The 115343-nt window shown below is 71.1% G+C and carries 86 protein-coding genes, 1 other RNA gene and 1 pseudogene (1 of these 88 running past the window's edge); 34 read left to right on the top strand and 54 right to left on the bottom strand.

The genetic code is table 11. The features are described from left to right. The 6 genes from ABZV42_RS21920 to ABZV42_RS21895 all read right to left on the bottom strand — a co-directional run. On the bottom strand, positions 1 to 2068 hold the 5' portion of the coding sequence (locus tag ABZV42_RS21920) for a molybdopterin cofactor-binding domain-containing protein (RefSeq protein WP_355980578.1). It extends 239 nt beyond the left edge of the window; the window shows 2068 of its 2307 coding nt (coding positions 1–2068); the start codon lies at positions 2066 to 2068; its stop codon lies beyond the left edge, outside the window. Continuing rightward, on the bottom strand, positions 2065 to 3519 hold the full coding sequence (locus ABZV42_RS21915) for a 2Fe-2S iron-sulfur cluster-binding protein (RefSeq protein WP_355980576.1): 1455 nt from the start codon (positions 3517 to 3519) through the stop codon (positions 2065 to 2067). Before ABZV42_RS21915 ends, ABZV42_RS21920 begins: the two co-directional genes overlap by 4 nt. Then, complete coding sequence (locus tag ABZV42_RS21910; RefSeq protein ID WP_356053195.1) at positions 3516 to 4409, bottom strand: FAD binding domain-containing protein; 894 nt, start codon at positions 4407 to 4409, stop codon at positions 3516 to 3518. Before ABZV42_RS21910 ends, ABZV42_RS21915 begins: the two co-directional genes overlap by 4 nt. 280 nt (positions 4410 to 4689) lie before the next feature. Then, positions 4690 to 6342: a beta-N-acetylhexosaminidase gene (locus tag ABZV42_RS21905; RefSeq protein ID WP_356053193.1), complete on the bottom strand. Its 1653-nt coding sequence runs from the start codon at positions 6340 to 6342 to the stop codon at positions 4690 to 4692. A gap of 903 nt (positions 6343 to 7245) precedes the next feature. Next, a complete protein-coding gene (locus tag ABZV42_RS21900) occupies positions 7246 to 7542 on the bottom strand; it encodes a DUF3039 domain-containing protein (protein ID WP_103554931.1) in 297 nt (98 codons plus the stop codon). A gap of 85 nt (positions 7543 to 7627) precedes the next feature. Beyond that, a complete protein-coding gene (locus tag ABZV42_RS21895) occupies positions 7628 to 8200 on the bottom strand; it encodes a YqgE/AlgH family protein (RefSeq protein WP_328451933.1) in 573 nt (190 codons plus the stop codon). A gap of 281 nt (positions 8201 to 8481) precedes the next feature. Between ABZV42_RS21895 and murA the strand changes: the two genes are divergently transcribed. Beyond that, positions 8482 to 9822 carry a UDP-N-acetylglucosamine 1-carboxyvinyltransferase gene (murA, locus tag ABZV42_RS21890; protein ID WP_328555266.1) on the top strand — a complete coding sequence of 447 codons (1341 nt, stop codon included), beginning with the start codon at positions 8482 to 8484 and terminating at the stop codon, positions 9820 to 9822. 121 nt (positions 9823 to 9943) lie between these two features. Here murA and ABZV42_RS21885 read toward each other — a convergent pair whose 3' ends face one another. From ABZV42_RS21885 to ABZV42_RS21850, 8 genes and pseudogenes are all read right to left on the bottom strand, one after another. Beyond that, positions 9944 to 10225, bottom strand: a complete 282-nt coding sequence (locus tag ABZV42_RS21885) for an HU family DNA-binding protein (protein WP_037619258.1) — start codon at positions 10223 to 10225, stop codon at positions 9944 to 9946. A gap of 364 nt (positions 10226 to 10589) precedes the next feature. Further along, positions 10590 to 12023 (bottom strand): NAD-dependent malic enzyme, encoded by a 1434-nt coding sequence (locus tag ABZV42_RS21880; RefSeq protein WP_355980572.1) that lies wholly within the window; start codon positions 12021 to 12023, stop codon positions 10590 to 10592. 568 nt (positions 12024 to 12591) lie between these two features. Then, positions 12592 to 14887: pseudogene (locus ABZV42_RS21875) on the bottom strand (UvrD-helicase domain-containing protein). A gap of 181 nt (positions 14888 to 15068) precedes the next feature. Next, entirely contained in the window at positions 15069 to 15854 is a 786-nt protein-coding gene (locus ABZV42_RS21870) for a zf-HC2 domain-containing protein (protein WP_355980565.1), read from the bottom strand. Between the two features lie 38 nt (positions 15855 to 15892). Then, positions 15893 to 16423, bottom strand: coding sequence for a sigma-70 family RNA polymerase sigma factor (locus ABZV42_RS21865; protein ID WP_037619265.1), 531 nt, complete (start codon positions 16421 to 16423; stop codon positions 15893 to 15895). A 226-nt stretch (positions 16424 to 16649) separates the two neighbouring features. Then, complete coding sequence (locus tag ABZV42_RS21860) at positions 16650 to 17237, bottom strand: CGNR zinc finger domain-containing protein (protein WP_355980562.1); 588 nt, start codon at positions 17235 to 17237, stop codon at positions 16650 to 16652. A 246-nt stretch (positions 17238 to 17483) separates the two neighbouring features. Next, positions 17484 to 18635: a uroporphyrinogen-III synthase gene (locus ABZV42_RS21855; RefSeq protein ID WP_355980560.1), complete on the bottom strand. Its 1152-nt coding sequence runs from the start codon at positions 18633 to 18635 to the stop codon at positions 17484 to 17486. Between the two features lie 122 nt (positions 18636 to 18757). Next, positions 18758 to 20137, bottom strand: coding sequence for a nitrate/nitrite transporter (locus ABZV42_RS21850; protein ID WP_355980557.1), 1380 nt, complete (start codon positions 20135 to 20137; stop codon positions 18758 to 18760). Positions 20138 to 20461: 324 nt separating this feature from the next. Here ABZV42_RS21850 and ABZV42_RS21845 point away from each other — a divergent pair, with 324 nt between their 5' ends. Next, a complete protein-coding gene (locus ABZV42_RS21845) occupies positions 20462 to 21211 on the top strand; it encodes an RNA polymerase subunit sigma-70 (protein ID WP_356053191.1) in 750 nt (249 codons plus the stop codon). Between the two features lie 16 nt (positions 21212 to 21227). Here the strand turns inward: ABZV42_RS21845 and ABZV42_RS21840 are convergent, their stop codons facing one another. The 14 genes from ABZV42_RS21840 to ABZV42_RS21775 form a co-directional block, all read right to left on the bottom strand. Further along, positions 21228 to 22010, bottom strand: coding sequence for a hypothetical protein (locus ABZV42_RS21840; protein WP_356053189.1), 783 nt, complete (start codon positions 22008 to 22010; stop codon positions 21228 to 21230). 145 nt (positions 22011 to 22155) lie between these two features. Further along, a complete protein-coding gene (locus ABZV42_RS21835; RefSeq protein WP_356053187.1) occupies positions 22156 to 23238 on the bottom strand; it encodes a hypothetical protein in 1083 nt (360 codons plus the stop codon). After that, positions 23184 to 23840 (bottom strand): hypothetical protein, encoded by a 657-nt coding sequence (locus ABZV42_RS21830; protein WP_355980549.1) that lies wholly within the window; start codon positions 23838 to 23840, stop codon positions 23184 to 23186. The genes ABZV42_RS21835 and ABZV42_RS21830 overlap by 55 nt, the downstream gene beginning before the upstream one ends. Before the next feature lie 215 nt (positions 23841 to 24055). Continuing rightward, a complete protein-coding gene (locus ABZV42_RS21825) occupies positions 24056 to 24745 on the bottom strand; it encodes a hypothetical protein (protein WP_356053185.1) in 690 nt (229 codons plus the stop codon). A 20-nt stretch (positions 24746 to 24765) separates the two neighbouring features. Continuing rightward, complete coding sequence (locus tag ABZV42_RS21820; RefSeq protein WP_356053183.1) at positions 24766 to 25383, bottom strand: hypothetical protein; 618 nt, start codon at positions 25381 to 25383, stop codon at positions 24766 to 24768. A 97-nt stretch (positions 25384 to 25480) separates the two neighbouring features. Then, positions 25481 to 26821, bottom strand: a complete 1341-nt coding sequence (locus ABZV42_RS21815; protein WP_356053180.1) for a putative T7SS-secreted protein — start codon at positions 26819 to 26821, stop codon at positions 25481 to 25483. After that, positions 26818 to 27135, bottom strand: coding sequence for a hypothetical protein (locus ABZV42_RS21810; protein ID WP_355980541.1), 318 nt, complete (start codon positions 27133 to 27135; stop codon positions 26818 to 26820). Before ABZV42_RS21810 ends, ABZV42_RS21815 begins: the two co-directional genes overlap by 4 nt. 44 nt (positions 27136 to 27179) lie before the next feature. Further along, positions 27180 to 28226, bottom strand: a complete 1047-nt coding sequence (locus ABZV42_RS21805; protein WP_356053178.1) for a hypothetical protein — start codon at positions 28224 to 28226, stop codon at positions 27180 to 27182. After that, positions 28214 to 28849, bottom strand: coding sequence for a hypothetical protein (locus ABZV42_RS21800; protein WP_356053176.1), 636 nt, complete (start codon positions 28847 to 28849; stop codon positions 28214 to 28216). Before ABZV42_RS21800 ends, ABZV42_RS21805 begins: the two co-directional genes overlap by 13 nt. A gap of 231 nt (positions 28850 to 29080) precedes the next feature. Then, positions 29081 to 30541 carry an acyltransferase family protein gene (locus ABZV42_RS21795; protein ID WP_356053174.1) on the bottom strand — a complete coding sequence of 487 codons (1461 nt, stop codon included), beginning with the start codon at positions 30539 to 30541 and terminating at the stop codon, positions 29081 to 29083. Then, on the bottom strand, positions 30538 to 32670 hold the full coding sequence (locus ABZV42_RS21790; RefSeq protein WP_356053279.1) for a glycosyltransferase: 2133 nt from the start codon (positions 32668 to 32670) through the stop codon (positions 30538 to 30540). Before ABZV42_RS21790 ends, ABZV42_RS21795 begins: the two co-directional genes overlap by 4 nt. Positions 32671 to 32771: 101 nt before the next feature. Next, entirely contained in the window at positions 32772 to 32939 is a 168-nt protein-coding gene (locus ABZV42_RS21785; RefSeq protein WP_355980534.1) for a hypothetical protein, read from the bottom strand. After that, complete coding sequence (locus ABZV42_RS21780; protein WP_356053172.1) at positions 32939 to 33952, bottom strand: hypothetical protein; 1014 nt, start codon at positions 33950 to 33952, stop codon at positions 32939 to 32941. Before ABZV42_RS21780 ends, ABZV42_RS21785 begins: the two co-directional genes overlap by 1 nt. 298 nt (positions 33953 to 34250) lie before the next feature. After that, positions 34251 to 35243, bottom strand: a complete 993-nt coding sequence (locus ABZV42_RS21775; RefSeq protein ID WP_355980529.1) for a LysR family transcriptional regulator — start codon at positions 35241 to 35243, stop codon at positions 34251 to 34253. 83 nt (positions 35244 to 35326) lie between these two features. On the opposite strand from ABZV42_RS21775, the gene ABZV42_RS21770 reads away from it, so the two are divergent. The 6 genes from ABZV42_RS21770 to ABZV42_RS21745 all read left to right on the top strand — a co-directional run bounded on the left by ABZV42_RS21770 (position 35327) and on the right by ABZV42_RS21745 (position 43268). Beyond that, entirely contained in the window at positions 35327 to 36724 is a 1398-nt protein-coding gene (locus ABZV42_RS21770; protein WP_356053170.1) for an MFS transporter, read from the top strand. A gap of 185 nt (positions 36725 to 36909) precedes the next feature. Then, positions 36910 to 38205, top strand: a complete 1296-nt coding sequence (locus tag ABZV42_RS21765) for an extracellular solute-binding protein (protein WP_355980523.1) — start codon at positions 36910 to 36912, stop codon at positions 38203 to 38205. Beyond that, positions 38202 to 39170: a sugar ABC transporter permease gene (locus ABZV42_RS21760; protein WP_355980520.1), complete on the top strand. Its 969-nt coding sequence runs from the start codon at positions 38202 to 38204 to the stop codon at positions 39168 to 39170. The genes ABZV42_RS21765 and ABZV42_RS21760 overlap by 4 nt, the downstream gene beginning before the upstream one ends. Next, positions 39167 to 39988: a carbohydrate ABC transporter permease gene (locus tag ABZV42_RS21755; RefSeq protein WP_356053168.1), complete on the top strand. Its 822-nt coding sequence runs from the start codon at positions 39167 to 39169 to the stop codon at positions 39986 to 39988. The genes ABZV42_RS21760 and ABZV42_RS21755 overlap by 4 nt, the downstream gene beginning before the upstream one ends. 11 nt (positions 39989 to 39999) lie before the next feature. Beyond that, a complete protein-coding gene (gene yicI, locus ABZV42_RS21750) occupies positions 40000 to 42255 on the top strand; it encodes an alpha-xylosidase (protein ID WP_356053166.1) in 2256 nt (751 codons plus the stop codon). After that, positions 42255 to 43268, top strand: a complete 1014-nt coding sequence (locus ABZV42_RS21745; protein WP_355980511.1) for a LacI family DNA-binding transcriptional regulator — start codon at positions 42255 to 42257, stop codon at positions 43266 to 43268. The genes yicI and ABZV42_RS21745 overlap by 1 nt, the downstream gene beginning before the upstream one ends. 84 nt (positions 43269 to 43352) lie before the next feature. Here the strand turns inward: ABZV42_RS21745 and ssrA are convergent. From ssrA to ftsE, 5 genes are all read right to left on the bottom strand, one after another. Next, positions 43353 to 43741: a transfer-messenger RNA gene (gene ssrA / locus ABZV42_RS21740) on the bottom strand. A gap of 140 nt (positions 43742 to 43881) precedes the next feature. Continuing rightward, positions 43882 to 44415, bottom strand: coding sequence for an SsrA-binding protein SmpB (smpB, locus tag ABZV42_RS21735; RefSeq protein WP_355980892.1), 534 nt, complete (start codon positions 44413 to 44415; stop codon positions 43882 to 43884). 81 nt (positions 44416 to 44496) lie between these two features. Beyond that, complete coding sequence (locus tag ABZV42_RS21730; protein ID WP_356053164.1) at positions 44497 to 45663, bottom strand: S41 family peptidase; 1167 nt, start codon at positions 45661 to 45663, stop codon at positions 44497 to 44499. A gap of 67 nt (positions 45664 to 45730) precedes the next feature. Then, the gene (ftsX, locus tag ABZV42_RS21725) at positions 45731 to 46651 is read right to left on the bottom strand and encodes a permease-like cell division protein FtsX (protein ID WP_355980506.1); all 921 of its coding nucleotides are present in this window, start codon (positions 46649 to 46651) and stop codon (positions 45731 to 45733) included. Between the two features lie 33 nt (positions 46652 to 46684). Then, complete coding sequence (ftsE, locus tag ABZV42_RS21720; RefSeq protein WP_355980503.1) at positions 46685 to 47374, bottom strand: cell division ATP-binding protein FtsE; 690 nt, start codon at positions 47372 to 47374, stop codon at positions 46685 to 46687. Positions 47375 to 47675: 301 nt separating this feature from the next. Here ftsE and ABZV42_RS21715 point away from each other — a divergent pair, with 301 nt between their 5' ends. Continuing rightward, positions 47676 to 47867: a hypothetical protein gene (locus tag ABZV42_RS21715; RefSeq protein ID WP_028805018.1), complete on the top strand. Its 192-nt coding sequence runs from the start codon at positions 47676 to 47678 to the stop codon at positions 47865 to 47867. Between the two features lie 105 nt (positions 47868 to 47972). On the opposite strand, the gene ABZV42_RS21710 is transcribed toward ABZV42_RS21715, so the two are convergent. The 4 genes from ABZV42_RS21710 to ABZV42_RS21695 form a co-directional block, all read right to left on the bottom strand. Next, positions 47973 to 48563, bottom strand: coding sequence for a hypothetical protein (locus ABZV42_RS21710; RefSeq protein WP_356053162.1), 591 nt, complete (start codon positions 48561 to 48563; stop codon positions 47973 to 47975). A 337-nt stretch (positions 48564 to 48900) separates the two neighbouring features. Further along, on the bottom strand, positions 48901 to 50007 hold the full coding sequence (prfB, locus tag ABZV42_RS21705) for a peptide chain release factor 2 (protein WP_355980499.1): 1107 nt from the start codon (positions 50005 to 50007) through the stop codon (positions 48901 to 48903). Positions 50008 to 50253: 246 nt separating this feature from the next. Further along, positions 50254 to 51495 (bottom strand): serine/threonine-protein kinase, encoded by a 1242-nt coding sequence (locus ABZV42_RS21700; protein WP_355980497.1) that lies wholly within the window; start codon positions 51493 to 51495, stop codon positions 50254 to 50256. A gap of 105 nt (positions 51496 to 51600) precedes the next feature. Further along, positions 51601 to 53280: a serine/threonine-protein kinase gene (locus ABZV42_RS21695; protein WP_356053160.1), complete on the bottom strand. Its 1680-nt coding sequence runs from the start codon at positions 53278 to 53280 to the stop codon at positions 51601 to 51603. A gap of 500 nt (positions 53281 to 53780) precedes the next feature. Between ABZV42_RS21695 and ABZV42_RS21690 the strand changes: the two genes are divergently transcribed. The 9 genes from ABZV42_RS21690 (at position 53781) to ABZV42_RS21650 (ending at position 72047) form a co-directional block, all read left to right on the top strand. Next, positions 53781 to 57674 (top strand): FHA domain-containing protein, encoded by a 3894-nt coding sequence (locus tag ABZV42_RS21690; protein WP_356053158.1) that lies wholly within the window; start codon positions 53781 to 53783, stop codon positions 57672 to 57674. Between the two features lie 426 nt (positions 57675 to 58100). Continuing rightward, positions 58101 to 59507: an extracellular solute-binding protein gene (locus ABZV42_RS21685; protein ID WP_355980488.1), complete on the top strand. Its 1407-nt coding sequence runs from the start codon at positions 58101 to 58103 to the stop codon at positions 59505 to 59507. 7 nt (positions 59508 to 59514) lie between these two features. Continuing rightward, the gene (locus ABZV42_RS21680) at positions 59515 to 60855 is read left to right on the top strand and encodes a sugar ABC transporter permease (protein ID WP_356053156.1); all 1341 of its coding nucleotides are present in this window, start codon (positions 59515 to 59517) and stop codon (positions 60853 to 60855) included. Between the two features lie 82 nt (positions 60856 to 60937). Further along, the gene (locus ABZV42_RS21675) at positions 60938 to 61849 is read left to right on the top strand and encodes a carbohydrate ABC transporter permease (RefSeq protein WP_356053154.1); all 912 of its coding nucleotides are present in this window, start codon (positions 60938 to 60940) and stop codon (positions 61847 to 61849) included. Between the two features lie 151 nt (positions 61850 to 62000). After that, positions 62001 to 64283 carry a bifunctional glycosyltransferase family 2 protein/CDP-glycerol:glycerophosphate glycerophosphotransferase gene (locus ABZV42_RS21670; RefSeq protein ID WP_356053152.1) on the top strand — a complete coding sequence of 761 codons (2283 nt, stop codon included), beginning with the start codon at positions 62001 to 62003 and terminating at the stop codon, positions 64281 to 64283. Between the two features lie 123 nt (positions 64284 to 64406). Continuing rightward, entirely contained in the window at positions 64407 to 66566 is a 2160-nt protein-coding gene (locus ABZV42_RS21665; RefSeq protein ID WP_355980476.1) for a CDP-glycerol glycerophosphotransferase family protein, read from the top strand. Between the two features lies 1 nt (position 66567). Then, positions 66568 to 68778 (top strand): bifunctional glycosyltransferase family 2 protein/CDP-glycerol:glycerophosphate glycerophosphotransferase, encoded by a 2211-nt coding sequence (locus tag ABZV42_RS21660; RefSeq protein ID WP_356053150.1) that lies wholly within the window; start codon positions 66568 to 66570, stop codon positions 68776 to 68778. 239 nt (positions 68779 to 69017) lie between these two features. Next, positions 69018 to 70274 carry a hypothetical protein gene (locus ABZV42_RS21655; protein WP_356053277.1) on the top strand — a complete coding sequence of 419 codons (1257 nt, stop codon included), beginning with the start codon at positions 69018 to 69020 and terminating at the stop codon, positions 70272 to 70274. Between the two features lie 87 nt (positions 70275 to 70361). After that, positions 70362 to 72047, top strand: a complete 1686-nt coding sequence (locus ABZV42_RS21650) for a hypothetical protein (protein WP_355980470.1) — start codon at positions 70362 to 70364, stop codon at positions 72045 to 72047. Between the two features lie 34 nt (positions 72048 to 72081). Here ABZV42_RS21650 and ABZV42_RS21645 read toward each other — a convergent pair whose 3' ends face one another. After that, a complete protein-coding gene (locus ABZV42_RS21645; RefSeq protein ID WP_355980467.1) occupies positions 72082 to 72495 on the bottom strand; it encodes an organic hydroperoxide resistance protein in 414 nt (137 codons plus the stop codon). 134 nt (positions 72496 to 72629) lie between these two features. Here ABZV42_RS21645 and ABZV42_RS21640 point away from each other — a divergent pair, with 134 nt between their 5' ends. Continuing rightward, entirely contained in the window at positions 72630 to 73127 is a 498-nt protein-coding gene (locus tag ABZV42_RS21640) for a MarR family transcriptional regulator (protein ID WP_356053148.1), read from the top strand. On the opposite strand, the gene ABZV42_RS21635 is transcribed toward ABZV42_RS21640, so the two are convergent. Then, on the bottom strand, positions 73021 to 74697 hold the full coding sequence (locus ABZV42_RS21635; RefSeq protein ID WP_356053147.1) for a hypothetical protein: 1677 nt from the start codon (positions 74695 to 74697) through the stop codon (positions 73021 to 73023). The genes ABZV42_RS21640 and ABZV42_RS21635 overlap by 107 nt on opposite strands. Positions 74698 to 74804: 107 nt before the next feature. Between ABZV42_RS21635 and ABZV42_RS21630 the strand changes: the two genes are divergently transcribed. From ABZV42_RS21630 to galE, 3 genes are all read left to right on the top strand, one after another. Further along, complete coding sequence (locus ABZV42_RS21630) at positions 74805 to 76073, top strand: glycosyltransferase family 87 protein (protein WP_356053145.1); 1269 nt, start codon at positions 74805 to 74807, stop codon at positions 76071 to 76073. Between the two features lie 55 nt (positions 76074 to 76128). Continuing rightward, on the top strand, positions 76129 to 77724 hold the full coding sequence (locus ABZV42_RS21625; RefSeq protein ID WP_356053143.1) for a glycosyltransferase family 2 protein: 1596 nt from the start codon (positions 76129 to 76131) through the stop codon (positions 77722 to 77724). 121 nt (positions 77725 to 77845) lie between these two features. Continuing rightward, entirely contained in the window at positions 77846 to 78826 is a 981-nt protein-coding gene (gene galE, locus ABZV42_RS21620) for a UDP-glucose 4-epimerase GalE (protein ID WP_355980452.1), read from the top strand. A 108-nt stretch (positions 78827 to 78934) separates the two neighbouring features. Here galE and ABZV42_RS21615 read toward each other — a convergent pair whose 3' ends face one another. Continuing rightward, positions 78935 to 79603 carry a TetR/AcrR family transcriptional regulator gene (locus ABZV42_RS21615; RefSeq protein WP_355980449.1) on the bottom strand — a complete coding sequence of 223 codons (669 nt, stop codon included), beginning with the start codon at positions 79601 to 79603 and terminating at the stop codon, positions 78935 to 78937. A 161-nt stretch (positions 79604 to 79764) separates the two neighbouring features. Here ABZV42_RS21615 and ABZV42_RS21610 point away from each other — a divergent pair, with 161 nt between their 5' ends. Together ABZV42_RS21610 and ABZV42_RS21605 are read left to right on the top strand one after the other, a co-directional pair. Beyond that, positions 79765 to 80682, top strand: a complete 918-nt coding sequence (locus ABZV42_RS21610; protein ID WP_355980446.1) for an ABC transporter permease — start codon at positions 79765 to 79767, stop codon at positions 80680 to 80682. A gap of 1 nt (position 80683) precedes the next feature. Then, positions 80684 to 81505, top strand: coding sequence for an ABC transporter ATP-binding protein (locus ABZV42_RS21605; RefSeq protein WP_356053275.1), 822 nt, complete (start codon positions 80684 to 80686; stop codon positions 81503 to 81505). Positions 81506 to 81665: 160 nt separating this feature from the next. Here the strand turns inward: ABZV42_RS21605 and ABZV42_RS21600 are convergent, their stop codons facing one another. From ABZV42_RS21600 to ABZV42_RS21585, 4 genes are all read right to left on the bottom strand, one after another. Then, positions 81666 to 82814 (bottom strand): glycosyltransferase, encoded by a 1149-nt coding sequence (locus ABZV42_RS21600; protein WP_355989730.1) that lies wholly within the window; start codon positions 82812 to 82814, stop codon positions 81666 to 81668. Then, on the bottom strand, positions 82811 to 85741 hold the full coding sequence (locus ABZV42_RS21595) for a bifunctional glycosyltransferase family 2 protein/CDP-glycerol:glycerophosphate glycerophosphotransferase (RefSeq protein WP_356053141.1): 2931 nt from the start codon (positions 85739 to 85741) through the stop codon (positions 82811 to 82813). Before ABZV42_RS21595 ends, ABZV42_RS21600 begins: the two co-directional genes overlap by 4 nt. A gap of 37 nt (positions 85742 to 85778) precedes the next feature. After that, complete coding sequence (locus tag ABZV42_RS21590) at positions 85779 to 86252, bottom strand: GtrA family protein (protein WP_355989726.1); 474 nt, start codon at positions 86250 to 86252, stop codon at positions 85779 to 85781. 284 nt (positions 86253 to 86536) lie between these two features. After that, on the bottom strand, positions 86537 to 91474 hold the full coding sequence (locus tag ABZV42_RS21585; RefSeq protein ID WP_355989724.1) for an NAD-glutamate dehydrogenase: 4938 nt from the start codon (positions 91472 to 91474) through the stop codon (positions 86537 to 86539). Positions 91475 to 91593: 119 nt separating this feature from the next. Here ABZV42_RS21585 and ABZV42_RS21580 point away from each other — a divergent pair, with 119 nt between their 5' ends. Beyond that, the gene (locus ABZV42_RS21580) at positions 91594 to 91761 is read left to right on the top strand and encodes a hypothetical protein (RefSeq protein ID WP_356053139.1); all 168 of its coding nucleotides are present in this window, start codon (positions 91594 to 91596) and stop codon (positions 91759 to 91761) included. A 336-nt stretch (positions 91762 to 92097) separates the two neighbouring features. Then, positions 92098 to 92664, top strand: a complete 567-nt coding sequence (locus ABZV42_RS21575; RefSeq protein ID WP_355989720.1) for a DJ-1/PfpI family protein — start codon at positions 92098 to 92100, stop codon at positions 92662 to 92664. A gap of 150 nt (positions 92665 to 92814) precedes the next feature. Here the strand turns inward: ABZV42_RS21575 and ABZV42_RS21570 are convergent, their stop codons facing one another. Both ABZV42_RS21570 and ABZV42_RS21565 read right to left on the bottom strand, forming a co-directional pair. Continuing rightward, positions 92815 to 93480 carry an HAD family hydrolase gene (locus ABZV42_RS21570; RefSeq protein ID WP_355989718.1) on the bottom strand — a complete coding sequence of 222 codons (666 nt, stop codon included), beginning with the start codon at positions 93478 to 93480 and terminating at the stop codon, positions 92815 to 92817. Between the two features lie 80 nt (positions 93481 to 93560). Continuing rightward, a complete protein-coding gene (locus ABZV42_RS21565) occupies positions 93561 to 94076 on the bottom strand; it encodes a hypothetical protein (protein WP_355989716.1) in 516 nt (171 codons plus the stop codon). Positions 94077 to 94422: 346 nt separating this feature from the next. Here ABZV42_RS21565 and ABZV42_RS21560 point away from each other — a divergent pair, with 346 nt between their 5' ends. Then, complete coding sequence (locus ABZV42_RS21560) at positions 94423 to 95016, top strand: Rv3235 family protein (RefSeq protein ID WP_355989714.1); 594 nt, start codon at positions 94423 to 94425, stop codon at positions 95014 to 95016. A 439-nt stretch (positions 95017 to 95455) separates the two neighbouring features. Here the strand turns inward: ABZV42_RS21560 and secA are convergent, their stop codons facing one another. Beyond that, complete coding sequence (secA, locus tag ABZV42_RS21555) at positions 95456 to 98296, bottom strand: preprotein translocase subunit SecA (protein WP_355989713.1); 2841 nt, start codon at positions 98294 to 98296, stop codon at positions 95456 to 95458. A 245-nt stretch (positions 98297 to 98541) separates the two neighbouring features. On the opposite strand from secA, the gene ABZV42_RS21550 reads away from it, so the two are divergent. Then, complete coding sequence (locus ABZV42_RS21550; protein WP_355989711.1) at positions 98542 to 99108, top strand: GNAT family N-acetyltransferase; 567 nt, start codon at positions 98542 to 98544, stop codon at positions 99106 to 99108. A gap of 152 nt (positions 99109 to 99260) precedes the next feature. Then, positions 99261 to 100529 carry a crosslink repair DNA glycosylase YcaQ family protein gene (locus ABZV42_RS21545; protein ID WP_355989709.1) on the top strand — a complete coding sequence of 423 codons (1269 nt, stop codon included), beginning with the start codon at positions 99261 to 99263 and terminating at the stop codon, positions 100527 to 100529. Between the two features lie 82 nt (positions 100530 to 100611). Here the strand turns inward: ABZV42_RS21545 and ABZV42_RS21540 are convergent, their stop codons facing one another. From ABZV42_RS21540 to mtnA, 7 genes are all read right to left on the bottom strand, one after another. Then, positions 100612 to 101358: a response regulator transcription factor gene (locus ABZV42_RS21540; RefSeq protein WP_355989707.1), complete on the bottom strand. Its 747-nt coding sequence runs from the start codon at positions 101356 to 101358 to the stop codon at positions 100612 to 100614. 205 nt (positions 101359 to 101563) lie between these two features. Beyond that, positions 101564 to 102289 (bottom strand): ribosome-associated translation inhibitor RaiA, encoded by a 726-nt coding sequence (gene raiA / locus ABZV42_RS21535; RefSeq protein WP_355989705.1) that lies wholly within the window; start codon positions 102287 to 102289, stop codon positions 101564 to 101566. Between the two features lie 282 nt (positions 102290 to 102571). Next, on the bottom strand, positions 102572 to 103498 hold the full coding sequence (locus ABZV42_RS21530; RefSeq protein WP_355989703.1) for a ComF family protein: 927 nt from the start codon (positions 103496 to 103498) through the stop codon (positions 102572 to 102574). Positions 103499 to 103680: 182 nt separating this feature from the next. Beyond that, positions 103681 to 105525: an LpqB family beta-propeller domain-containing protein gene (locus ABZV42_RS21525; RefSeq protein WP_355989701.1), complete on the bottom strand. Its 1845-nt coding sequence runs from the start codon at positions 105523 to 105525 to the stop codon at positions 103681 to 103683. Next, positions 105515 to 107599 carry an MtrAB system histidine kinase MtrB gene (mtrB, locus tag ABZV42_RS21520; RefSeq protein ID WP_355989699.1) on the bottom strand — a complete coding sequence of 695 codons (2085 nt, stop codon included), beginning with the start codon at positions 107597 to 107599 and terminating at the stop codon, positions 105515 to 105517. The genes ABZV42_RS21525 and mtrB overlap by 11 nt, the downstream gene beginning before the upstream one ends. Position 107600: 1 nt before the next feature. Further along, on the bottom strand, positions 107601 to 108290 hold the full coding sequence (gene mtrA / locus ABZV42_RS21515; protein ID WP_192582811.1) for a two-component system response regulator MtrA: 690 nt from the start codon (positions 108288 to 108290) through the stop codon (positions 107601 to 107603). Between the two features lie 8 nt (positions 108291 to 108298). Beyond that, complete coding sequence (gene mtnA / locus ABZV42_RS21510; protein ID WP_355989696.1) at positions 108299 to 109444, bottom strand: S-methyl-5-thioribose-1-phosphate isomerase; 1146 nt, start codon at positions 109442 to 109444, stop codon at positions 108299 to 108301. Positions 109445 to 109585: 141 nt separating this feature from the next. Between mtnA and ABZV42_RS21505 the strand changes: the two genes are divergently transcribed. The 5 genes from ABZV42_RS21505 (at position 109586) to ABZV42_RS21485 (ending at position 115205) form a co-directional block, all read left to right on the top strand. Continuing rightward, positions 109586 to 110914 (top strand): hypothetical protein, encoded by a 1329-nt coding sequence (locus tag ABZV42_RS21505; protein WP_356053137.1) that lies wholly within the window; start codon positions 109586 to 109588, stop codon positions 110912 to 110914. A gap of 109 nt (positions 110915 to 111023) precedes the next feature. Beyond that, entirely contained in the window at positions 111024 to 111710 is a 687-nt protein-coding gene (locus ABZV42_RS21500) for a DUF4129 domain-containing protein (protein WP_356053273.1), read from the top strand. Further along, positions 111707 to 112897, top strand: coding sequence for a DUF4350 domain-containing protein (locus ABZV42_RS21495; RefSeq protein WP_355989691.1), 1191 nt, complete (start codon positions 111707 to 111709; stop codon positions 112895 to 112897). Before ABZV42_RS21500 ends, ABZV42_RS21495 begins: the two co-directional genes overlap by 4 nt. After that, a complete protein-coding gene (locus ABZV42_RS21490; RefSeq protein ID WP_355989689.1) occupies positions 112897 to 113895 on the top strand; it encodes a MoxR family ATPase in 999 nt (332 codons plus the stop codon). The genes ABZV42_RS21495 and ABZV42_RS21490 overlap by 1 nt, the downstream gene beginning before the upstream one ends. Next, positions 113895 to 115205: a DUF58 domain-containing protein gene (locus tag ABZV42_RS21485; protein WP_356053135.1), complete on the top strand. Its 1311-nt coding sequence runs from the start codon at positions 113895 to 113897 to the stop codon at positions 115203 to 115205. Before ABZV42_RS21490 ends, ABZV42_RS21485 begins: the two co-directional genes overlap by 1 nt. Positions 115206 to 115343: the final 138 nt, after the last annotated feature.

Here is a 115343-nt window from a genome sequence, read left to right as displayed (position 1 = left end):
CGACGCCGCGGTTGGTCCGCAGGTTCTCGCTCAGCGCGGCGCCCACCCCCTGGGTGACGCCCGCCTCGATCCGGGCTCTCAGCTGGGCCGGGTTGAGGATCCGGCCGACGTCCTGGGCGAGCGCCAGTTCCACGACGCGTACCGAGCCCAGTTCGATGTCGACGTCCACCACCGCGCGGATGGCGCAGAACGCGAGGCCCACGAAGGCGTCGCCCTGGCCGGCCTCGTCCAGCGGTTCGGTCGGGTGCGGGCGGCACTGCGCGGTCGCCCACAGCTCCTTGCCGTCCATCGCCTCCGTGACCGTGGTCGAGAGCACTCCGTCGTACGACGTGATCTTGCCGTCGGTGATCTGGAGCAGCTCGGTGGACATGCCGAACTTGTGCGCCAGGGGCTGGAGCAACTGTGTGCGGACCATCTTGGCCGCGCGCTCCACCGCTCCGCCTGACACCCAGGTGTGCCGTCCCCGGCAGCTCGGACCGGCCGGCGGCTGGTCGGTGTCGACCGGGGCCACGTGCACCTCGTCGATGCCGAGGGTCTCCTGGACGATCTGCCGGGCCAGCGTGGTGAAGCCCTGGCCGGTCTCCACGGCCGCGCAGAGCACGGTGGCGATGCCGTCGTGGACCTTCACGGTGGCCGTCGAGACCTCGTCGGCGCCCTCGGCGCCGAGCATGTGCACCATGCCGAGGCCGTAGCCGACACCGCGGCGCACGGCACCGGGTTCGCCCGCGCCCTCGGGGCCGCCCGGCAGGAGCCACTCGTCCTCGGGCGTGTCCTTGGGCAGGGCGGGCAGCGGATAGTCGCGTACGGCCTGGAGCAGCTCGGCGACGGGCGCCGGGCAGGTCACCGTCTGGCCGGTCGGCAGGACGTCGCCGGTGGCCAGGACGTTGCGCAGGCGCAGTTCGGCGGGGTCGACGCCCAGTTTCTTCGCCAGCTTGTCCATCTGGGCCTCGTAGGCGGCGCACACCTGGAGGGCGCCCTCGCCGCGCACATGGCCCGAGGGCGGATTGTTGGTGCGCACGGCCCAGCCCTCGATGAAGGCGTTCGGGACGACGTACGGGCCGCAGGCGAAGGAGACCGCGGCGGCGAGGGACTCGCCGGAGGTGTCGGCGTAGGCGCCCGCGTCGAGCAGGATCTGTGCCTCGACCTTGACCAGCGTGCCGTCGGCGTCGGCGTGGTGCCGGTAGCGCAGCAGGGTCGGGTGCCGGTGGGCGTGGCCGAGGAAGGACTCCTCGCGCGTGGCGGTGAGCTTCACCGGGCAGCCGGTCTTCAGGGCGAGCAGGCCGAGGGCGAGCTGGAAGCCCTGGTCCTCGCGGTCGGCGGTGGCTCCGGGGACGCCGGTGACGACGACCTTCACGCGCGCGGGTTCGAGGCCGTAGCAGGCGGCGGCCGCGTCGCGGTCGCTGTGCGGGTCGGTGGAGGCGATGTAGAGCTCGACTCCGCCGTCGGGGCGGGGCACGGCGAGTCCGGCCTCGGCGCCGATGGGGGCGGGGTCCTGGCGGCCGATGCGGTACAGGCCCTCGACGACGACCTCGCCGACAGCGTCCGGGTCGCCGTGGCGCAGCGGGATGTGCCGGATCAGGTTGCCGTCGGGGTGCAGCGGTTCGGCCTCGAAGGCGTACTCCGGGTCGGTGACCGGTTCGAGCACCTCGTACTCGACGATGACGGCGGCGGCGGCCATCCGCGCGGTGTCCGGGTGGTCGGCTGCGACGGCCGCGATGGGCTCGCCGTGGTGGCGTACGACGTCGGAGGCGAACACCGGGCGGTCGGCTCTGCCGCGGCCGTGCAGCGGGGTGCCGGGCACGTCCTCGTGCGTGATGACGGCGCGTACGCCGGGCATCTCGCGCGCGTGGCTGGTGTCGATGGAAAGGATGCGGGCGTGCGGGTGGGGCGAGCGCAGGACCGCGGCCCACAGCAGGCCCTCGGCCCACAGGTCGGCGGCGTAGGGGAACGTGCCCTCGGTCTTGGCGCGGTCCTCGGCGGCGGGCAGCGAGACGCCCAGCCCGTGCGGCAGGGGCTCGGGGCCCGCCTCGGGCGCCGCCGGTGTCGCGGTCGCGGCTTGGTTGGTCACGCCTGGCCTCCGTCCTGGCCGTACGGCTGTTCGTGCTGTGCCGGTGAACCGTAGGCGGCGCCGTCCTCGTACGCGGACGGGTGGATGCCGCCGGCGCCGGGGCCGGCCTGGTGCGGGATGCGGGCCTCGTCCGCCCCGGGGGCGGCCTCGGCCGCGGCGGCGGAGTGCGCCTCGCGTTCGGCGACGACCTCGCGCACGGCGTCCAGGACGCCGCGGTAGCCGGAGCAGCGGCACAGGTTGCCGCACAGGGCCTGGCGGGTCTCCAGCTCGCTCGGCGCGGGGTTGCCCTCCAGCAGGTCGTGGAGGGTCATCGCCATGCCGGGGACGCAGAAACCGCACTGCACCGCGCCGCACTTGGCGAGGGCCCGCTGTACGTCGGAGGGCTGTCCGTCGGCGGCCAGGCCCTCGACGGTGCGTACGTCGCTGCCGGCGGCGGTGACGCCGGGTACCAGGCAGGACGCCACGAGCCGGCCGTCCACCTGGATGTTGCAGGCGCCGCACTCGCCCTGCGAGCAGCCGTCCTTGGCGCCCGCGAGGCCGAGCCGCTCGCGCAGCACGTAGAGCAGCGACTCGCCGATCCAGGCGTCGGTGACGGGCCGGTCGGCGCCGTTGACGCGCAGGGTGTAGGAGGCGAGGGGGTGTTCGTCGTGCGGGGCCGGGGTCAGGAGGTCCGCGTCCGGCGTCTCGTCGCCGGTCGCGGCGGCCTCGTGAGCCGGATCCGGCTCGGGCGCCTCGTGCGCCCCCGTCGTCTCCGGCTCGGGGCCGGCGGCGGTCTCGGAGGGCTCGCGGGCGGGCTGTACGGGGTACTGGGCGGCCTGCGCGGGCGTTTGGGCCCCGCCTGGCCCCGCCGGCCCGGCGGGGGCCTCAGTGGCCGTTTCGTGCACGTCGGCGGTCCAGGACTGCCCGATCTCGCCGGCCCAGGGCGCGGCCGCGCCGCCGGGAAGCGTGGCGGGCGGTGTGCCACCCCACTGCTCGACGAGCGCGGAGGTGGTGAACTCGCCCGATTCGTCCGGAAGATCGCCTCCGGCCACCGGGATCGACCACTGCCCGGTCACATCGTGTCCGGGGCCCTGGCCCTGTCCGGCGCCGTCGTCGAACTGCCACTGCCCGGTGGACCCGGGCGTGTACGTGAACCGGTCGTCGCGGGCGCCCGCTCCGGGCTGTTGTGCGGTGTCGGGATCCGGCCACTGCCCGTTGCCGCCCTGACCGGCCCAGGTTCCGCCGTGACCCTGGTCCGCCCCGGCGGGCGGGGCGGGTGTCACGGTGATCTGCGGGGGCACATAGCCGTGTCCGGGCGCCGCGAGCGGCTCCCGGGCGGCGAGGAGGGCCTCGATGCCTCCCTCGGGGAGTTTGACGAAGGCGGTGGCTCCGTCGTCGTAGTCGCCCTGGGGCAGCGGGTCCCAGCGGCTCCGGCCGCGCGAAGCACCCTCTTGGTGCTGGTCGTCGGTCACGACAGTGCCCTTCCAAGTGCTCGTCGGGCCAGCGCGGCGACGGTGCGCCGCAGGTGCAGTACGGCGGGCGGAAGCGGTGTGAGGGTTCCGTCCTCGGCGGGGACGGGGTCCGGGATGCAGGCCGCGGCGACGTACTCGCCGAACGCGGCCAGCGCCTCCGGGACGATCGCGCGGTTGTTGTCCCAGTCGATCAGCTGGGCCACCCAGGCCTCGGCGTCCAGGGGCCGCAGCGGCATCGGCGCTATGGCGCCCACGGCGCAGCGCACGCCCCGCCTGGCCGGGTCGAGGACGACGGCGACGGAGGCGATGGCGCGCCCGGGTCCGGTGCGGCCGGTGGCCTTCAGGAAGACCTGCGGGGCGTGCAGCAGCGGCACGCGCACGTAGCCGATGAGCTCTCCGCCGCGGAGCATGTCCACGCCGGCGAGCAGGTGCGACACGGGGATCTCGCGGCGGGCTCCGCCCTGTCCCGCGATGATCAGCGTGGCTTCCAGGGCGGCCAGCACGGGCAGCGCGTCGCCCGTGGGGGCGGCCGAGGCCACGTTGCCGCCGAGGGTGCCGGCGTTGCGGATCTGCGGCGGTCCCGACGCCCGGGCGGCGGCGGCGAGCGCCGGGATGAGGGCGGCGAAGTCGGGGCGGCCCATGCGGGCGTGCGTGAGGCCGGCGCCGAGCAGGGCGTGGCCGTCCTGGTACTGCCAGCCGCGGATCTCGCTGATCCGGCCGAGGCCGACGAGCGCGGCCGGCCTCAGCTGTCCGGAGTTGACCGCGGCCATCAGGTCCGTGCCGCCTGCGACCGGAACGGCCGTGGGCATGGCTGACAGTGCCGCCACCGCCTCGTCCAGCGAGACGGGCAGCGTCACGGCCTGCGCCGTCTGCGGTGCGTGCGTGGTCAAACCGGTTGCCCCTTCCCGCTGCCCCACCTGGTCCCACCTGTGCTGCCGTACGGTACGTGCTGACAGGGCGGACGTGGCAACTCTGGCACATCTTCCCGGTCCCTCGACGCGGGGGTCCGCTAGGAGGCATTCGCCCGCCTCACCAGGGAGATGGCAGGTTTTCGCACGGCATCACCGATGGAAGCCCATTGTCACTCTTCGGTGACCCTTGGGGGCCTTTTTCCTTGTGGTGCAACGGCTCGGGGGCGTCGTTACCGGAGCCGGGCGACCGTGAGCGGTCTCACACGTTCGGGGGCGCCCCCTCGATCGGGCGTCCGAGCACCCCGGGCCGCCGCTGCCAGGGCCTCGGCCCCGAGGGCGCCCGGTAGGCCACGCCGAGGGCGTCGAGCCGGCCGTAGTGCGCGCCCATCCGCCGCTCGAAGCCGGCGAAGTCCCGTTCCGCGGGGGCCGGCAGCCGGCTCCAGGCGACCTCGGCGAAGGCGGCGAGCCTCGGGAACGCCTGGTAGTCCACGCGCGTGTGGTCCTCCATCACCTCGGTCCACACGTTGGCCTGCGTGCCGAGCACGTGCCGCGCCTCCGCCTCGGTGAGCTGCGGCGGAACCGGCTCGAAGCGGTAGACGTCCTCCAGGGTGCGCACGTACGCGATCGGCACCGGCTCGTCCTCGCCCGCGGCCTGACGGTAGTCCAGGTACACGTGCTGCTCCGGGCACATGACGACGTCGTGGCCCGCGCGCGCGGCCGTGACGCCGCCCTGGTAGCCGCGCCACGACGACACCGCGGCGCCCGGCGCGAGGCCGCCCTCCAGGATCTCGTCCCAGCCGATCAGCCGACGCCCGCGCGCGGACAGCCAGTTGTCGAAGTGCCGGATGAACCAGGCCTGGAGCCCGTCCTCGTCGGCGAGCCCGAGTTCCCTGATGCGCGCCTGGGCCGTGGCCGACTCCTTCCACTGGTCCTTGGCGCACTCGTCGCCGCCGATGTGGAAGAAACCGGAGAACTCCGGGAAGCGGGCGGGGTCCGCCGGGAACAGGTCGAGGAGTTCCTCGAAGACCCCTTCGTAGAAGCGCAGGGTGTTGTCAGTGGGGGCGAGTACGTTTTTGGAGACGCCCCAGTTGTCCCAGACGGTCAGGGAGGTCGTGTCGATGACGTCGGTGTTGCCCAGTTCCGGATACGCGGCGATGGCCGCCTGCGAGTGGCCGGGGATGTCGATTTCGGGGACGACGGCGATATGCCGCTCGGCCGCGTACGCGACGATCTCCCGGATGTCGTCCTGGGTGTAGAAGCCCCCGTGCGGCTTCTCGTCCCACAGCGGCGAGGCCCGGTGGCCGAATTTGGTGCGCGCCCGCCAGGAACCGATCTCCGTCAGCCTCGGGTAGCGGTTGATCTGAACACGCCATCCCTGATCGTCGGTGAGATGGAAGTGGAAGACGTTGAGCTTGTGCGCGGCGAGCAGATCGAGGTAGCGCAGGACGCCTTCCTTCGGCATGAAGTGCCGGGAGACATCGAGCATCAGGCCGCGCCAGCGGAATCGGGGCGCGTCCTCGATGGTGCCGTGCTCGATTTCGTACGCCGTCCGCCGATGGATCGGGGCACGGCGGAAAGCGTCGGGGCCGAGGAGTTGACGCAGTGTCTGGGCGCCCCAGAAGACCCCGGCCGCGTCGCCGCCGCGGATCTCGACGCCGTCGCCGCCGACGCCGAGCCGGTACACCTCCGGTCCCAGGGTGTCGTCGAGGAGCAGGCGTACGGCGCGCAGGGCGTCCTGCGGCCCAGGTCGCAGCGGTAGCCGGAGTGCGGCGCCGAGCACCGAGGTGAGCCACCGGCCGGTGGTCTCCGTCCCGGGCGCGGCCCACAGGACGGTGTCCGCGTCCAGCGTGAACCGCCCGTGCGCGGCGCCTTCGACGGCGAGGGGGGCGGGAATCAGGCCCGTATCCATCATGTCCATCCGTCCTTCAGTCCTTTACCGCCACCGGGGCCGGAGACGAGTCGCTGGGGTTCGCGTACATAGAAGACCGGCACGTGAATCGTCGTCACCTGGGAGACGGCCCGGGAGACGGCCGCCGTACCGTCCGGTCGGGCTCCTGGGCTCGCGCCCGTCGAGCACTTCCCGGCGGCTTCGGTCCGGAGGAAGGCGGACGGCAAAGGGATCCGCCGGAGAAATCGGGTTCGGTTCGCTCCGCCGGGTTCGCGGCCGCCTTCCGCTCGTTCACGGCCGCCTTCCGCTCGTTCGCGGCGGCGTCGGTGAAACCGCTTGGCGGCGCGGCCGTGAAGGGCCGTGAGAAGGCCGTGTGCAGCGGGGGCGGGGAAGCGGGCGCGTTCGGCCGGCCGAAGTCCCCCGGGAAGGCGGAGAGAGGTTCGCCCGAGCCCCCGCGTGCGTCGCCCCGTAGGCCGGGCACTCGATCGGCGGGGCCGCCCGGAATCGGAAGCGGAATGGTCCGGGCGCCGCCGCGCGGAGAAATCCGATGGGCGCGGCGACGACCGCGAAGCGGTCCACCACGAGAAGGGGTCCAAGGAACCGGCGGCCGAATTCCCGCCGCCCCGGGAAGCGCGGGAATGAGGCGTGGGGCCGATCGGGGGCACCGGGCTTCATCGGGCGTCCTCCAGGCAGGGCGTGTTGCGGTGTGCGCAATGGCGGTTCCGCATCGCACAACACTGCCGAGGCTATGGAGTACGCGAGCCCGGCCACAAGAGGTCTACACCACTCTGTGATCACGGGACCGCTGTGAAAAACGGGCCCCCGGTCCCGGCCCCGCACGCGACACGGCCGCGGCGCCCCTCGCCGGGGGCGTCGCGGCCGTGGTCGTTCCGTGCGGCGTACCGCGTCGGGGACCGAGTCCCGGCGCTACTTCTTGTCGCCGCCCTTGCCCTGGTCGCCACCGGCGCCCATGGACTCGAAGATCTCCTTGCACATGGGACACACGGGATACTTCTTCGGGTCACGGCCCGGCACCCACACCTTGCCGCACAGCGCCACCACGGGCGTGCCGTCCAGCGCGCTCGCCATGATCTTGTCCTTCTGGACGTAATGGGCGAAGCGCTCGTGGTCCCCGTCGCCGTGCGACACCTGCGGCGTCGGCTCTACGAGGGTCCCCGTCCCCGTGCCTCGCTGGGGCTGGGTCTCAGGCTCAAGAGTGCTCATGAAGCCAAGGGTACTGGGGCCAGGACCCATCAGTTGAGGGAAGGGTCACGCGCTCCCGGCGGAGGGACCGGGGCCGGTGCGCCGGTCAGTTGAGGGACGGGTCGTCCGGGTACGTGGCCACCATCGCCAGTTCACTGCGCTGACGGCGCAGGACCTCGCGCCACAGGCGTTCCGGCGACGGCGAGGAGACGTCCCCCGGTTCGGACTCGACGACGTACCAGGCGCCGTCGACCAGTTCGTTCTCCAGCTGACCCGGTCCCCAGCCCGCGTATCCGGCGAAGATGCGCAGGGAGCCGAGGGCCGACGCCAGAAGCTCGGGCGGGGCCTCCAGGTCGACCAGACCGATCGCGCCGTGCACCCGCCGCCAGCCGAGCGGCGCGCGCTCCCCCGCCATGCCGCCCGGGATGACCGCCACCCCGAGCGCGGAGTCCAGCGAGACGGGGCCACCCTGGAAGACGACACCGGGCTCCCCGGCCAGACCGGCCCAGTTCTCCAGGATGTCGCCGACACCCACCGGGGTCGGACGGTTGAGGACGACACCTAGGGAGCCCTCCTCGTCGTGGTCGAGGAGCAGCACCACCGCACGGTCGAAGTTCGGGTCCGCCAGGGCGGGCGTGGCCACGAGCAGCCGCCCTGTGAGCGAGGACACCTCGGTCATGCCAGACATGATCCCGCACATTCCCTTCATGTGGGGAGCCAATGCGCGTTCGGGAGTGAATGCAGCTCACGGCGCAACGAAGCGTTGACCGCGCACACCCGGGAGGGTGACCCCGCGTGCCCGGACCGGAACCGCTCGTGTTGTGGCCAAGCCATGACCCAGCTGAGTCCTGCTCGGGCTTACTGCGCCGGGGTGGGTGGCCATTACCCTTGCTGTTCGGCTCCCGTACGACCGGCCTGCCGACGACCCACGCCTGCCCAACTCATCGGAACGCGAGATACATGACCGTCAACGACGATGTCCTGCTTGTCCATGGCGGAACCCCGCTTGAGGGCGAGATCCGTGTCCGCGGTGCGAAGAACCTCGTACCGAAGGCCATGGTCGCCGCCCTGCTGGGCAGCGGGCCGAGCCGGCTGCGCAATGTCCCCGACATCCGCGACGTCCGTGTCGTACGCGGGCTGCTGCAATTGCACGGTGTGACCGTCCGTCCGGGTGAGGAGCCCGGTGAGCTGATCCTCGATCCCTCGCACGTCGAGAGCGCGAACGTCGCCGACATCGACGCCCACGCGGGCTCGTCGCGCATCCCGATCCTCTTCTGCGGCCCACTGCTGCACCGCCTCGGCCACGCCTTCATCCCGGGCCTCGGCGGCTGCGACATCGGCGGCCGGCCGATCGACTTCCACTTCGAGGTGCTGCGCCAGTTCGGCGCGAAGATCGAGAAGCGGGAGGACGGCCAGTACCTGGAGGCCCCGCAGCGGCTGCGCGGCACCAAGATCCAGCTGCCGTACCCGTCCGTGGGCGCGACCGAGCAGGTCCTGCTGACCGCCGTCCTCGCGGAAGGTGTCACGGAGCTCTCGAACGCGGCCGTGGAGCCGGAGATCGAGGACCTGATCTGCGTCCTTCAGAAGATGGGCGCCATCATCGCGATGGACACCGACCGGACGATCCGCATCACCGGTGTGGACTCGCTCGGCGGTTACACCCACGCGGCCCTCCCGGACCGCCTGGAGGCCGCCTCCTGGGCTTCCGCGGCGCTGGCGACCGAGGGGAACATCTACGTCCGCGGCGCCCAGCAGCGCTCGATGATGACGTTCCTGAACACCTACCGCAAGGTGGGCGGTGCCTTCGAGATCGACGACGAGGGCATCCGCTTCTGGCACCCGGGCTCGCAGCTCAAGTCCATCGCGCTGGAGACGGACGTCCACCCCGGCTTCCAGACGGACTGGCAGCAGCCGCTGGTCGTGGCCCTGACGCAGGCAACCGGCCTGTCGATCATCCACGAGACGGTGTACGAGTCCCGGCTCGGCTTCACGTCCGCGCTGAACCAGATGGGCGCGCACATCCAGCTCTACCGCGAGTGCCTCGGCGGCTCCAACTGCCGCTTCGGCCAGCGCAACTTCCTGCACTCCGCGGTCGTTTCGGGCCCGACGAAGCTCCAGGGCGCCGACCTGGTCATCCCCGACCTGCGCGGCGGCTTCTCGTACCTGATCGCGGCGCTGGCGGCGCAGGGCACGTCCCGCGTCCACGGCATCGAACTCATCAACCGCGGCTACGAGAACTTCATGGAGAAGCTCGTCGAGCTGGGCGCGAAGGTCGAACTGCCGGGCAAGGCGCTGGGCTAGACACCGCGCCGGACGTACGTACGACGATGGGGCGGCCCCCCTGAAAGGGGCCGCCCCATTGGCGTTGCTGTGCCTTGTACGTTCCCGCGTCCCGCGTCCGTGGGAACGTACCGGCGCCGGGCTAGTTGCCCTTGGCGGCTTCCTTGAGCTTGCTGCCCGCGGAGACCTTCACGCTGAAGCCGGCCGGGATCTGGATCGGGTCGCCGGTCTGCGGGTTGCGCGCGGTGCGAGCGGCACGGTGGGTGCGCTCGAAGGTCAGGAAGCCGGGGATGGTCACCTTCTCGTCGCCCTTGGCGACGATCTCGCCGACGGTCTCGGCGAAAGCGGCCAGAACGGCGTCGGCGTCCTTGCGAGTCACCTCGGCGCGGTCGGCCAGCGCGGCCACCAGCTCACTGCGGTTCATGTCTTTACTCCCGTGTTCTTCTTGCTGTTGAGGCGTGCCACGCGGCGGAGCCGCATATCGGGCACAGTGAAGCCGATGCTGCCAGGGTCCTCGGTCGGCTCCCGGACCCGGGTCCGTGGCCAGACCGTCGCGCCCGAAGACGCATCCTGCCCCCACCTGCGGCGGGAAAGCCAATCCGGCACCCCTGGGAGTCACACGAACACCCTTGGGGGTCACACGAAGAGGCCCCTGCGAGGCCTGAGCCTGGCCGCCACCCTAGAGGCGGCCACAGGCCCCGCGTTCCGCGACGCGCCGGGTTCCGGACGGTCGTGGCGCCCGTCACAGACGGAAGGGCGGCCGGTTCGGCGCGGGCGCGCGGCCCGCGCTACGCGCTCGTGTTGGCAGCGTCCGCCGCCCCCGCCGCCTTCGCCGCGTCACGCACCGCTCCGGCGACCGCGCCCGCGACCTTGTCGTTGAAGACGCTGGGGATGATGTAGTTCGCGTTGAGCTCGTCCTCGGTCACCACGCTCGCGAGCGCGGCCGCGGCGGCCAGCATCATGTCCGTGTTGACGGTACGCGACTGGGCGTCCAGGAGGCCACGGAAAACGCCCGGGAACACCAGGACGTTGTTGATCTGGTTGGGGAAGTCGGAGCGGCCGGTGGCCACAACTGCCGCGGTCTGGCGGGCGATTGCCGGGTCGACCTCGGGGTCGGGGTTCGCGAGCGCGAACACGATGGAGTTCTCGGCCATCGAGGCCACGTCGTCGCCGTCGATCACGTTCGGGGCGGAGACACCGATGAACACGTCGGCGTCGCGCACCGCCTCCTTCAACGTGCCGGTGAGGCCTTCGAGGTTGGTGTTGTCGGCGATCCAGCGCAGCGGCGAGTCGGCGGCGGCGTCGACGAGGTCGGCGCGGCCCGCGTGCACGACACCGTGGATGTCGGCGACGACGGCGTTCTTCACACCCGCGGCGATCAGCAGCTTGAGGATGGCCGTACCGGCCGCCCCGGCGCCGGACATGACGACCCTGATGTCGCCGATGGCCTTGCCCGCGACGCGAAGCGCGTTGGTCAGGGCGGCGAGGACGACGATGGCCGTGCCGTGCTGGTCGTCGTGGAAGACGGGGATGTCGAGGGCCTCGCGCAGCCGGGCCTCGATCTCGAAGCAGCGCGGCGCGGAGATGTCCTCCAGGTTGATGCCCGCGAAGCCGGGGGCGATCGCCTTGACGATCTCGACGATCGCGTCGGTGTCCTGGGTGTCAAGGCACAGCGGCCAGGCGTCGATGCCGGCGAAGCGCTTGAAGAGGGCCGCCTTGCCCTCCATGACGGGCAGCGCCGCCATCGGGCCGATGTTGCCGAGGCCCAGCACCGCGGAGCCGTCCGTCACGACCGCAACGGAATTGCGCTTGATGGTGAGGCGGCGCGCGTCCTCGGGGTTCTCGGCGATCGCCATGCACACGCGGGCCACGCCCGGGGTGTAGATCATGGAGAGGTCGTCACGGTTGCGGATCGGGTGCTTGGACTGCATCTCGATCTTGCCGCCGAGGTGCATGAGGAACGTACGGTCCGAGACCTTGCCGAGGGTCACGCCCTCGATCCGGCGCAGCTCCTCGACGATCTCGTCGGCGTGCGAGGTGGAGCTCGCCGCGATGGTGACGTCGATCCGGAGCTTCTCGTGGCCGGACGCGGTCACGTCGAGGCCGGTCACCGAGCCTCCGCTGGACTCGACGGCCGTGGTGAGCTGGGAGACCGCGGTTCCGCTCGCGGGCACCTCCAGCCGGACCGTCATCGAGTAGGAGACGCTGGGCGCCGTTGCCATGGCCGACTTCCTCTGCTTTTTCACCGAGTCACTGCTGTTTGCCGTCCGATCGTCGCACCTACCCCTGAGTACGAGGTAGTCGCCCCGGATTGCGAACGTTTTGTTCGCCAGGGTTCGCGGTTTCGGAAAACGGATTCCACTCTACGAGATCGGTCCGGGCGGCGGAAGACGCCCACGTCGCCACGGAAGACGCCGCATCACGACGATGGAGGCCCACGTCACGACGGAAGAGGCCCACGTCACGACGGAAGAGGCCCACGTCACGGATGACGTGGGCCTCTTCGGGTCCTTCGGTGAAGGACGACGTTCAATGACACCGACCCGCCATGCTCGCCTCGCGGCAAGTGGTCGCTCGTAGCGACGAAGGTTGGGCCCGGGGGCTTGGATCGGGCCGGTGTCACGTCAAAGGTAACAAAGGATTCCCGTAGAGCAATTCCCGTCCCGGGAGTTCTTTTCGGCCGGGACGGGAGATGGGGCGGGACACGGGACGGGACACGGGCGGACGGGGGCCGCCGCCCTTGGGCCGGGTGGGGTACCCGGACGGCTTCAGTCCCGCGGAAGGACGACCTCAGTCCCGCAGAAGGTCGGGGACTCCGTCCGGGTCGGGCTGGTCCCGGTCGCTGGAGACGACGGTGAGCTGCTGCGTGGCCCGGGTCAGGGCGACGTACAGGACACGCAGTCCGGCGGGCGACTCGTCGGCGATCTCCGCGGGCGACACGACCACCGTCGCGTCGTACTCCAGGCCCTTGGCCTCCAGGCTTCCGAGGGCCACCACGCGGTCCCCGAGCCCGGCGAGCCAGCGGGCGGCCTCCTCGCGCCGGTTCATGGCGACGACGACGCCCACGGTGCCGTCGACCCGGTCCAGGAGATGGGCGGCCTCGGCGCGCACGGTCTGCGCGAGGGAGTCCCGTACGACCGCGAAGCGGGGTTCGACGCCCGTGGACCGCACGGCGGACGGCGACTGAGATCCCGGCATGGCGAGGGCCAGGACCTTGGCGGCCAGCTCGGCGATCTCCGCCGGGTTGCGGTAGTTCACGGTGAGGGTGAAGCGGCGCCGGGGGCGGGTGCCGAGCGCCTCGTCCCGGGCCTCCGCCGCCTCGTCGGGGTCGGACCAGGAGGACTGGGCCGGGTCGCCCACGACCGTCCAGGTGGCGTGCCGGCCGCGCCGGCCGACCATGCGCCACTGCATGGGCGTGAGGTCCTGCGCCTCGTCGACGATGACGTGCGCGTACTCGGTCCGCTCCTGCGCCAGCCGCTCGGCGCGTTCGCGCTGCGTCTCCTCGCGGTGGGGCATGAGCTCCTCGAGACCCGTGAGGTGGTCAAGCGGGTCCAGGTCGCGCCGCTTCTTCGGCCGGGCGGGCGCCCCGACGATCGCCTCGAGCTCGTCGAGCATCGCCACGTCGTGCACGGAGAGGCCGTCCCGCTTGAGCGAGCGCGCCACCCGGCGGACCTCGCCGGGGTTGAGGATCCGGCGCGCCCAGCGTCCGAGGCGCCGCTCGTCCGCCATGGCGGTCAGCACCCCGCGCGGGGTCAGCTCCGGCCACCAGGCGTCCAGGAACGCCAGGAAGCTGTCCTCGGAGGTGACGTCCTCGTCGAACGACGAACGCAGCTCGGCGGCCAGCTCGGGGTCCGCGTGCCGGGTCCCGGAGCCGGACCGCGCCCACAGCGCGTCGAGCAGCAGCCTGCGGGCACGCGGACGCAGCAGGTTGACCGGGGCCGTCCCGCTGAGCGCGTTCTGCTTGATGCGGTCCAGCTCGGCGGACTCCAGCTCCAGCCGGCGCCCGAAGGCGACGACCCGCAGCCGGGTGGGAGGGCCCGCGGGCGCCGTGTCCGGCTCCCCGAGGGCGAGCTGGCCCTGCCGGGCCCCCGGACGGCCCCGCAGGGCTCTCCAGTGCCCCGCGCGCCGCCTTGCGCAGCACCCGCAGCATCCGGTGGGAGCCCTTGGCCCGGGCCACCGCCGGGGAGTCGTACAGCGTGGCGGCCACACCGTCGACGAGGGAGCCGATCGCGCGGATCGCGACCTGCCCCTCCTCGCCGAGCGAGGGCAGCACGCCCTCCGTGTAGGCGACGAGCAGCGGGGTCGGGGAGACGATCAGGATGCCGCCCGCGTACCGGCGGCGGTCCTGGTAGAGCAGGTAGGCGGCCCGGTGCAGGGCGACGGCCGTCTTGCCGGTGCCGGGGCCGCCCTCGACGTAGGTCACGGACGCGGCGGGCGCCCGGATCACCATGTCCTGCTCGGCCTGGATCGACGCCACGATGTCGCGCATGGTGTGGCTGCGGGCCTGCCCGAGCGCGGCCATGAGCGCGCCGTCGCCGATGACGGGCAGCTCGTGGCCGTCGAGGGAGGCCTTCACCTGCGGGCGCATGAGGTCGTCCTCGACCCCGAGGACCCGGCGGCCCTTGGAGCGGATGACCCGGCGGCGCACGACGCGGCCGGGGTCGACCGGGGTGGAGCGGTAGAACGGGGCGGCGGCGGGTGCCCGCCAGTCGATCACCAGCGGCGCGTACTCGGCGTCCAGGACGCCGATACGGCCGATGTGGAGCGTCTCCGCGATGTCGGCGGTGTTGTCCTCGCGGACCGATCCCTCGGCGGGTTCCAACGCCGTGTAGGCGCCGTCGGGACCCTTCACACCGTCCTTCCCGCGGAGCAGGTCGATCCGGCCGAAGAGGAAGTCCTCGAACTCGTTGTTGAGACGGTTCAGGTGGATTCCCGCGCGGAACACCTGCGCGTCCCGCTCCGCGAGCGCCCCGGGTGTGCCGACGTGTCCGCGCTGGGCGGCGTCGTGCATGAGGAACTCGGCCTCGTGGATCTTTTCCTCGAGGCGCCGGTATACCCGGTCCAGATGTTCCTGTTCGACCGCGATCTCACGGTCCCGTACGGAGTCGTCCTTGACGGATTCGTCCGGAACGGATGTACGGACCGAGCCGAGCGCGGTTTCCTGCTGAGCCTGAGCGGCCACCGGGCGCCCCCTTCTGACGTGCTGGGCAGCCGTCAACCGTACGCGAAGGAAGGCCCGCCGGGCTACGTGCGCGCCCGGAGTCCGCTCACGCCTTCACCTCGACGAGGCGCTTGCCTCCGAAGGTCATGACCTCGAAGTGATCGATCTGGTTCGGCGTGAAGGCCGCGCCGCCGTGGACGTAGAGCGGCTGCTTGGCCGTATCGGTCTTGGCGTTGGGGGTGCCGTAACCCCACTCCGGGACCGACCAGGACGTCACCGTCTCGCGCTCGCCGTTCTTGCCGACGGCGATCAGGGAGCACTTCTCCGGGCCCGTGACATTCTTGAGCTGGAGGACCGCGTGGGTGCCCCAGTCCTTCGGCTCGATCGCGACGACGGCGCTGACCTTGGTCTTCGGGTCCGTGGCCGACGACTTGTCGGTCATGACCTGGAAGGCGGCCTTGGCCGGGCTGGTGGGCATCGCCTGCGGCGTGTTCGTGCCGGTGTCGCTGCCGCCGTTGACCGCCATGACGGTCAGCGGACCGCCGATGATCAGCGCGGCCGCGGCCGCCACCAGGTACATGCCGCGCCTGCGCTTCTGGGCACGGCGCGCCGAGACCTCGTCCACCAGCCGCTCCGCGAGCCGTGGGCTCGGGCGGGCCGAGAGGGACTCCGCGATGGCCGGGCTGCCCTGCGAGGCGGGCAGGTCGGCGAGGGCCGCGAGCATCGGCTCCATGCCGGCGAGCTCGTCGAGCTGCTGGGCGCACCACTCGCAGGAGGCGAGGTGCTCCTCGAAGGCCGTGGCCTCGATGTCGTCGAGAATGCCGAGCGCGTAGGCGCCGACAGTCTCGTGAATGTTGTCCCCGGATCCTTGCTGTCCTCGTGGACCTTGCATGGCTCCCGGACCACCTGTTCCGTAACCCCCGTACGTGTTCATGCCGTCACCCCCCGCTCCTCAAGCGCAAGCTTCATCGACCGCAGGGCGTAGAAAACCCGTGAGCGCACAGTGCCGCTGGGAATGCCGAGCGTCTCGGCCGCCTCATTGACGGTACGCCCTTTGAAGTATGTTTCGACCAGTACTTCCCTGTGAGCAGGGGTCAGGTCGTCCAGCGCGTCCGACAGTGTCATCAGCCACAACGCCTTGTCGATCTCGTCCTCCGCGGGAATGACCTCCAGCGGCGACGGGTCGACCTCCTGCGGCCGGGCCTGCCGGCTGCGGTGGCCGTCGATGACGATGCGCCGGGCAACCGTCACCAGCCAGGGGCGTACCGAACCGGTCGCTCGATTGAGCTGGCCGGCGTTCTTCCAGGCCCGTATGAGTGTTTCCTGCACGACATCCTCGGCGCGCTGCCGGTCTCCGGCCACCAGGCGCAGCACGTAGGCCAGCAGGGGCCCCGCGTGTTCCCGGTACAGCGCACGCATCAGCTCCTCGTCGGGTTCGGTCGACGAAGACTGCTGAGACATGCGATGTCGGGCCCTTGGCCTGTGTTCATCAGCCACGGCTGAATCCTTGCGCACGCCTACCTCCGGTGTCCGGGGGTTCCCCCAGTCGGTCGCTCATCACCGGGTACGTGTGCTGGTACGCGGGTGTTCAAAGTGTTCAGTATTTTTTCTGGTGAAGATGTGTAGACGACGAAAAGACTGCGCATCTATCACGTCGAGTCACGTGCGAATCACGCACAGATGTGATTCAGGCGCGTGCCAGGGCGGCCCGCCGCCGATGCCGGGCCACTCGTTCCCGATTGCCGCACACCTCACTTGAGCACCAGCGCCTGCGCCGGCCGCGCGAGGTGTCGAGATAGACGATCGGGCAGTTGTCACCCTCACACTCTCTCAGACTCGCACGCGCGCACGAATCGGTGAGCAGGTCGAGGGCGTCCCTGGCCACCACCGAGAGCAGCTCGCCGCAGTACGGCGGGGTGCGCAGCCCCCGGCGCAGCGAGCCGTCGTCGGCGCGGACGGCCACGGGGGCGGGCGGGACCGCGAGGGCAAGGGCGTTGACGCGGGCGAGCGCGCCGTCCGCCGGCCGCCCCTCCAGCTCGCCGCGCACCAACTGGGCGACATGTCCGCGAAGTTCCCGGAATCCGAGCAGCCATGAGGTGTCCACGGCGGCCAGTACGGTGCCCGCGGGCACCAGCCCGGACGCGACGACCCAGGCGCTCAACCGGTCGGCCGAGTCGAGGCGTTCCTCGGGATGGGTGGTCGCCGTCAGGTCCAGGCAGATCCGCCCGGAGTCGAACCGCAGCTCGTACGAGGCTGTGGCCATGCCCGATGCCATGCGCCTGTCACCGCCTTGGGGTCACCTGCCGTCGTACCCCCTACAGTGCATCCCCCGGCGCCCCGCCGGAAGACTCGTCACCGGTCCCGTACCGGATGCATGCCGGATGCGTACCTGGCGTCCGGCCGAACGCCCTGCGGACGCCCGGGTGAGCCGCCGCGCTCGCCGCGTACATGTCCTGGCGCGTACGTGTCCCGCCGCGTACGTGTCCTGCCGTCCACGCGTCCCGCGGCGGCACCGGCGGCATCAGGCGTCGGCGTACTTGGTGTCCGCGGCCGGGTCGAGGGCCAGGCGGTAGCCCCGCTTGACGACCGTCTGGATCAGCTTGGGCGCGCCGAGTGCCGTACGCAGCCGGGCCATCGCGGTCTCCACGGCGTGCTCGTCGCGGCCGGAGCCCGGGAGCGCGCGCAGCAGTTCGGCCCGGGCCACCACCCAGCCGGGCCGGCGCGCGAGGGCTCGCAGCAGTGACATCCCGGCGGGCGGCACGGGCCGCAGCGACCCGTCGACCAGCACCGCGTGCCCCCGGATCTCCACATGGTGCCCGGCGATGGGCAACGCCCGTGCCCGGCCGGGAAGTTCCCGGCACAGCAGCTGTACGAGGGGGCCGAGCCGGAAGCGTTCGGGCTGGACGGTGTCGACGCCGAGGGCCTGAAGCGGCAGCGCGGTGACCGGGCCGACGCAGGCGGGCAGGACGTCGTGGTGCAGCGCGGCGAGGAACTCCGCGCGCAGGCCCCGCTCCTCGGCCCTGGACAGCAGCGAGGCGGCGGCGGGGGCGCTGGTGAAGGTGATCGCGTCCAGGCCGCGGGTGAGGGCCGCGTCGAGCAGCCGGTCGACCGGCCCGATGTCCTCGGGCGGCATCCACCGGTACACGGGCACGAGGACCACCTCGGCGCCCGCGGCCCGCAGCGACTCGACGAATCCGGGCAGCGGTTCCCCGTGCAGCTGTACGGCGATACGGCGGCCGTCCACGCCCTCTTCGAGCAGCCGGTCGAGCACCTCGGCCATCGACTCGGAGGACGGCGACCACTCCTCGGTCAGCCCCTGAGCCCGGACCGCGCCCTTGACCTTGGGCCCGCGGGCGAGCAGTTCCACGCCCCGCAGCCGCGTCAGCAGTTCCTCGCCGAGCCCCCAGCCGTCGGCGGCCTCGACCCAGCCGCGGAATCCGATGGCGGTGGTGGCGACCACCACGTCCGGTGCGTTGTCGACCAGCTCCTTCGTCGCGGTGAGCAGTTCACCGTCGTCGGCGAGGGGCACGATCCGCAGGGCCGGCGCGTGTACGACGGTGGCCCCGCGCCGCTGGAGCAGCACCCCGAGTTCGTCGGCGCGGCGTGCGGCGGTCACCCCCACGGTGAACCCGGAGAGAGGCCCGGGCTCGGGTCGCTGCTGTTCGTCGTACATGGGTTCTCGTCTCGCGCTCGTCGAGTCGTCGTACGGGTCTGTGCTGTCGTACGTCGTGGCTGATCCGAGCCTGTCAACGGACCGTGACAGGCTCGGATCGAGGTGATGTCGGGCGTGTTACGTCACACCTCGGCGTAGCTGAGCTGGGCCTTCGCCTCGGCGGTGGCGCTCGCCGTGGTCGCGGCGGCCGGTCGGCGAAGGTATACGGCCCAGGTGACCACGAAGGCGACGGCGTAGAAGACGAGGAAGGTGACGAAGGCGCCGGTGCCGGAACCGGAGTCGAGGAACGACTGGCGGAAGGCGAGGTTGATGCCGACACCGCCGAGCGCGCCCACCGCGCCGATGAGTCCCATGGCGGCGCCGGAGAGCCGTCGGCCGTGCCGGGCGGCCTCCTCCCCTTCGAGCCCCGCGTCCAGGGCCTTCTTCTGGAAGATGCCCGGGATCATCTTGTACGTCGACCCGTTGCCGAGGCCGCTGAGCACGAAGAGCACCACGAACACCGAGACGAACAGCGGCAGCGACTTCTCACTGCTGGCGAACACCAGGATCCCGGTCGCGACGGCCATGGCGACGAAGTTGCCGAGGGTGATCCTGGCGCCGCCGTAGCGGTCGGCGAGCCATCCGCCGACGGGCCGGATCAGCGAACCGAGCAGCGGGCCGACGAAGGTGAGATAGGCGGCCTGGAGCGGTGTGCGCCCGAACTCGACCTGGAGCACCTGGCCGAAGGCGAAGGCGTACCCGATGAACGACCCGAAGGTCCCGATGTAGAGGAAGGACATGATCCAGGTGTGCGCGTCCTTCGCGGCGTCCAGGGCGGCGCCGGTGTCGTTCTTCACGGAGGCGAGGTTGTCCATGAAGAGGGCGGCGAGGACGGCGGCCACCACGACGAGCGGGATGTAGATCCCGAGGAGCACCCGGGGTCCGCCGCTCGCCCCGATGATGGCGAGCGCCACCAGCTGGATGACGGGGACGCCGATGTTGCCGCCGCCCGCGTTGAGGCCGAGCGCCCAGCCCTTCTTGCGCAGCGGGAAGAAGGCGTTGATGTTGGTCATGCTGGAGGCGAAGTTGCCGCCGCCGATACCGGCCAGCAGGCCGACCACGAGGAACGTGTCGAACGAGGTGCCCGGCTTCATCACCACGAACGCGGCGACGGTCGGCACGAGCAGCAGACTCGCGGACACGATGGTCCAGTTCCGGCCGCCGAAGAGCGCGACGGCGAAGGTGTAGGGCACCCGCACGACCGCGCCGACCAGCGTCACCATCGAGGTGAGCAGGAACTTGTCGGCCGGGGTGAGCCCGTACTCCGGTCCCATGAACAGGACCAGCACCGACCACATGGTCCAGACGGAGAACCCGATGTGCTCGGACAGAACGGAGAAGAGCAGGTTGCGCCGGGCGACCTTCTCCCCCTTCTCCGCCCAGAAGACCTCGTCCTCCGGATCCCACTCCTCGATCCAGCGACCGTCCCGCGCGGGGGTCGTACTCGTGGCTGGGGCAGTCATCTCACGCCTCCATTGGTTCTCCGGGCCTACCGGCCTGCTGTTTCCCGAAGGTAGGGAGGGCGCGTTTCCGCGCTGTGGCTGTGAGTGACCTGAAGGGAACGTTGCTCTCACCCCGTCCCGGACCCGGCGGTGAGGACGGGCCCGGGAGCGGGTGAGGTCCGTACGGCGATCCCGTCCGTCCGACGGACGGATGGGCGGACGGATGGGCGGGCCGGCGGGGTTCGTACGGGGTTCCCGCCCGGTCTGTCAGACGGACGCGTTGTGGTACGAGGTGATGGCCCAGGTCCCGTCGGCGCCGTCACGGACGAGCACCCAGGTCGCCCGGTGCCGCCGGCCGGCGGGGACCTCGCTCTCCCCGGCCAGGAGACGCCGGGGGCGGAGGTGCCGTGGCTCGAACCGTTCCCGGACCAGGACACGGCCGGGCGCGCCTTCGGCACCGGGGCCGTGGCCGGGGATCCCGCGGGCGTGGTCGTCGCGCGGGGCAGTCTGCGCCTCGCCCTGATCGCCGCGATGCAGTTGCTGCCCCCTCGGCAGCGGGCGGTCCTCATCCTGCGTGACGTGCTGGCCTGGCCGGCGAGCGAGGTGGCCGAGGCCCTCGGCACGTCGACGGCCTCCGTCAACAGCACGCTCCAGCGGGCCCGCGCGCGACTCGGCGAGGCCGGTCTGACCGAGGACGAGGTGACGGAACCCCCGGACCTCGGGCAGCGCGCGGTGATCGACCGCTATCTGCGCGCCTTCGAGGACGCCGACCTCGACGCCCTGCGCACCCTGCTCACCCAGGACGTCGTGCTGGAGATGCCCCCGGTCCTCAACTGGTACGTCGGCCCCGACGCCTACATCGCCTTCATCGCCCGCGTCTTCGCGATGCGGGGCAAGGACTGGCGCCTGCGCCCCACCTCGGCGAACGGCCAGCCCGCGCTGGCGGCCTACGTCCGCGCCCCCGGCGCCGACACGTACCGCCTGCGCACCCTCCAGGTCTTCACTGCGGACCACGGCGCGGTGAGTCACACGGTGGTCTTCCAACTCCCCACGGTCTTCGCCGCGTTCGGACTGCCGGAGATCTGGGAGGGGTAGCGGCGCCGGACTGAGGCTACTGGGGCGGCTGCGGAAGGGTGCCGGGGTGCGGGGGCTGGGGCGCCTGTGGAAAGGGGCCGGGGTACGAGGGCTGGGGCGGCTGCGGAAGCGGGCCGGCGTATGGGGGCTGAGGCTGGGGAGCCTGCGGAAGCGGGCCCGTGTACGGGGCGTAGGGGCCGTACGGGCCGGCGGGCTGTGCTCCGTACCCCGCCGTCGGCGGCAGATACCGAACCCGTCCGCCCGCCTCCGTCACAGGCGCGAACCCGGCCGCCCGGAGCAACACCGCGAACTTGGCGTTCCGCTTGCGTGTGACGACTAGACCGACGCCGAGGACGACCATCATCACGGCCCACAGGATCCCGGCCACCTCGAAGGCCACGGAGCTCCCGCCCGTCCGCACCGCGAGGACCGCGCACCCCACGGTGAGACCCAGCACCGCGTATGCCATCCGCTTCTCGGCGTTCTTGCCCGTGAGGTCGAAGTTGATGCGGGCCTTGAGGAGTTCCAGTGCGTCAGGGACGACGGGCGGCAACGAGACCCCGTCGCCGGCCTGCGGATACTGCGCCCAGTTCTGCGCGGCACGCGACTGGGCCTGGAGGCCGGGGTCGGGCACGATGAGCATCGTGAGCGCGTTGTTGCGGCCGCCGCCCTGGCGTACGTCCGCGTACTCGTAGCCGAACTGCTGGGCCGTGAAGGCGAGTCGTGCCAGCTTCTTCACCGAGGCCATGGGACTCGTGAGCTGCACCGCCTGCCCCTGAGCCATCAGCCGGAACATCTTCCGGATCTGCCGTCTGCTCACGTGACCCCCAACTCCCCCGCCGAAAACGCACGTTCACGCCGGCAACGACTCCACCCTTGCACGCGCGGACATCTCCGCAGAACAGCCGGGCAGACCGGTTGACCGGCACTTGACTCCGCCTTGCCGGGTCTGCCGACGGCCGGGCTCAGCGGTTGATGGACTGGATCTCCTGCACGACGACGTCCTGGTCCGCCCCGAAGGTGCCGTCCGGCAGGTTCCGCGCGGCCGGCACGCCGGTGCCCGTCCAGTGGATCTTCCAGGTGACGGTGGCCCGCAGCTTGTACGAACCGTCGCCCGAGGAACGCAGGTACTTCACCCCACAGGGTGGCGTCTGTCCGGCCCTGCCCTTCGCGTACGCCTCGCCGATGCGATCGCCGGTGATCTCGCAGACGCCCGAGGCGGGATAGGTCTGCGCGTCCGCCGTGCCGGGGTCGATCTTCAGCGAGACCGGTTCGGCCGTGGTCGTCGCGGTGACGTCCAGCAGGGGTACGGACGCGGTCACGGACACCGGCTTGAACTTCGCCGTGTCCAGCCACGCCCACGTCGGCAGATTCACCTTCGTCGTACCTGCCGGAGCCAGGTCCACCTTCGTCGACGGCACCCGTATCTCGCCGTACGCGAGCTGCGCCAGCATCTCCGGGGTGATCGCCTGGGGAGCGTCCGCCGGCGGGGCCGCACCCTTGTCGACCCAGAAGATCGACCTTTTGCAGTCCAGCGCGTGCGGGTCGCCCTCACGGCCTTCGGTGACGTACGAGTCCCACCAGTAGCCCTTGCCGGTCTTGGCCTTGTTGAAGTCCTTGGCGTCGCCGCCGTTGACGTACTTGTCCCGCTGTTCCTGGTCCCACTGGGGCCCGGTGGACTCGGCGTTCCAGATGGGCTCCAAGTACTTCTGGAGCTGATCGGGGGTGTACCTCGGGGCGTAGTAGCAGGCGGGCGGAGTCCAGTTCCCGGACGAGGAGGCCACCGGACCGGAGGAGCTGCCGGACCCGTTCTTGGACCGGTCGAACACGACGGCGCCGGCCGTGGCGGAGACCTTCTGGTCGTCCTGCCCGCCGTTCACCTCCGTCTCGGAACCAGTACCCTTGCCGCCCGGGACGAAGTCGGCCCAGGCGTCCGGGGCAGTCCCGGCCACGAGAAGGCTCGCCAGCAGAGCGGCACGAACGGTGTTCCTCGCTACGCCTGGCACTGAGCCGCCCCCCTGCTGGAAATGATCTGCGATGTCTGCCATACACCTTCGGAGCTCTTGTCCAGGCGCGTGTTGTACAGGACGTAACTGTTCTTGGTGACCGGCGTCTTGTTGATCTTGTTGGTCTTCTTGTCCTTGCTGTAGCCCTTGCTCTCGTCCGCGCAGAATGTGAGCGAGGCGGAGTTCTTGCCGTCGAGGGTCACGGTCCGCTGGTAGTAGCGCGCCGCACCGGTGAGGGTGGAGTCCGCCTTCTTGAACTGGTCGACCCAGCTCAAAGCGGCTTCGAGCGCCTTGCCGGTGTTGTAGTAACCGAGCGCCTCACCCTTGGGATCCGTCCCGGCGATCGCCGCGTCGACGGCCCGCATGCGCTCGGCATTGTCGGCGAGGACGGCGTCCTTGATTTCGTCGCCGGTCTTCGGCCCTTCGAAGGTCAGCGTGAGATCCGACGGCAACTCGATCTTCGGGCGCCCGGCCGATTGCGTCGCGCTCGCGCTCGGTGAGGCCGAGGTCCTGCCTCCGGTGTCCGCGCCGGCGATCTTGTCGTTGGCCTTCGACTTGTCACCGCCCCCGCCGCACGCGGTCAAAAGCAGCGCGGCTGACGCTCCGACAGCGGCTGTGACAAGCAGACGGGAACGGCGGCTCACGGCAGACTCCTGTGCGGCGTGGGGTGCGGAAGGGCACCAACACGCTAGCGGGGGCCTGTGCGACGACACCAGCGCGAATGGTGCCAAGCGAGTAACAGTGATTGGCCATAGAGGGCCATAGCACCGCCAACTGCCCACTCGAACCCCCCGATTGTGCGACGACGACCCACAGGAGGGTTCACCCAGTTGCTGACCGCAAAGCCCCGGGTCACCGTTCACGGCACCTCGGGGCAGACCGGTCGCAGCGGATCGTCGAAGGTGGTCAGGGCCGCGATCCGGCGGAGGATCGCACGGTACTGCTCCCGGCGTCCGACGGCGTTCGTGCTCAGCGTGAGCACGGCCAGCCGCTTGCAGTCCGGATGCGGCAGGTGGGCCCGGAACTGGACCAGTGGCATCCGAGGAAGCCCTTCAACTACCCCTGGGGTGTGAACGACCTCGCTGAACGTGACCGGCCCACTGGGGAGTTCGACGCATTCGACGAGCGCCCGCCCGTCGAGCCCGGTCACCGCACGGGCGGCCGTCACGGCTCGCGGTGCCACCGCCGTGGCACGCCAGGAGACGGTGAAGAACGACAGCAGTGGGCCGCCGTCGCTCACGGCCCCCTCGTCGACATCGTCACGGTGCAGTCCGATCGAGCAATGAACGGTTCCCTCTTCCCTCAAAGCCCCGAGCAGGCGCTGCCCTTGGGCGAACGCGGCGATGAACCGCTGTCGCGTCAACTCATCGGGAACGGCCTGGAGGAACGGGGCGAATGCGGTGCGCAACCCGTCGGCGGCCGGGGAGTCCGGTGCGGGAAGCAGCGCGTCGAGGGGCACGGCGGTGAAACCGGCGGGTTCCGCGAACCAGATGTCGGCGTCGGGGTCTTCCGCCGAGTCCGCGACGGTGAAGTGGGGGGCCGTGGTCATCGATTCCTGCCGGGTACGAGTCAGTGGGGATGCGAGTGCGGGCGCACCGCGTCGGGGACGTGAGCGCCGGAACGCCGGGCTCGTTCCAGGGCGGCCGGGCTCGCGTTCCAGTCGATCGGCTCGATGCCCCGGCGCCCCGTGGCCGTGCGCTGGTACAGCAGATGGAGCCGCTTGGGCGCCTTGCCGTTCCGTGCGGAAGCCGCGATGACGGCGATGAAACGGGGGTCACCGGCGAACCAGATCGGCTCGATCTCCGCCTTCAGCTCCGGTTTCGTCCGGGCGGTGCCGAATCTCCGCATCCACCAGAACGTACGCATGCCGGAAAGGAACAACAGAGGAATCCGCTCCCCCGGCTCCTCAGGATTGGGCAGCTCCAGCCACATCTCGTCCTCCTGAACCCGCGGATGCTTGTTCCGCCCCCGGGGAACATCCGCCAGAAGCTGCCAGGGGTACTGCCAGAGGACACGCTGGATGTGGATGGAGGGCCGGATGTAGGCGAGTTGGAGGACGGCGCGGAAGGCCGCATAGCCCAGCAACGGGACAAAGAGCAGAGTGAAGCCGGGAGAAAGGAAAACCACCAGGAAGGCCAATGAGCCGACCCAAACAGCGATCCAGCCCACCAGTCGCAGAGCGATCAAGATGAAGTGCTGAACGAAAGCTCTTCTGGTCGGGGGGTGGTCCCACGCAGTCGGGTACTCGGTCAGAGCCATGCAGCGCCTTCTCTCTGTTCGGGAATCAGAAGACATGACGGGCGATATTGAGGAGTCCTCCGGCATCGAGGCCGAGCCTGGCGCCGTCGATACTCGCCACCGAGCCGTCCTTGATCCCGTCGTCGTCGGTGTCCACAGCGCTCATGGCGAGGCCGAAGCCTGCGGTTCCAACCCCTACCGAGGCCGAGGTGACCTCAATCCCTCTCGTGATCTGCGCCGCTCTGGCGCCACGAATTGTGAAACCGAGCAGCGCATTGTCCAAACTCGAAATGGACTTGGCGTGCTCCATGGTGCTGCTCCCCGAGCGGATGATCCGTTGGCCCAGCGAGAGAGCATCACCCGTCTCGCTCGCAGCACGCAGTCCAACCGCGGCCCCCTTTCCCACTGCGGCAATGCCGGGAACCATGCCAAGAGCGTCACCCCCGACAGTCACGAGGTTGCTCCAGAAGTCGGTGTCGAGCTCACCTTTGGCAAAGCCGTCCCTCAGTGATGCCCACACCGTGGGATCCTCAGACACTCGGATGGTCAACGCCGCCGCACTAAGGACCGAAGCTGCCAGCAGCAATACCGCTGCCAATGTCCCACCCGACACAACAAACAACGCAACCAACCCGATCACCGCCCCCAGCGTGCTCAAGATGTCCGGCAGGTTTTCGGTGACCCAGTCGAGGGCCGAGTCGAACCAGCCCGGTTCATGAGGGGTCAGTTTCTTCGTGGCGGCGCGGATCTTCCCTGCCCGAAGCTGCGCCCGGTGCTCATGTTCCTCGGCGAGTTCGCGCGCCTTGCCGCGAATCCTGCGCAGAGCGTCCTCGGCGTCCTCCACCGCCGTTTTCGCCTTGGTCAGCGCCTTCCGTGCCTCGTCGTGCGCGGTGCCCTTCCCGTCCAGCTCGGGGCTGTCGCCCGCCTTCGTGGCGTGCCCCTTCGCACGGTCCACGGCGTCCTGTGCGGCCTTCGCGTCCTGTTCGAGCCGCTTCGCCCGCCGTTGGAAGTCGTCGAGTTCGTCTTCCCAGCGGCCGAGTTGTCCGGCCGCTTTACGGATCGAGTGCGCCGCGTTCTTCAGGTTCAGGGGCAGCGGCCCGCCGTCCAGCTGCTCGCGGAAGGCGACGGCCGCGTCGCCCTTCCAGTAGCTGCCGTCCATCAGCTTGGTGACGAGGTCATGGGTCTCTTCGAGCACCTTCGCGCACCCCGTGAGCTTCTTGCGCAGGCCGCTCACGGTCTCCGTACTGCCCGGCACCGGGTTGAACCCGAGATGCGGGTGGTCGGGGTTGGGGATGCGCGGGGCCGACTTGAGCCCCTGCGGCTTGTCGCGGTCGGCGAGGGAGCGTGGGTCGAGCGCCGCTCCCGTGTCCTCGGGCCGGTAGGTCACCTCGTACCACCGCCCCCGCCGCTCCCGGCCTTCTTCAGAGCTTGTTCCAGGGCCTTGTCCACCTCGCGGTAGCTGTCCCGGCTCTTGCCGATGATCTTTGCCAGATCCTCGGTCTGCGCACCGATCTGGTCGGCGCCGTACTTCCAGTTGTCCTGGAAGTCCTCGCAGGCACAGTCGAGATCGTCCGTGCCCAGACCGGTGACCGTGGCGTCCTCCAGCGCTCTGCGCAGGCCACGCAACGACTCGGTCGACGTCCTGAGCATCTTCATGAAGTGCGACAGCTCATCGCCGTCGACAACCAGCCGCTCTGCCACGCCCTCTGTTCTCCCGGAATCTCGGTGAATCCGTTGAGCCGGACTCAGCGGTTGACGGACTGGATCTCCTGCACGACGACGTCCTGGCCGACGCCGAAGGTGCCGTCCGGCAGGTCTCGTGGTTCGGGTATGCCGGTGCCCGTCCAGTGGATCTTCCAGGTGAGGGTCGCGCGCAACGCGTACGAGTCGTCGCCCGAGGAGCGCAGGTATCTCACCCCGCAGGGAGGCGTCTCCTCGGCCCGGCCCTTCGCGTAGGCCTCGCCGATGCGATCGCCCGTCATCTCGCACACGCCCGAGGCGGGATAGGTCTGCGCGTCCGCCGTGCCCGGGTCGATCCGGAGGGAGACCGGCTGCGCCGTGGTCGTCGCGGTGACGTCCAGCAGGGGTACTGACGCGGTCACCGACACCGGCTTGAACTTCGCCGTGTCCAGCCACGCCCACGTCGGCAGATTCACCTTGGTCGTACCCGCCGGAGCCAGGTCCACCTTCGTCGACGGCACCCGCATCTCCGCGTACGCGAGCTGCGCCAGCATCTCCGGAGTGATCGCCTGCGAGATGTTCGCCGGTGGGGCCGCACCCGTGTCGACCCAGAAGTTGTCTTCGGCGCAAGTGGAAGCCGCGGGGTCGCCCTCGCGGCCTTCGGTGACGTACGAGTCCCACCAGTAGCCCTTGCCGGCCTTGGCCTCGTTGAAGTCCTTGTAGGGGTGCCCGTCCACGTAGGTGTCGCGCTGTTTCGCATCCCACTGATACCCGGTCGATTCGACCCCCCAGATCGACTCCTTGTACTGCCGCATCTGGGCCGGGGTGTACCTCGGTGCGTAATAGCAGGCGGGCGGGGTCCACGTACCCGGAGCGGCAGCCACCGGGCCGGTCGATTCGCCCGAACCGTTCTTCGAACGATTGAAGACCACGGCGCCCGCGGTAGCGGACAGCGTGCCGTCATGAGTGGCATCTCCGCGCGGCTTCGGTCCGGTGTTCTCGTTGCCTTCGCCGCCACGGCCGCCGGCATACGCGTTTGGGTGGCCGAGCGCTGCAAGGCAGAAAAGGGCCGTGAGCGTCGCCGAACCGACCGAACGCTTCACGGCCGGCATTGGGCAGAGCCTCGCTTCGAGATGACGTTGGTGGTCTGCCAGACGCCGGCCGAGTCCTCGACCAGCCGGGTGTTGTACAGCACGTAGCTGTCTGCCGAGGTCTGCGTCTTCTCGGGCTTGTTCGTCCTCCTGTTCTTGAGGAACGACTTGCTCTCGTCCGAGCAGTAGACGACAGCCGCGCTGCCATCGGAGGCAAAAGTGACCTGGCGGTCGAAGTAGCGGGTGGTCCCCGTCCAGGAACGGCCGTCATCCAGGTACCCCTTGATGAACATCCTCGCGCTGTCCAAGGCGCCTTCTGCGCTGTAGAAGCCGAGGGCCTCGGTATTCACTCTTCCCTGGAAGATCGCGTCGTCAATGGAGTTGATTCGCTGGGCGTTGTCCGCCAGTACCGCGTCCTTTCTGGCGTCCCCGGTCTTCTGGCCCTCGAATACGTTCCGCGTGTCGGATGGAAACCTGATCACGGGCCGCCCGCCGGAGGTTGCCCCGCCCGCCGAAGCCGACCTCGTACCCCCACCCCCCGCGCCCGCGATCCTGTCCCCTGGCTTCGGGACGTCGTTGGGGCCACCGCAGGCTGTCAGGAGGAGCAGGGCGGCTGTGAGGAGCAGGTGGGGGCGGCGGTTCACGGTGGGCTCCTCGGCTGCGTGGGGTGCGGGAAGGCAGCGTCACGCTAGCGGGAGCCCGTACGGCGGCAACGGGACAAAGGGTGCCGATCGGGTGGGCATACAGGTTCATAGCGTGACCAAACTGCCTCCGCGAAACCTTCGATCGAGTGACATCGCGGGATGAACGGGTCGGGGGTGCCCCGGCGAGCCGGGCGCGGTGGAGCGCCTGACCTGCTGAGGCACCCCCGACCGTCAAGCCCTGGCCCGGCGCCCCCGGTTCACCGAACGGCCAGTGATCCTGCGGCTCTTGGAGCCGTTCGGCCAAAGACGTGGGCTGCGCTTCGCCGCGATGTCCTCGATCCAGCCGAAGGCCAGGATGGTCAGGCCGATCAGCGGCCACACCAGGACGAACATCCACAGGGTGTACGTGGAGTCGAGGGCCGCCGTCGCCCGGTCGTTCTCCATGAAGGGGAGGTTGTACAGCTGGTCCAGGATCGGGACCGTGGCCATGATGAGCATGTTGTGCCACAGGTAGATCGTGACGGCGCGGTTGTTGGACAGCGTCACCAGCTTGTCCCAGCGGGCGAGGCGGCCCGGCAGTTCCCGCCAGGACGGGCTGTACTGGAGCAGGATCACCACGAAGCCGAAGGACCACATCGCGTCGGCCAACGGGATGTCGTTCAGGTCCCAGCCGTCGGGGCCCAGATGGCCCGAGGCCCACCACAGGCCGAAGGCCATCATCAGGGCCGAGCACGAGATGGCGATGTAGCGCGGGACCTTCGCGAGCATCCCCTCGTGGTGGGCGAAGCCCAGGATCCAGCAGCCGCCGTAGACGGCGAAGTCGGTGACGGCGTTGCCGGTCTCACCGGGGATGGTGACCAGCCCGGTGCCGACCACCGCCGTCAGGGCGAGGGGGGCCAGCACGGTCGGCCACGGCGCCCGGCGGAACGCCCACAGCATGAACGGGGACGCGACCACGAACCACAGGTAGGCGCGCAGATACCAGAGCACACCCGCGCACTGGACCGCCCAGTCGCTCTCCAGCAGGCCCGACTGGGAGCCGAGGTGCCAGGGGAACGGCGGGGCGCCGACCGGGACGATGTAGTTGAGCAGGTCGACCAGGTTCCAGGAGCCGCCTAGGTCGGGATCCTTCGCGGGGTTCCAGCCGGCCAGGAACATCATGGTCAGTGCCACCGCGCTGAACGCCCAGAGCGGAGGCAGCAGACGCCTGAGACGTCCCCGGATCACACTCGGCGACGGCCGGCTCAGCGAACGCGCCATCAGGGAGCCCGCCAGCGCGAACATCACGCCCATGGAGGGGAAGACGACCGTCAGCCAGCCCCAGCCGAACAGGTGGTACACGACCACGCGGACCAGCGCCATGGAGCGGAGCAGGTCGAGGTAGCGGTCACGGCCGGGGCGGCGCGGGGCCGGCTCCCGCTCCGGATCCACCCCCGACGCGGTCTCGACCGACGGCCCGGACTCGGACAGCGGCCCGGACTCGGCCGACGGTCCGGGCTCAGACAGCGGCCCGGACTCGGCCGACGGCCCGGACTCGGGCCACAGTGCCGGGCCCGTACCCGCCTGCGGCTGCGGCTGCGGGCGCAGCCAGTCGTCCGCGGGCGCTCCCGGGTACGTACGCGGATACGGGACCGCCGGCTTGGGGGTGCCCAGCGGCGGGGTCGCCCCCGCCGGGTACTCGTGCGTGGTCATCCGACCGGCCTCCGTTCGTTCCCGGTGTGTGACGCCTGCTGCCGCGGGACCGCTCCCGGCGCCGCCCCCACGACGCCGGTGCGGCGCAGCTTCTGCCAGCGCAGCCGGCCGCCGGTCAGGGCGGTGATCCAGGACTGGAGCAGGACGACGTACATCAACTGCCGGTAGAGGATCTGCTGAAGGGGGAGCGAGATCAGCTGGGTCATGCGTTCCTTGTCGAGACGGAACGCGTACGCCGCGCAGACCGCCTGGACGGCGAGGACACCGAGCCAGGCGACGATCGTCTTCCGGGTCGGGCCGAAGACGACTCCGTACAGGAGGAATACGTCGATCAGGGGCGCGAGGAGCGGGGCCAGGACCATGAAGAGGGAAACCAGGGGCAGTCCGACCCGGCCGAAGCGGCCCGAGGGACCCCGGTCGACCAGGGCTCCGCGGTGCTTCCAGATCGCCTGCATGGTGCCGTACGACCAGCGGTAGCGCTGGGACCAGAGCTGCTGGACGGACTCCGGGGCCTCGGTCCAGGCCCGTGCCTTCTCGGCGTAGACGACACGCCAGCCGTCACGGTGGAGGGCCATCGTGATGTCGGTGTCCTCGGCGAGCGTGTCGTCGCTCATGCCGCCGACGCGCTCCAGGGCCGAGCGGCGGAAGGCCCCGACCGCGCCCGGGATCGTCGGCATGCAGCGCAGGATGTCGTACATGCGGCGGTCGAGGTTGAAACCCATCACGTACTCGATGTGCTGCCAGGCGCCGATGAGGGAGTCCCGGTTGCCGACCTTGGCGTTGCCCGCGACCGCGCCGACCTCGGGGTCGGCGAAGGGCTGGACGAGTTCGCGGACGGTGGCCGGTTCGAAGACGGTGTCGCCGTCCATCATCACGATGATGTCGTGGCTCGCGTTGGCCAGACCCCGGTTGAGGGCGGCGGGCTTGCCGGCGTTGAGCTGGCGCACCACGCGTACGTTCGGCAGGCGCAGTTCCTCGACGATGCGGGCGGTGCCGTCGCTCGATCCGTCGTCGATGACGATGATCTCGACGGGATGCTCGCTCGCCATGAGGGAGTTCACGGTGTTCTCGATGCACTTGGCCTCGTTGTACGCCGGGACCAGCACGGACACCGCTTCGGTGACCGGGGCCGCGCCCCAGCAAAAGGCCTTGCGGCGGACCCGGCGGGCGTGCAGCGCGGAGAGCAGGAGCATCATCCCGAAGCGGGTGAAGACCAGCACGCCGATGATCGCGATACCGACGACCAGGGCGTCGGTGGTCCTCTCCGAGGCCTGGACCAGGAAGATCCATGCCCTGCCCTTCCACAGGTCGAGGCCGGTCACCGGGGTGTTCGCGCTCGGCGCGTCGAGCGCCTCGGTGAGGTTCTCGAACTCGTAGCCCTGCGCCTGGAGTCGGGGAATGAACTTGGTCAGCGCCTGCACCGTCTGATGGCGGTCGCCGCCCGAGTCGTGCATCAGGACGATGGCGCCCTTGCCGGTCCTGGGCGTGGCCCGGCGGATGATCTCGGCGACGCCCGGCTTCTGCCAGTCCTCGCTGTCGGTGTTGTTGACGACGGTGATGTAGCCGCGGGTTCCGACGTACTGCGTCACCGGCCAGGACTTGTCGTCCATGGCGTCGGCGAAGGAGGAGTACGGGGGGCGGAAGAGGGAGCTGCGGATGCCCGCCGCGCCCTCCAGCGCCAGCTGGTTCTGCGACAGTTCCCAGTCGATACGGCTCGTGGACTGGTACGACAGGTCGGGGTGGCTGAAGGTGTGCAGGCCGACTTCGTGGCCCTCCTTCACCATCCGTTCGACGAGGTCCGGGTAGCGCGAGGCCATGGTGCCGGTGACGAAGAAGACCGCGTGGGCGTGGTTCGCCTTGAGGACGTCCAGGACCTTGGGGGTCCAGGTCGGGTCAGGGCCGTCGTCGAAGGTGAGGACGAGACGGTGGTCCGGGACGCCGATGCTGGTCGTGCGGCCGCCGCGGGTGTCGATGACCGGGCCGCCGTCGAGGATCTTCTCCGGGACCTTGTCCGTGGCCGCCTCGGGCTGGATGCGGTGGTCCGCGAGGATCTCGCTGTGCACGTAACCGTGCAGCATCAGCATCGCAATCATCGCGACCAGGACGAGGAGGGGCAGCACGAAGCGCATGGGAAGGCGGCGGCGCGGGGCGTCGCGGTCCCGTCGCGAGGCGGTGCCGGGGCCCTGGCCCGACGTGCGGGACGCGGGCCCGTGGCGACTGGTGCGGGACATCAGAGGATGTCCTCCGGGAACGGGAGGGAGAGGGCGTACGCGGAACTGAGCGGATCCGGCCGGCCGGACGCCGTGAAGGGGTCCTGTACGGACTTCGCCACCGCGCCGGGCGCGATGGCGGGAACGTGGCTCTGCCAGGCGGGTGCGCGCCGGCGAAGGTCACTCATCAGGTGCCGGCCCCCGCTCCGTTGGAGCCTGTGGTGCCCGTGCTCTCCGTGGGGGCGACCGTGCCGGGGGTGGTGGCCGGCGCGGATGCCGTGGGCTGGCCGTCCGCCGAGGAGGACGGTTCGGGGTCGGGGGCCGGGGCCTTGGTGGTGACGCCGGGCTTCGGCTTCTTGGTCGCCGACGTGCTGGGCTTCGGGTCGCTCGACGCGGCGGAGGCGCCGGCGGAGGCGGCTGCCGTGGTGGCCGTGCCGCGTGAGGGCGTCCTGCCGTCGGCGGCCGTGGCCACCGCTGCGGGTGCGGCGGTGGCACCCTTGCCGGAGCGGTTCACCGACTGCGTGGGCAGGGGCGAGCTCTCGACCTGGCCGGCGGGCGTGTCCTCCTCCTGGCCCGGCACGGGGAGCCAGGGCGCGTTCGAGTTGCCCGACAGGAGCGTGGCGACGATCACGACGGCGTAGACCGCGCAGGCCACGGCGACGAGCATGCCGAGGCGGCGGTAGCGGCGGCTGCGGCGGCCGGACTCGTCGACGAAGACGGGGCCCTCGGAGATCTCGGCGGTCGCGGGAACGTCCTTGCCCGGCCGGCCCGGCCGGGCAAGCGGCCCGAGGCCCGCGCCGTCGAGCTGGATGGTGACCTCGTCGGGGTCGTTGCCGTCCGCGGATCCGCCCGGGTTCTCCCAGGAGGCGGGCGGCGGACGGTCGAGGTCCGGCGCGGCGTCGGGGAGCAGTGCGGTCGAGGGGCTGTCCTCGAAGGCCGGTCCGTCGCTGAAGAAGGGCCGCGCCGGCGCCGTACGGGTGAGGGACGGCGGTCTCGCCGTCGCCGTGCCTCCGGCGCCGGACCATGCCCGCGACTCACGCTCGGGCGCCGATCCCGCCTCGGGCCGACGGCCGGAGAACACGTCCGTCTCCGCCGCGTGACCGACGAGCAGTTCGGTCCCCGGGTCCGGGGTTCGCTCGGGACGTCCGCCGGCTGCTCGCTCGGCGCGTTCCCCACGCTCAGGATTGATGCCAACTCCCATATCCGGCCACGAAATCGTTCCGCCGGTCACCGACCGGGCGAACGACTCCCCGGCTTCCGGCCCAGGTGACGGACCGACCCGAAATCCGTTCCGCTGATCGTTTTTCCGCTCAGCCGGTTGGGTGTCTTTCCGCCAGTTCTCAGCACGCACGTACATCCCCCCATGGGACTGCTCACGGGTGCACGACGACTCGGGGCAAATAATCACATTGTCATCTTGACCGGGCCCCCACCCGGCCCGAGCGCCCCAATATCACACCGCGACCCGGACGAGGAATGTAGCGCCGCGTACTCGTGGCTCATGCACGGCTCATGAAAATGAGGGCATCGGTGGCTGGAATCCACCCTTCCCGGGGACTCAGGAGCCATTTCTCTTCGCTCGCGAGTTCGGCAGCGGCTCGCTTGAGCGCATCGATCCCCGGATGGACAAGTCCCTTGCGCCACACCAGTGACACGGGTGACAGAGGAACAGGGTCGATCAGGGGCCTCGACACGGTCCCGGGCATGGCCGGAAACTCCACCACGGCGAGCACGGGATTCCGCGTCTTCGCCATGATCCGCCGGAATTCCTCGGCGCCCACGGCCACCGGTGCGGGTGACGCCAGTCGGATGCCCCGTCCCTCGAACAGGTGGTGCGCCAGGTCGGTCCACTCCAGCGTGCGGGGGTTCCCGGCCCCCGCGTACACGGTCTCGCCCGCGAGCGCGGCCAGCGGCACCGCGTCCAGGGCGGCGAGCCGATGGTTCTCGGGCAGGACGACGGCCATCGGCTCGTAGCGCACGATCCGCTGCTCCAGCCGGGCCCGGACGGTGGGGTCGAGCCCCGCGAACCGGCCGAACGACACGTCCAGACGGCCGGCGAGCAGGTCCGCCGCCGCCCCGGTGAGGCCGCTCTCGTAACGGGCCATCAGCTCACTGCCCGGGGCGAGGTCACGGGCCCGGTCGAGGATGCGGCTGGAGACCAGACCGGGGGAATTGACGTCGACGAGCAGGGGCCGCTCCTCGCCGCCGGGCCGGGCGAAGGCGTCGAGCAGCGCGTCGTGCGCCTCCAGCACACGGCGCGCGTACGGCAGCAGCCGCTCGGCGTCCAGGGTCGGCGTCACCTGCCGGGTCGTCCGCACGAACAGCTCCGCCCCGAGCTCGCGCTCCAGCCGGCGGATGTCACGGCTCAGCGCCTGCTGGGCGACGTACAGGCGGGCGGCGGCACGGGTGAAGTGCAGCTCCTCGGCGACCGCGAGGAAGGCGCGCAGCAGACGGAGGTCCAGATGACCGGGAAAGGGGCGTTGACCAGGCATCACGCGAACCTACAACGCAAGTGCGTCAATCGCCACGGAGTAGGTGTTGGACCGTTCCCGGGACGCCGGGCGACGGTTCACCCATGTCACCGCTCACCCCGTACCGCCGTCTGTTCGCGCTGCCCGGCACCCGCGCCTTCACCCTCGGAAACCTCGTCGCCCGGCTGCCCATGGGCATGTTCAGCGTGAGCGCGGTCATCATGATCGCGAGTACCCGGGGCTCGTACGCGCTCGCCGGCGCCGTCACGGCCACGGGTCTCGCGACGACGGCCGTGGTCGCTCCCCGGACCGCGCGGCTCGTCGACCGGTACGGGCAGGCCCGGGTGGCCGTGCCCGCCGCGGGCTTCGCCCTGGTCGGCGCGATGTGCCTGGTGGTGTGCGTGCGCTCCGGGGCGCCCGACTGGACCCTCTTCGCCGCCTACGCCGCCACCGCCACGATCCCCAACATGGGCGGGATGTCCCGCGCGCGCTGGGCCCACCTCCTCAAGGGGGACGCGGCGGCGCTGCACACCGCGAACTCCTTCGAGCAGGCCGTGGACGAACTGTGCTTCATGCTGGGCCCGGTCCTCGCGGCCTTCCTGTGCGGGTCCGTCGCCCCGGAGGCGGGCACGCTCGTGGGGGCCGCGCTGCTGATCACGGGCGTACTGCTCCTCGCCGCGCAGCGTTCGACGCAGCCGCCGCCCCGGCCGGGCAACACATCCGGGTCTCTCGTGCGCGTGCCCGGGATGCCTCCGCTGCTTCTCGCCTTCCTTGCCACCGGAGCGGTGTTCGGCGCGATGGAGGTGGTGACGATCGCGTTCGCGGACGAGCGGGGGCACCGGTCCGCGGCGGGCGCGGTGCTCGCCCTCCAGGCGGCCGGATCGTGCGTGGCGGGCCTGCTGTTCGGTGTCATGACACGGGGCGCGTCCGCGACCGGACCTGCCGTCTCCTTTTCCGGGAACGGAACCCCGCTCGACGGGAACGCGCTCGCCGCGCGGCGGTTCGCGGTGTGCGTCGGCGCCATGGCGGTGCTGCTGACGCTGCCCCTGCTCGCCGTCCGGCTCACCGGCTCGCTCCCGGTGCTCGCCGGTGCGCTGCTCGTGGCCGGCATGGCGACCGCTCCGACCATGGTCACCGGGATGACGCTGGTCCAGCGGCGCACGCCCGAGGGACGGCTGAACGAGGGCATGACCCTCGCGGTGACCGGCCTGATGGGCGGGATCGCCGCCGGCTCGGCGTCCGGCGGATGGGTGGTGGAGCACGTGTCGCCTGCCGCCGGATACGTCGTTCCGGTCGCGGCGGCGACGCTCGCGCTGCTCATAGCCACGGTGGGCGCGAGGACGGGTGCGGTGCTCCGGGACCACCACCGCACCCCCGCCGACCCGGACACGACGACCACCGAACCGAGCCGAGAAGCCCGCTCCGCTCCCGCCACCGCCGCCACCGCCGCCGCCGCCGCCGCCGGCCAAGCATCCGGGTCCGACAACCCCCGCTGCCGCTGACCCCCAGCCGGCATCCCTCCGTCCGGCCCGTCGAACCCCTGACCCAATTCCCGCGCGGCCCATTGACGCGTCCACCGCGCCCACATACCTTCCCCCGTCGAAGCGCTTCGACGCCACGCATCGAATCGATTCGACGAGCGATGCGTGGTGGCCCGATTCCCATCCAACTCCTCTGGAGGCAGTGGATGTTGACGACACGAAGGCGTGTGGCGGCGGCGTTGGCGGTGGTCTTGACGAGTGCCCTGCTGGCGACGGCCTGCGGCAGCTCGGACAGTGGCTCCTCCGACGGCAAGACACTCAAGCTGTGGCACTACGAAGGGCCGGACAGCGCGATGGGGGTGGCCTGGAAGGAGGCCATCAAGGAATTCGAAGCGCAACACCCGGGCGTGAAGGTGAAGTTCGAGGAGAAGGGCTTCGAGCAGATCCAGAAGACGGCGCCCATGGTCCTCAACTCGAACGACGCCCCCGACATCATGGAGTACAACAAGGGCAACGCGACCGCCGGACTCCTGTCCAAGCAGGGGCTGCTCACCGATCTCAGCGCCGAAGTGACCAAGCGCGGCTGGGACAAGAAGATCAGCGGCGGGGTGCGGACCATCAGCCGGTACGACGCCGACGGGGTCATGGGCTCCGGCAAGTGGTACGGCGTGCCGGACTACGCCGAGTACACGATGGTGTTCTACAACAAGGACCTCTTCAAGAAGTACGGCATAGCCCGGCCCACCACTCTCGCGGAACTCACCTCCGCGATGGACGAGTTCGTCGCGAAGGGCATCACCCCGCTCGCGAACTCGGGCGCCGAGTACATGGCCCAGCAGTACCTCTACCAGCTCGCCCTGTCGAAGGCCGACCGCTCCTGGGTCGACAGCTACGAGCTCTACAAGGGCAAGGCGGACTTCCACGACGCGGCCTGGACGTACGCCGCGACCACGTTCGCCGACTGGGTGAGGAAGGGGTACATCGGCAAGAAGTCCAGCGGGCTCAAGGCCGAGGACGCGGGCGTCTCCTTCATCCAGGGCAAGAGCCCGATCCTGTTCTCCGGCAGCTGGTGGTACGGCCGCTTCAAGACGGAGAACAAGTTCGACTGGGGCACCTTCCTGTGGCCCGAGAGCAACCTGACGCTCGGCTCCGGCGGCAACATCTGGGTCGTCCCCAAGGGCGCGAAGAACAAGGAACTCGCCTACGACTTCATCGACATCACCTTGTCGAAGAAGATCCAGAACCTGCTCGGCAACCAGGGCGGCGTCCCGGTGGCCGCCGACCCCGCCGCCATCACGGACCCGCGGGCCAAGTCCCTGATCGCCGACTTCAACACCCTCTCCGGGAAGGACGGGCTCGCCTTCTATCCCGACTGGCCCGTCGCCGGCTTCTACGACGTCCTCGTCTCGGAGACCCAGAAACTGATCACCGGGAGCGAGAAGCCGGACGCCTACCTGGACGCGCTCCAGAAGGCGTACGACAAGGGCGTACCGAAGACATGACGGTCACCGCCGTGCGGGGCGGCCGGGCCGTCCGCGGCCGCCCCGGCGCCGCGGCGCGCCAGCGCCGTCCCCGCACCTCCTACGCCCTGTTCCTGCTGCCCGGCTTCGCCGCCTTCCTCCTGGTGATCGTCGTCCCCTTCCTGATGAACACCGGGGTGAGCTTCACCGACTGGCAGGGGGTCGGCACCCCCACCTGGTCGGGGCTCTCCAACTACCGTGAGCTGCTGGACGATTCCGAGTTCTGGGCCTCCTTCAGGCACAGCCTGTTCATGGTCGTCGCGATGGCCGCCGTACCGACCGCCCTCGGACTGGTCCTGGCCGCCGCCCTGTTCGACTTCGTCGCCAAGCACTTCGGGACCCGGACGGCGGCCGTGCTCCGCGCCTGCTTCTACCTCCCCCAGGTCCTGCCGATCGCCGTCGCCGGGATCGTCTGGAGCTGGATCCTCGCCCCCGACAACGGATCGCTGAACGAACTGCTCAAGGCCGTCGGCCTCGGCTCCTGGCAGCAGGACTGGCTGGGCGACCCGGACCTCGCGCTCTACAGCGTCATGGGGGTGATGGTCTGGGTGCAGCTCGGCTTCCCGCTCGTCGTCTTCATGGCGGGCCTGCAACGCGTGGACCCGCAGCTCTACGAGGCCGCCGAGCTGGACGGCGCGGGCTGGTGGCGGCGGTTCTGGCACATCACGCTGCCGCAGATCCGCCCGGAGATCTCGGTCGTCCTGCTGTGGTGCACGATCGCCGCGCTGAAGGTGTTCGGGGCGGTGTACGTCCTGACGAAGGGCGGTCCCGGCGGCGCCACCGACGTGCCGTCGTACTTCTCCTTCACGACCTTCTTCGAGAAGACCCAGGTCGGCTACGGCGCCGCGATCTCCACCGTCCTGACCGTGATCATCCTGGCGCTGGCGCTGATCGGCCTGCGATTCCAGGCGCGCGCGGAGGACGCCGAGGAAGGGATCCGCACATGACCGCCCTCCGCCGCTACCCGGTGCTCGTGGCCCTCGCCATCGGCGCGCTGTTCATGGTGCTGCCCTTCGCCGTCGTCGCGGTCAACGCGGTCAAGTCGCCCGCGGAGTACTCCGAGTACGGGCCCCTCAGCCTCCCGCACGGCCTCTACCTCGACGGTCTGAAGGACTTCTGGCAGCGCGTCGACTTCGGGCACAAGCTCCTCAACTCGGTGCTGATCTCCGGCTCTGTGGCGGTCGGGGCCGCGGTGCTGTCCGTCCTGAACGCGTACGCGATCGGCATCGGCCGGATCAGGGGCCGCACCTGGGTGCTGGCCTTCTTCGTCCTCGCCAACACCCTGCCGCAGGAGGCGCTGGTCTATCCGCTCTACTACCTGAGCAAGCAGGCCGGCCTCTACGACACCAGGCTCAGCGTGATCATCGTGTTCACGGTGATCCAGGCGGCCTTCGGCACCTACCTCCTCTCCTCCGTCCTCGGGCGGTTCCCGCGCGAGATCATCGAGGCCGCGCGGATCGACGGGGCGAACCGGTGGCAGGTGCTGTGGCGGATCGTGGTCCCGGTCAGCCGCCCCACGATCGGTGTGCTCCTCGTCTTCTTCTTCATCTGGACGTGGAACGAGTTCCTGCTGCCGCTGGTCATGCTGATCTCCAACGACAACCAGACGGTGTCGGTGGCCCTCGGTGTCCTCCAGGGGCAGCGCCTGATGGACGCCACGATGACGAACGCGGCCGCCCTGCTCGGCGTGCTGCCCGCCATCGTCTTCTTCCTCGTCTTCCAGCGGACCCTCACCCGCGGCATCGCCGTCGGCGCAGTGAAGTAAGGGGTACGACAGTGAAGTTCACGGACGGCTACTGGCTGCTGCGCGAGGGCGTCACCGCGGCCCACCCGGTCGAGGTCCTCGATGTGACCTCGGGGCCCGGCGGCCTGGAGATCCACGCGCCGACGCAGCCCATCAGGCATCGCGGCGACCTGCTGAAGGGACCGGTCGTGACGATCGGCGTCCACGCGCCGATGCCCGACGTCATCGGCGTCACGTTCACCCACTTCCAGGGCGAGGAGCCCCGGGGGCCCCGGTTCGAGCTGCGTGGAACCGGGTTCACACCGCACGTGGAGCGCGACGACGACCACGCGACCCTGACCGCGGGCGCCCTGTCCGTCCGGGTCACCCGCACCGCCCCCTGGCACATCGACTTCCTCGCCCACGGCCGAACCCTCACCAGCAGCGGGCCCAAGGGCATGGGCATCATGCGGGACACGACGGGCGCGCACTATCTGCGTGAGCAACTGGACCTCGGCGTCGGCACCCAGGTCTTCGGCCTCGGTGAACGGTTCGGGCCGCTCGTCAAGAACGGCCAGGTCGTGGACATGTGGAACGCGGACGGCGGAACGGCCACCGAACAGGCCTACAAGAACGTGCCGTTCTATCTGACGGACGCGGGCTACGGCGTCTTCGTGGACCATCCGGGCCAGGTCTCCTTCGAGGTCGGCTCGGAGGCGGTCTCCCGGGTCCAGTTCAGCGCCGAGACACAGGAGCTGACGTACTACGTCATCCACGGGCCGACCCCGAAGGACATCCTGCGCAAGTACACGGCGCTCACCGGGCGTCCGGCCCTGCCACCCGCCTGGTCCTTCGGCCTGTGGCTGTCGACGTCCTTCACCACCTCCTACGACGAGGACACCGTCACCTCCTTCATCGACGGCATGCGGGAGCGTGAACTCCCGCTGTCCGTCTTCCATTTCGACTGCTTCTGGATGCGCGAGTTCAACTGGTGCGACTTCCGCTGGGATCCGCGGGTGTTCCCCGATCCGGAGGGGATGCTGACACGGCTGAAGGACAAGGGGCTGCGGATCTGCGTCTGGATCAACCCCTACATCGCGCAGCGCTCACCGCTGTTCGCGGAGGGGCGGGCGCTCGGCCATCTGCTCAAGCGGCCCGACGGCAGCGTGTGGCAGTGGGACCTGTGGCAGCCGGGGATGGCACTGGTCGACTTCACCAGCCCGGCCGCCCGGGACTGGTACGCGGCGAAGCTGGAGGCGCTGCTCGACCAGGGCGTCGACTGCTTCAAGACCGATTTCGGCGAGCGGGTCCCCGTCGACGTGGCGTACGCCGACGGCGCCGACCCGGAGCGGATGCACAACTACTACACGTACCTCTACAACCGGACCGTGTTCGAGGTGCTGCGCAAACACCGGGGCGAGGACGAGGCCGTCGTCTTCGCCCGGTCGGCGACGACGGGAAGCCAGCAGTTCCCGGTGCACTGGGGCGGCGACTGCGAGGCGACGTACGCGTCGATGGCCGAGTCGCTGCGTGGCGGGCTCAGCCTCGGCATGTCGGGCTTCGGATTCTGGAGCCATGACATCGGCGGCTTCGAGGGGACACCGACGCCGGCCCTGTTCAAGCGGTGGATCGCCTTCGGGCTGCTGTCCTCGCACAGCAGGCTGCACGGCTCGTCCTCGTACCGCGTGCCCTGGCTGTTCGACGAGGAGGCCGTGGACGTCCTGCGGCTGTTCACCCGGCTCAAGCTCGGCCTCATGCCGTATCTGTACGAGGCCGCACGCACCGCCCACGCGGAGGGGGTGCCGATGATGCGGGCGATGATCCTGGAGTTCCCGGACGACCCCGGGTGCGCGCATCTGGAGCGGCAGTACATGCTCGGCCCGGATCTGCTGGTCGCGCCCGTCTTCAGCGACGAGGGGGACGTCTCGTACTACGTGCCCGAGGGCACGTGGACGCCCTACCTCGGCGGGCCGGCGGTGACCGGACCGCGCTGGGTGCGCGAGCGGCACGGATTCCTGAGCGTGCCGCTGCTGGTACGGCCGGGCGCGGTGATCCCGGTCGGCGCGGTGGACGACCGTCCCGACTACGACCACGCGGACGGGGTCACCCTGCGCGCGTACGGCCTGAGGCGGGGCGCCCGGGTGCCGATGCCGGTCGGCACGGTCACCTTCACCGTCGTGCGCGAGGGGAACACCCTGCGCGCGTCCTGCGACGACCCGTCGGCCCCCTGGGGGCTGGCCGCGGGAGGACGCGAGGTACGGGCCCGCGCCGGGACGGGCTTCCTCTCCCTCGAACTGGAGCCGGAGTGATGGTCAAGATCACCGATGTGGCGCGGCACGCCGGGGTGTCCCCGAGCACGGTCTCCTACGCCCTCAGCGGCAAGCGGCCGATCTCCGAGGCCACCCGGCAGCGTGTCGAGGACAGCATCCGCCGGCTGGGCTACCGTCCGCACGCGGGGGCCAGGGCGCTGGCCAGCAGCCGGTCGAACGTCCTCGCCCTGGTCGTTCCGCTGCGGGCCGGCATCCATGTGCCGGTGGTGATGCAGTTCGTGGTGTCGGTGGTGACGGCGGCCCGGCTGCACGATCACGACGTGCTGCTGCTCACCCAGGAGGAGGGCGAGGAGGGGCTGCGCCGGGTCGCGGACACCGCGCTGGTCGACGCTCTGATCGTGATGGACGTCCAGCTTCACGATCCCCGACTGCCGTTGCTGCGCGCGCTGGACCGGCCGTCGGTCCTCATCGGCCTCCCGGCCGCCGCCGACGGGCTCACCTGCATCGATCTGGACTTCAAGGCGGCCGGTGAGCTGTGTGTGGAGCGGCTCGCGGGGCTCGGGCACCGGGTCGTCGCGCTCGTCGGCTCGCCGCCGGAGGTGTATGTGCGGGGCACGGCGTTCGCGCAGCGGGTGGTGCAGGGGTTCACGGCCGCCGCCGACCGCAGCGGTCTGGCCTCCTCCGTCCACCCCTGCGAGGCCTCACCCGCCGCCGCACGCCGGATCGCCGAGCAACTGCTGCGCGAGCAGCCCGCGTTGACCGGGGTCGTCGTCCACAACGAGCCGCTCCTCGAACCGCTCGTCGACGCCTTCGAGCAGCTCGGTCTGCGGGTTCCGGACGATCTGTCCGTCACCGCGATCTGCCCGGACGAGCTCGCCGGGAGCCTGCGCGTCCCGGTCACCTCGATCGCCATCCCGGCCGCCGAAGTGGGCGCGCGGGCTGTCGATCTGCTGATGCGGAAGATGGACGGCACGCCCTGCCCCGAGGCGACCCTGCTGGCTCCCCGGATGACGGACCGTGCCAGCACGGCACCGCGCACACTGAATTCCTGAGGACACGACGAAGGCCCCGCTGCCTGAGCCGCGGGGCCTTCGTCACGATATTCAATTGGACGCTATTCAATTAAAACATGGGATGAGTGGAGATGGCGGGAATCGAACCCGCGTCCAACGGTGCAGAATCAGGGCTTCTCCGTGTGCAGTTCGCTGCGATTTTCTCAGCCCCGGCGATCACGCGAACAAGTCGCCGACGGGCTCAGCCACTGTTTGATTTCCCATCGAACCCCGTGACCGGGCTCGATGGTTTAGTCCCCTAGATTATGCCAGGATCCGGGTCGGGAACACTCCCGGGCTGACACCCATTAAGGGTCCTTCACTCACTGCTTATTAGGCAGCGAGGGCGAAGGACTGGGAATCGCTCTTGGAATTGGCGATTATTTTTTGCGACATATGGTTTACGAGATCATTGCCGCTTCCTCGACACGCTTCCCCTGCTTCAACAGCCGCTGTCGAAACCGATCATCCCCATGTTGATTTTTCAAAGCTCGGCCCCTCCGAGGAGGAACCTCGCACCCGCTGTGGGGTGCAGTGCCATCGTACGTGAACAACGCACGACGAAGCCAGCCTATTCCCGCGGGCCGGGTCACCGGCCGCGCCGGAGGCCGCGCTACTCGCCGCGCTCCTTCCGCTTGGCCGCCGCGATGACACGGTCCGACTCGCGCCGGTCCTGCTTCTCGCGCAGGGTCTGCCGCTTGTCGTACTCCTTCTTGCCCCGGGCGAGCGCGATCTCCGCCTTCGCGCGGCCGTCCTTGAAGTACAGGGCGAGCGGCACGATCGTGTGACCGGTCTCCTGGGTCTTCGCCTCCAGCTTGTCGATCTCCTCGCGGTGCAGGAGGAGTTTGCGCTTGCGGCGCACGGTGTGGTTCGTCCAGGTGCCCTGGCTGTACTCCGGGATGTGGGCGTTGTGCAGCCACGCCTCGTTCCCGTCGATCTGGACGAAGCCGTCCGCCAGCGAGGCGCGGCCCTGGCGCAGCGACTTGACCTCGGTGCCGGTCAGGACGAGCCCGGCCTCGAAGGTGTCGATGATCGCGTAGTCGTGCCGCGCCTTCTTGTTCTGCGCGACGATCTTGCGCTTGCCGTCCTTGACCTTGCCTGAGCCCTGGCCGCCCTGCTTGGGCTGGGACTCCTTCGGTACGTACATTCCCTTGCTCATAGTGCTGGCCATTTTCGCACTACAGGGGGGCTCGGGGGAAAGCCGATTACCGGGTCCGCGCTCCGCGCGTCAGGAAAGGTCCCCGAGACCGCTCAGCACGGTCTCGGCACGCTCGAGCGGCTCCTTGTCCGCCTCCAGGTCGGGGGTGATGCCCCGGCCGTCGACGGAGCGGCCCGCGGGGGTGCGGTAGTGGCCGACGGTCAGCTCGGCGACGGAGCCGTCGGGCAGCCGGCTCGGCATCTGGACCGAGCCCTTGCCGAAGGTCCTGGACCCCACGACGACCGCGCGTCCACGGTCCTGGAGGGCCCCGGTGAGCATCTCGGCCGCGCTCATGGTGCCGCCGTCGACGAGCGCGACCAGGGGTCTGGTGGTGTCGCCTCCGGCATCCGCGTGCAGGACGCGCTGGGCGCCGTTCACGTCGTACGTGGCGACGAGACCGCCGTCGAGGAAGGCGGAGGCGGTGGTGACGGCCTCGGCAACCAGGCCACCGGAGTTGCCGCGCAGGTCGAGGACGATCCCGGCCCTGCCCGGCGCCCGCCCGACGGCGGTCCGCACGGCGTCGCCCACGCCCTTGGTGAAGGCGTCGACCTTGATCAGGGTGACCCGGCCGGGAAGACTGCTGACGGTCACGGAGTCGGTGGAGAGCCTGGCGCGGCGCAGGGTCCGGCTCCACGACTGCTCCCCGCGCTCCAGGCCCAGGGAGACCTTCGTGCCGGCGCTCGCGTCGTCGGCGTCGCCGCGCAGTAACGAGACGACCTCGGTGACCGGCCGGCCGTCCACCTTCGCGCCGTCGACGGTGCGCAGCCGGTCGCCCTTGCGGATGCCCGCGGCGGCCGCGGGTGAGCCGGCGCTGACGCGGGTGACCTCGATGCGTCCGTCGCGCTCGCGGCGGGCCCACAGGCCGACGCCGGTGTACTGGCCGTCGAGGGCTTCCTCGAACTCCTGGTACTCGCCCTGGGAGTAGACGGCGCCCCAGCGGTCTCCGCTGCGGCTGACGGCCCGTTCGGCGGCCTCCATGGGGGACTTGCCGTCGGCCATCGCCTCCGCGGCGGCCTGGGCGACCTCGTCGTGATGGCGCGCCGACGCCGAACCGCGTGCCGGGGCCTGGGTCTTCCGGGCGGGGTCGGAGAACGATCCGGTGGCCGCTCCTGCGACGAGGACACTCGCGAAGACCAATGTCAGGGCCGCCCCGCGGCGGATGCGGCGGGGCTCGCAGAACAGGTCACGGCCTGACATGCCGGTGAGTCTAGGACAACGCGAAGGGCCGCACCGCCGGTTGACGGTACGGCCCTCTTGGGATGCGTCACACCTTCAGGTACTTGCGCAACGCGAAGAACGCGGCCACTGCCGGCATCAGCAGGCTCGTCGCGAGGATGAGCGGGAGCTTGGTCAACACGGCGTCCCAGCCGATGAAGTTGATCAGGTTCAGCTTGTGGGACAGATCCAGACCGTGATCGATGATGAAGTAGCGGGCGACCAGCAGGAAGCCGCAGGCGACCCCGCCGCCGATGAGCCCGGCGACCGAGGCCTCCGCGATGAACGGCGCCTGGATGTAGAAGCCGGAGGCGCCGACGAGCCGCATGATGCCCGTCTCACGCCGCCGGCTGAACGCCGAGACGCGCACCGTGTTGACGATCAGCATCAGCGCGACGACGAGCATCATCGCCATCACCGCGCGCGCGGCCCAGTTCATGCCGTTGAGCAGCCCGAACAGGTTGTCCAGGATGCCCTTCTGGTCCTGCACGGACTGCACGCCGTCGCGGCCGTCGAACGCGGTCGCGATGACCTGGTACTTCTCCGGGTCCTTCAGCTTGATCCGGTACGACTCCTGCATCTGGTCCGGCGTGAGGGAGCTGGCCAGCGGGGAGTCGCCGAACTGCTCCTTGTAGTGCTTGTACGCCTGGTCCGAGGACTCGTAGGTGACCTTCTGGACGACCGTGGACATCTTGCCCAGGTCGGCGACGATCTGCTTCTTCTGGTCACTGGTCACCGCGCCCCTGGCACAGTGCGGGTCGGACTCGGCGTCGCTCTTGTTGCAGAGGAAGACCGAGACGTTGACCTTGTCGTACCAGTAGCCCTTCATGGTGTTCACCTGGTCGCTCATCAGGAGCGATCCGCCGAACAGGGCGAGCGAGAGGGCGACCGAGACGACGACCGCGAAGGTCATGGTCAGGTTGCGGCGGAGACCTACACCGATCTCCGACAGAACGAACTGCGCGCGCATGGCGTCTTCCTCAGACCTTTCCGTGGACGATGATCAGTGCTGGTAGCCGTAGACGCCGCGCGCCTGGTCACGGACGAGACGGCCCTGCTCCAGCTCGATGACGCGCTTGCGCATCTGGTCCACGATGTTCTGGTCGTGCGTCGCCATCAGGACCGTGGTGCCCGTCCGGTTGATCCGGTCGAGCAGTTTCATGATTCCCACGGAGGTCTGTGGGTCGAGGTTTCCGGTCGGCTCGTCGGCGATGAGGAGCTTGGGCCGGTTCACGAAGGCTCTCGCGATGGCCACACGCTGCTGCTCACCACCGGACAGCTCGCCGGGCCTCCGGTCCTCCTTGCCGCCCAGGCCGACGAGGTCGAGCACCTGGGGCACGGACTTGCGGATCTCGCCGCGGGACTTGCCGATGACCTCCTGGGCGAAGGCCACGTTCTCGGCCACCGTCTTGTTGGGCAGGAGGCGGAAGTCCTGGAACACGGTCCCCAGCTGGCGGCGCATCTGCGGCACCTTCCAGTTGGTGAGGCGCGCGAGGTCCTTGCCCAGGACGTGCACCTGACCTTGACTGGTGCGCTCCTCGCGGAGGATCAACCGCAGGAAGGTGGACTTTCCGGAGCCGGAGGACCCCACGAGGAACACGAATTCTCCGCGCTCGATCTCCAGGGAGACATCCCTGAGAGCGGGGCGGGTCTGCTTGGGGTAGACCTTGGAGACATTGTCGAATCGGATCACGGGTGCACCACGGGTCGCCGGGGGTAGGTGTGCGTGACCATACGCGAACCGGGTGTGCGAGCGCAGTCGGCGTACGGGGTTGCGCGCGGCTTGCACGATTTGTCACGGATCTGAGGCGCGAATCACACCCGATCCGAGGGGCTGACGCTACTCCGGGCGGGGCATGAGAAAGGGGGCCGCGCCGAAATCCGCGGAACCTGGCACAGTGGTAGGGGAACGGTTGCGTTCGCCGCAGCGTTAACAGAGCGACGTGTACGCGAGATCGTTGCGTGCGCGGAGACGTCGCAAGGAGGGCCGGCGCATGACGTACGACCGACTGGTATGCGCTAACTGCGCGGCACCCGTCAGCGAGGGCCGGTGCCCCGTCTGCCGCGCGAACCGGGAGCGGCTCCAGCAGGAGAGCCCCTTCGCGGGACTCAACCCCATGGCATTGATCGCCCTGCTCGCCGTGCTGATCGCGGCGCTGGCACTGGTGGCCCACCAGACGGTGTGAGAGCCGCGGCGACGGCCCGGGCGCGCCCGCCGGCCACCCCGCACCCCGGACACGGGAAGGGCCCGGAGCAGCGCGCTCCGGGCCCTTCGTCGTACGTGTGGAGCGTCAGGCGGCGGCACCGCCGCGGCCGCCCGCGAGGCGCGGCAGCAGACGGAAGCCGATTCCGCCGGCGATCATCGTGGCGGCACCGATGATCAGGAACGTGGTCTGACCGGCACCCGTCTCGGCCAGCGCGCCGTCCTTGCCCTGGGCCTGGGTGTCGGATCCGGTGTCGGTGAGGGCCGAGGAGCCCTCCTCCTGGGTGGTGGATCCACCGTTGGGGTCGGCGTCGTTGCCGCCGGAGCCGCCCTCCGCGGGAACGGAGGAAGAGGCGGTGGCGGGCGGCTCCTCCGTCGGCCCGGTCGGGTCCCCGGTGGGCGTGGTGGCGGTCGGGGCCGCCGACGTCTCGGTGGGAGGCGCCGACGTCGGGGGCGTCACGGTGGGCGGCGCCGACGTCGGGGGCGTCGTGGTGGGAGCCTCGCTGGTCGGGATACCCGTGACGGTCGGGGTCGGAGTCGGGTCGTCGGCGGTGGTCGCCGTGAGACCGACATTGAGGTCGAGCGCCGATGCGGCACCCGCCGCGGTCAGTGAGGCACCGGCCGCGATCACCGCGCCGGCTGCTATTCGCGCCGCGAGGATCCGCGTCTTCTTGGTCATCTGCCTGCTACCCCCAGTAGCTGATCGTCAATGGAGCAGCGCCCGGGGCCACGGCGTCACAGGAGGCGTTCGCTCGGCCCCCCGGTCACATGCGCCCCGGAGATACGCATGCCACACGTCACCCTTCCCAGTTTTCAAAGCAGCGTCAAGGTCGTTGCGTACGCAATGTCCGGAACATCATCGTTTGCCTGGCCTGAGGACATGTGACTGTGACGGAAAACCCAGACAGCCCACACAAACAAAGGCAACTGCCGTCCGGTGGACGGCAGTTGCCTTGTCGACAAAGAGGTTCCAGTAGGGGCGGAGAACGTCCGCCCGCACCACTGGTCCTGTGTGCTTACTTCTCCTGCTGCTTGCGCCAGCGAATTCCGGCCTCAAGGAAGCCGTCGATCTCGCCGCCGAACACGGCCTCGGGGTTGCCGACTTCGAACTCCGTGCGCAGGTCCTTGACCATCTGGTACGGGTGCAGGACGTACGAACGCATCTGGTTTCCCCAGGAGTTGCCGCCGTCGCCCTTGAGGGCGTCCATGGCGGCCTGCTCCTCCTGCCGGCGCCGCTCGAGGAGCTTGGCCTGGAGAACGTTCATGGCCGAGGCCTTGTTCTGGATCTGCGACCGCTCGTTCTGGCAGGAGACGACGATGCCGGTGGCGAGGTGGGTCAGACGCACCGCGGAGTCGGTGGTGTTGACGCCCTGGCCGCCGGGACCGGACGAGCGGTAGACGTCGATCCGCAGCTCGGACTCGTCGATCTCGATGTGGTCGGTCTGCTCGACGACCGGCAGGATCTCGACACCGGCGAAGGAGGTCTGGCGACGCCCCTGGTTGTCGAACGGCGAGATGCGCACCAGCCGGTGCGTGCCCTGCTCCACGGAGAGCGTGCCGTACGCGTACGGGGAGTGGACCACGAAGGTGGTGGACTTGATGCCCGCCTCCTCCGCGTACGAGGTCTCGTAGAGCTCCGTCTTGTAGCCGTGGCGCTCGGCCCAGCGCAGGTACATGCGCTGGAGCTTCTCGGCGAAGTCGGAGGCGTCGACGCCGCCGGCCTCGGCGCGGATGGTGACGACGGCCTCACGGGAGTCGTACTCGCCGGACAGGAGGGTGCGGACCTCCATCTCGTCCAGCGCCTTCTTGACGGAGACGAGCTCGACGTCGGCCTCGGCACGGGTGTCCGGGTCGTCCTCTTCCTCGGCCATCTCGAAGAGCACGCTGAGATCGTCGATGCGCCCACGGAGCGCCTCGGCCTTCCTGACCTCCGCCTGGAGGTGGCTCAGCTTGCTGGTGATCTTCTGCGCCTCGTCCGGGTCGTCCCACAGGGACGGCGCGGCCGCCTGCTCCTCGAGCACGGCGACATCTGCCCTCAGCTTGTCGAGGTCCAGGACGGCCTCGATCGACTCCATGGTCGAGGAGAGGGACTTGAGCTCTTCGGAAACATCGACGACTGCCACGCCTCCAGCGTAACGGTTACGGCAACCGGGCCTGCCCTGGTCCCCCAGGGCCCCATGCCCCCGCGACCGCCGAGGACGTCGCTCGCCCCTCTCCGCCTCGAACCCCCGCTTCGGCCTGACGCCGGTGCAGAGAAGAATCCAGCCCCTCCGGCGTTCGAGGAGCGGGGTCCGGGGCGGAGCCCCGGGTACGGGTCGGGCAGGGGCGGAGGGGGCGAAAAGAGCCTGTTCAGGGCGCCTCCCAGGCGGTCACGGGGAGGCGGGGGCCGAGTTCTTCGTGTCCTGGGGAGCCGCGGCGCCGTCGTCCGAGGTGGCGAGCCAGGTGCCGATGCCCGCCGCGGCCACCAGGACGACGGCCGCCACGCCCAGGGTGACGCGCCGCCGGCGGGCGGAGGCACGGTGCCGGGCGGAGCCGGGACGGGGCGCGCCCGCGGCGCGTGGCACGCGGGCCGTCCCCCGGGCCCCGCCCGCCAGCTCGTCGGGCGCCGGAACGCGCATCGAGGTGTGCGTGTCCCGGTTCGAGTCGGGCGCGGCCCCCGGCACCAGCGGCACGGCCCCGCGCCGCTCGCGGGCCGCGGCGGGCGCGGACGGTTCCGCGCTCTCCTCGTACTCCTCGTCGCCGTCCTCGTCGTCCGAGTCCGGGGAGTCCACGTCCAGCGGCGGCATCCCGGCCAGCAGCGGCAGCTGCTCCCGCAGCCGTGCGCCCAGCTCGGAGGCCCGCAGCCGGGACGCGGGCGCCTTGGCCAGACACTGCACGATCAGCTGCCACAGCTCGTCCGGGATGCCCGGGAGCGGGACCACGGTCTCGGTGACATGGCGGCGCAGGACCGCGCCGGGGTGTCCGCCCCCGAAGGGCGTGAAGCCGGCGAGCAGCTCGTAGAGCACGGTCGCCAGCGCGTAGATGTCGACGGCGGCGCGCGGCGGCAGGCCCTCGATGATCTCGGGCGCCAGATAGTCCGGCGTACCGATGATCTTCGTGACCCGGGTCCGGCGCGGCGAGTCGATGAGCTTGGCCACTCCGAAGTCGGTCAGGAGGGCCGGGTGGGAGCCGCCGGGGCCGAGCGGGCCCTGCATGTCGAGCAGGACGTTCTCGGGCTTCACGTCGCGGTGGACGACCCCTGCGGCGTGCGCGGCGGCGAGACCGTCCGCCACGTCGGCGACGATCGCGACCGCGGACTCCGGGGCGAGCCTGCGTTCCCGCTCCAGCCGGGTGCGCAGGTCGGTGCCCCGTACGAGGTCCATGACCAGGGCGAGGTCGTTGCCGTCCACCACCAGGTCGCGCACCGCCACCACGTGGGGGTGGTCGAGGCCGAGCAGCGCGGTGCGCTCCTGCACGAAGCGCCCCACCAGTTCCTGGTCGGACGCGAGGTCCTCGCGCAGCAGCTTGATGGCGACGGGCCCCTCGGGCCCCTCGCCCAGCCACACCGTGCCGGCGCTCCCCCGCCCCAGGATCTGGTTCGCGGTGTACCTGCTGCCGATCTTGCGTGCCAAGACTGCTCCTACAGACGCGTGTTGCCGCTTAAAGTACGCGCCCGCGGAGGCAACCTTCACGCCCGAGACCGAAATCACCCATCAGGTGTCGACAAATCCCCAGAGTCAGTTACCCGAGGGGTTCTTCGAGCCGAGTTTCCCGATCCAGCTACTGACCTGGTCGTACGTGTGGGTCACCTCGCCCCAGAAACTCCTGGTGGAGCCGATCCAGTGCTGGAGGGGACTGAATTCCCAGATCAGCCAGCCGGCCACGAACAGGATGACGATCGTGAACAGGCACCCCTTGAGGCAGCCGAGTCCCGGGATCTTCATCGGGTTGGCGCCGCGCTGCCGGGGCTCGCGCTGCTGCCGGGGCGCGGGCTCCTGGGGCCGCTGCGGCTGAGGCGCGTACCGCTGCGGCTGGGGCTGCTGCTGGGGCGCCGGGGCGTAGCGCTGCGGCTGCTGGTGCTGCGGCGCGTACTGCTGCTGTTGCTGCTGCCCCTGCTGCGGATAGCCGTATCCGGGCGGCGGCTGCTGGCCTCGCTGCGGGCGCTGCTGCTGAGGCTGCTGCTGCGGCCGTGCGACCTGGCGCTGCGGACGGCGGCGCAGCGGGTCCTCGTTCGGGTCGAGGTACTGGACCTGCGTCTGTTCGTTGCGGTCACGGGCCGCGCGCAGCTGGTTCTGCCAGGGGTGCGGGTCCTCGCCCTGGCCGGGCTGTCCGCCCGGTCCGCCGGGCTGGTGCTGCGGCATGTTCGGCAGCACGGCGGTCGGGTCGGCCGCGCCGGAGGTGTGCGGCAGCACGCTGGTGGCGCCGTACGGGTCGTAGGAGCCCGCGCCCTGCGGGAGCACCTGGGTGGGATCGGCCGAGCCGGGCACGTCCGGGACGTACGCCGGGGCCGGGTCGGGGGCGAGCAGGGCGCCCACGCCGTCGGCGGCGGCGATCTGCGCGGGTGACGCGTGCACCCCGACGCCCGCGGCGACGGCGCGCAGTCCCCGCGCGAGGTTCTCGGCGCTGGGCCGTTCGTCCGGGTTCTTGCGCAGGCAGCGCTCTATGACGGTCCACAGCGGGTCCGGGACGGTCGAGGGGCGGCGCGGTTCGGCGCTCAGGTGCTGGTGCAGCACTTCGAGGGCGGATCCGCCGGCAAACGGCGGGCGCCCGGTGACCAGCTCGTACATCAGGATGCCGGCGCCGTAGATGTCGACGGCGGAGGTCTGCGGGCGCCCCTCGGCGGACTCCGGGGCGACGTACGCGGGGGTGCCGACGAATTCGTGGGTCCGGGTGAGGCCCGGGGAGTCGGCGAGCCGCGCGATGCCGAAGTCGGTCAGCATCGGGTGCATCTGGCCCGCTTCCTGCTTGAGCAGGACGTTGGCGGGCTTCAGGTCGCGGTGCACGACGCCGTCGGCGTGGCTGGCCGCGAGCGCGTCGGCGATCTGGGCGGTGAGCAGGGCGGCCGCCACGGGCGAGAACGGCCCGTTCTCACGCAGGTAGCGGTGCAGGTCGGGGCCGTCGACCAGGTCCATGACGAGGGCGAGGAGATCGCCTTCGACGACGAGGTCGCGCACCCGCACGATGTTCGGGTGGGTCAGGCGCAGCAGCACCGACCGCTCCCGGAGGAAGCGCATCACGATGTCCGCGTCGCTCGCGAGCTCTTCCTTCAGGACCTTGATCGCCACGGTCTCGCCGGGCTGTCCGGCGACGGCCGCCTCGGCGCCCGCGGTCTCCCGCTGGCGGGCTCGCCAGACCGTGCCTGTGGCGCCGCGCCCCAGCGGCTCCTCAAGGAGGTACTTGCTCCCTACCGGCCGCACGTCATGCGCTCCCTGTTGCTTGCTTGCCTGGTCCGTCCACCGTGATCACCGTGGTACAGGAGTTTTCCGATCCACTGTAGTGCCGCCCTGCCCGGCGGAGGGCTGTCCTCCTGGTGTGCTTTCCCATAGGTCCCGTGCGCACCTGTGGTCCGCATAAGCGCACACGCAGGCTTTCCCGTCCATGTTCGAAGGAAATTCGAGGGAAAGTCGCCCGCACGTGTTCGACGGAAAGACGCTCACTTCGGTCGCTCGGTTGCCGGGACCGGGCGTGAGTGATCTCAATCCGACGTCGGCCGGGCCTTGGTCAGGAACTTTTACGGGCAGAGCCGACCAATCAAGATCACTTACGGGTGGGAGGCGGGCGTGTTGTCGGCGGCAGGTGCAAGGATGCCTTCAGTTACTGGCCGACGTGCCCGTGCGCGGTGGGGGGATCTGCGGTGGGGGACCGCAGCGCAGCCTCGTCCTCGCGAGCACCCGCGCGGAAGGGACCCCTGACGGCGATGCAGATCCGGCTGACCGTCGTAGACCCGCTGGGCCCGCCCTCGGAGCCGCGGGGGCGAGCCACCGCCTGCGATGTGCTGGTCACCGCGCCCGCCGGGACGGCGCTGGCAGCGGTCGCGTCGGGACTGGCCGCCGCGGTCGGGGGAAGCGGGGGCGGCGCCCTGGGCGAGCGGGGCCGTGAGCCCGGCGGGAGCCAGATCGTGCTCTACGCGGGCACGGAGCGGCTCGACGCCCAGCGCTGCACGCTCGGCGAGCCGCCGCTGACCGACGGCGCGGTGCTGTCCCTGGGCGCGCCCGCCGAGCCCGGTCCCGACCTGGACGACGTCTCGGCCCAGCTCCATGTGGTCGCGGGACCCGACGCCGGCGGTGTGCACCTGCTGCACGGCGGCCAGATCCGCATCGGCCGCTCGGCGGACGCCGACGTGCCCCTGGACGACCCGGACGTCTCCCGCCTGCACTGCGCGGTCACCGTCACTCCCGAGGGCCGTGTCTCGGTCGCCGACATCGGGTCCACGAACGGCACGACACTCGACGGCGCCCGTGTCGGCGCCCGGCCCGTCCCCCTGACCGCGGGCGCGCTGCTGCGCGTCGGCGAGTCCGCCCTGCGGCTCGCCCCACCGGGAGGTCCGGGCGTCGTGGGGACGGCGCCGGACGGCGAGGGCCATGTACGGGTGCGGGCCGGATCGGCCGGTGAGCCCTCACGGGCCGACGGTCCCGACGCCTACCGCGGTCCGGCCGCCGCGGGCACCGCCGCCCGGAGGGACACCGCCCCGGCGGCCGCGGGCGGCTTCCCTTCACAGGGCTCGCCGGCCGGTTCCGCCGTCGGGCCGGACGCGGCCGCGCTGCGAGGCGCCTCGCAGCCGCGCGGTGCTGTTCCCCACGCGCGCGGGGAGAGCGCCTCTCTCACGCAGGGGGGTGCTCTGCCGCCCGTGGGCGAGACGCACCACACCTATGGAACCGCCGAGTGGGGGGCCTCGGCCGGCGGCGTCCCCGGGGCGCTTGAGCACGGACGGGCTGTTCCCCCCGTCGTGCCGGAGCAGGGCGGGGCGCCCCGGATCGAGAGCGGGCCGAGCGGCTCGACGGCCGAGGGCCGCGGTACCGGCCCCGGCGCGTCCGCGCGAGACGCAGGTCGCCCGGGCGGGTCCACGGGCTCGGACGGGCGGGACGGAACAGGGCGCGCGGACGCGGGGACCTTCGGCTCCGGCCACGGCGCCGCCCCCGCGGCAGCCGTCCCGGGCGAGCGGACGGGCACTCCGACGCGCGGCACGGACCTTCCCGAGGGCGGACGCAGGCGGGGCGGTATCGGCGCGTGGGCCCGGCGCCTGGCAGGCGGCCGCGGAGGACCGGCCCAGGCCGCACAGGAGACGTACGAGGACGGGACCGTCGCGGCGGAGGAATTCCTTCCCGCCGTGCAGCGCTCGCCCGAGAGCTGGCCCGACCCGGCGACCCTGCTGCTCACCGCGCTGGGCCCGGGCCCCCGGCTGTGGGAGCGGGGCCCCGGCCACCCCGAGGCACTGACCGTACGGCTGGGCACGGCCGACCGGGCGGCCCCGGACGGCTCGGGACTGCTGCCCGCGGTGCCGGTGACCGCCGGACTGCGGGAGGCCGGCTCGCTGGGCCTGGCCGGACCACGGGCACGTCTGTCGGGGCTGGCCCGCGCGGTCGTCGCGCAGCTCGCCGCCCTGCACTCCCCGGACAGCCTGGAGATCGTCCTCATCAGCACCGACCGGGCCCGCCCGGTGGAAGAGCGCACCGCCGAGTGGTCCTGGCTCGGCTGGCTCCCCCATCTGCGTCCCGCCCACGGCCAGGACTGCCGGCTGCTTCTCGCGTACGACCGCGAGCAGGCGGCGGCCCGCACGGACGAACTCCTGCGCCGCCTGGAGGACCACCTGGCGGAGGCGGAGGGCGCACCACATGTCCGCGGTTCCCGCTCCGGTGGCACCGGCGCGACTGTTCCGGCCGCCCGGTCCGGGGCGCACGACGGCAGGCCCGGCGAACGTGTCGGCCCGTCCGGCGACGGCAGCTCACGGGGCACGGCACGAAGGCCGTCCTGGGCGCGGGCCGACGACACGGACGACGGCCCGTACACGGTGGTGATCGTGGACGGGGACCCCGGCGGCGCCGATGTGCGGGAGGCCCTGACGCGCCTCGCGCACGAGGGCTCACGGGCCGGGATCCATCTGGTGTGCCTCGCCGAGACCGCGGCCGCCTCCCCCGCGTCACCGGTGACGGAGACGTACGAAGCCGCGTGCGAGGCGTCGCCCTCGTTCCGCGAGTGCGGGGCCGTGGCGCTGCTGAGCGGGGACGTGGCCACCGCGCTGCGGCTGATGCGGGTGGCGCCCGGCGGCGAAGGAGCCCCCTCGGGGGCACCGCGGACCGGCTCCGCGCACGCCGGCTCCCCGCAGAGCGGACCCGACGGCGCCGGGCGGAGGTCCTCCGGGTCCGCGCACATCGCGCCGTCACCCCACGGTCCCCTGCCCGACGGAGCCACCCACACCGGCATCCCGCACCCCTCGCCCGGACGCCGGACCGCTCCCGCGGGCAGCGGCGGACGCGCGGACCGCGCCTCCTCCGGCGTCGGCGGGCAGCTCCCCCGGGGTCCCGTGGGACACGGCACGGTCGCGGCCGTGGACGCCGTCTCCCTCGCCTGGGCAGAGCGGTTCGCCCGGTCCCTCGCGCCGCTGCGCACGGACGGTGCGCTCGGGGACCGGCACACGCGCGTGTCGGCGCCCCTGCCCCCGACGGCGCGTCTGCTGGACGAGTTGGGGCTGGCGCGCGCCACCCCCGCGTCCCTGATGGCGCGTTGGGCGGACGCCGCGGACGACAGCGAGGCGTTCGGCGGACGGGCGCGGGCGGTGCTCGGCGCGGGCCCGCGCGGACCCGTCGCCGTAGATCTGCCCGTCGAGGGCCCGCACCTGCTGATCGAGGGCCCGCCGGGCAGCGGCCGTACGGAACTGCTGCGCTCGGTCGCCGCGTCCCTCGCCGCCGCCGAACGGCCCGACAGGCTCGGGATCGTCCTGATGGACGGCCGCGACGGAACCGCGGCCCATGGCGCCACGGGCGCCGGGGAGGGCCTTCAGGCCTGCACCGACCTGCCGCACGTCACCACACATCTGACCGCCAACGACCCCGTCCGGATGCGGGAGTTCGCCCAGTCGCTGAGTGCCGAGCTGAAGCGCCGCTCCGAGCTGCTCGGCCGGCTCGGCTTCGCGGAGTGGCACGCCGGGCGGACGGTCCCGGGCCGGATCGTGGCCCAGCGCTCGGGCGGAAGCTCGTCGGGCGGGAACTCGTCCCTGGGCGCCCCGGACCTGGACACCCCGTCCAGTTCGACGCTGCGGCTGCGCCCCGCCGCCGCACGGGAGCAGGCCGAACCGGGGCCGCCGCTGGCCCGACTGGTCGTGGTCGTGGACGACCTGGACGCCCTGCTGGCACCGCCGCTGGGGTCCCCGGGACGCCCGGCGGCCGGTTCGGTCGTACGGGCACTGGAGGCCGTCGCCCGTGAAGGGGACCGGCTCGGGGTGCACCTCGTGGCGGCGTCCGGCGCCGACGGCCGTACGGCCGCGTCGGAACTCGCGCGTTCCGCCGCGCTGCGCGTCACCCTCGACGCACAGTCGCCCGGACCCGAGGAACCCGCCCCCGGGCGGGGCCGGCTGCTGCGCCCGGACGGCCGGGAGACCGCGTTCCAGGGCGGCCGGGTCACGGGCCGCATTCCCCGGACGGCGACACTGCGCCCCACGGTCGTCCCCCTGGAGTGGCATCGCATGGGCGACCCGCCGGCCCGTCGCCCGGTCCGCGAGCTGGGCAACGGACCGACCGACCTGGCCCTGCTCGCCAGCGCCCTGGAACGGGCCGCGCGTTCCGTCTCCGCGGCCGAGATGCCCTCGCTGCTGTAGTCCGCGCGCCGGAGCGTCGGCGCCGCCCCCGCCCGCGTGCGAGGGAGCGGCGCCGGCACCGGCGCGCCCACAGCCCGGTCCCGCCAACGGCGCACCGACCCGCGGTCCCGGCACCTGCGCGCCCACCTCGCAGTCTCGACGCCCGCGCGCCCACAGCCCGGCACCGGCACCGCACGCCAACCCCTCGGTCCCGGCGCCCGCGCGCCCACAGCCCAGTCCCAGCGCCGTGCGCGCGTGAACGGGCCGCCGAACAGCGCCCGTTGATCCTGCCGGAAGCCCCAAATCCATGACTTGACGTCACGACCCGATCACGATCGCCCACTTGACAGCACCGGCGGTCTTGCCGCCCCCGAACGACCAGGCGTAGACCGGAGTGATCGGGACACTCGCTTTGACGTTCGACGACGAGCGAAGAACGGGGCAGTGATGCGCAGCAATTCTTGGGTACGCAGGTCTCCCAGTGACTCCACCCGCCGATCACGCAGAGCCGCGAGGGCCGCCGCGGCCGCCCTCGTCGCGGGCGCACTCACGCTCACGGCGTGCGGTGGCGGCGGTGACAAGGGCAAGGGAAGCGACGACGGCAAGGGCACGCAGAGCGGCGGTACCGGATCCGTCGCCCTGCCCAAGCTCGACGGCGCCACCCTGGAGGTGGCCGCCGTGTGGACCGGGGCGGAACAGGCCAACTTCAAGAAGGTGCTGGCGGAGTTCGAGAAGCGCACGGGCGCGAAGGTCACCTTCGTACCGGCGCAGGACCCGATCATCAACTTCCTCGGTTCGAAGATCGCGGGCGGCGCGCCCCCGGACGTGGCGCTGCTCCCGCAGGTCGGCGCGGTGAAGCAGGCCGTCGACAAGGGCTGGGCGAAGCCCGTCGGCCCGGACGCGCAGGCGCAGTTGACGAAGAACTACGCGCAGGGCTGGCAGGACCTCGGCAAGGTCGGCGGCAAGCAGTACGCCGTGTACTACAAGGCCGCCAACAAGTCCCTGGTCTGGTACAACACCAAGGTCTTCGAGAACGCGGGAGCCAAGGAACCCAAGACGTGGAAGGAGTTCCTGGCCACCGCGCACACGGTCTACGACTCCGGTGTCACCCCCGTCTCGGTCGGCGGCGCCGACGGCTGGACGCTCACCGACTGGTTCGAGAACATCTACCTCTCCCAGGCGGGGCCCGAGAAGTACGACCAGCTCGCCCAGCACAAGATCAAGTGGACGGATCCGTCCGTGAAGGACGCCCTGACCACGCTGGCCCAGCTGTGGGGCGACAAGAACCTCATCGCGGGCGGCCCGGACGGCGCGCTCCAGACGGAGTTCCCGGCCTCGGTCACCCAGACGTTCACCGGCGGCGACCAGCCGAAGGCGGGCATGGTCTTCGAGGGCGACTTCGTGGGCGTCAACATCGCGGAGACCAAGGCGAAGATCGGGACGGACGCGAAGGTCTTCCCGTTCCCGGCGGTCGGCGACAAGGCGCCGGTGGTCAGCGGCGGTGACGCGGCCGTCGTCCTGAAGGACTCCAAGGCGGCCCAGGCGCTGATGACCTTCCTCGCCTCGCCCGACGCGGCGACCGTCCAGGCCAAGCTCGGCGGCTATCTCTCACCCAACAAGAACGTGGCCGACTCCGCCTATCCGAACGCCGTCCAGCAGGCGATGGCCAAGGCGCTGATCGCGGCGGGCGACGACTTCCGCTTCGACATGTCCGACCAGGCCCCGCAGGCCTTCGGCGGGACGCCGGGCAAGGGCGAGTGGAAGGACCTCCAGGACTTCCTGAAGAACCCGAAGAACGTGGCGGGGACACAGGCGAAGCTCGAATCGGACGCCGCAGCGGCCTACAAGGGCTGATCCGGCCATGACGTCGGCGACGGCCGGGGGCACCGCACCGGTGCCCCCGGCCCGTACACGCAAGAGCGTGACCGGGACCCGCAAGGCGGTGGTGGCGCTCTTCCTGCTGCCCGCCCTGGTGCTGCTCGGCGCGCTCGTGGTCTACCCGATCGGGTACTCGGTCGTGCGCAGCTTCTACGACCAACAGGGCGACGGATTCGCCGGGTTCGACAACTACAAGGCGCTGTTCACCGACGACGGCATCCGCACCGCGCTCAAGAACAACATCATCTGGGTGGTGTTCGCCCCGTCGGTGGCGACCGCGCTCGGACTCGTCTTCGCGGTGCTCACCGAACGGGTGCGCTGGGGAACGGCGTTCAAGCTGGTCGTCTTCATGCCGATGGCGATCTCGATGCTCGCGGCCGGCATCATCTTCCGGCTGGTGTACGACCAGGACCCGGCCAAGGGCGTCGCGAACGCGGTGTGGGTGGGGGTGCACGACACCTTCGCCCCGTCCTCGGCGTTCCCCAGGGCCCACCCGGGCCGGCAGTCGCCGCTGGAGGCCGAGAAGGGCGGCTTCGTCACCCGGGGTGCCGTCCACACCGGGCAGTCCGTCTCCCTCCCGCTCGTCGGGGTCGCGCCCGACCGGATGCCGGGCGGCGCAGGGAAGGCCGTGCAGGCCGCGTCCGAGCCCGGCAGGATCACCGGGACGACGTGGCAGGACTTCACCCGCGGCAAGGGCGTGGGACGGCTGGGCCGGGTGGACCCGGGCGAACTGGGCTACGCCGGCATGAAGATCGAGGCGGTCAAGGACGGCGGGGTCGTCGAGACGGTGACGGCCGCCGGCGACGGCACGTTCTCGCTCTCGGGCAAGGCGGACGGAGCCCGGCTGCGGCTCCCCCCGGGCAACTTCAAGGAGCCGTACAACGGGATCGACTGGCTGGGCCCGTCCCTGGTCACCCCGGCCATCATCGGTTCGTACGTCTGGATGTGGGCGGGCTTCGCGATGGTGCTGATCGCGGCGGGGCTCGCGGGAGTGCCGCGCGAACTGCTGGAGGCCGCGCGGGTCGACGGGGCCAACGAGTGGCAGGTGTTCCGCCGGGTCACCGTGCCGCTGCTCGCGCCGGTGCTCGCGGTCGTCGCCGTGACCTTGATGATCAATGTGCTGAAGGTCTTCGACCTGGTGTTCATCATCGCGCCGGGCTCCTCCCAGGACGACGCGAACGTGCTGGCCCTTGAGCTGTACCGCAAGGGCTTCTCGGAGGGCCGCCCCGGCGTCGCGAGCGCCATCGCGGTGTTCCTGCTGCTGCTGGTGATCCCGGTGATGCTCTTCAATGTGCGCCGGCTCAGGCGGGAGGTGCGGCGATGACGGTAGACCTGTCGTTCGGCCGGGGGTCCGGGGGTTGTCCCCCGGGGCAACGCAGCCGCCGGCTCAGGCGGGAGGTGCGGCGATGACCACGCAGGCCGGACAACTGGCGAAGACCGCGCACTCGACGGCCGTGAACAGGGCTCGGCCCTCGCTCGGTTCACGGATCGCGAGCGGGGTCGGCGGCGGTGCCGTACGCGTCCTCCTGCTGCTCGTCGGCCTGTTCTGGCTGGTGCCGACGATCGGGCTGCTGCTCTCCTCGCTGCGCAGCCCCGAGGACATGAGCGGCAGTGGCTGGTGGAAGGTGTTCACCGCGCCCTCGCAGCTCACCGTGGACAACTACCAGAAGCTCCTGGAGAACAGCGACATCACCAACTCGCTGCTCAACACCGTGCTGATCACGGTCCCGGCGACCCTGCTGGTCGTCGTGATCGGCTCGCTCGCGGGCTACGCGTTCGCCTGGATGGAGTTTCCCGGCCGCGACTGGTGGTTCCTCGGCGTGGTCGGCCTGCTGGTCGTTCCGGTGCAGGTGGCCCTGATCCCGATCGCCGAACTCTTCGGGAAGATAGGCGTCTTCGGGTCGGTGACCGGCGTGGTCCTCTTCCACGTCGGCTACGGCCTGCCCTTCGCGGTGTTCCTGCTGCGGAACTTCTTCGCGGAGATCCCGCGGGAGCTCCTGGAGGCGGCCCGGCTGGACGGCGCGGGTGAACTGCGCCTGTTCGCACGGGTCGTGATGCCGCTCGGCGGTCCCGCGATCGCCTCGCTGGGGATCTTCCAGTTCCTGTGGGTGTGGAACGACATGCTGGTCGCGCTGGTGTTCTCCGACTCGGGGAGTCAGCCGATCACGGTCGCGCTCCAGACGCAGGTACGCCAGTTCGGCAACAACATCGATGTGCTGGCGCCGGGCGCCTTCATCTCGATGGTGATCCCGCTGGCCGTGTTCTTCGCGTTCCAGCGGCAGTTCGTCTCCGGTGTGATGGCGGGCGCGGTCAAATAGGCCGCTGACGAGCGGATTCGAGGGGCGGGCCGGACACCGGCCCGCCCCTGTCCGTTCACCCGGTGTCCCCCGTATGCCACAACTGGCGTAACCAAGTCACCCCTTCGGCCGTTCCCGGGCAGGTATGCCCGCGCCGACCCATGGATGTCCCGTGCCCAGGTTCAGTGTCATCGTCCCCGCGTACAAGGTTCAGGCGTACCTGCACGAGTGCCTCGAATCCGTGCTCGGACAGTCCTTCCTGGACCTCGAACTCATCGCGGTCGACGACTGCTCACCGGACGCCTGCGGGGCGATCATCGACGAGTTCGCGGCCCGTGACGCCCGCGTGCTCGCCGTGCACCTGCCCGAGAACGTGGGTCTCGGGCGCGCCCGCAACGCCGGTCTCGAACGGGCCACCGGCGACTATCTGATCTTCCTGGACAGCGACGACACACTGACCCCGGACGCGCTGCGGGCCGTCGCCGACCGGCTCAAGGAGACCGGCGACCCCGACGTCCTGGTCTACGACTACGCGCGCACCTACTGGACGGGCGAGGTCGTACGCAACCAGGTCTCGGCGCAGCTGACCGAGGAAGGCCCGGCGCCCTTCCGGCTGGACGAGCGGCCCGGACTGCTGCGGCTGCTGATGGTGGTGTGGAACAAGGCGTACCGCCGGGAGTTCGTCGAGGGCGCGGGCCTGCGGTTCCCGCCCGGCTACTACGAGGACACGCCCTGGACGTATCCGGCGCTGATGTCGGCCGGGACGATCGCGACCCTCGACCGGATCTGTGTGCACTACCGCCAGCGGCGCCACGGCAGCATCCTCGGCACCAGCAGCCGCAAGCACTTCGACGTCTTCGAGCAGTACGACCGTGTCTTCGCGCATGTGGCCGCGCACCCGGAGCTGGAGCGGTGGCGGCCGGTGCTGTTCCGGCGCATGATCGACCACTTCTCCACGGTGTTCGTGAAGCGGGGCCGGCTCCCGCGCGCGGCCCGGGCCGAATTCCTGCGCAAGGCGCGTGCGTACCACCGCCGTTACCGCGTCCCCGGGGCGCCCGCCACCGGGCGCAGCCGGCTGCGGCACGCGCTGGTCGGCCTCGGCGCGCATCGCACGTACCGGCTGCTCTCCCTCCTGTCGCGAATCCGCAGGAGAGCCGCGCGGCCGGCCGCCGGGCTGCGGCACGCGGTGCGCGGCGCGGCGCTCCAGCTCCACTACCGCGTCCAGCTAGTTCTCCCGCTGCGCGCCGACCGTGCCGTCTTCTCCAGTTACTGGGGCCGGGGCCACGGCTGCAATCCGGGGGCCCTGGAGTCCGCGTTCCGCAGCTTCGCGCCGCACATCCGCACGGCGTGGATCGCGGACCCCGGGCACCACCACACGATCCCGGCCCAGGCGCGGCCGCTGCGTCCCGGCACGGCGGGGTACTGGACGGCGCTCGCCCGCTCCAAGTACCTGGTGAACAACGTCAACTTCGACCGGCGGCTGGTCAAGCGGCCCGGCCAGATCATGATCCAGACGCAGCACGGGACACCGCTCAAGCGGATGGGGCTCGATCTCCAGGACCGCCCGGCCGCCGCGCGCGGCACCGACTTCGCCGAGCTGCTGCGCGGTGCCGACAAGTGGGACTTCTGCCTGTCCGCCAACCGCCACTCCACTCTGGTGTGGGAGCGCGTCTTCCCCTCCTCGTACACCACGCTGGAGTACGGGCTGCCCCGCAACGACGTCTTCCAGCAGGCGACTTCGGCGGACGTGGCCCGGCTGCGCGAGTCGCTGGGCATCCCCGCGGACACGGTCGCCGTGCTGTACGCGCCGACGTTCCGGGACTACCGGCGCGGCCGGCCGCCCGCCCTGGACCTGGAGCGCGTACTGCGCCGGCTGGGCCCGCGCTTCGTCGTGCTGGCCCGCCCCCATCACTCCTGCGCGGCGCCGCTCACGGACACGGCGGGCGGCCGGGTCATCGACGTGTCCGGCCATCCGAGCGTCGAGTCGCTGTGCCTCGCCTCGGACGCGCTGGTCACCGACTACTCGTCCCTGATGTTCGACTACGCGGCCCTGGACCGGCCGATCGTGGTCCTGACGGACGACTGGGAGGCGTACGAGGCGGCCCGCGGCACCTACTTCGACCTGCGCGCCTTCCCGCCAGGTGCCGTCGCGCGCAGCGAGGACGAGCTGATCGACGTCTTCGCGACGGGGCACTGGGACGACGCGCGCTCGTCGCGGCTGCGGACCGCGTTCCGTGAGCGGTTCTGCCCGTACGACGACGGGCGGGCCGCCGAACGGGTCGTACGGCATGTGGTGCTCGGCGAGAGCGGCGGCCTGCCGTCCGTGGTGCCGTTCGCCGAGCGCCGCCCGGTCGCTGCGGCCGGGGCGGCCCTCGCGCAGGCGCCGGGCTCCGGGCGGCCGCTCGGGAGCGTCCCGGTCCCCGGGGCCGCCGTCCCCCTGACCGAGACCCTCTGAACCGGAGTCCGCGTGCCCTCCAGTCCCTCGCGGCCCACGCCCACCCGGCCCTCCACCTGGCGGCCGACCGGGCGCCCCGGGCGATGAATCCCCCGTTCGGCGCCCCTTGAGAGAAAGAGCAGAATGCCCCGCTTCAGTGTCATCGTGCCCACCTTCGAAGTGGCCGGGCACCTGGCCCGCGCGCTGGACTCGGTCCTCACCCAGTCCTTCGGCGACTTCGAACTGATCCCGGTCTGCGACGGGCCGGACTCCCCGGCCGCGGCGGTCGCCGCCGCGTACGCGGACAGGGACTCCCGGGTGGTCCCGGTCCATTCGCCGCCGTCGGGCGGACTGAGCGCGGCGCGCAACGCCGGGATCGCGGCGGCGAGGGGCGCGTATCTGCTCTTCCTCGACGGCGACGACGATCTGGTGCCGGGTGCGCTGGACGCCCTGGACACGGGACTCCCGGCCGACGCGGACGTCCTCTGGTTCGGGCATCAGCGGGTGCACTGGTGGGACGGCGAGCCGAGCACGCCCCCGCTCGACAAGGCCCCCGAGGTGCTGGGCGTGCACGTTCCGGCCTGGAGCGCCGTGTACCGCAGCGGCTTCGTCGCCGAACACGAACTCACCTTCCCGCAGGGGCGTTTCACGGACGCGGGGTGGGGCGGGATGGTGACCGTGACGGCCGAGCGGTCGGCCGTGCTGCGCACGGTCTGCGTACGGCATCGTCTGCGCCGCCAGGGCAGCCGGCTCAACGCGCCGGGCGAGCACCACTTCGAGCTCCTCGACCAGGTCGAACGGGTCCTCGTCCGGGCCTCGCAGCGGACCCTGCCCGCGGCCAGGTCGAAGGCGCTGTTCGGCCAGCTGTTCTCCCTGGTCCTGAAGACGGCCGCGCACCCGGCCCGGGTGCCGGCGGGTCGCCGCCGGGCCTTCTTCCGCCGGGCGGGCAAGCTCTACCGGCGGCACCGTCCGGCCGGGTTCCGGGCTCCGGCGGGCAGCCTCGGCGTCCAGCACCGGCTGCTCGCGACGGGCGCCTACAGCGCGTTCCGCGCGCTGCGCGGCACGAACCGGGCCGTCTCCGGTGTGCTGCGGCGGGTGCCCCGCGGAAAGACGCTGCGCGCCCGCGCGCTCTACGCCCTCCAGCTGCGCCGCCCCCTCGACGAGAACCTCGCGGTGTACTGCGCCTACTGGGGCCGGGGTTACGCCTGCAACCCGGCGGCGATCCACGCCAAGGCCCTCGAACTCGCCCCGCACATCCGCTCGGTGTTCCTCGTCGAGCCGGAGGCGGTGGACGCGCTGCCGAAGGACGTCGAGCACGCGGTGATCGGCAGCCGGCGCGGCTGGGAGGTGCTGGCCCGCGCCAAGTACCTGGTCAACAACGCCAACTTCGCGGACGGGGTGGTCAAACGCCCCGGCAGCGTGCACCTCCAGACCCAGCACGGCACACCGCTGAAGAAGATGGGCGTCGACCAGTCGACCTTCCCGGTGGTGGCCGCGGCGACCGGCAGCTTCACCAGGCTGCTGGCCCGGGTGGACCGCTGGGACTACAACCTCTCCTCCAACCGGCACTCCACGCAGATGTGGGAACGCGCCTTCCCCGGCGGCTACGAGGCCCTGGAGTACGGCTATCCGCGCAACGACGTCTACTGCACGGCGACCGCCGAGGACGTGGCCCGGATCCGCGAGCGGCTCGGGGTGCCCGAGGGCAGGACGGCGCTGCTGTACGCGCCGACGCACCGCGACCACAGCACCGGTTTCGAGTCCCGGCTCGACCTGGAGGCCTTCTGCGAGGCGATCGGCGAGCAGTTCGTCGTCCTGCTGCGCGCCCACTACTTCTACGACGAGGGCCGCGGGCGCGGCAGCGGGCGGATCATCGACGTGACCGGGCACCGGTCCTCCGAGGACGTGTGCCTGGCCGCCGACGCGCTGATCACGGACTACTCGTCGATCATGTTCGACTACGCCAACCTCGACCGCCCGGTCGTCGTGTACGCGGACGACTGGGAGGTCTACCGGGAGACCCGGGGCGTCTACTTCGACGTGCTGCGGGAGCCGCCGGGCAAGGTGGCACGCACCCCGGACGAGCTGGCCGCGCTGTTCACCGACGGCTCCTACGCGGATCCGGCCGCCGCCGCGCTGCGGGCCCGGTTCCGTGAGCGCTTCTGCGAGTTCGACGACGGCAGAGCCGCCGAGCGGGTCGTCCGCAGAGTGCTGCTGGGCGAGTCCCCCGAGACGATCCCGCCCGTCCTGCCGCTCGCCGAACGCGTCCCGGCTCCCGCCGCGTCCACCCTCGTAAGGAGCTGACGTGCCCCGCTTCAGCGTCATCGTCCCCGTCTTCAAGGTGCAGGGCTTTCTGCGCGAGTGCCTCGACTCGGTCCTGGAGCAGTCGTACACGGACATCGAGGTCGTCGCAGTCGACGACTGTTCCCCGGACGGCTGCGGCGCGATCCTCGACGAGTACGCGGCCCGTGATCCCCGGGTACGGGTCCTGCATCTGCCGGAGAACGTGGGGCTCGGCCGTGCCCGCAACGCCGGGATGCCGCTCGCCGGCGGGGACTACCTCTTCTTCCTCGACAGCGACGACACCCTCACCCCGGGCGCGCTGCGCGCCGTCGCCGACCGTCTGGACGAGACCGCCGACCCCGATGTGCTGGTGTTCGACTACGCGCGCACCTACTGGTGGGGCGGCACCCGCAGGAACGTGCTGGCGCACGTCCTCGCCGAGGCCGGTGACGGCACCTTCACGGCGGCCGAACGCCCGGAGATCCTCGACCTGTTGATGGTGGTGTGGAACAAGGTGTACCGCCGGGAGTTCGTCGAACGGGAGGGCTTCGCCTTCCCGCCCGGGTACTACGAGGACACGCCCTGGACGTTCCCGGTGCTGCTCAGCGCGGAACGGATCGCGACACTCGACCGGATCTGTCTGGCCTACCGCCAGCGGCGCCAGGGCAACATCCTGTCCACCACCAGCCGCAAGCACTTCGACGTCCACGACCAGTACGAGCGGGTCTTCGCGTTCGTCGGCGCCCGGCCGGAACTCGCGCACTGGCGCCCCTATCTGCACCGCAAGATGGGCGAGCACTGCCTCGACATCCTCTCCAAGGAGGACCGGCTGCCGAAGGAGGACAAGGCCGAGTTCTTCCGGCTGACGGCCGCGCTCTTCCGCGGGCACAAGGCCGGACCCGTACCGTCCGAACTGCGTGTCCTGGAGGGCGGTTTCACGCGCTACCGGGTGCGGAGGCAGGCGGGCCGCGCCGGCCTGGAGCTCGGCCGGCGCGGGCAGCAGGCCCGCCGGGTGCTCGGCGCGCGGGTCAAGCACGGCTGGTCGGCGGCGCACGGGCAACGGCCGCTCGACCCGCAGCTCGCGGTGTACTCGGCGTTCTCGCACCGGGGTGTCCTCGGTGATCCCGCCGCGGTGTACGCCGCCGCGCGCGAACTCGCCCCGCAGCTGCGCGGGGTGTGGGTGGTGCGCGACGAGGAGCAGGCGGCGCTGCTGCCGCCGGACACCGAGCACGTCCTCCTCGACTCGCTGTCCTACCGCCGGATCACCGCGCGGGCCACGTACTTCGTGAACAACGTCAACTGGCCCGGCTCCCTGGCCAAGCGCCCCGGCACCGTCCACATCCACACCCATCAGGGCACCCCGCTGAAGTACATGGCCGCGGACCTGCTCGACAAGCCGGGCGCTCGGCACGGCGTCGACGTGCCGCAGATGCTGCGCCGGGCCGACCGCTGGGACTACAGCCTGGTCGCCAACCGGCACTCGGAGCTGGTCTGGGACCGCGCCTACCCCTGCCACTTCACCTCGCTGCGCAGCGGCAGCCCGCGCAACGACGTGCTGGTGCGGGCCCGGCCCGAGGACGCGGTGGCGGCCCGCACCCGCCTCGGGATCCCGGCCGGGAACCGGGTGGTGCTGTACGCGCCGACACGCCGGGAGTACGTGCGCGGCGGGCATGCCGACCGGCTCGACCTGGCCGCGTTCGCGGACGGCCTCGGCGCGGACCACACCCTTGTCGTACGGCTGCATCCCTCGCTCGCGGACGGTCCGGCGCGCGGGATGGGGCTGGCCGAGCTGCACCGGCGCGGTGTCGTGGTCGACGCGACCGACGAACCGTGCGTCGAGGACGTGATGCTGGCCTCCGACGCCCTGGTGACCGACTACTCGGCCCTCATGTTCGACTACGCCAACCTGGACCGGCCGATCGTGCTCCTCGCCGACGACTGGGGCGCGTACGCGGCGAGCCGGGGCGCCTACTTCGACATCACGGCCGATGCCCCCGGTCATGTGGCCTGCTCGCAGCGGGAGTTGGCGTGGCTGTTCGCGTCGGGGGCCTGGCGGGACGGGGAGTCGGAGCGGCTGCGGACCGGATTCCGTGCGCGCTTCTGCGAGTTCGACGACGGCCGGGCCGCCGAGCGGGTGGTGCGGACACTGCTGCTCGGCGAGCGGGCCGGGCCGCCTGCCCCGGTCGTCCCGGTGCCCGCCCAGGCGGGCCACGACGTCCTCACCACCTCATGAGCGGCCCCGTGGACGAACCCGTGGACCGATCCGCGGGCCGACGCCCGGACGGCCCCGTGGACGAACCCGCCGACGGACCCGCGAACCACCCCGCGAGGGGATCCGGGGGACCCATGGACGGACCCGCGAACGGCCTGCGGAACAGCACCGCGAACGGCTCCGGCGGCGCCCCGTCGGCCGCGCGTTCCCGCCGCTTCCTGGCGCGGGCCCCGCGCGCACCTCGTTCGGCCCGCGCCCGGGTGATCCTGATCGCCGTCGTCTTCGCCTTCCTCCAGCTCGCCAACCCCACCGGCCGCGACACCCCCGACACCAAGAACTACCTCTCGTACGCGCTGGACCTGCGCGGTGAGAGCAAGCAGCGGGCCGCCGCCCTGACGATCGACTACGTCTGTGCGGGAAAGGCGTCCGTCGCCCGGCGCGGCCAGGCCGTGGACGTGGTGCGCTTCCACCGCGCGAGCCCGACCCGGCAGGTCGTCGCCGAGTGCCGGCGCGAGCAGTGGCGGGGGGTGTCCGCGCGGCTGAAGGCCGGGCGGACGGCGGGACACATCGTTCCGTTCATGCCGCCCCGCTTCATGCGGATCTTCGAGGTGCGGCCGGGGTATCCGGTGTTCCTGGTGCCGTTCGTGACGTTGCTGGGGGTGACCTGGGGCCTGTGGGCCTCGGCGGTCGTCGTGACGGTGGCCGGGGGCGTCCTCGTCTTCCTGCTGCTGCGCACCCTGCGCGTTTCAACGGGCGCGGCCCTGACCGGGCAGGCCCTCTACTACGTCCTGCCGTGCGGTACGACGGCGATGCGCCCGATGACCGAGGGCCTGATGATGGCCCTGACCCTCGCGGCCCTGTGGGGCTGCGCCCTGGTCCTCGAGGGCCGCGCACGGGCCGGGACCTGGCTGGCCGGAGGCTGTCTGACGGTCCTCTTCACGGTGAAGCACTCGCAGGCACTGTTCCTCGGTCTGTGCCTGAGCGCCGCCTGCGCGGTGCTCCTGGCGCGCCGGCGCCGGTGGGACGGACCGCTGCGGACCCTGGGGGTGGTGGCGGCCTGCGGTGTGCTGGCCACCGTGCTGCTCGCGAAGCTGCTGCACTACCCGTCCCAGTCGGACAGCGTGCAGGATCTGCTCACCGGGCACTACGCGCGTCCCGACCGCGTCCATCCGTGGCCCGAGTTCCTCCATCTGGAGGCCGCCTTCTGGATCGAGTGGACGCGCCGCCGGCTGTGGGAGCCGCTGTTCCTCGCGGCGCTGGTGGCGGCCGGTTGGGGGGCGCTGCGCAGACACCCCGCCTTCGCCGTCTTCCTGCTGGCTGCCGCGGGCACCGGAGTGCTCAACCAGGCCGCGCACCCCGACATCAACGTCTGGGGCGAGCGGCTGATCGTGCTGCTGTGGCTGCTGCCCGCGGTGGGCCTTCCGCTGCTGCTCGACGTGGTCGTCCGGCCGGGCACGCGGACGCTCGGCGGTCTCGTTCCGGGGCCGGCGCGCCGGGAATCCGAGGTCGCCCGATGAGGTGATCCCGGGCTAGGCCGCCCATCGGGACGGGCATATACGGCAGATGCCACAAACCGCGGGTCCCCGCTCCTCCCCCACCGCCCGATGAGCGCCGATGTCGTCACCCGGCGGGGAGCCGTCCGCGGGGCGACCGCGCTGCGCGGCGGAGCCGCCTGGCGTCCGACGCCGTACCAGGTCTTCGGCGGCCTGTTCTGGCTGGTGATGACACTCGCGTACCTGCGGATCCCGTTGTGCTGCGACGCGGGCCAGCACGCGGCGGTCGTCGAACGCCTGCGGGCGGACCTGCTGCACCCGCGGCACCCGATGGCGGACCTGCCGGGCGCCGGCAGCCCGTACTACTCGCCGTACGCGGTGGCCCAGGGCGCCTTCGCCCGGCTGACCGGTCTCGGCGGCTGGGCGCTGGTGCGGCTGTCGGGGCCGGTCAACCTCCTGGTGCTGCTGACGGGCATCGGCCGTTTCACGCGTGTGCTGACACCCCGTCGCGGGGCGCCCGGCCTGTGCCTGCTCGCGATGGTGCTGCTGTGGGGCACCGAGCGGGCCTGGTGGAGCGGCTACCTCGGGCTGATGTCGATGACCGGCAACCTGGGCTATCCGTCGACGTTCGCCATCGGACTGGCCTTCTGGGCCTGGGCGTTCACCGGCAGGCGCGCGGCGGACACCGGCGGCCCCGTCCGGTTCGTGGGCCCGGGCGGCCTCGGGAGCCCGTGGGGGTACGCGGCCCTCGGCGCCCTGTACGGACTGATCCTGCTGGTGCATCCGATCACCTCGGTCGCGGCGGTGCTCGGCGGGGTTGCGTTCGTGGCCGGCGGGCAGCGCGGATGGCGTCCGGCGGTGGCGGCCCGGTGGCTGCTCACGGGCGCGGTGGCGCTCCTCGTCGCGTACGCGTGGCCGTACTTCGATGTCTTCGGGCTGGCCGGGGACCGCAGCGTGGACGCCATGCACGAGCAGTTGTACGACCGGATGCCCGGACACTTCTGGCTGGCGCTGACCGGGGTCCCCGCGCTGTGGCTGCGGGCCGGGCGTGCCCGGCGGAACGAGGGACGCGGGTGGCGCGATCCGCTGGTGCTGATGTTCGCGCTGGAGTGCGCGACGGTGGCGTACGGCTGGCTGAGCGGGCACTACACGTACGGCAGGATCCTCGGGCTCACGCTGGTGCCGCTCCAGTTCGCGCTCGGGGTGGAGCTGGCCGGGCCGCGCCCGTGGGGGCCCTGGCGGCGGCTGCTGGGCGGGGCCGCGGCCGTCGGCGCCCTGACCGGGTTCCTGACCGTGCACGCCGGGGCGGTGGTGCCGCGTTCCCTCGACCCGGTCGGCTTCGACCAGCCGCCGCGCTGGCCGACGTACGACTGGGCGGCGCGGCACATCCGGCCCGGCGAGGCGGTCATCGCGGACGGGTACTACTCGGTCCATCTGCTCGCGGGCTACGGCCCGGACCTCGCGGCGCCCGCCTGGCCGGACCCGGCCCTCGCCGAGAGCGAGCGGCTGCGCCGGCTCGCCGCGGTCCGCGCCTATCTCGCCCCGGACTCGACCCGGGCCGAACGCACCGCCGTCGCCCGCCGGTACCACGCCCGCTGGCTGCTGCTGACGCGCTGGCGGCAGGTGCCCGAGGAGGCGACGGTGGTGGACTGGAGCCGGGAGACCGGGGAGGTACTGGCCCGGATCGGCCCGGGGTCCGGCACCCGCGCCGGTGCGGCGGCCGGTGCAGGGGCCGTCGCGAAGGGCGGTGCGGGTGCCGGCGCGAAGGCCGGTGCGGCGGTCCGTGCCGCTCGATGACGAACCGTCCCGTAACCGGCCCGCTCGGTGCCGGTTACTCGATGACGAGCTCGACCGGGATGTTGCCGCGGGTGGCGTTGGAGTAGGGGCAGACCTGGTGGGCCTGCTCGACCAGCTTGCGGCCGGTCGCCTCGTCCACGGTGTCGGGCAGCTCGACGCGGAGCGTGACGGCCAGGCCGAAGCCCTCGCCCTGCTTGCCGATGCTCACCTCGCCGGTCACGGCGGCCTGCGTGACGTCGACCTTCGCGGCACGGCCGACCAGGCCGAGGGCGCTCGCGAAACAGGCCGCGTACCCGGCGGCGAACAGCTGCTCGGGGTTGGTCCCCTCGCCGCTGCCGCCCATCTGCGCCGGAATGCCCAGCTGGAGGTCGAGCGTGCCGTCGGAGCTGACGGCACGGCCCTCGCGGCCGTGGGTGGCGGTGGCGACGGCGGTGTAGAGCGCGTCCATGGGGACCATCCCTCTCAAGTCGGATCAAGCCGGAATCCTGGCGGGGCCGCCGGTCCGGCGGCCTCACGGACAGAATTAGAGCACGCAATTCAGTTGTGCACAACTTAATTGCTCGCCATGGCTATCCTGGGGACATGACCGCAACACCCGCCCCGAGCACCGCGCCCCCCGCCGCGAGGGACTTCCTCCGCCTCGACGAGCAGATCTGCTTCTCGCTGAACGCCGCCTCGCGCGCCTTCGGCGGCGTCTACCGCGTCCTGCTGAAGGACCTCGGGATCACCTACCCCCAGTACCTGGTGATGCTGGTGCTGTGGGAGCACGGCGAACTGCCCGTCAAGAAGGTCGGCGAGCATCTGCGGCTCGACTCGGGCACCCTGTCGCCGCTGCTGAAGCGGCTGGAGACGGCGGGGCTCGTACGGCGGGAGCGCAGCGCGCGGGACGAGCGGTCCGTACAGGTGGGGCTCACCGAGCAGGGGGCCGCGCTGCGGGAGCGCGCGCTGGACGTGCCGCGCCGGATCGCGGCCGCTACCGGGGCGGACCTGGAGGAGATCCGAGAGCTCCGGGCCCGGCTCGACCGGCTGACGGTGGCACTGGACGAGGCGGCCCTGTCCGAGGCGCCGGGATGTACGTAGGCCGGCGCACGTAGAGGCGCAGCGTCACACCCCGGCTCACGACCTGCTCCAGGGGCTCGAACTGCTCGTCGATCACGGCCAGCTTGAGCCGCTCGGTCGTCTCGCCCGGCCGCCAGGTCCGGCGCGTGGCGAAGGGCGCGGCGACCAGCCACACCCGGTCGAGCCGGTCCAGTCTGCGGCGCAGTTCCCGGGGATCCGCCTCCCGGCCGTACAGGGTTCCGGAGGCGGACGCGGGAACGCTGAGCGCGATGTCTCGGATCCCGCGGAAGCCCTGCGGATACGCCAGTGCCGCGCGGCGCGCGAGCGAGGGCAGGAACAGCACCGCGTCGCCGGGGCGCAGTTCGCCGCGGGCCACGGCGGAGACGGCGGCCAGGTTGTCCGGGCGGCGGTCGGGGCTGCGGTCCTCGCGCAGCAGCGGGAGCTGGACGGCGAGGACGAGGGTCACGGCGAGGACGCCTGTGGTGACGGCGTGGGGCAGCAGCCGCGGCAGTCTCCTGGCGAGGTGGTCGGCTCCGGCGGCCGCGAGCAGCGGGGCCCCGGCGAGGGCGAACAGGACGTAGCGCTCGTCGTAGAGAGGCCGCCAGTGCGACACCGTCAGCAGCACCGCCGGGGGCACGGCCACCAGGGGCAGGGCGACGGACGGGAGCGAGAGCGTGCCGCGCGGGGTCGGCTCCGGCCGGAAGGCGAGGGCGACGAGGACCAGGTAGGGCACGATCACGAGCCGGGCCGGTCCGGTGAACTGCCCGAGCAGACGCTTCACGCTCCCGATTCCGGTACGGGGCAGCCAGGCGACCTGCGCGGACTGGCCGTGGGAGACGAGGGCCAGGGGCGCCAGCACCAGGGCCACGGCCGCGGCGGCGAGGAGCCAGGCCCGCCACACCCGGGCCGGTACGCGGGCGAGCGCCAGCGTGGTGGCGTGGGCGAGGAGCAGGAGCAGGGCCATCTCGTGCAGCAGGCAGGTGGCGGCGGCCGTCACCGCGTACGCGCACCAGGGTCCGGGCCCGGCGGACCTGGCGGCCAGGACCAGCAGCAGGGTCGTCCCGGCCGCGCCGGCCGCGACGAGCGCGTAGGAGCGGCCCTCCTGGGCGAAGTGGCCGGTCATGGGCGTGACGGCGTACAGCAGGCCCGCCCACAGGCCGACCCGCGGGCGGCCGAGGCGGACGCCGAGTGCGGCCACGAGCCCGGCGGTCGCGGCCGCGCCGCAGACGGAGGGCAGGCGCAGGGCGATCTCGCCGGGGTGCTGGGCGAGGACGGCGTGCATGAGGAGGTAGTACAGCCCGTGCACGGCGTCCACGGTGTGCAGCAGGTGCCAGATCTGGGGCACCGAGCGCCGCGCGACCTGGAAGGTCACCGCCTCGTCGCGCCACATGCCGCCGCGGTCGAGCCCCCACAGGCCGATCCCGAGCATGACCAGGACGGGCACAAGGACGCACAGGGCGACGGTCACCGGTTCCGGGCACCGGACCACCGGGCGCCGGACCACCGGATACCTGGCCACCGGATACCTGACGGCCGGGGGCCGGGCCGACGGCTGCCGGGCCGACGGCTGCCGGGCCGCGGGCAGCCTCATCCATGCAAACACCATGAGGGAGATTTTTTGCTATTAAACAACCTTTGACCGGCATTGACGCGTATTGCGCGTTACGACCCATCCATGCGGCTTACGATCCGGGCTTGATGAGCACCTTCAGGAACCACCGCCCGCCTGCCCTCGCCGCCGCCTGGCTCGCCACCCGCGCCCTGATGCTGTGGCTCCTCGCCCACGACCGCCTCGCCCTCCTCGGCGGGGGCGGGGTGTCCCGCGAGGTGGGCCATCTGTACTTCCACTGGTACGGCGTCCTGTCGCGGGGCGCGTTCCCGGCGGGCGACCGCCTGTGGCAGTACCCGCCGGGCGCCGGCCCGGTGCTGCTGGCGCCCGGACTGCTGCCAGGGCTGACGTACTTCACCGCGTTCGTCGTCTTCGCACTCGCCGCCGACGCGGTGATCGCCGTCGCCCTCACGCGCGCGGGGCTGCGGCCCGGCCGCAGCGCGCGCGGCGCCTGGCTGTGGGTGCTGGGCCTGCCCCTGCTGCTGCACGTCCCGCTCGCCCGGTACGACGTACAGGTCACCGCCTTCGCCGTCGTCTCCCTGCTGGCGCTCCCGCGCCGGCCGCGCCTGTCCGGCGCCTTCGCCGCGATGGGAGCCCTGGTGAAGGTCTGGCCCGCGCTGGCACTGATCGGCACCCCGCGGGGCCGCACCACCCGCGAGGTGTGGACCTCGGCGGCGGCCACCGCGGCCGCGCTGCTCGCCGTCCTCACGGCCGTCTTCAGCGGCTCCTTCGACTTCCTGCGCCAGCAGAGCGGCCGGGGGGTCCAGATCGAGTCCCTCGGCGGCACGGTCCTGGGCTTCGCGCGCCTCGCCGGCTGGCCGGGCACGGCCCGCTACCAGTACGGCGCGATGGAGTTCGTCGGGCCGTACACCGGCGCGGTCGCGGCCTGCTCGCTCGCCCTGACGGTCGCCGCGTTCGCTCTCGTGCTGCTGTGGCGGGTCCGGGCGCGGCGCTGGACGGCGGCCACACCGTACGACGCGGCGCTCACGGCGGTCCTGTTGTTCACCGTGACGAGCCGGGTGATCAGCCCCCAGTACATGGTGTGGCTGCTGGGCCTCGCCGCCGTCTGCCTGACCTCGCGGCACACCGCGCAACGCCCGGTCGCCCTGCTGATCGTGGCGGCGGCGGCGGTCAGTTCGGTGGTGTACCCGGGGATGTACGGCGAAGTGGTGCGCAGCACCTGGACGGGCTGCCTGCTGATGCTCGTACGCAACGGCCTGCTGGCGACGGCGGCGGGAGTGTCGTTCGTACGGCTGTGGCGGTCGGGCCTGTCCACGGCCGCCCCGCACCGCGACGCGCCGACCGGGCCGGAGCGCGGCACACACCGGATTCCCGCCGGGCTCCGAACAAGACAGTGACTGCCTCTTAACGGAGAATTACCCGCAATACTTACGATTCCGGCTCGTGGATCACATGAACCCTCATCAGGCGAAGGTCAGTGTCGTCGTCATCGGGTACGACGACGCCGCCCATGTCGCGGACGCCGTGCGCTCGGCACTCGCGCAGGGCCCGGCCGTGCACGAGGTCATCGCCGTGGACGACTGCTCGACGGACGGCAGTGCCGCCCTCCTCGACGCCCTCACCGACGGCGAGCCACGCCTGAAGGTGATCCACCGGCCGGCCAACAGCGGCGGCTGCGGCAGCCCGCGCAACGACGGCATCGACGCGGCCACGGCCCCGTACCTGATGTTCCTGGACAGCGACGACGTCCTGCCGCCCGGCGCGGTGGACGCGCTGCTCCGCTCCGCCGAGGAACACCACGTCCAGGTCGCGGCCGGGCTGTGCGTGCGCCGCGAACTGCCCTCGGGCCGCGAGGTCCCCTGGGAGCGCAAGCTCTACACCCGGCCCACCCTGATATCCCGCCCCTCCCGGCGCCTGCGGCTCACCCACGACACCCTCTGCGTCAACAAGCTGTACCGCACCGACTTCCTGCGCGAGCACGGCATCCGCTTCCCCGAGGGCCGCTACCCCTACGAGGACTTCGTGTTCACCGCGCGGGTGCTGGCCGCCGCGCCGCGGATCGTCCTGATTCCCGAGACGGTGTACATCTGGCACGTGAGGCGCTCAGCCGACCGCCTGTCCATCTCGCTCGACCGCGCCGACATCGGCAACTGGCGCGCAAGGACCGAGGCGAACCAGGCGGCGTACGAGATCCTCCTGAACGCCGGGGAGAAGCAGCTCGCGCGGGCGGTGCACGCCAAGTTCCTCGACCACGAGCTGCGGATGTACACGCGCGAACTGGAACTGCGCACCGCCGAGTACCGGAGCGCCTGGTGGGACCTCACCCGGCGGTATCTGTCGACGTTCGACGCGGCCGACTTCACGGTCAATCCGGCCGCCCCCGGCCGCCTCGTCGCCCGTGTGATCCTCGCCTGCCCGGCCCCGCGCGACCTGCCCCGCCTCAAGGAGCTGGCGGCCCGCCCGGCCCGGCTGCTCCCGCCCTACACCCGCGACGGCGACGGCACCCCCGTGTGGTCCACCGACCTTCCCGAGGTGACCCTGGAGCACTTCCTGGGCCGGCCCGCCCACCTGCTGCCCGCCGCCGTCGACGCCGAACTGCGCCCCCGCGCGCGGGGCACCCGGCTGCGGCTGCGCCTGCACGAGCTGTACGGGCGCGTGTCCGAGGCCGGTCCCGTCTCGGTCGACGTGGAGTTCGTCCACCGGGAGCAGGGCCGCGTGGGCCTGAGCGGCACGACGGCCCTGGTGGCCGACCGCTACGGGGACTCCTGGTCGGCCCAGACGCCGGTGGAGCTGTCGGCGCTGGGCGCGGGCGTCTGGGATCTGCGCCTGACCGTGCGCTTTCGCGACGGCACGAGCCGGGAGGTGTCGGGGCACGCGCTCGCCGGGCCCGGCCTGCTGCGCCGACGCGCGGTCCTGGACGCTCACCACGGTGTCCTCCTCGTACAGCCCTACCGGACGCACGCGGGGGCGCTCGGTCTGCGCACGGCGTCCGGTTGGCGAGGAATGACCGAAGTGGTGTCCCGCAGACTCCGCCGCCTGCTTCACTGATACGCGGACGCGGAGACGCGAGGCACGGACACCGTCACGCGCCCCCACCCCCTTCACGAGCACAGACTCACCGTCCGTCACCACGGACGCACCGCACCACTCACGAGGAGAACGGCCGCACATGACCTGGCTGATCACCGGCGGCGCCGGCTACATCGGAGCGCACGTCGTCCGCGCGCTGCGCGAGGCGGGCGAACAGGCCGTGGTGTACGACGACCTGTCCACGGGGATCGCGGAGCGGGTGCCGTCGGACGTTCCGCTGGTGGTCGGCTCGACCCTTGACGGCGACCTGGTGGCCCGCACGCTCGCGGAGCACTCCGTCACCGGTGTGGTCCACCTGGCGGCGAAGAAGCAGGTCGGCGAGTCCGTGGAGCTGCCCCTGCACTACTACCGGGAGAACGTCGAGGGCCTGCGCGTCCTGCTGGAGGCCGTGACCGCGGCGTCCGTGACCGCGTTCGTCTTCTCGTCCTCGGCCGCGGTCTACGGCATGCCGGACGTGGACCTGGTGACGGAGGAGACCCCCTGCGCGCCGATCAGCCCGTACGGCGAGACGAAGCTGGCGGGCGAGTGGCTGGTGCGCGCCACGGGCCGCGCGACGGGTCTGTCCACGGCGTGCCTGCGCTACTTCAACGTGGCCGGGGCGGCGACCCCCGAGCTGGCCGACACGGGCGTCTTCAACCTCGTCCCGATGGTCTTCGAGAAGCTGACCGAGAACGCTCCGCCGCGGATCTTCGGCGACGACTACGCGACACCGGACGGCACGTGTGTGCGCGACTACATCCACGTGGTCGACCTGGCCGAGGCGCATGTGGCCGCGGCCCGCGCCCTCACGACCTCGCCCGGGGCCGCGCTGACCCTCAACATCGGGCGTGGCGAGGGGGTTTCGGTGCGCGAGATGATCGACCGCATCAACGCCCTCACCGGCCACGACCGGCCCCCGGTCACCACCCCGCGCCGCCCCGGAGACCCGGCCCGCGTGGTCGCCTCCGCCGACCGCATCGCCGAGGAACTGGGCTGGAAGGCCCGCCACGACGTCGAGGACATGATCACCTCGGCCTGGTCCGGCTGGCTCCACCACCACCCGAACACGAGCGGGGCCTGACACCAACCATCCCCGGACTCCGCTCCCAAAGGCCGCCTCTCGAGGGCGGCCTTTGTCGACCGGGTAGCGGTCCACCCTGAGGAACGGGGCCGACCCGGGGCCTCCAGGTCAGAGGGCCTTGAGGGCCGCCGCTGTCGCTCGGGCCAGGCTGGCCAGGTAGCCCTTGGGGACCTTGGGGCCGCGGACCACGACCGCGCGCCAGTACAACGGGCCGGACATCAGGTCAAGCGCGAGTTCGACGTCGACGCCCTCGCGGATCTCGCCCCGCGTGACGGCCGACGCGACGATCCCGCTCGACACCGACTGCTGGCCCTCCCGCAGCGCCTGCTGCATGGCGTCCGCGATCTCGGGGTTGCGGGCGGCCTCTGCCTGGAGGTCGGGGATGATCTGCCCGGCCACCGGGTGCCGCAGCGCGCGCGAGGTGACCTCGTACAGCAGGCGCAGGTCGCCCTCCAGGGAACCGGTGTCCGGTGCGGGAAGCCCCTGGACCGCGATCGCCGAGACCAGGTCGAGCACGAGATGCAGCTTGGAGCGCCAGCGCCGGTACACCGCGGTCTTGCCGACGCCCGCGCGGCGGGCGATGCCCTCGATGGACATCCTGGCGTAGCCGACGGACGCCAGCTCCTCGAAGACGGCGGCGCGGATCGCCTCGGTGACGTCCTCGCGCAGGACGGCCGCACCGGCGGGAGCCCGGCGGCGCCGGGGTTTTCCGTCGGCAGGCGCGGGCGTGGCGGCACTCGCGGCTGTATCGGCGTTCGTCGTCATACGGACCAGCATAGGGCGTTACGACGAAACGGTTGCGTTCCGACGTCGACTGGGCCTACTCTCGCGTTACGACGATACGGTCCCGTTCCGACGCAAGAAAACGGCAAGAAACGCCGCTGGAAACGTCACGGGACCGACCGTGCGCCCCCACCCCCCGAGCGAAAGCAACGGATGTGAGCCAGGTCCTCAACACACCGCCCCCGACAGCGCCGCCGGCCCCCACCGACGACGCCGCGGCCATCGCCGCCCGGTACGGCCTCACCGTCAGCGGCGCGCGCCCGAGCCTGCCCGCGTACGTCCGCGAGCTGTGGGCGCGGCGCCACTTCATCACCGCCTTCGCCACCGCCAAGCTCACCGCGCAGTACAGCGAGGCCAAGCTCGGCCAGGTGTGGCAGGTGATGACTCCGCTGCTGAACGCGGCCGTCTACTACTTCATCTTCGGTGTCCTGCTCGGCACCAGCCACGGTGTGCCGGACTTCATCCCGTTCCTGGTCACCGGCGTCTTCATCTGGACGTTCACCCAGAGCTCGATCATGGCGGGCACCCGGGCGATCTCCGGCAGCCTCGGCCTGGTCCGCGCCCTGCACTTCCCGCGCGCAGCCCTGCCGGTGTCGTACGCCATCCAGCAGCTCCAGCAGCTCCTGTTCTCGATGGCCGCCCTGATCGTCATCCTGCTGTGCTTCGGCGTCCCGGTGAGCGCCTCGTGGCTGCTCGCGGTGCCCGTCCTGGTGCTCCAGTTCACGTTCAACGCGGGCATCGCGATGATCATGGCGCGGATGGGTGCCAAGACGCCCGACATCGCCCAGCTCATGCCGTTCATCCTGCGCACCTGGATGTATGTCTCCGGTGTCATGTGGAGCATCGACAAGATGCTCAAGAACAGCAGCGTGCCGCACTGGGTGGAGGTTGCGCTCTCGAGCAACCCGGCGGCCGTCTACATCGACCTGATGCGCTACTCGCTGATCGACACCTTCCACGCGCACCAGCTCCCGCACCACGTCTGGGCGCTCGCGGTGGGCTGGGCGGTCGCCGCCGGCGTCGGCGGCTTCATCTACTTCTGGAAGGCTGAGGAGACGTACGGCCGTGGCTGACATCATCGTGCAGGACACCCAGCCGCAGAACGAGAGCGCCCCCGCGGCCGACGCCGAGCGCATCCCGACCGTCATCGCGGACCGCGTCGACATCGTGTACCGCGTCAACGGCACCGGCGCCGGGCGGGGCAGCGCCACCGCCGCGCTCAACCGCATCATGCGCCGCGAGCGGTCCGAGAAGGCCTCCGGCGTCCGCAAGGTCCACGCCGTCAAGTGCGTCTCCTTCACCGCCTACCGCGGCGAGGCCATCGGCCTGATCGGCACCAACGGTTCCGGCAAGTCCACGCTGCTCAAGGCGGTCGCGGGCCTGCTCCCGGTGGAGAACGGCAAGATCTACACCGACGGCCAGCCCTCGCTGCTCGGCGTGAACGCGGCCCTGATGAACGACCTGACCGGCGAGCGGAACGTCTACCTCGGCGGCCTCGCCATGGGCATGTCCCGCGAGCAGGTCAGGGAGCGCTACCAGGAGATCGTCGACTTCTCCGGCATCAACGAGAAGGGCGACTTCATCACCCTGCCGATGCGGACCTACTCCTCCGGCATGGCGGCCCGGCTGCGGTTCTCCATCGCCGCGGCCAAGGACCACGACGTCCTGATGATCGACGAGGCCCTCGCCACCGGTGACCGCTCCTTCCAGAAGCGGTCCGAGGCCCGCATCCGCGAGCTGCGCAAGACCGCGGGCACGGTGTTCCTGGTCAGCCACAACAACAAGTCCATCCGCGACACCTGCGACCGCGTGCTCTGGCTGGAGCGCGGCGAGCTGCGCATGGACGGCCTGACCGAGGACGTCCTCAAGGAGTACGAGAAGTTCACGGGCAAGTAGCCGCGTGAACCGCGGCTGAGGCATGTGAACAACGACTGAGGCGGAGCCGTCCACGGCTCCGCCTCAGTCGTTGTTCCGCGTAGGTGTGCGGGCCACCGGTGGCCCGCACACAGACGCAGCTCAGGCGGCCACTCGGGGGCCGCTGCCGCACCGGCGCCGCTCAGCGCTCCAGGAACGCGAACAGCTCCTCCCACCCGCGGACGACCTCGTCCGTGGTGAAGCGCTGGACGTTCGCGCGGGCCGCCTCGCCCATGGAGTCCCGCAGCGCCCTGTCGGACATCAGCGTGTCCAGCCGGCGGGCCAGCTCACCGGTGTTGCCGAGGGTGGCCAGCAGGCCGTCCTCGCCGTCCCGGACGATCTCGTGGACACCGGGCGCGCAGTCGAAGGCGGCGCACGGAAGGCCGGTGGCCATGGCTTCCATCAGCGCGAGCGGGAAGCCCTCGCCGCGTGAGGAGAGCACGAAGACCGAGCCGCCGCGCAGCGCGCCCGGCACATCGCTCGTCCGCCCCATCCAGTCGACCGAGTCGTCGAGCCCGAGGGCGGTGCACTGCTTCCTCAGGATCTCCTCGTCCTCGCCCGAGCCGAAGATCCGCAGCCGCCAGTCGGGATGGAGCGGGGCGGCCTCCGCCCAGGCGTCGAGGAGCATGTCGATGCCCTTCTGGTCCGTCAGCCGGCCCACGCTGACGACGACGTTCGCCGTGCGCGGCGAGGGCACCTCGGGCATGAACGGAAGGGGGTTCGGCATGAAGGACGCGTTGTCCATCCCCTGCCCGATCCACAGGTCGGCGTCCTCGCGGGTCAGCGCGAGCATCCGGTCGACGTCCTTGTAGTGCTTCAGCACCCGCCTGAAGCGCGAGGTCGTCCTGGAGTACTCGAAGGACTCGTGGCTCATCCCGATGACCGTCAGCCCGGTGGTGTCGGCGAGCTCCACCCATTCCATGGCCCACACCTGGGTGACGATCACGACCGCGCCGGGGCGCGCGGCCCGGAACAGCACGGTCAGCTCGGCGGCCTTCTCCCGCATGCCCGCGGCCCGTTCGGCCCGCAGTCTCCGCTCGGCGACGTCGAGCCGCCCCCTGAGACCGCGCGCCGATCCGACCCGGGGCGGATGGACGTCGTACAACGTCGTGGTGGGGTACGGGAGTTCGCCCAGTTCCTGGGGAACGGCGGGCTCGGTGACGCCCACGACGTGCACGCGGTGACCGCGGTCGGTGAAGAGCCGGGCCATCTGATGCGACCAGGTGGTCACCCCACCCAGTTCGTCGACGCTGTTCGAGACGAAGAAGATGTCCCGCTGCGTGCCGGTCATCCACGCCTCCACTGTCCGAAGAACTGGTCGACGACACTGCGGGCCGCCGTCCCCTTGTCGTACTCGCCGAAGTCGGCGAGGAACTGCTCGCGCCTGGGCGCGTACTTCACGGACTGCTCCTCCAGCGAGCCGAGCACGGTGTGCAGTTCGTCCTCGGTCCGCACCACGGGCCCCGGCGCCCGCTCCAGCAGGTCGAAGTAGGTTCCGCGGTCCTCGTGCACATACGCGTCGTAGTCGTACGCGAAGAAGAACATCGGACGGTCCAGCAGGGCGTAGTCGAACATCACGGACGAGTAGTCGGTGATCAGCGCGTCGGCGAGGCCCAGCAGCGGGGTCACGTCGTGGTGGGCGGTGACGTCGATGACCCGGCCGCGCACGGACGGCGGGAGCACCACGTGGTTCAGGTAGTGCGAGCGGACCAGCAGGACGTAGCGGTCGCCGAAGGTGTCGGCGAAACGCTCGACGTCGAAGGGCAGCTCGAACCTCTTCTGTCCGTGGCCGCGGCTGCGGAAGGTCGGGGCGTACAGGAGAATCTGCCGGTCCTCGGGGATGCCCAGCTCGGCCGCCAGGGAACCGCGTTCACGCTCCGCGCCGCCCTCCTCCCGTTGCCTCGCCCGCACGAGGGCGTCGTTGCGCGGGTATCCGACCCGCAGCAGGGTCCGCTCCTGGAGCCGGAACGCCCGTGCCAGGGTGCGTACATCGTGCTCGGAGCGGATCAGGAACCGGTCGAAGCGGTCCAGTGTCCTTTGCTGCTCGGCCTGCCCCTCACGGGACTTGAGCTTCCACTCGGCCTCGTCGAAGCCCATCCGCTTGAGCGCGGAGCCGTGCCACGTCTGGATGTACGTCGTGTCCGGCCGCTTGGACAGCTTCAGCGGGTAGCTCTGGTTGTCGACCCAGAACTCGGCCTGCGCGAGCGCCCTGAGATAGGGCAGCGACCAGCGGCGTACGAGGGTGGCGTCCTCCGGGAAGCCGGCCGGACTGTCGGTGTACGCCCAGACCGGCTCGAACTCCAGCCCCTGGCGGCGCATCTCCTCGTAGATCGCCCGGGGGCTGTCGCTGTACTGGCGGCCCAGGTGGCTCTCGAAGACGACGAGTCCCTTGCGGACGGGCAGCCGGCTGAACACCTCGTGGTAAAGGCGGATCTTGGTCTCGCCGGAGGTGAGTTCCTTGCGCAGGGAACGGGCCCTGCGGTAACCGGACTTGGCGAGCGTGCCGGCCCGGCCGTGCACACCGCGCTGCACGAGGACGTTCGCCTTCTTGTCGGGGACCAGCCGGAAGGAAAGGTGTCCGCGCGCGGAGACGACGGGCTCGATGCGGTCGGCGACCAGCCGGGTGAGCCGGGGCCGCACGGGCAACTGCCCGGCCGCCAGGTCGGGTTCGGCCGCGGTGAGCCGGGTGGTGGTGCGTACGCCGTCGACGTCGAGGTGCAGCCGTACGTCCCACACCGCGTCCACGATGCCCAGCGGCCGCACGGCCGCGAGGTCGGCCGCGCCCTCCCAGGCGACGTAACTGCCCGCGTGCCACACGTTCGCCACGGGGAAGCGGAAGGTCTGGAAGCGCACTCCGGGGCGGCGGGCGTAGAACTCCAGTTCCGCGGCGAGCCGGGCACCGGGCGGGATCACACCGAGCGGGTTGGTGACGCGCCCGGTGAGCCGGACGGTCGCGCCGGTGCTCTCGTACGAGGTCAGCGCGTTGCGCAGGAACATCCGGTCGACCGGCTTGACGTGGTGACCGAGGTCGGTGACGTCCAGGACATGCCGGCCGAAGGGGTCGTCGAGATGCTCGGCGCACCAGTACACGCGGCCGTCGCGCTCGACGAGCGGTGAGGAGATCTTGTCGCGGTTGGTGAGCGTGTCCACGGCGGGCAGCAGGTTGTCCCAGTCGCTCTCCTGGAGGAGATAGGCGCAGATGGCGTGGATGGGTTCGGTCTCGTCGAAGGCGGCGCGGTCGATCGACTCCAGGTACTGCCGGGCGATCGCCGCGAACTCCTCGCGGAAGGCGGCGTCACGGAAGGGCAGTTCACGCAGATGCAGCACGAGGTCGTGCTTGAGGAACTTGACGTCCTTGGCGAACTTCAGCTCCAGGTGGCCCTTGTCCGCGAGGAGCCGGTCGACCCGGCGGTGGATCTCCATGCGGTGCGTGAAGTTGGCGATCTCGTCACGCCGGTTGCTGATGGACTTCGTCTCGGCCTTGTCGGCGATCCGCCAGTCGTACACCCGGTTGGGGATGAGGGTGATGCGGCGGGCACTGGCGTACGCCTGGGCGGAGAAGAGCAGGTCCTCGTAGTGGATGCCGACCGGGAAGCGCAGCCCCTCGTCGAGCAGGAACCGCCTGCGGTAGCACTTGTTGGTCGACAGGGTGTCGAAGACCAGGAGGTCGGGCAGTTCGGAGATCGACTCCAGGGTCCGGGTGCGCTCGTACAGCCAGGGGTACCACTTGACCTCCTTGCCGGTGCGCGAGTCGACGTGCACGCGTACGCACAGGCCGGACACCAGGTCGGCGCCGGTGGTCTCGGCGGCCTCCAGCATGTTGCGGCAGGCGTTGCGCTCCAGGACGTCGTCGCTGTCGAGGAAGAGCACGTAGGTGCCGCGCGCCTCGGTGATGCCGCGGTTGCGGGGGGCGCCGCAGCCGCCGCTGTTCTCGGGCAGCCGGAAGGCGCGGACCCGGTCGGGGTGTGCCGCCGCCAGTCCGCGTGCCACCTCGTACGAGCCGTCGGTGCTCCGGTCGTCGACGATGACGACCTCGACATCGTGCAGCGTCTGGTCGAGCACGGAGCGCACGGCCATGGGGAGCCGGGCGGCGTCGTTGTAGACGATGACGACCACGGAGACGGCGGGCCCGTCCGGCTCGGCCCCGGTGGTCCGGGGCGAGGAGGCGGCGGGCTCTGTTCCGTGCTCGGCATACGCGCGAGGTTGATCCACATTCATCCTATTAATCGTAGACATCACACCCGGTTTTGGGGTGCTATCGGCCGCTCTTCGCGTGTTGCTGGAAAACCCAGGTCCGGTACACCACGAAGCGGAACGCCGAGGCCAGCACGATCGACAGCACCTTGGCGACGTTCGAGCCGAGGGGGCCGTTCATCCCCAGGCCGTGATAACCGATGTAGAACAGCAGGCTCTCCATGACGACGCCGAGCCCGCTGAACGCGAAGAAGAGGGCGATCTGACGGGGGGTGCGCGTGGCGCGGTCCCGGTAGGCGAAGTAGCGGAAGCCCAGGTAGTTCGTGCCCATGGCGACACAGCTGGCGACCACCGTGGCGACCATCGGGGCCCACTTCAGACCGTGCAACGCCAGGTTGAAGAAGAGGATGTTGACGGCGACCCCGCTGCCGCCGACGACGGAGAAGCGGGCCACTTCCAGGACGAGCCGGCCGATCTTCCGGTCCCTCGGCGCCTTCAGGGCTCTCTGGGGACCGATGACGGGCGGCGTCGTCACGGGGGCCCGCCTTTCGGTGAGGTGTACTGCCACGAGTCCGGAACCTCCACACATATGCCTGTCGACAGAGCCGCCGGTCGGACCGTCGGCCGAGCCAACCTTAAGCTAAATGTCCTATTTACCAGGTATAGGTAAATTACGAGCCGGAGTTTCGCGAGAGACCGGCAAGAAAGAACACTTCCGCCCCAAGAAAAACGGGGGCGCCCCGGGTCGTGATGACCCGGGGCGCCCCCGTCCGTTTGCCTCCCCGGCCTGAAGCCCGGGAACCGCCGGTGGATGACCTTCTAGGCGTGCGTGCGCAGCAGTGTCCGCATCGTCCGCATCGCCACCGACAGGTTGGCGAGGTCGAACGAGTCCGAGCCCTGGATCTCGTCCAGCGTCGTACGGGCCCGCCCGAGGATCGCCGTGTTCTTCTCCTGCCAGGCCTCGAAGCGCTGCTCGGGAGTGGACGATCCGTCGCCCACCGCCAGGACGTCGGCGGTCAGGGCCGCGTGGGCCGCGTACAGGTCCTCGCGGATCGAGGCGCGGGCCATGGACTGCCAGCGGTCGGCACGCGGCAGCTCGATGATGCGGTCCATGAGCCGGGTGATGCCGAGTCGGTCGGCGATGTCGTAGTAGACCTCGGCGACGGCCATCGGGTCCCTGCCCATGCGGTCGGCCACCGAGACGATGTCCAGCGCCGGGAAGGCGGACGAGAACCCGGCCACGCGCGTGGCGATTTCGTCCGGCACGCCGACGTCCGACAGCTCGTCGTAGATCTGCTGGTACCACTCCAGGTCCGTGCCGCGGACCAGCTTGGGCAGCTCCGACCACACCTGCTCGACGCCGTCGCTGAAGAAGCTGATCGTCTCGGCGAGCTGGAGCGGCTGCGGCCGGTTGTTGAGCAGCCAGCGCGTGCCGCGCTCGACGAGACGGCGCGAGTGCAGGCGGATGCGGGTCTGGACGTCGGCGGCGACGACATTGTCGAGCGCCTCCACCGCGTCCCACACCGCGCTGGAGTTGAAGATCTCGCGGGCCGCGGTCTGCGCCCGGACGATCTCCTCGAGCGAGGCACCCGTCTCCTCGCGCAGCCGGTGCAGGAAGCTCGTGCCGCCCGTGTTGACCGTGTCGTTGACCAGGACGGTCGTCACGATCTCCCGGCTCAGCGCGTGCCCCTCGATCTGCTCGCGGAACCGGTCGCGCAGCGCGGTCGGGAAGTACGCGAGCAGCAGGTTCTGCAGATAGGGGTCGTCCGGCAGCGAGGTGGCGAGCAGCTCGACGGAGACCGTGATCTTCGTGTACGCGAGCAGGACCGCCGTCTCCGGACCGGTCAGACCGAGACCGGCGTTGAGCCGCTCACGGATCTGCCGCTCGGTGGGCAGGAACTCAAGGGCCCGGTCGAGGTGCCCCTCACGGACCAGGTGGCGCAGGAAGCGCTGCTGGGCGTGGAGCATGCTCGGGGACTGGGCCAGCGCGTTGGAGATCGCCACGTTCTGCGCGTAGTTGTTGCGCAGCACCAGGGCGCCGACCTCGTCGGTCATCTCGGCGAGCAGCTTGTTGCGCTGCTTGACGGTCAGATCGCCGTTGGCCACCACCGCGTTGAGCAGGATCTTGATGTTCACCTCGTGGTCGGAGGTGTCCACGCCCGCGCTGTTGTCGATGGCGTCGGTGTTGATCCTGCCGCCGTGCGTGGCGAACTCGATCCGGCCGAGCTGGGTCAGACCCAGGTTGCCGCCCTCGCCGACGACCTTGACGCGCAGATCGGCGCCGTCGACGCGGATCGCGTCGTTGGCCTTGTCGCCGACCTCGGCGTGCGACTCGGCGGACGACTTCACGTACGTGCCGATGCCGCCGTTCCACAGCAGGTCGACGGGCGCCTGGAGGATCGCCCGCATCAGGTCGGCCGGCGTCACCTTCGCGACGTTCGACTCGATACCGAGGGCCTCGCGGATGCGCGCGTTGACCGGGATGGCCTTGGCGGTGCGCGGGAAGATTCCGCCGCCGGCCGAGATCAGCTCGGCGTTGTAGTCGGCCCACGAGGAGCGCGGCAGCTCGAAGAGGCGGCGGCGCTCGGCGTAGGAGGTCTCCGCGTCCGGGTTCGGGTCGATGAAGATGTGCCGGTGGTCGAACGCGGCGACCAGGCGGATGTGCTCGGAGAGCAGCATGCCGTTGCCGAACACGTCACCGGACATGTCGCCGACACCGACCACGGTGAAGTCCTGCGTCTGGGTGTTGACGCCCAGCTCCCGGAAGTGCCGCTTCACGGACTCCCAGGCACCGCGCGCGGTGATGCCCATCTTCTTGTGGTCGTACCCGGCGGAGCCGCCGGAGGCGAACGCGTCGCCGAGCCAGAAGTCGTAGCTCTGCGCGACCTCGTTGGCGATGTCCGAGAACGTCGCCGTGCCCTTGTCGGCGGCGACCACGAGGTACGTGTCGTCCTCGTCGTGCCGGACGACGTCGGCGGGCGGCACGATCTCACCGGCGACCATGTTGTCGGTGATGTCGAGCAGCGCGGAGATGAAGGTCCGGTAGCTGCGGATGCCCTCGGCCAGCCAGGCGTCACGGTCCGCGGACGGGTCGGGAAGCTGCTTGGCGACGAAGCCGCCCTTGGCGCCGACGGGCACGATGACGGTGTTCTTGACCATCTGCGCCTTGACCAGGCCGAGGATCTCCGTGCGGAAGTCCTCGCGCCGGTCGGACCAGCGCAGACCACCGCGCGCGACCTTGCCGAAGCGCAGGTGCACGCCCTCGACCCGCGGCGAGTACACCCAGATCTCGAACGCCGGGCGCGGCGCCGGGAGGTCGGGGATGGCCGTCGGGTCGAACTTCATGGAGACGTACTCGTGCGGCTCGCCGCCGACCGCCTGCTGGAAGAAGTTCGTGCGCAGGGTCGCCTTGATCAGGTGGAGGAAGGACCGCAGGATCCGGTCCTCGTCCAGCGAGGCGACCTGGTCGAGGGCCGCGTCCAGCTCCTCCAGCAGCGCGTCGGTCAGCTCGACACCGGCGCGCTGGCGCTCCGGCGACATCCGCGCCTCGAACAGCGAGACGAGCAGCCGAGTGGTGTGGACGTTGTTGCGGAGGGTGTCCTCCATGTAGTCCTGGCTGAACGTGGAACCGGCCTGGCGCAGGTACTTCGCGTAGGCGCGCAGCACCATCGACTGGCGCCAGGTGAGTCCGGCGCTCAGCACGAGGGCGTTGAAGCCGTCGTTCTCGGCCTGTCCGGTCCAGGTGGCGGCGAACACCTCCTGGAACCGCTCGCGGCCGTCGTCGCCGAGGTAGTCGCCGTTGCCGTTGAGGGACTTGGGCAGGCGCAGCCCGAAGTCGTAGATCCACGCCGTCGTACGGTCCGAGCAGCGCAGTTCGTACGGCCTCTCGTCGGTGACCTCGACGCCCATGCGGTTCAGGGCGGGCAGGACCGCGGAGAGCGAGACCTGCTCACCGGTGCGGTAGATCTTGAAACGGCGCTCGCCGGGGGCCGCGCCCACCGGCTCGTACAGGCTGAGCGCGAAGTCCTTGCGCGGTTCCTTGCCGAGCGCCTGGAGGTGGACCAGGTCGGCGACGGCGGAGCGCGGGGAGTGGTCGGCCTTGTAGCCCTCGGGGAAGGCGTTGCCGTAGCGGCGCAGCAGTTCGGCGGCACGCTCCTCACCGCACTCGGCGGTCAGCGCCTCCGCGAAGCCGTCGGCCCAGGAGCGGGCGGCCTCGACGAGCCGCGCCTCGATGCGCTCCTTGTCGGAGTCGGACAGCTGGGGCAGCTCGGTTCCCGGCTCGACCCGCACGACGAAGTGCAGCCGGGACAGGATCGACTCGGTGTTCCAGGCCGTGAAGTCGACGCTGGTGCCGTTGAGCTCTTCCTTGAGGATGTCGATGATCCGCAGGCGCACGCCGGTGGTGTAGCGGTCGCGGGGGAGGTAGACGAGGGCCGAGTAGTAGCGCCCGTACTCGTCCTGGCGCAGGTAGAGCCGCAGCCGGCGCCGCTCCTGGAGGTACAGGACGGAGGTGACGATCGCCCGGAGCTCGTCGGCGGGGGTCTGGAACAGTTCGTCGCGCGGGTACGTCTCCAGGATCTGGAGGAGGTCGCGTCCGTCGTGGCTGTTGGGCGAGAACCCGGCTCCGCGCAGGACCTCGTCGACCTTGCGGCGGACGACGGGCACCCGGCGCACGGACTCGGTGTACGCGGCGGAGGAGAACAGGCCGAGGAAGCGGCGCTCCCCGACGACGTCGCCGTTCTCGTCGAACTTCTTGACCCCGACGTAATCGAGGTACGACGGCCGGTGCACGGTGGCCCGGCTGTTCGCCTTGGTCAGGACCAGCAGCTTGTGCTCGCGGGCCTTGGCGCGGGCATCGGCGGGCAGCCGCTCGAAGGACGGGCTGACCGGGTGGCTGTCCTCGCCGTGCTGCGGGTCGGAGCGCAGGATGCCGAGCCCGGTGCCGGGGACGGCGGCCAGCGAGTCGTCCTCGCGCAGCTGGTACTCGCGGTAGCCGAGGAAGGTGAAGTGGTCGCCGGAGAGCCAGCGCAGCAGCTCCCGGGCCTCCTCGACCTCCTGGTCGCGCAGATCGTCGGCGGTGGGCTCCTTGGGGAGCTCCTCGGCGATCCGCAGCGCCGCGTCGCGCATCTTCTCCCAGTCCTCGACGGCCTCACGGACGTCGGACAGGACGCGCAGCAGGTCGGCGGTGATCTGCTTCAGGTCGGCGCGGTCGGTCTCACGGTCGATCTCGACGTGGATCCACGACTCGACGTGCGCGTCGTGCGGCAGCTCCTCGGCGGAGGGCCGCACGGGCAGCACCTCGATGAGCTTGCCGGTGAGGTCACGCCGTACGACGAACTGCGGATGGATGACGACGTGGATGCCGCGCCCCTGGCGGGACAGTTCGTTGGTCACCGAGTCGACGAGGAAGGGCATGTCGTCCATGACCACCTCGACGACGGAGTGGCTGGAGGTCCAGCCGTTCTCCTCGACGGTGGGTGTGTGCACGCGCACGTTGGCCGTGCCCTGAGGGCGTGCCTCGGCCAGTCTGTAGTGGGAGAAGGCCGTTCCGAAGACATCGACCGGGTCGCGGTCGGTGAGGTCCTCCGGGGCCGTGTGCAGGTAGTAGCGCTGGAGGAACGCGAGCACGGTGTCCCGGTCGGGGGTGCCCTCGCCCGTCGTCCCAGTCGGTAGGTGCCCCCCGACCGGGCTGTTCTCAGCTACCCGGGCAGCCCGTTCGAGCAGCTCGGCCTTGGCTTCGTCCAGCTTGGTCTGCATTGTCCTCTGGCTCCTGTCGCGCGCCGTTGCGTGACGTTGAAGGAAATACGGTCTCGTGACTTCCGACGCGACGCGACGCGGGGTGTCCGGTCTGGTTCGACGCTATGCCGGAAGGTGAGATGGGCGGAGGCGTATCGGCCGATCCGCACGCCCCCGGGGACTGTGACGCCGCTCTCGGCGAGGCCCGATCCGCAGGTGGTGTCGACGTACGGACCGCGCCGCCGTCGGCGCTCGCGGCGTTTCCGCTCGCGCAGACGGCCGTCTCCATGATCCCGTTCCGCCCGTGAAGATCAGCGATTGACGCCCGGTCACGGATGTGGTCCGTGCGCTCCGGGCGCGGGGCAGGGGCGACGATGCCCCCGCGAGATATCGCGCTGATCACGCCACCAGGCTATCGCCCCGGACCGGGGGGTCGTCATGAGCCGTATGTGTACAAAACCGGGGGTGGAACTTTGACACTATGCACAGGGGCGAACAGGGCGACAGCATGCAGTACGGGCCGACTGCGAGCTACCGTCGTCGTACGGGCGGTGTTCCGACCCTTGGCAAGCGCCTCCCCCGGAGGCAGATTGACCGGGACGGCGAACCGAGCGCGCAAGGACGGCCGACGGGAGCGCAGCACCATGGCAGCGAAGATCCTCATTGTCACCGGCGACGCGGCGGAGTCACTGGAAGTCCTCTACCCCTACCAGCGTCTGATCGAGGAGGGCTACGAGGTCCACATCGCGGCCCCCACCCGCAAGAAGCTGCGGTTCGTGATCCACGACTTCGAGCCCGGCTTCGACACGTACACGGAGAAGCCCGGCTACACCTGGCCCGCGGACCTCGCGTTCGCGGAGGTCGACCCCGGCGCGTACGTCGCCCTGGTCATCCCCGGCGGGCGGGCCCCGGAGTACCTCCGCAACGACCTGGAACTCCGCAAGATCCTGAAGTCGTTCTTCGACGCGGACAAGCCGGTGGCCCAGATCTGTCACGGCCCCCTGCTGACCGCGTCCGTGGACAGCCTGAGCGGGCGCCGCGTCACGGCCTACCCCGCGCTGGAGCTCGACATGCAGGCGGCGGGCGCGACCTTCCAGGACGCGGAGGCCGTCGTCGACGGCACCCTGGTCTCCGCCCGCGCGTGGCCGGACCACTCCGCATGGATGCGCGAGTTCCTCAAGGTGCTGCGCTCGAAGGCCCCGGTGAACTGACGGGCGCGAGTCCCCGGGCAAGGTCACGGGGGTCACGGGGGGCATGGAGCCCTCCGGGAGCCCCCGGGGGCCACGAGTCGGACGCGCCCGGCCCGCACCCCGGGCCACAGGCCGGACGTGGAGCCTGCCAGGGCACGTCCGCTGGAGTCTTCAGGCCGCCAGCCTGCCGGCCTCCTCGACCGCCTCCTCCAGGCTGTCCACCACGGGAACACCGGCCTCCTCCAGGCTGGCGCGGCTGTGGGAACCGCCCGTGTAGAGGACGGCTCCGGCGCCGACGTGCCGTGCGGCCCTGGCGTCGTCCACCGCGTCGCCGATCACCACCACACGGGCCGGTTCGACACCCGCCAGGGCACCGAGGTGGCGCACCATGTGTTCGGCCTTGCTGCCGCCGGAAGGCCCGGTCCGCCCGTCGACCCGCAGGAAGTGCGGCTCGATCCCGAAGCCCCGCACCAGCGGGACCAGCTCCTCGTGCCCGTACATGCTCAGCAGGGACTGGCTGCGGCCCGCCGCCTCCCACCCGGCGAGCAGCGCGGGCACCCCGGCGGTGAGCACGCACGTCCTGCGGTGCTCGGCGTAGTACCGGTGGAAGGTGTCGTCCATGATCTGCCACTCGATGTCCGTGGGCAGCCGCCCCATCAGCCGCTCGTAGAACTTCGGCACGGGCACGCAGTACATCGCCCGGTACCGCTCCAAGGTGATCGGCTCAAGACCCAGCTCGGCGAATGCCGCGTTCGTCGCCCCGATGATCGCGTCATTGTCGTGGAACAGCGTGCCGTTCCAGTCCCACACGATGTGCGCGTTTGCTTGCATCCCCATACCGAGAACGTACCCGCCGCCACCGACAACAGCTCAACGAGGAGCTCGCCGAGGACGGAACCCGGGCAGAACCCGGGCGGCTACTCCCCGAGTCCGAGCAGGCCGGGGATCTCCTGCGTGGCGAACCACAGCAGCTCGTGGTCCTCGGCCCCGTCGACCACGAACTGGGCGTCGTCGTCCCCGGCGTCCACCGCGCCGACCGCGGCCGCGGCCGCGGTCACGTCCGCCTCCGCGTCCACGGCGTCCACATGCACGGCCGCCGCCTTCCCCAGGGTCACGTCCTGGGAGACCCGCACCTCGCCGAGCGCCGCCGGATCGAGTCCCCGGTCGGGATCCGCGGCCGCGGCCCGGTCCGGAACGTCGACCGCGACGACGACGCGGCGCCGGACGGCCCCCGCGTCGAGGGCCAGCAGCCGCAGCGAGGCCAGTGCGGCCCGGCTCAGCGCCGCGTACTCCAGTTCCTCGATGTCGTCGGAGACATACCACTCGCGCAGGGCGGGCGTGACGGCGTACGCGGTGAACGGACCCGTCTCCAGCTCTCCCGTCTTGTACGCCTCGGCGAGACCGGAGAGGGTCAGGGGGACGTAGACGCGCATGGCTGGGCCGCTTTCGTAGTCGGGACTCCTCGGGGCACGCGGTCCGGGCACTCCGGGGAGGCGATCCCGCGCCTCCGGGGAGGGCCTTCAGGATACGTGCGGGCGTCCCCTTTCGAGGTCCCGGCCGCGCCCTCCGTGGCGTCCACCCCGCGCCCGCGATTCACCCGGCACTCCCCTGTTCCGCCAAGGGTTCCCCGCCTCCGGGCCACCCTGATAGGTGAACTTTTCCGCCGCCGCGGCGCGCGCCCGCCGTCCTTGCGCGGGCACCTTCCGAGCTCGTACAAGATCCCCGACACGAAAGTTACCGACCGGTATCGCCGGTCCGGACGACGAGCGGGGACGACGTATGAACAAGGTGATGACCAGGACCGGGCGCCACCCCGGCACCCGTCCTCCCGGCCGCCGGGACTCCCGCCGCCCCGGCGGCGCCCCGCCCCGTGCCCCGGGCGCCCCCGCCAGGACCCCCGGTGACAGCCCGCCGCGGGCCAGGACCTCCGCCACCGCACCCACGACCCCCGCCGCGGACGCCCCGCCGCGGGGCGAGGCCGGGACAGCCCGGACGCTCACGACGCCGCCCGAAGGGGCCCGGCACACGGCTCCGGGGCCTCGCCCCACCGATGTGTTCGCCGAGCGGCTGCTGGCCGTACTGAGCGGTGCGCGCCCCGTCCACTGCATGCTGCGCCACACCGCGGGCCGGGCCTACGACGAACTGATCCGGCTCGCCGAACGCGGCCCTCTGCGCACCCGCGGCACCCGCCCCGTCGTCCGGGACATCGGCTACTACGTCGCGCGCCCCGGCGCCGTCGAGGCCTTCGCCCGCATCGGCGCCGGCGACCAGCTCCGCGCCATGGCCTTCCGGCTGGAGCAGGGCCCCGACCTCCGCTGGCGCTGCACCGCGATCGAACTCGGCGGCCCCCGCACGCCCCACGACAACGACTGACCGACACCGGCCCCGGCCCCGGCCCCGAGCCCGCCACAGCACCGGCCCAGGCACTGGCCCACGGCACCAGGCTCCCCGGCGCCGACAGGCCTCGACCCGCGGCGTCCGGACCGGGACTGTGGTCCGTCCGGACCAGGACTGTGGTCCGTCCGGACCAGGACTGTGGTCCGTCCGGACCAGGACTGTGGTCTCGGGACCGAGGCCCGCGGTGCCGGGCCCGGAACTGCGGCACCGCGGCACCGCGGCACCGCGGCACCGCGGCCCAGGCTCGCGGCTCGCGGCTCGCGGCTCGCGGGCTGTGGCTATCGGGCCGGGCTCGCGGGCTCTCGGACCGGGCTCTCGGACCCGTAACGCGGGAAGGGCCGGACACATGGTGCCCGGCCCTTCCCGTATCAGCGGTCGCGCGCGGTGGCAGTCGGCCGCCGCGCGCGACCCCCACTCACTTCTTGCGGCGGCGCACGCCGCCCTTCTGCTGCTTGCGGCGCTCCGCGCGGGTGAGGCCGTCCGCCTCGGACCGCACGGGCTCGTCGCTGGCGAAGTCGCCCTCGATGATGCCTCCCTCGCCGTCCACGGTCGGCGCGGAGAAGTGCAGCCGGTCCGGCCGCTGCGGGGCGTCGAGCCCCTTGGCGCGGATCTCGGGCCGCATCGCGCCCGCGGGGACGGCCTCCTGCTTGGCGAGCGACGGCGCGGAGTCCTCGACCTCGACCTCCTCGACCTGCTGCTCGACCTGGACCTCCAGGTTGAACAGGTAGCCGACGGACTCCTCCTTGATGCCGTCCATCATGGCGCTGAACATGTCGAAGCCCTCGCGCTGGTACTCGACCAGCGGGTCCTTCTGGGCCATCGCGCGCAGGCCGATGCCCTCCTGGAGGTAGTCCATCTCGTAGAGGTGCTCACGCCACTTGCGGTCCAGGACCGACAGCACGACCCGGCGCTCCAGCTCACGCATGATCTCGGAGCCGAGCTGCTCCTCGCGGGCCGCGTACTGGTCGTGGATGTCGTCCTTGATGGACTCGGAGATGAACTCGGCGGTCAGACCGGAACGGTCGCCGGCCTCCTCCTCCATCTCGTCGACGGTCACCTTCACCGGGTAGAGCTGCCGGAAGGCACCCCACAGCCGGTCGAGGTCCCACTCCTCGGCGAAGCCCTCGGCGGTCTCGGCCCCGATGTAGGCGTCGATGGTGTCGTTCATGAAGTGCTGGATCTGCTCCTGGAGGTCCTCGCCCTCCAGGACGCGGCGGCGCTCGCCGTAGATGACCTCGCGCTGCCGGTTGAGCACCTCGTCGTACTTCAGGACGTTCTTACGGGTCTCGAAGTTCTGCTGCTCGACCTGCGACTGGGCGGACGCGATGGCACGCGTGACCATCTTGTTCTCGATCGGCACGTCGTCCGGAACGTTCGCCATCGACATGACGCGCTCGACCATCTGCGCCTTGAAGAGACGCATCAGGTCGTCGCCCAGCGAGAGGTAGAAACGGGACTCGCCCGGGTCGCCCTGACGGCCGGAACGACCGCGCAGCTGGTTGTCGATACGCCGCGACTCGTGGCGCTCGGTGCCGAGGACGTAGAGCCCACCGAGGCTCTTGACCTCCTCGAACTCCGCCTTGACCGACCGCTCGGCCTTCTCCAGGGCGGCGGGCAGGGCGTGCGCCCACTCCTCGATGTGCTCCTCGGGGTCGAGGCCGCGCTGGCGCAGCTCCGCCTCGGCGAGGTCGTCCGGGTTGCCGCCGAGCTTGATGTCCGTACCGCGGCCCGCCATGTTGGTGGCGACGGTGACGGCGCCCTTGCGGCCGGCCTGCGCGATGATCGGCGCCTCCCGGTCGTGCTGCTTGGCGTTCAGCACCTCGTGCTGGACACCGCGCTTGGAGAGCTGCTGCGAGAGGTACTCGGACTTCTCGACCGACGTCGTACCGACGAGGATCGGCTGGCCCTTCTCGTGCTTCTCGACGATGTCGTCGACGACCGCCTCGAACTTCGCGACCTCGGTGCGGTAGATCAGGTCGGACTGGTCCTTGCGGACCATCGGCCGGTTGGTCGGGATCGGGACGACGCCGAGCTTGTAGATCTGGTGGAACTCGGCGGCCTCGGTCATGGCCGTACCGGTCATGCCGGAGAGACCGGGCAGTTCCTTGCCGTGCTGGTCGTGGCGCTTGTAGAGGCGGAAGAAGTTCTGGAGGGTGATCGTGGCGAGCGTCTGGTTCTCGTCCTTGATGTCCACCCCTTCCTTCGCCTCGATCGCCTGGTGCATGCCCTCGTTGTAGCGGCGGCCGGCGAGGATACGGCCGGTGTGCTCGTCGACGATCATGACTTCGCCGTCGATGACGACGTAGTCCTTGTCCTTCTTGAACAGTTCCTTCGCCTTGATGCCGTTGTTCAGGTAACCCACGAGCGGGGTGTTCACCGACTCGTAGAGGTTGTCGATGCCCAGCCAGTCCTCGACCTTGGCGACGCCGGGCTCGTGGATGGCGACAGTGCGCTTCTTCTCGTCGACCTCGTAGTCGCCGGTCTCCTCGATGCCCTTCAGGGGGTTGCCGGGCTCGCCCTTCTTCAGGCGGGTGACCAGCTTGGCGAAGTCGCCGTACCACTTGGTGGCCTGGTCGGCAGGGCCGGAGATGATCAGCGGCGTACGGGCCTCGTCGACGAGGATGGAGTCGACCTCGTCCACGATCGCGAAGTTGTGGCCGCGCTGGACGAGCTCGTCCTGGGCCCACGCCATGTTGTCGCGCAGGTAGTCGAAGCCGAACTCGTTGTTCGTGCCGTACGTGATGTCGCACGCGTACTGCTCGCGGCGCTGGGCCGGGGTCATGTTGGCCAGGATGCAGCCGACCTCGAGGCCGAGGAACTTGTGGACGCGGCCCATCATTTCGGAGTCGCGCTCGGCCAGGTAGTCGTTGACCGTGATGAGGTGGACGCCGGCTCCGGAGAGGGCGTTCAGATAGGCGGGCAGGGTGCCGACGAGGGTCTTGCCCTCACCGGTCTTCATCTCCGCGACATAGCCGAGGTGGAGCGCGGCGCCACCCATGATCTGCACGTCGTAAGGACGCTGGCCAAGGGCGCGCTTGGCTCCTTCACGGACGGTCGCAAAGGCCTCGGGCATCAGGTCGTCGAGGCTCTCGCCGTCGGCGTACCGCTGCTTGTACTCATCGGTGAGGGCCCTCAGCTCGGCGTCGGAGAGGTCGACGAAGTCCTCTTCGATGGAGTTGACCTGGTCCGCGATGCGGTGCAGTTTGCGCAGGATCTTGCCTTCGCCTGCACGCATGATCTTCGAGAGGACGGACACGGGGGTTTGTCTCCTTGCCGGTCGGGCCTGGGACGGTCGGTTTCAAATGGCAGTTTCAAATCACAGCTTGAGCAACGGCCATCGTAAGCGAGGACCACACCGCGCCGGGAGGTCTGCCGGGGACAGCCACCAGGACAACGGACAGGGGCTGCCGAAGGTGCCGCGTTCGCATAGCGAAAAGTAGCGAACCGGTCACCCAGGGCAAAGGAATGGCATCCTTCCGGATGCCCGAGCAGAATCGGCCGATGGACCCCGTCACGCTGACCACCGACCGTCTCGTCCTGCGCGCCGTGGGCGTGGACGACACCGACGCCGTCTTCGCGGCCGCCCAGGATCCCGACATCCAGCGCTGGACCACGATCCCGTCGCCCTATCTGCGCGAGCACGCGTCGGGCTTCACGGACCAGATGGTGCCCGAGGGCTGGGTGGACGGCTCGGCCTTCGCCTTCGGTGTCTTCCTCCCCTCGGGGGAGCTGGTGGGCATGCTCTCGATCACCATGCGCTCACTGGGCGTCGGCGAGGTGGGCTACTGGGCGGCGAAGGAGCACCGCGGCAACGGCTACATCGCCGAGGCCACCGTCGCCGCCTCCCGCTGGGCCTTCACCGACCTGTCCGTCGACCGCGTCGAATGGCGTGCCGAGGTCGGCAACGCCGGTTCCCGCGCGGTCGCCGAACGTGCCGGCTTCACCATCGAGGGGACCCTCCGCTCCGCCATCAACAACAAGGGCGTACGCAGGGACTGCTGGGTGGGCTCACTGCTCCCCTCCGACCTGGGCCTCCCGTCGACGGCGCCCTACCTCCCGGCCAGGTGAGCGCCGGGCGGGCCCCGGCGCCGGTCGCAGTCGGCTCCCGCTCGGTTCCCGTCGGCTCCCGCGCCGGTTGCCGGGGCGGGGTCCGGCCTCCGCGCCGCCGCGTTCCGTCCGTGAGCGACCCGGCTGTCAGTGGCACCGCCTAACGTGTGGGCATGACGAGTCTCCCGCGTCCCATGACCGAACTCTCCGCGGACGAAGCGCGCCGCATCGCCCTGCGGGCACAGGGTTTCCTGGGCGCCCCGGACCGCAGGGCGGGCGTCCGCGGAGTCCTGCGGCACCTCGGCGCGGTCCAGCTCGACACGATCTCCGTCCTCGCCCGCTCCCACGAACTGATCCCTTACGCCCGGCTCGGCGCCGTCGGCCGCAAGACCGTGGAGCAGGCCTACTGGACATCCGCGCAGCCCGCCGGCACACCGTCCGCCGCCACGCCCCCGGCACCGCACGCCTTCGAGTACTGGTCCCACGCGGCCTGCATCCTGCCCGTGGAGGAGTGGCCCCACTTCGCGTTCCGCCGCCGCGCCTACCGCGCCCGCCCGCACTGGAGCCACGACCTGCCCGACGGCGCCTACGACCAGGTCGTCAAGCAGCTGCGCGCCGAAGGACCCCTCACGGCCACGGACTTGGGCGGGGCGAAGAAGACCAGCGAGTGGTGGGACTGGTCGGGCACGAAGGTCGCCGTCGAGCGGGCGCTGATGTACGGCGAGGTGGTGTGCGTGGAGCGGCGCGGCTGGAAGCGCGTCTACGACCTCGCGGAGCGTGCGATCCCGAAGGCGCTGCTGCACGACGAGCTGGACGACCGGGAGTGCGTGCGCCGTCTCGTCGGCCTGGCCGGACAGTCCCTCGGCGTCGGCACCCGCGCGGACATCGCCGACTACCACCGCCTCAGGCTGGAACAGGTCGACGCGGTGATCGCGGACTCGGGCCTGGTCCCCGTGACGGTGGAGGGCTGGGGCAGGCCCACGGCCGGGAAGAGCGGGGCGGGAAACCCGGGCGGAAGACCGGCCGGAGCCGCGTGGGCGGACCCGGCGGCGCTGGAGACGGTCCCGCGCGGCCGTCACCGTACGACCCTGCTGTCGCCGTTCGACTCCCTCGTCTGGGAGCGGGCGCGCACGGAGCGGATCTTCGATTTCACGCACCGCCTGGAGGCGTACACGCCCAAGCCGAAGCGGGTCCACGGCTACTTCGCGATGCCGGTCCTCGCCGGCGGACGGCTCGTCGGCCGGGTCGATCCGGGGCGGGAGGGCCGCACGCTGGTCGCCAGACAGGTCACCCTGGACGGCGCGAAGGCGGTCCCCGCGGTGGCCCAGGCCCTGGCGGAGGCCGCGGGCTGGGTGGACTGCACGGACGTACGGGTCGAGCGGGTGGACGCCCCGGACCTGCGCGAACCGCTGGCCGCGGAGCTCGCGCGCATCCTGGGGTGATGTCCGGCGCGCTGCGGCGGGCCGCACCCGGCTAAGCCGTCGGGCGGCCCCCGGCGGTGCGCCGGAGCGACGCCCTCATCGCCTAGCGGATCTCGAGGATCTTCTCCCGCATCGCGTACACCACGGCCTCCATCCTGGAGTGAAGCTGCAACTTTTCCAGGATGTTGCGCACATGGTTCTTCACGGTGTTCTCGGAGATGAACAGCTCCTTGGCGATGTCGCGGTTGTTCATCCCGGTGGCCACCAGCTTGAGGACCTCCAGCTCCCGATCGGTGAGCCGCGGCGCCGGCACCAGCCGGCGCTCGTCCGTGCGCTGGATCATCGACTTGAACTCGGTGAGGAGTTTCGAGGCCATCGACGGACTGATCTGCGACTGACCGTCGGCGACCGCGCGGATGGCGGTGGCCACCTCGTCGGTGGAGATCTCCTTGAGGAGGTACCCGGTGGCCCCCGCCTTGATGGCGTCGTAGAGGTCGGCCTCCTCGTCGCTGATCGTCAGCATGATGATCTTCGCGCTGGGGGCCACCTCCTTGATGGAGGTGCACGCCTCGATACCGCCGCGCTTGGGCATCCGCACGTCCATCAGCACGATGTCGGGCAGCAGGTCGGCGGCCTTGTCGACCGCCTCCGCCCCGTCCCCGGCCTCACCGACGACCTGGATGTCCTCCTCGGCCGCGAGCACGATCTCCAGACCGCGGCGGAAGAGGGCGTGGTCGTCCACGACAAGGACCCTGATGGGCTCCTCGCGCGAAGAACCTGCGCCAAGGCCGGAGGCCGCGGCTCCGTCATCGGCATCGCCGGCACGCATCGGTCCGAAGCTGTCCGCCATCGTTCCTCCCCCTGAAGGCCGTGACCTGTGTTTCCGTGGCATCGCCAACCCAAGGCAACGACCCGCCGGTTGGGCCGGTGCGGCCATGATTCCATGTCCGGACGGCGGCGGGGTGACGGAGCAGGACGTGAACCGGTCGCACACCGGTGCCCCTGGGGGCGCACTCGCGCTCCAGGGGCACCGGCTCATCCGTCACCGGGAACGGTCAGCCGCCGAGCGCGCCGCCCGGCGCGTCCGCCCCGCCCTGGGTGACCATCGGGTCCGTGCTGAGGTGGATGACACCGTAGTCGTACGCGTGGCGCCGGTAGACGACGCTCGGCTCCTTCGTCTCGGAGTCGACGAAGAGATAGAAGTCGTGTCCGACCAGCTCCATTTCGTAGAGCGCCTGGTCGAGCGTCATCGGTGCGGCCACGTGGGTCTTCTCGCGGACGACACAGGGGCCTTCGCCCACGATCTCGAGAGAGCCGATCTTCTTGGTGGGCACGGCGTCCGGCTCTTCGTCGCGGACGACGTCACCGCTGCCGTTCAGGGTCGCGGCACCCGGGACCACGTCGGCGACCTCCGCCGCCGAGATCCTGCCGTTGCCACGGCGGGTGTAGCGCTTGTCGTGCTGCTTGCGCAGCCGGGCCTCGAGCTTGTCCGCGGCCAGGTCGAGTGCTGCATACGCGTCGCTTGCCGCTGCCTCCGCCCGGATCACCGGTCCGCGGGAGTGGAGCGTGATCTCCACCCGGTCACTGCGGTCGGCCTGTCGGGGGTTGGGCTCCTTGGACACCTCGACGTCGAGGCTGATCACCTTGCCATCGAGCTTCTGGATCTTCTCCAGCTTCAGCTTCTCGGCCACGTGCTTGCGGAACCGCTCGGGCACCTCGGTCTTGCGGCCCTTGACGACGATGTCCACGCAGAACTCCGTTCCCGGATAGCCCCGCTCCACTGGCGGAGCATCTCCCTTTTGCACCAGGCTCCGGTGAGCCCCGGAACCTCGGACTCGGTGACTTTCACCTCCTCCTCCCCCAAGGACAAGATCTCCACCCCACCGATGCGGGTGATTGCCGGAAAGTCACGCTTCGGCACTCGGATGCGCGAGGTACGGCCTGCGCCATTGCCTCACAACCGAACATATCTCGCCCGGACGGATGTCGTCACCCTCTACTGATACGTACCTCCGTTCAGGTGAATTGACCCGGTCATTACCTGCAACGATGCAAGTTCGTGGTCAGTTCCGGTTTATTTCGAAGGCGTCCGGCGGCGCAGCGATCACCGCCGAGCCGACCGTGTCACCGCTCGTCCCTCCGGCCTGCTCCCTACCCGTGAATCGCCGGTACACCTCCCCCCGCCCCGTCCTCTCACCCGTCCATCGCAGTGCCCACGCACCCGACTGCGCGGCCCGCACCGCCCGCGCCGCCTCCGCCAACGACGCCCCCGTCGTCATCAGGTCGTCCACCAGCACGACCCGCCCTCCTTCGGCCAGCATCCGCTCACCCCCGGCGACGACCTCCAGGGCGCCCGCCAGATTCGCCGCCCGCTGGCGGGAATTCAGCCCCGACTGGTCGGCCACGGCACGCCGCTGCCGCAGCACACCGAGCACCCGGGCCGGCGTCCCCGTGCGCCGCAGCTCCCCCGCGGCCGCGAGCGCGATCCGCCGCGCCGGATCATGGCCCCGCGCCCGGACCGCCCACCGCGCCGACGGCACGGGCACGAGCAGCACGGGCCCTGACCCGGCCCCGGCCGCCCGGACCGCCGCACCACCGCCGCCCGGACCGCGTCGCTCTCCCCGCACGTCCCCCTTCCCGAGCCCCGGCCGCCCCTGCGAGGCCGTGGGCCGCTCTGCCGGTCCAGGTGGTCCCCCCTGCCCCAGACCTGCCCGCACAGCCCCCGCCAGGGCCGCGCCCAAAGGTGCCGCCAGCGCCAGCGCACCCCGTTCCTTGTGGGCGAGGAGCATGGCCCGCACCTCGTCCCCGTAGGGAGCCGCCGCGTGCACCACGGACAGCCCCGCCGGCTCGGGCACCGGTCGCACCCGGCACGGAGCGGCCCCTGTCAGGGCGGCACGGCACTCGGGACAGAGCACCGTGCGAGGCCTTCCGCAGCCTCCGCACTCGGCCGGCAGCACCAGATCCGTGAGGTCCCGCCACCACCCCCGCATGGCCACCACTGTGCCAACGGCAGGCCCGCTCGGCCACCCCTGTGGAAAACCCTGGAGGACCGCCTGTGGACAGCCGCCGGAACGCCTGTGGACAGCCCCGCCCGAACGACGCTGGACAGCCGCCGGAACGACGGTGGGCCCGCCCGGAAACCGGACGGGCCCACTGACTGACGCACGAGGCGCTAGCCGGGATAGACCGGCGCCGTCCCGTCCTTGACCACCTTCTGCCACTGCTCTCCCGCCGACAGCCGCACGATCCCGTCCGTCTCCGAGTGCGCCACCAGAGGCAGCTGCTCGTCCTCCGACGCGGCGATCTCCTTGACGTTGGCCAGCGCGGAGGGCGAGGTCCCCAGCGGCGTGGAGCCGTCGACCTGGACGTACTGCATCTGCTGCACTCCGCCCTTCTCGCTGCCGACGACCACCAGTCGGCTGTCCCCGGCCCAGGACATGGCCGTGACCTCCTCCAGCTGGGGTGCGACGGAACGCGGTTCGAAGATGTACGCGCCGACGGGCTCGTCCTGCTTGGACCGCTCGACGCGTCCGATCTGGAGCGAGCTCTTGCCGTCCTTCTCGACGATCACCGCGATGCGCACACCGTCGGCGGCCACCCGCACCGCCTCGATGCGCCCGTCGAGCTCAGGCGCCTGCACGACGATGGGCTCGCCCGCGCCCTTCTGGAGCAGAAGCAGCCTGGGGTTCTTCGGGTCGCGGTCGGCCACCCACAGATCACCGCGCGCGTCCCAGCTGGGCGTCGTCAGCCGGTCGTCGACCGTCCTGCCCTGGCTGCGGACCACCGGCTCGGCGAGCGAACCGCCCGGCACCAGCGACCCGACGTACAGATTGCGGCCGTCGGACGACACTCCCGCAGCGGTGTCCTCGTCCCGCGACACCGCGGCCGCCCGCAGCTTCTTGCCGCCCTCGCCCAGCGCACCGGGCACCGGCTCGGGTTCCTTGTCACGGTTGCCGCCCGGCATCCGTACGAGCCGCTGGTCGTGATCGATGAAGTACTGGTACTCCGGGTGCTCGCCCGTGCCGTGCGAGGCGACGCTCTCGGCCCTGGCCTTGGTCAGCACGCACAGCTGCGAGCCGTTCGACCGCTGGAGCTCCACCTCGTCGACCCCGGTGGGGGTCAGGTCCCGGAGGGTGAGGAGGATCTGGGCAGCCATCTGCCGGCACTGGGAGCTTCCGACCCGGTCGGCCTTGGCGTTCAACGGCACCGTGACGCTGTTGCGGTCGTCGGGCGACAGCGACACATCGCCGTTCTTCAGCTCCGTGCCCGAGGGGAAGGTCGACCTGACCACCGGGTCGAGCCAGCTCGTCGGCCCCTTCAGGAGGGCGCGCACGATCTGTGTCATCGGGTCCACCTGCGCGCGCACGTAGACCGGGTCGGCGACGGTCACCAGGGGACGGCCGGACCCGGAGGTCCCGTTCGAGGCGTAGTAGTACTTGTTCACGGACACGTAGTTGCGTTGGAAGTCCGACGTGCCCATGACCACGCCCTGCGGCAGCCCGTCGATCCGCCACTGCTTGTTGCTCTTCAGCTTGGTCAGATGCACCGATCCGCTGTACTGACCGGAGTCCGGCCCGTACGCGTGCCGGCTGTCCACGGTGGCGACCTTGCTGCCGTTCAGCCGGAACAGGACGTCATGAGCGCCGTCCTTGGTCCCCGAGGGCGCTCCCGCGGGCTCCGGCGCGCCCGCGAGGACCGTCGTCGAACGGTACGGGTCCCAGGTCTTGCGCGCGCTGTCGGTGAGGTACTTGCCGGCCGTCTCGTACTTGGCGTCGTCACTGGTCAGGGCTTCCAGGAAGCCCTGCACGATCTCCGCCGCCGAGGCGCCGGGATGCGGCGGCACGGCGTAGACGCGGACCTGCGGGTCCTGGCGCGGGGTGGACTCCACCCCGCGCAGGTCCCCGCTGTCCGGCATCGAGGCGCACCCCGCCAGCAGAAGGGCCCCACAGGCCGCATACACCACGACGCGCACCGGACGGTGTCCGCGGACACCGCTCCCCCCGCGGTCAGCGCCCACGAAATGCCTCCCCATGTCCGAGCTCCTCCGGCGTGTCGCCGTCCCGCCCCCGCTCCTGCGCGGTCCGTTCCCGGCCGCTGCCGGATGTCTCCTCCTGGCGGCGCAGCGCCCCGGCGGGCCGGGGCACCACGCGGGCGCCGCTGCCCGGAAGCGCCGTCGGGTCGGCCGTGGGCGAGGCCCCGGCCAGCCGAGGGGGCATGGCCCCGCGCGGCGATCTCGGATCCGTGGCGGACCCGGCCTGCTGTACGGGAACCGTGGCGCGCTTGGTGGTGCCGCCGTGCGGCAGACCGGCGTCGTCCAGTCCCCGGTTGCGCCGGGAGTCCTTGGGTTCCAGAGGTATCGGTGATCCCCTGAGCGGCTCGTCCGCCGTCCGCGGCAGGGTCAGCCGGAACTGCGAACCGCCGCCCGGCTCGCCCCAGGCCTGGAGCCAGCCCCCGTGCAGCCGCGCGTCCTCCAGGGCGATGGACAGTCCCAGACCCGTTCCGCCGGTGGTACGCGCGCGTGCCGGGTCGGCCCGCCAGAAGCGGCTGAAGACCCGGGTCGCCTCGCCGGGCTTGAGCCCGACGCCGTAGTCGCGGACCGCGATCGCGACCGCTCCGCCCGCCGCGGCGAGCTTGACGACGACGTCCTTGCCCTCGCCGTGCTCCACGGCGTTGACGACGAGGTTGCGCAGCACCCGCTCGACCCGCCGGGCGTCCGCCTCGGCGATCAGCGGCTGCTGGTCGCCGACGACACGTATGCGCGTGCTCTTGCGCTCTGCGAGCGGCTCGGCTCCGCCGACCACCCGTCGTACGACTTCCCTGAGGTCGATGGCGTCGGCCTCCAGCGCCGCCGCGCCCGCGTCGAACCGGCTGATCTCCAGCAGGTCGGCGAGCAGCGTCTCGAAGCGGTCCAGCTGGTCGGCGAGCAGCTCGGCCGACCGCGCGGTCACCGGGTCGAAGTCCACCCGTGCGTCGTGGATGACGTCGGCGGCCATCCGCACGGTGGTCAGCGGTGTGCGCAGTTCGTGCGACACGTCGGAGACGAACCGCCGCTGCATCCGCGACAGGTCCTCCAGCTGCTGGATCTTGAGCTGGAGGTTCTGCGCCATCTTGTTGAAGGCCTCGCCGAGGCGCGCGATGTCGTCCTCGCCCGTGACCTTCATACGTTCCTGGAGGCGTCCGGCGGAGAGCCGCTCGGCGATCCCGGCCGCCATCCGCACCGGTGTGACGACCTGGCGCACCACGAGCCAGGCGATGGCCCCGAGGAGCACCACGACGAACAGTCCGGCCGTCGCGAGGGTGCCCTTGACCAGGCTCAGCGACTTCTCCTCCTGCGTCAGCGGGAAGAGGTAGTAGAGCTGGTAAGCGTCCCCGTTGGGGTCGCTGACCTGCTTGCCGATGACCAGCGCCGGCTGGGACTCCTTGCCGTCCTTGTAGACGACACGCGTGTAGCTCTGCGCCGCCGAGGTGCCCTTGTCGAGCCGGGCGCGCAGGTTCTCGGGGATGCTCACCGTCGAGTCGACCTGGCCCGACGACCGCGGTGCGAGACCGCCGCTGCCGTCGCCGGAGGCGGCGGAGTTGAGCGTCACCACGTCGAACGCGCCCTGCCCGCCACTGGACAGGGACACGACGAGATCGGTCATCCACTGGCTGACGTTCTTCGACGGCCGGCCGTCGGCGGTCGAACGGTCGTCGCCGTTCGCCGTCACCGCCGCGTCCGCCTGCTGCTTGGCCACCGCGAAACCACCGGTGGCCTGGCTCTGCGAGGCCCGCACCTTGGCGTCCAGCAGGCCGTTGCGCACCTGCCCGATCACGACGAAGCCGAGCAGCAGGACGACGCCCATGGACATCAGCAGCGTCGTGGCGACGATCTTGAGCTGGATGTTGCGCCGCCACAGCCGCATCACGGGCAGCAGCGGACGGCGCACCCAGCGTATGAGCAGCCGGAGGACCGGACTGCCCTGGACCCCGCCCTGGAACAGTCCTCCTTCGAAGAACCGCTCCCAGCGGGAGCCCTTCATCTTCCGGCCGACAGGCCGCCCCGAACGATCCCCCTGCTCAGCGGACGCCGAAGCGGCACTGTCCAATGACATGTCAGCTCGGTCCTGCCTTGTATCCGACGCCTCGGACGGTCACCACGATCTCCGGCCGCTCCGGGTCCTTCTCGACCTTGGAGCGCAGACGCTGGACGTGCACGTTGACCAGACGGGTGTCCGCCGCGTGCCGGTAGCCCCACACCTGCTCCAGGAGCACCTCACGCGTGAACACCTGCCACGGCTTGCGTGCCAGAGCGACCAGCAGGTCGAACTCCAGCGGCGTCAGCGCGATCGACATGCCTTCCCGCTTCACAGAGTGACCGGCGACGTCGATGACGAGATCGCCGATCGACAGCTGCTCGGGCGCCGGCTCTTCCGAACGGCGCAGCCGCGCCCTGATCCGGGCCACCAGCTCCTTTGGCTTGAACGGCTTCACGATGTAGTCGTCGGCGCCCGATTCGAGGCCGACCACGACATCGACCGTGTCGCTCTTCGCCGTGAGCATCACGATCGGTACCCCGGACTCCGCCCTGATCAGGCGGCACACCTCGATGCCGTCCCGTCCGGGCAGCATGAGGTCCAGGAGCACCAGGTCGGGCTTGGCATCGCGGAAAGCGGCCAGCGCCTTGTCGCCGTCGGCTACGAAAGACGGCTCAAAACCTTCACCACGCAGCACAATGCCGAGCATCTCGGCCAGTGCGGTGTCGTCATCGACGACAAGGACTCGTCCCTTCATAAACGACATCATCCCATTAACTAAATCGTTACCTGGCGTGACAAGTCACACAGCTCGGCGAGAGCCTCAGCCGTCACGGGCGAAACAACGCCCTCTTCGGTGACGATCGCCGTGATCAACTCCGGCGGCGTCACGTCGAACGCCGGGTTGTACGCCTGGGTCCCCAGGGGTGCCACAGGTATACCTCTTCCCGGCTCCACTCCCGCCACCGGCACCTGCGGAGCCGCGATCTCCGTCACTTCATGACCCGCGCGCTGCTCGACCTCGATGGATCCACCGTCGGGCGTGTCCCGATCGATCGTCGTCACCGGCGCCACCACGATGAACGGCACATGGTGGTACCTGGCCAGAACCGCGAGCGGATAGCTCCCCACCTTGTTCGCCACCGAACCGTCGGCGGCGATGCGGTCGGCCCCGACCAGTACCGCGTCCACCTCGCCGGACGCGAAGAGCGAGCCCGCCGCGCTGTCCGTCAGCAAGGTGTACGCCATCCCGGTCCGCGCGGCCTCGTAGGCCGTCAGACGGGCGCCCTGCAACAACGGCCGCGTCTCGTCCACCCACAGCCGCCGCAGCCGCCCCACCCGGTGCGCGGCGAGCGCGACGGCGAACGCGGTGCCCTCACCGCCGGACACCAGCGCGCCGGTGTTGCAGTGCGTGAGAATCCGGTGGCCGCCGCCCGGCAGCAGCTCGTCGAGCAACGCCAGCCCGTGTCGGGCCATGCGGGAGCTGGCCTCGGCATCCTGGCGGTGCAGCACCCGCGCGGCGTTGAGTGCCGCCGTCGCGGCCGCCGCCTCGTCGCCGCCCGCTGCCAGCGCCGCCCGGTGGGCCGCCTGCGCCCTGCGCACACCGACCGCGAGGTTCACGGCGGTCGGCCGGGCACCGGCCAGCGCGTGGGCGGCCTCGTCCACGTCGAAGCCGCGTACGGCTGCGAGCGCGACGCCGTACGCCCCGGCGATCCCGAGCAGCGGCGCCCCGCGCACGGCGAGCGTACGGATCGCCTCCACCAGTGCGGGGGCGTCCGTGCACACCAGCTCGACCTCCTCCGCGGGAAGTCTCGTCTGGTCGAGAAGGACCACCACAGGGCCTTCGGGCGGCTCGTGCCAGCGGATCGCGGGTATCTCCGTCGGTCCGCTGTCCTCGCGGGGTTGCGCGTAGTGATCGGCCATCCGACCAGTCTGCCCCGTACCGGGCTGACTATTGAAGGTGTGCAGCCCATACGGGGGCCGGTCCCTTGACGCGCACGCCGTGACACGATGGCTGTCAACCTGCCGCCGCGACCGCGGGACGGGCACCGTGAAGGAGCGACGATGAACGACACTCCGGGCTGGGCATCGCCCGGATCCGCCCCCTCCGGCGCGAAGGAGCCCGACACGTCCGGCACCCCGGGGCCCGCGGACCAGGACGGAGCGAATCCGCCCGAGCAGCCCTCGAAGTGGTCCAAGGAGCAGCCCCCGCCCGGCCAGTGGTCCGCGCCGGGCGCACAGGGTCCCGCACAGGCCCCGCCGCCCGCCGTACCCGGTCCCGGCCGGGGCGGACGGCCCTCCGGCGGCCAGAACGGCGGATACGGCGGCCGCCCGGCTCCCGGACAGGGCGGACCAGCGGGCTGGGGCGGCAACTGGGGCCACCAGCCCGCCGCCGCCAGACCCGGCGTCATCCCGCTGCGCCCCCTCGGCGTCGGCGAGATCCTGGACGGCGCCGTCTCGACCATGCGCAGTTACTGGCGCACGGTCCTCGGCATCTCGCTGACCGTCGCCGTCGTCACGCAGGTCGCCGTCATCCTGCTCCAGGGCTTCGTCCTGGACGACAGCGCCGACACGGAAGCGCTCAACGACCCGAGCGCCACCGTCGGCGAACTGACCCGGGCCATGGGCAGCACCCTGCTCAGCTCCGGTCTCGTCCTGCTCGTCACCCTGCTCGGGACCATCGTCGCCACCGCCCTGCTCACATCGGTGACCAGCCGCGCCGTGATCGGCAAGCCGGTGACCACGAGCGAGGCCTGGCGGGACGCCCGTCCCCAGCTGGCCAAGCTGTTCGGCCTGACCTTGCTGCTCCCGCTCATCGCCGTCGCGATCATGGGCGCCGGCGCGCTGCCGGGGCTGCTCGCGATGGCGGCCGGCTCGCACGACGGCGGTATCGCGCTCGCCGTCCTCGGCGCCTTCGCCGCGGGCTTCGTCGCCCTCTGGCTGATGATCCGCTTCTCGCTCGCCTCTCCCGCCCTGATGCTGGAGAAGCAGGGCATCCTGAAGTCGATGCGCCGCTCCGCGAAACTCGTACGCGGCTCCTGGTGGCGGGTGTTCGGCATCCAGCTCCTTGCCACGATCATCGCCAACATCGTCGCGTCGATCATCGTGATCCCCTTCGCCGTCCTCGCCGCCGCCCTGAGCGGTGACGGCTTCGCCGGCTTCCTCGACAGCTCCGGCGGCAACCTCGGCTGGACCTTCCTCATCGTCAGCGGCATCGGCTCGGTGATCGGATCCATGATCACCTTCCCGATCACCGCGGGCGTCACGGTGCTCCTGTACATCGACCGGCGCATCCGCCGCGAGGCCCTCGACCTCGACCTGGCCCGAGCCGCCGGCCTCCAGGACTACGGCACCGAGGCCTCGAACACCTCCGGCACCACACCGGGAAGTTGATGCGGTGACCGGGGCGGGGGGAGTTCTCACAACGGTTCTCGCGGGGGCGCACACCGGTGCGACAACGGTTCTCGCGGGGGCACACGCCGGTGCGACAGCGGTCCTCGCGCTGCCGCGCGGCGGCACGCCACCGGTGACCACGCCGCGCGAGGCCGCCCGCGAGGCGGCCAGACGCGAGCTGTCCAAGCGGATGTACCACGAGAACGACCCCGGCCTCGTCCAGCGCGCCCTGAACGCCTTCTGGGACTGGGTCGACCGGCTGTTCGGCGCCGCTTCGGCCGCGACACCCGGCGGAACGCTCGGACTCGTCGTCATCGTCCTCGCGGTCGCGGCGGTCGTGGCGGCCCTGTGGTGGCGCCTGGGCACACCGCACCGCACCCCCGCCTCGTCCGCCGCCCTGTTCGACGACCGCCCCAGGAGCGCCGCCGAACACCGTGCCGCCGCCGAGGCACACGCCGCCCAGGGCCACTGGAACCAGGCCGTCCAGGAGCGGATGCGCGCCATCGTGCGGTCCCTGGAGGAACGCGCTCTGCTCGATCCGCGCCCGGGCCGCACGGCCGACGAGGCCGCCGCGGAGGCGAGCCGCTCCCTGCCCGCCCACACCGACCGGCTGCGCGCCTCGGCCCGCGACTTCGACGACATCACGTACGGCGGCCGCTCCGGTGACACACGCCCGTACCAGCGACTCACCGAGCTCGACCGCGACCTGGAACGCACCAGGCCCGTACTCGCGGACAACGCCCGCAGCACGGACCCGAACACGGCCCACAACAGCCGCCAGGGGGCCGCCTCATGACCGAGGCCGCCCTTGCCCCCACCTCGGCCTCGCCGACCGCCCGCCAGGTGTGGACCCGTACGCGCGGCGTCGTCCTCGCGCTCGTCCTCCTGCTGGCCGCCGCGGTCGCGATAGCCGCGGTCCGCTCGGACGCCCGGCACGGCCGCCTCGACCCGCGCTCCGCCGACCCCTCCGGCAGCAGGGCCGTCGCCCGGCTCCTCGCCGACCAGGGAGTCTCCACACGTGTGGTCACCTCCCTCGGCGAGGCCCGCTCCGCGGCCGGTCACGACACCACCCTGCTGATCGCCGCCCCCGACCTGCTGACCAAGCGTCAGCAGAGCCACCTGTACTCGGCGACGGAACGCTCCGACGGCCGTACGGTCCTGGTCTCCCCCGGACCGCCCTCCCTCGGCGCCCTCGCCCCCGAGGTCACCGCGGACCCCGCGGTCAGCTTCGACTCGACGCTCTCCCCCCGCTGCGACCTGCCCGCCGCCCGCCGAGCGGGCAGCGCCGACACGGGCGGCATCCGCTACACCACCAGCGACCCCGACGCCGACACCTGCTACCCGAGCGACGGACTGCCCACACTCCTGCGCCTGCCGGCCCGCTCCGGAAGCGGCGACACCGTCGTGCTCGGCGCACCCGACATCCTCTACAACGACCACCTCGACGAGCAGGGCAACGCCTCGCTCGCGCTCCAACTCCTCGGTTCCCGCGCTCATCTGGTCTGGTACCTCCCCTCGCTCTCCGACGACTCGGCCACCGGCACAGGCCGCCAGAGCTTCTTCGACCTGCTCCCCTCGGGCTGGCTCTGGGGCACACTCCAGCTCTTCGTCGCCGCCGTCCTGGCAGCACTGTGGAGGGCACGCCGCTTGGGACCCCTCGTGCCCGAACGGCTTCCCGTCGCGATCCGCGCCTCCGAAACCACCGAGGGCCGCGCCCGCCTCTACCGCAAGGCGGCCGCCCGCGGCCGCGCGGCCACCGCTCTTCGCTCCGCCACCCGCACCCGCCTCGCCCCCCTCATCGGCGTGCCCCCGACCCAGGCGCACGCACCCGAAACCCTGCTCCCGGCCCTTGCCGCCCACTTCGACGGCGACTCACAGGCCCTGCTCCCACTTCTGTTCGGGCCGCCGCCCCTGGACGACGCGGCCCTCGTCTCTCTCGCCGACCAACTCGACGCCCTCGAAAGAGAGGTACGCATTTCATGATGGACCCGACCACTGACAACGCCGGGTACACCGGGTACTCCGGGGACGCCGACACCGCCCGCTCCTCCCTGGAAGCCCTTCGCACCGAGATCGCCAAAGCCGTGGTCGGCCAGGACCCCGCCGTGACCGGCCTCGTCGTCGCCCTCCTGTGCCGCGGACATGTTCTCCTCGAAGGAGTCCCCGGGGTGGCCAAAACGTTGCTCGTCCGGGCCCTCGCGTCCGCTCTGGAACTCGACACCAAGCGCGTCCAGTTCACCCCCGACCTCATGCCGAGCGACGTCACCGGCTCTCTCGTCTACGACGCCCGCACCGCCGAGTTCTCCTTCCAGCCCGGCCCGGTCTTCACCAATCTCCTGCTCGCCGACGAGATCAACCGCACGCCTCCCAAGACCCAGGCGTCGCTGCTGGAGGCCATGGAGGAACGCCAGGTCACCGTCGACGGCACACCCAGGCCGCTCCCCGAGCCCTTCCTGGTCGCCGCGACCCAGAACCCGGTCGAGTACGAGGGAACGTATCCGCTCCCCGAAGCCCAACTGGACCGCTTCCTACTCAAACTGACGATCCCGCTGCCCTCCCGTCAGGACGAGATCGACGTCCTCACCCGCCACTCCGAGGGCTTCAACCCGCGCGACCTGCGCGGCGCCGGACTGCGTCCCGTCGCCGGCGCCGCCGATCTCGAAGCCGCCCGCGCGGCGGTCGCCAAGACGACGGTCTCCCCCGAGATCACCGGGTACGTAGTCGACCTGTGCCGCGCGACCCGCCAGTCGCCGTCCCTGACGCTCGGCGTCTCCCCCCGCGGCGCGACCGCCCTGCTCGCCACGGCCCGCGCCTGGGCCTGGCTGACCGGACGCGACTACGTCATCCCCGACGACGTCAAAGCCCTGGCCCTGCCGACCCTGCGCCACCGCGTCCAACTCCGCCCCGAAGCCGAGATGGAAGGCGTGACGGCCGATTCCGTCATCAACGCGATCCTCGCCCACGTCCCCGTCCCCCGCTGATGGCACTCACCGGACGCGCCGCTCTCCTGGCCGCCCTGGGCGCACTGCCCGTCGGCATCTGGGGGCCCAGCTGGACAGGCATCCTCGCCGTGAACGTCCCCCTGGCCCTGGCCTGCGCCTGCGACGCCGCCCTCGCGGCTCCCGTACGACGCCTGGGCCTGACCCGTTCCGGGGACACCTCGGTGCGCCTCGGTGAATCCGCGGACGTCACCCTCACCGTCGCCAATCCCTCCGGACGGCCGCTGCGCGCACACCTCAGGGACGCCTGGCCGCCGAGCAGTTGGGAACCCGGCACGGAGGTCGAGGCCTCCCGTCACCGGCTGACGGTCCCCGCCGGCGAACGGCGCCGTCTGACGACCCGTCTGCGCCCCACCCGCCGCGGTGACCGCCACGCCGACCGCGTCACGATCCGCTCGTTCGGCCCCCTCGGCCTGTTCTCCCGTCAGGGCAGCCACGAAGTCCCCTGGGCCGTACGCGTCCTGCCTCCTTTCACCAGCCGGAAGCACCTGCCCTCCAAACTGGCCCGGCTCCGCGAACTGGACGGCCGCACCAGCGTGCTGACACGCGGTGAGGGCACGGAGTTCGACAGTCTGCGCGAGTACGTTCCCGGCGACGACACCCGTTCCATCGACTGGCGCGCCACCGCCCGCCGGACGACGGTCGCCGTACGCACCTGGCGTCCCGAGCGCGACCGCCACATCCTGCTGGTCCTCGACATCGGCCGGACCTCCGCCGGCCGTGTCGGCGACGCACCCCGCCTCGACGCCTCCATGGACGCGGCTCTGCTCCTCGCTGCCCTGGCCTCCCGCGCCGGCGACCGCGTGGACCTGCTCGCCTACGACCGCCGGGTACGCGCCCTCGTCCAGGGCCATGCGGCGGGCGACGTCCTTCCGTCACTGGTCAACGCGATGGCCGGCCTCGAACCGGAGCTCGTCGAAACGGATACTCAGGGCCTGACCGCCACAGCCTTGCGCACGGCCCCACGCCGGTCCCTGATCGTGCTCCTGACGACGCTCGACGCGGCCCCTGTCGAAGAGGGCCTGCTCCCGGTGCTCTCCAGCCTCACCCAGCGGCACACGGTCCTCCTCGCATCGGTCGCGGACCCGCATGTCGCGCATATGGCGAAAGCCCGGGGAGACATCGACGCGGTGTACGAGGCCGCGGCGGCGGCCCAGGCCGAGGCCGGACGTCAGCGCACGGCCGAGACGCTGCGACGTCGCGGGGTCACGGTCGTCGACGCGACTCCGGACGACCTCGCGCCGGCTCTCGCGGACGCCTATCTGGCGCTGAAGTCCGCGGGTCGGCTGTAAAAGGAGTGCGGGAGAACGCTGCTCTGGGAATGTTTTCGGGTGCGGGGGAATTGGTGGTGAACGCAGAAAACCCCCGTACCGGTATCCCCGGTACGGGGGTTTTCTTCAAAATTTGTTCGGCGGCGTCCTACTCTCCCA

Origin of the sequence: Streptomyces sp. NPDC005281, from assembly GCF_040607495.1 — a bacterium.
GTDB lineage: Bacteria > Actinomycetota > Actinomycetes > Streptomycetales > Streptomycetaceae > Streptomyces.
This window is presented reverse-complemented; position numbering and strand designations above follow the sequence as displayed.

Bases quoted from the DNA above. Each gene is read 5' to 3' on its own strand.
- ABZV42_RS21805 (WP_356053178.1), bottom strand. From the start codon at position 28,226: ATGCCGGCCGTGAAGCGTTCGGTCGGTTCGGCGACGCTCACGGCCCTT.
- ABZV42_RS21575 (WP_355989720.1), top strand. From the start codon at position 92,098: ATGGCAGCGAAGATCCTCATTGTCACCGGCGACGCGGCGGAGTCACTG.
- ABZV42_RS21530 (WP_355989703.1), bottom strand. From the start codon at position 103,498: ATGCGGGGGTGGTGGCGGGACCTCACGGATCTGGTGCTGCCGGCCGAG.
- ABZV42_RS21640 (WP_356053148.1), top strand. From the start codon at position 72,630: ATGACCGCAACACCCGCCCCGAGCACCGCGCCCCCCGCCGCGAGGGAC.
- ABZV42_RS21885 (WP_037619258.1), bottom strand. From the start codon at position 10,225: ATGAACCGCAGTGAGCTGGTGGCCGCGCTGGCCGACCGCGCCGAGGTG.
- ABZV42_RS21635 (WP_356053147.1), bottom strand. From the start codon at position 74,697: ATGAGGCTGCCCGCGGCCCGGCAGCCGTCGGCCCGGCAGCCGTCGGCC.
- ABZV42_RS21780 (WP_356053172.1), bottom strand. From the start codon at position 33,952: ATGGGAGTTGGCATCAATCCTGAGCGTGGGGAACGCGCCGAGCGAGCA.
- ABZV42_RS21795 (WP_356053174.1), bottom strand. From the start codon at position 30,541: ATGACCACGCACGAGTACCCGGCGGGGGCGACCCCGCCGCTGGGCACC.
- ABZV42_RS21835 (WP_356053187.1), bottom strand. From the start codon at position 23,238: ATGGCAGACATCGCAGATCATTTCCAGCAGGGGGGCGGCTCAGTGCCA.
- ABZV42_RS21565 (WP_355989716.1), bottom strand. From the start codon at position 94,076: ATGCGCGTCTACGTCCCCCTGACCCTCTCCGGTCTCGCCGAGGCGTAC.
- mtrB (WP_355989699.1), bottom strand. From the start codon at position 107,599: ATGTCATTGGACAGTGCCGCTTCGGCGTCCGCTGAGCAGGGGGATCGT.
- ABZV42_RS21715 (WP_028805018.1), top strand. From the start codon at position 47,676: ATGACGTACGACCGACTGGTATGCGCTAACTGCGCGGCACCCGTCAGC.
- ftsX (WP_355980506.1), bottom strand. From the start codon at position 46,651: ATGCGCGCGCAGTTCGTTCTGTCGGAGATCGGTGTAGGTCTCCGCCGC.
- ABZV42_RS21745 (WP_355980511.1), top strand. From the start codon at position 42,255: ATGGTCAAGATCACCGATGTGGCGCGGCACGCCGGGGTGTCCCCGAGC.
- ABZV42_RS21595 (WP_356053141.1), bottom strand. From the start codon at position 85,741: ATGAATGTGGATCAACCTCGCGCGTATGCCGAGCACGGAACAGAGCCC.
- ABZV42_RS21690 (WP_356053158.1), top strand. From the start codon at position 53,781: ATGCAGATCCGGCTGACCGTCGTAGACCCGCTGGGCCCGCCCTCGGAG.
- ABZV42_RS21615 (WP_355980449.1), bottom strand. From the start codon at position 79,603: ATGCTGGTCCGTATGACGACGAACGCCGATACAGCCGCGAGTGCCGCC.
- ABZV42_RS21825 (WP_356053185.1), bottom strand. From the start codon at position 24,745: ATGACCACGGCCCCCCACTTCACCGTCGCGGACTCGGCGGAAGACCCC.
- ABZV42_RS21755 (WP_356053168.1), top strand. From the start codon at position 39,167: ATGACCGCCCTCCGCCGCTACCCGGTGCTCGTGGCCCTCGCCATCGGC.
- ABZV42_RS21485 (WP_356053135.1), top strand. From the start codon at position 113,895: ATGGCACTCACCGGACGCGCCGCTCTCCTGGCCGCCCTGGGCGCACTG.
- ABZV42_RS21600 (WP_355989730.1), bottom strand. From the start codon at position 82,814: ATGACCGGCACGCAGCGGGACATCTTCTTCGTCTCGAACAGCGTCGAC.
- mtnA (WP_355989696.1), bottom strand. From the start codon at position 109,444: ATGGCCGATCACTACGCGCAACCCCGCGAGGACAGCGGACCGACGGAG.
- ABZV42_RS21650 (WP_355980470.1), top strand. From the start codon at position 70,362: ATGAGCGCCGATGTCGTCACCCGGCGGGGAGCCGTCCGCGGGGCGACC.
- murA (WP_328555266.1), top strand. From the start codon at position 8,482: ATGACCGTCAACGACGATGTCCTGCTTGTCCATGGCGGAACCCCGCTT.
- ABZV42_RS21895 (WP_328451933.1), bottom strand. From the start codon at position 8,200: ATGACCGAGGTGTCCTCGCTCACAGGGCGGCTGCTCGTGGCCACGCCC.
- ABZV42_RS21770 (WP_356053170.1), top strand. From the start codon at position 35,327: ATGTCACCGCTCACCCCGTACCGCCGTCTGTTCGCGCTGCCCGGCACC.
- ABZV42_RS21790 (WP_356053279.1), bottom strand. From the start codon at position 32,670: ATGCGCTTCGTGCTGCCCCTCCTCGTCCTGGTCGCGATGATTGCGATG.
- ABZV42_RS21585 (WP_355989724.1), bottom strand. From the start codon at position 91,474: ATGCAGACCAAGCTGGACGAAGCCAAGGCCGAGCTGCTCGAACGGGCT.
- galE (WP_355980452.1), top strand. From the start codon at position 77,846: ATGACCTGGCTGATCACCGGCGGCGCCGGCTACATCGGAGCGCACGTC.
- ABZV42_RS21680 (WP_356053156.1), top strand. From the start codon at position 59,515: ATGACGTCGGCGACGGCCGGGGGCACCGCACCGGTGCCCCCGGCCCGT.
- ABZV42_RS21785 (WP_355980534.1), bottom strand. From the start codon at position 32,939: ATGAGTGACCTTCGCCGGCGCGCACCCGCCTGGCAGAGCCACGTTCCC.
- ABZV42_RS21580 (WP_356053139.1), top strand. From the start codon at position 91,594: ATGGGCGGAGGCGTATCGGCCGATCCGCACGCCCCCGGGGACTGTGAC.
- ABZV42_RS21570 (WP_355989718.1), bottom strand. From the start codon at position 93,480: ATGGGGATGCAAGCAAACGCGCACATCGTGTGGGACTGGAACGGCACG.
- ABZV42_RS21685 (WP_355980488.1), top strand. From the start codon at position 58,101: ATGCGCAGCAATTCTTGGGTACGCAGGTCTCCCAGTGACTCCACCCGC.
- ABZV42_RS21870 (WP_355980565.1), bottom strand. From the start codon at position 15,854: ATGCAAGGTCCACGAGGACAGCAAGGATCCGGGGACAACATTCACGAG.
- ABZV42_RS21855 (WP_355980560.1), bottom strand. From the start codon at position 18,635: ATGTACGACGAACAGCAGCGACCCGAGCCCGGGCCTCTCTCCGGGTTC.
- ABZV42_RS21630 (WP_356053145.1), top strand. From the start codon at position 74,805: ATGAGCACCTTCAGGAACCACCGCCCGCCTGCCCTCGCCGCCGCCTGG.
- ABZV42_RS21495 (WP_355989691.1), top strand. From the start codon at position 111,707: ATGACCGAGGCCGCCCTTGCCCCCACCTCGGCCTCGCCGACCGCCCGC.
- ABZV42_RS21860 (WP_355980562.1), bottom strand. From the start codon at position 17,237: ATGGCATCGGGCATGGCCACAGCCTCGTACGAGCTGCGGTTCGACTCC.
- ABZV42_RS21545 (WP_355989709.1), top strand. From the start codon at position 99,261: ATGACGAGTCTCCCGCGTCCCATGACCGAACTCTCCGCGGACGAAGCG.
- ABZV42_RS21900 (WP_103554931.1), bottom strand. From the start codon at position 7,542: ATGAGCACTCTTGAGCCTGAGACCCAGCCCCAGCGAGGCACGGGGACG.
- ABZV42_RS21850 (WP_355980557.1), bottom strand. From the start codon at position 20,137: ATGACTGCCCCAGCCACGAGTACGACCCCCGCGCGGGACGGTCGCTGG.
- ABZV42_RS21550 (WP_355989711.1), top strand. From the start codon at position 98,542: ATGGACCCCGTCACGCTGACCACCGACCGTCTCGTCCTGCGCGCCGTG.
- ABZV42_RS21505 (WP_356053137.1), top strand. From the start codon at position 109,586: ATGAACGACACTCCGGGCTGGGCATCGCCCGGATCCGCCCCCTCCGGC.
- ABZV42_RS21710 (WP_356053162.1), bottom strand. From the start codon at position 48,563: ATGACCAAGAAGACGCGGATCCTCGCGGCGCGAATAGCAGCCGGCGCG.
- ABZV42_RS21880 (WP_355980572.1), bottom strand. From the start codon at position 12,023: ATGGCAACGGCGCCCAGCGTCTCCTACTCGATGACGGTCCGGCTGGAG.
- ABZV42_RS21865 (WP_037619265.1), bottom strand. From the start codon at position 16,423: ATGTCTCAGCAGTCTTCGTCGACCGAACCCGACGAGGAGCTGATGCGT.
- ABZV42_RS21730 (WP_356053164.1), bottom strand. From the start codon at position 45,663: ATGTCAGGCCGTGACCTGTTCTGCGAGCCCCGCCGCATCCGCCGCGGG.
- ABZV42_RS21765 (WP_355980523.1), top strand. From the start codon at position 36,910: ATGTTGACGACACGAAGGCGTGTGGCGGCGGCGTTGGCGGTGGTCTTG.
- ABZV42_RS21560 (WP_355989714.1), top strand. From the start codon at position 94,423: ATGAACAAGGTGATGACCAGGACCGGGCGCCACCCCGGCACCCGTCCT.
- ABZV42_RS21905 (WP_356053193.1), bottom strand. From the start codon at position 6,342: ATGATGGATACGGGCCTGATTCCCGCCCCCCTCGCCGTCGAAGGCGCC.
- ABZV42_RS21760 (WP_355980520.1), top strand. From the start codon at position 38,202: ATGACGGTCACCGCCGTGCGGGGCGGCCGGGCCGTCCGCGGCCGCCCC.
- ABZV42_RS21665 (WP_355980476.1), top strand. From the start codon at position 64,407: ATGCCCCGCTTCAGTGTCATCGTGCCCACCTTCGAAGTGGCCGGGCAC.
- mtrA (WP_192582811.1), bottom strand. From the start codon at position 108,290: ATGATGTCGTTTATGAAGGGACGAGTCCTTGTCGTCGATGACGACACC.
- ABZV42_RS21540 (WP_355989707.1), bottom strand. From the start codon at position 101,358: ATGGCGGACAGCTTCGGACCGATGCGTGCCGGCGATGCCGATGACGGA.
- smpB (WP_355980892.1), bottom strand. From the start codon at position 44,415: ATGTACGTACCGAAGGAGTCCCAGCCCAAGCAGGGCGGCCAGGGCTCA.
- ABZV42_RS21490 (WP_355989689.1), top strand. From the start codon at position 112,897: ATGGACCCGACCACTGACAACGCCGGGTACACCGGGTACTCCGGGGAC.
- ABZV42_RS21775 (WP_355980529.1), bottom strand. From the start codon at position 35,243: ATGCCTGGTCAACGCCCCTTTCCCGGTCATCTGGACCTCCGTCTGCTG.
- ABZV42_RS21625 (WP_356053143.1), top strand. From the start codon at position 76,129: ATGAACCCTCATCAGGCGAAGGTCAGTGTCGTCGTCATCGGGTACGAC.
- ABZV42_RS21645 (WP_355980467.1), bottom strand. From the start codon at position 72,495: ATGGACGCGCTCTACACCGCCGTCGCCACCGCCACCCACGGCCGCGAG.
- ABZV42_RS21675 (WP_356053154.1), top strand. From the start codon at position 60,938: ATGACCACGCAGGCCGGACAACTGGCGAAGACCGCGCACTCGACGGCC.